Source organism: Bacteroides hominis (assembly GCF_033042785.2).
In the GTDB taxonomy this organism is placed as follows: domain Bacteria; phylum Bacteroidota; class Bacteroidia; order Bacteroidales; family Bacteroidaceae; genus Bacteroides; species Bacteroides hominis.
This window is the reverse complement of record NZ_CP178829.1, coordinates 1379538-1494880: the sequence shown is the minus strand read 5'-3', so window position 1 is coordinate 1494880 and position 115343 is coordinate 1379538. Positions and strand designations below refer to the sequence as shown.

The window sequence follows — 115343 nt, the reverse complement described above, 5'->3', positions numbered from 1 at the left end:
GTTCTACTACAAAGAATTACTATCGGAGGCGTGTAAGGCAATGGAGATTCACCTGGGAACGATTATCAAGAGTCCGATGGAAGGACTGATTAAATTTCACGAGTAACGTATACGAATTATAGAACAAAAACATGAATAGTAATATAGAAAAATCAGATAAAACATCCTTCGTCAAGATTTCCGAGCAGCCCTCGCTCTACAGTGATCTTGAGAAGAAGTCGGTCCGCGAAATACTGGAAGATATCAATACCGAAGACCAAAAGGTGGCTCTTGCCGTACAGAAAGCTATTCCTCAAATTGAAAAGTTAGTCACACAGATTGTCCCCCGCATGAAACAGGGGGGACGCATCTTCTACATGGGGGCCGGAACCAGCGGACGCCTCGGGGTTCTCGACGCTTCAGAGATCCCTCCCACTTTCGGGATGCCTCCCACATTGATCATCGGACTGATTGCAGGCGGAGATACCGCCTTGCGTAATCCGGTGGAAAATGCCGAAGACAATACCACCCGGGGGTGGGAAGAACTGACGGAACATAACATCAACAGTAAAGATACCGTCATCGGTATTGCAGCCTCAGGTACGACTCCCTATGTGATCGGAGCCATGCATGCGGCACGCGAGCACGGCATCCTCACCGGTTGCATCACCAGCAACCCGAACTCGCCGATGGCCGCAGAAGCCGATGTACCCATCGAAATGATTGTAGGCCCCGAATATGTAACAGGCAGTTCGCGCATGAAATCAGGAACAGGGCAGAAGATGATTCTGAACATGATCACAACCTCGGTTATGATTCAACTGGGACGCGTGAAAGGCAACAAGATGGTCAATATGCAGCTTAGCAACCAGAAGTTGGTGGACCGCGGCACACGCATGATTGTCGAAGAACTCGGGTTAGAATATGACAAGGCTAAAGCACTGTTGCTGATGCACGGTTCCGTGAAAAAAGCAGTAGATGCATATAAAGCCGGATAACAAAACCGAACCCTCCTAAACTTACAATACCATGAATACGAAAAACAAAGTTCACTTCTCCCCCATCTCCCTGCAGGAAAGAAAAGGGACGAAATCTCTGCTCACCGCTTTGGCGCTTCTGTTCTGCAGTCTGCAAGCTGTCGCACAATCTCTGCCACGCGTTGCCCCCGAACAAGTAGGCATGGATTCTCACCGTCTGTTGCATGCCGACGAGGCTATTCAGAAGGCGATCCTTAACAAAGAAATACCGGGAGCCGTACTCGCCGTGGTCCGTCATGGCAAAATGGCCTATCTCAAGGCTTATGGTAACCGGCGGATCTATCCCAATATAGAACCGATGGAGATAAATACCGTCTTCGATATGGCTTCTTGCAGCAAGCCGATGTCAACTGCTGTTTCTGCCATGATTCTGATTGAACGCGGACAACTGCGCCTACTCGATCGCGTCAACCTCTACCTGCCTGACTTCCGGGAATGGCAGGGAGAGAACGGAGAGAAACAGGACATCCGCATTGTAGACCTTATGACTCACACTTCGGGCCTTCCACCTTACGCACCGGTAGCCGAGTTACAGAAAGAGTACGGTTCACCCAATCCGGAAGGGCTCATGAAGTATATTTCCACTTGCAAACGCGACTTCAAGCCTCAAACGAATTTTCAGTATAGTTGCCTCAACTATATCACCTTGCAACATGTCATCGAAGTCATTACCGGACAAAACCTGCGGGACTTTGCCAAAGAGAATATCTTCAATGTCCTGGGCATGCAGCACACCGATTATCTGCCCACTGTACAGCAGAAAGACGGAAAATGGATAAATACCGTAGATTACCCCTGGATGGATTTGATTGCACCTACCGAGAAACAAAAAGACGGAAGTGTACTCTGCGGACAGGTGCACGATCCGTTGGCGCGCATCCTGAACGGAGGAATCTCCGGCAATGCAGGGGTCTTCTCGGACGCCAATGATATAGCCGTTCTCGCAGCTGCCTTGCTGAATGGGGGCGAATATAATGGTCGCCGTATTCTCAGCCCACTGGGGGTAAAAACCATGCGTACCGTTCCCCGCGAAGTAGCCGGACTGGGACGCACTCCGGGATGGGATGTCTTCTCAGCCTATGCCTCAAATCATGGCGACCTCTTCGGCCCGAACACCTTCGGGCATACAGGATATACGGGTACTTCCATCCTGATTGACCCAGATAACGACACGGCTGTCATCCTGCTCATCAACGCCGTGCATCCTGAAGACGGACACAGTGTAGTCCGCCTCCGTTCGCTGGTTGCCAATGCAGTAGCCGCTTCTATCTGCCCGCCCGCACAAGTATATACGGATCATTATTACAAACGTTTCCTGGAATTTGAAGCAGATGCTCCCATCGGGCCGAAGGATATCGTAATGGTGGGCAATAGCCTCACCGAAAACGGCAGAGACTGGAGCATACGCCTGAATAAAAAGAATATAAGAAACCGCGGAATCATTGGTGACGAAGCAATGGGAATTTACCAACGTCTTTTCCAGATATTGCCCGGCACTCCCCGGAAGATTTTCCTGATGGCAGGAATAAACGATGTGTCACACAACCTGAGTGCCGATAGTGTGGTAGAACTGATTACTCTGGTCATAGACAAAATACGAACCGGATCACCATCCACCGAACTCTATCTGCAGAGTCTTTTACCCATTAATGAATCGTTCGGACGATACAAAACAATGACCGGTAAAACCGACCTGATACCCGAAATCAACAGTAAGTTGGAAGCACTTGCCAAAGACAGGAAAATACCTTTTATCAACCTTTTCCCTCTATTTACGGAGAAAGGTAGCAATGTGATGCGGAAAGAACTGACTACGGACGGACTCCATCTGACGGAGGAAGGCTACAAGATTTGGAGCAAAGCATTGAGAAGGGTGTGTCGAAACTCACCACAGAAGGCACAGGGTAAATTTTAAGCCATTGATTATCAATATTGATAATCTGTGGTGATCTGTGGTGAAAAGACTCTTGACACAGCCCTTTCAAATATATTCTTTAAGTGCCGCCATATCTTCCAGCGTCACCACTTTCTTATTGATTGAAATCAGGCCCTCCTTCATCATCTTATTTATTTCTTTCGAAAGTGCAGGGCGGGTTACCCCCAGATATTCTGCCAACTGGACCTGATTATGCTCCAATATAGCCGTATTCGGAGAAGTCTTATGCTCCATGAAGTAATAAACCAAACGGCTGCGCAGCATCTTGTAAGAAAGAATCCTCAGACGGGTGACCGTACACTTGTTACAATTGCCTGTGACACACAGGAAACGGTGCAGTAAATCGGGTACGGAACTGATCAACTTAAAAACGGAAGTACGGGTAGCCATCAGCAAAACAGAATCTTCGCTGGCAGTAAACGTAGCAGGCAAGAGATTCTTATCGCCAAACAGATGGGGTGTGGCAAAAGCACGGGGAGCACGGATATCTTCTACCTTCACCAGATTTCCTGCCACATCAACGATATTGACCTCCAGTTCTCCCTTCAGCAATACATACAAATGATTGCAATAGGTGTCCTGCTTCAATACGACCTCTTTCCTGGCAACCTCGTACACCGAAAGTTCCAGTTCCAAAGGCAGCCGACGTTGCAAACTGACATCCATATCCTTAAATAAAGATATCTGCCACAAGATTTTTTGATATTCGTCTGTAAACTCTACTTTTACCACAATGCTTGTCTTTTTAGCAAAGATAGCATTTTCTCCCGTACCAATCCTACCACTTGGTAAATAAAATACGCGGATTGATGTTCAGTGTCAGCCATCCCCAGTCCTGCCAGCTCTTATGGCTGCCACCTTTTACAATGTCCATATATTTAGTTCCAAGCATGGTCGAATAACCGGCTGTCAGTTTTACATCTTTCATCAAAGTATAATCTACCTGCAAATCGAACTCCGATCCCAGACTACGTCCTTCTTTACCGTCTGTGGCCGTTACGTCATAAGTCGTAGAAAAATGGTGATAATTCAGTGAGAACCCTATCTTTTGGGTCGGCTTGAAGTCAACACTGAGTATTTTGTCCCACAAACCTTTGTTATAAGCCGATGCATAAAAATAATCCATTCCTCCATAGAATTTATGATGTGTCCCGTAAAGCGGATCAAAAGTAGTTACCTTCTTACTGTCGGGATCTCCACTCAGGTAGTCCGTGCCGAGGCTTACACTCCACTTTGGATCAATCTTATACCCGGCTTTCAAGCTGAACATATAAGCAGATACCTTCTTGTCGGCTTTGTTTTTACCCGACTGGTAATAGACACTACCGTTCAGCAACCATGCCCCGGGTGTATACACCAGATAAGTACCCATCGTCTGCATATTAGCAGTTTTACCCTTTTCTTCCGTCCCTGTTTCAAATCCGGTATTCATAAAAAGCAGTGAAGCAGTGAAATCTTTAGCCCACCGGCCATTATACCATACCGTTTGCATGGTTTTATAAGGCTGTCCACCGGGAGCATAATAAGTGCCACCATAGGAGCGATCTTCATTATTCTGATTAAAAGCCAGTATCAAATGCAACTTGTGCATCTTGCTTTCATACCCCAATTTCAATGCATCGTGGAAGCGTCCTGCCACATTCCAGTCCAGTCCGCCAAGCAGACGCTCATCATCATACGAGAGTGGCTGACGCCCCAACTGCGCAAACAGACCTTTTGAAAAATCAAGCCGTGCCCAAGCTTCGTGCAAAATAAACCGTCCGTTTTTATCGATCTGCGGATCCTGCCCCCACACCCCTACATGCTGTGCAGCAAGTTTCATTTGCAGGCGATCGCGCTGATAACCTAAGGATAGCCGTGCCCGCTCGTTGATAAAGAAAGTCGGACTTGCGCCTTCGGGACGGGGGTTCAACACTCCATTGCGGTATTCACCACGAGTACGTATTTGTGCATCAATTGTAAACTGATTCTCCTTTTGTTGCTGTGCAAAGGCGGACAGCGGTGCAAAAAGCATTGCTGCCCAGATTAGATTCGTGATTCTCATAACTCAATTAGTAATTAGTAGTTAGCGATTTATCAATTCAAATTATACGTATGTACGCTGGTTCCCTGTGCCGATGGCAGATAATTAATGCCATACCAACACATTTGCAGCAATACAAAACAAATGAGGAGCCCGACAAGTGCCACACGTACTTTTTGCCGCCTGTTCATCCGGTAGTGGATATAACAGAGATAGCCTATCCACGTGGCTGCCGCCCAGGTTTCCTTCGGATCCCAACTCCAGTAATGCCCCCAGGCCTCTTTAGCCCACAAAGCTCCGAACAACATTCCCAATGTCATGAAGGATAGTCCTACATTGACCAAATTATCACACAGTTCCATCTCACGTTCTTCGGTAGCTTTTTTCTTGATCCAAAGCAGGTATACCGCCATAACGGCCGCTGCGCCCAACATAGCATAAGCAAACATATATACAATGACATGCGGTGCAAACCAAGGACTTTGCAAAGCAGGCATCAAGGTTTTATTATGTATCTCGGGTTTAAACAGGTTGATACAGATGAATACAAGCGAAAGAACAAAGCTGAAACTCAGAATCCACTTATATCGCCAGCGGCTATAAGTGATGATGCCCGCCAAAGGTAAAAAGAAAGAATACCACAATCGGGTTTCACCCATTGTACGCATCGGAGGCCGTTCCAATGAAATCCACATCCCAAGGATAAAAGCAAAAAAGACGGCCAGTCCTGCCAACGTGGCTGCATAAACAACAAACTGGCGTTTCTCTTTCCATGCGGCAACGGCACCGATAGCCCAACACAGAAGAGCTGCCATGGCAAATATCACAAAATGATCCCAACTCATACGTTGTCCTCCTTTCTTTTCTGTGACAGGGCGAACAGGCAGACAGCTCCGGCTATCATCATCCAGATACCGGTATAAACCACCGGTAACCACGGATCACGAACCAGTTCAAACACGCTTATATCGCTCCAGCGACCTTTCGACTCGTCATAACTTAACTGATATATTTTCCATCCCTCCAACTCAAAAGGTTTATTTACCTCAATCGTGGCCGAATCACGGCGTCCCGACTCTGTATAAACTTTCACCTCGGATGCAAAACGGCGAGGTTCACGCTCGGGCATTACCAAACTGGTCTGATCGTCGAGACGGATAGCCTTATAAGGAAACATAAAACTGCCACAACTCACCCATCCTTCATGTTTCCGGCCTGTTTTATCATTCACTGCCGTCAGATAGACAGCATAAGCAGCTCCCATTGAAGGAAAGTCCACAAAGTTCAAAGTATCCTGAGTCGCTACACTGGCTGCCAAAGGGAGTTTCTTCTCTATGTGAATTTCCCAATCGAGCAAATGCCCGACATGAAAATCATCTTCAATCAGCAGGTTTTCCGGCTTCCCGACCGGCAGTGCTTTACCTGTTTCATTGTCAATCAACATCAATTTCGGGGGATATTCATCGATCGTAAAGTTCTGAAGCTCGATAGCCAAAGGCAGCTCCCGCATTTTCTGATTTTCATCGGAAGCCCGCCATTCGGCTTGTCCTATCTTTGTAGTCATATGCAGACGCTCCATATCGGCATTTCCCAATACAGCTCCGGTCAGTGCAAGGAAAAGTCCCAGATGGTTCAGCACAAAAGGAACGTCCCGCCAATGGAAATGATGAATCCGCCGAATGGTGGTCAACCCCAACAAAGTGACCATCCAGAGGAACAACAGCACAAACGAACAGGCGGACAACATTTGCGAAAATCCCAGCCAGTTTTCAATACCGGACAAAGGTATATCGGACTTCACCTGGCGGATCAGTCCCATCACTACAGTGAGCACGGCCACTGACACCATGGATGAAACGGCAGCCTGACAGCTCCCCATCCACCGGATAAAATAACTCTTTTGTGAAAAGGTGTAGGCCGATAACAAGATAACGACATATAACAACCCTACACACACATTCACAGGGTAAGAAAGAATGGAAAGCGTGCACTTCCCCAACGTCATTTGCAGGAAAATGCCTGTCAGAAAAAGTCCGCCACAGATGGCGAACCCTTCTTTATATCCCCAAGGTTTCTGCCACATAGTTTACAGTTTAGCCAGACGACCGTTAGCCTTCGCTTTCTCCAACCATTCGGGTACTACTGTTTTCAGGAATTTATCTTTCGCTTTACGCTCTTTCTGCATATCGAGACCGATATACTGCTGCGCTTTCTCTTTAGTCGAAATATCAGGCATCGGCACATCGGCTGTATAGCCATGCTGAGCCAACACTTTTGAGATGGCAAGACGGGCCTGCAAAGCTTTATCAAGTCCGTGTCCCAGAATGCGCTGTATCTCTTGCGGAGCATGGAACGCACCACCGTGTGAAGCCACACCGAAATCCCATCTCCACTGGGCCTGGCGAATCAACTTCAACGCCTCTGCCATCTGAGTATCCGTCGCACCTTTATCCCAGGCGAATTTAGCTTCAATATGCGCTTTAGCCAACTCCTGTTCCAGACGGCCACGAATTTCATTCGCTTTACGCTGACGGTCATATACATTATTCCGCAATGTCTCTTCGCTCTCACGATGACAAACCTGACAAGTCCGGTCGATCATAGCTAACGGACTCTGAATGTGGTGATCGCTGAATTTCATGCCTCCCTCGCTTTTGTAGGGCATATGACAATCGGCGCACGACACTCCGCGTTGGGCATGAATTCCCATCTGAGAGATCTCGTAGTCCGGATGTTGTGCTTTCAGTATACGGGCTTTGCTCAGTGCATGTGTATAATCGGCAAAGTCGGCCTCGTCATAGTAGGCTTCCATATCTTCTACCGAAAATCCTTTATCCCAAGGGAAAGTCAGGTATTTGCCATCTCCCTTGAAATAATATTCCACGTGGCATTGTGCGCATACCAACGAACGCATTTCCTGCGGAGTCGCTTTATCGATATCTTTCCCCTGACGGGCAAATGCCTCGCGCAAAGCCGGACGGCTAATATGAAGTTTCATATTCGTCGGTTCATGACAATCGGCGCAACCTATCGGATTGACGATCTCACTACCGAAAGCTCCCCACTTATTATTATAGAACGAATCCACTCCAATAGCTTCCATCATGCGAGGAACGTCCGGACTCTTACAAGTCCAGCAGGTAGAAGGTTGCGGCCCGCTTTTATCATCCATCGGCGCACCGGTACGGAGTGAATGTGTAATGTCCTCAATAGCATGCATATGTCCCCTCGGAGTCGAATAATCTTTTGAGAATGCATAGCCGGCCCAAAGCACCACCATCTCGGGACGTTGTGCAAGTACATCTACCGCTTCGTTACCGTTAAATTCACTCTTGAAATCGGTCTTAGCCGTTTCTTTCCATGTTTCATACTCACGTGGGTAGTTATCCCCAAACACTTCGTTTCGTGGTTCTATTCCGGTAATTTCCACCCGTTTGTTATTGAAAACGCTTACCGTCTCTGCCCGGCGTTCCATCAGCGCCGAGACAACAAGCCCAAGCACAAAAACGACTACCATCGCTCCGCAGAACAACAACCATCCTTGCCATGATTTCAGTTTCTTTTCCATAATTCTGTTATCTTGATTTTCTATATTATTCGATCATTTTTTTCAACCATTCCGGTGTAGGAGAATCCGGATAAGGGACTAACGCATTAGGAGTGGATGCGACACTGTTACTTCCTCCATGCGGTACGTCCCGATGACAGTCCCAACAAGCTTTCCCTTCACCTACCTGAGACATCATATAATCTATCCGTCCTGTACTTACAAATTCAGTGTTCAGTTGTGTATGACAACGAATACAATTATTCATAATCACCTCCGAGCTTTCACCATTGGCACGAACCACATCTTTTTCTCCATGGGTGAGGAATACGGCAACATGACGCATACCGTCCATTCCCTTGAATACCCATTTCTTCACTGCATTTTCGTGTGGTACATGACAGTCATTGCATGTAGCATTCCTGCTATGCGAACTATGAAACCACGTCGCATAATACGGTCCCATGATATGGCAATTAACACAAGCAGCCGGATCATCGGTCAGATAGGTATGTGCCCGAAGCATATAAAGGGTCAGAGCCCCTCCACCTACAATCACACCTGTTATAATGATCGCAAGTACTCTCCACTTACGCGAAGGGAGTAACCATTGGATATATTCTTTTACCTTCATAGTATGTATGCTATGTATTTATGCAAAGAAAGGGATTTCCATTTAAAAAGAATGTAATCCAGATTACATTTGCGAAAGAAAAATAACCCATGCTAAAAAAACAAAAGATAAACAAGGGAGAGATAAGGCAGGGGCTTCTTAATAATCTGGACAGGGCTGATTCATTTTCTTACACTTACCGGATATTGTTTTAATAACAAGTTTCAAGACGTGGGTACGGTGAAAAGACTTTTCCATATACTTCAACCCCACCTTTTTATCTTCCGGAGAATATTTATCAAGCAGAAGTTCCAATGCCTTTCGCTTCTCAGTTTCTTCTAACTGACAAATCATAGTCCCATTAATCACGATACTTTCATACTCGGTACTAAATTGATTGGAAACAACGCGCGTGCGTCCTACCACGCAAAACGATGCCTGATTACAGTCTTGAAGTATACAAAGCTTACGCCCTTCGGGAGCACAATGAAAATAGATAGACTGTTGTTTATCCCATACATAATTAATGGGAATGCCATAAACACCTTCTTCAGGTGAAGAAATAGATAACACTCCATATTCTCCATTTTCAAGTAAACTCATTGCTTCATCTTCCGATAAAAGACGGTCCTTCCGTCGGATTAAATCGTTGATATATTCCATTCTATCAAAATTTAAAAAGTAATATCAATTATTATTTTTACAAAATTTGTTACCTTTACCTTCCGAATAAGCAAAAATATAAAGATGAGACAATATTTACTAAATATAATACTGTTATTTTTAGAATTCACTATCATTTATTCTTGTTCACAGCATCAACAAATAAACAGAACCATCTTTCTGGCAGATTCCATTATGGAATATCAACCCGATAGTGCGTTTAAATTATTAAAAACAATAAATCAAACAGATTTATCTGTTTCAGAAAACGCAAAATACGCATTATTATTAGCACAAGCACAGGATAAAACCGACCATCAATTAATCAACGATTCATTAATTTTGATTGCTATAAACCATTATGATCACTTATCAAAAGATAACAATAAAGCAAAAGCATACTTTTATTTAGGACGATTTTATCAAAACAATAATGATTATGCAAAAGCCATTAACTCATATCTCATTGCAGAAAAAGCAACATCAGACCATGACACATTATTAACTTTGATATACGATAATTTGGGTACATGCTATAAAAACCAAGATTTTTATGACAAAGCTTTAGAAGTATATAAAGACGCATACTACATTTATAAACAATACAATAGCAAGAATATCCTATATCCACTTCGAGGAATGGCAAGCATATATGCTATTCAAGAACAGTTTGAGAAAGCTCTTAAATATTACCAAACAGCTCTCACCATTGCATCAAGTACCAATGACTCTACATGGCAGTCTATCTTATTTTGTGATATTTCCCGGATTTATGACAATGAAAACCTCTATGAAGCGGCATATAGTTATATAGTACGCTCTATTCAATATGCTCCACGCAGTAGCGATCTATCTGCCATGTATTTTTGGAAAGGAGAAATATTACACAATCTGAATCAATTGGATTCTGCTTTTTACTATATCAATTTAGCTAAAAAAAGTTCAGACTTAAATACACAGGCATCGGCATACCAAGCTCTATATGAAATAAAAAAAGAACAAGGAGAATTAAATGATGCAATTCTATACAATGACACGTCTCTCATTCTATATGATTCTATACAAGATTTAAACCATAGTGCAGAAATAAGTCACATACTAAAGCAACATGCGACAGAGACATTACAACAGGCCGAAGTTATAAAACGGCAAAAGCATGCAGCTTTTCTTATTGTAACTACATTATTACTCATTGCGTGTATCACATTTATCTTTCTTTATAAAGATAATAAAAGAAAAAAAGTATACATTAAAATACAATGTGAATTAAGAAATAACCAAATAGAGAAAGATGAATTAAAAGAGAAAATCAAAACGCTGATTGATAGTAATACATATATTGCGGAAAGGAATAAAGAATTAAAAAAAGAAGAACTAAAGCAGCAACAAGTTGAATTATGGAAAAGAACACTTCAAATATGTACACGACTGTTTCATACTTCCACATCATATAAAAAATTACATGCAATAGAAACAGCCAAATTTAAAAAAGAAAAAGAAGAAAAACAGAAAGAAATTAATTCCATACAGAAAGAGATAAACGAAGTTTTCATCGAAGCAATTCAGGATTTACGAGAACAATATCCAAAACTAACACAAGAAGACCTCTTCTATTGCATTCTACAATATTTGCGTCTATCTACCTCTACAATCAAATTTTGTATGAGAGTTGAAAGTAACCAGGCACTCACCCAAAGAAAGTATCGCATAAAAAAACAAATCAGTCCCCAGACTTTTTCTATAATTTTTAATGAGAACTCTCCTTCAGAAGGAATTTTATGACCTTTTATCATACGGTTCCTCCTCCTTGTTATATCAAAATTCGTAAACAGCTGATTATCAGTGATCATAAATCCTTCAATTGTTATCTCACATCAGTATCATCACTTGGGCATTGGACTATCTTTGCAGAAACATAAATTCATTTATCATGAAAAAGTTAACCTGTCTAATTACCCTATTCTTATTCATTAGTGTTGGCTATATAAATGCAGAAACAATGGCCTCAAGAAAGAAAATTAAAATGAAAGTAGAAACTCAGCACCATCAACGTTCTCTGCCCCCACCTTGTCCCGCAGAAGCTTTTATCTGTGGAAATACGGTTGATCTTATTTTCAGAGAAATAAATAAAACTGCAGTTGTCACAATTATGAATTTAGATACGGGAGAAGCCATTCATTACAATGTTTCAACAAACGATTGTAGTATCTCTATAGATTTAGGCAACAATCAAAGTGAATCAAACTATAATATTGAATTAATACTGGATAACAGAGCATATACCGGAGAATTTACAACAAATGAAATCTGAGATTTTATTTTTAAATAATAACAAGCTCTTTCTCTCAAAGAGCATAAATCTTTATTATATATGAAAACCATATCTAAATTATTTTTGCTATTTTCAATTATTCTACTTTCATCATGTGATGAAACAGAATTGGATCAAACGGTGACTAATCAAGTAAATCCGCAAAAAGAAGAAGATTCCAGAATTGTATTCAATAGTGCAAAAGAGTTTTATAACACCCTTGACACACTATCTTACATGACTTATGAAGAACAAACAGAATGGGTTCGTGCCTCGGGTATTAAATATCCGCTATATACAGACCTTGAATTTTGCGAAGATGAAATCATGGCAGAAATGCCGAGAGCATTTCAAGCACTATTCAACCATAAAATGGAAATGCAAATAAATGATACCATAATTGCATTTGAAAAAGGAAATATGTACGTGAAATCAATTAAAGGAAAGACATTGACTGTCCCACTTTTATATGGGCAAGTAGGAGTTAACCAAGAAGAATCAGAAATAACAACAAGAGCGATATACAAAACACAATATGGAAAGATTGGGACATCATATCAACATGAATTTAAAATACCAGGATCCAAATTCAGATACAAATATGTCCATGAACTTAAATCGGTCATTATTCGCGAAAACCTCCCACCCCATACCACATGGAGTAATCTTTTCTTGGTTTTAAAGTTAGAATGGAAAGGTAAGAAGAAATGGAAAGTTGCAGAAAAAGAAGAAAGGAACATCTCCATAAACTTCAATGTGTGTAAACGTAACTTAGGAAAAGTAAAACTCAATCAAGAGATCCGCATAGACGTTCAAAACACAACCTCCCAATCGCACTCCATAAATATAGAAGGTTATATTATTCATGAAGTAGTCGGAATACCAAGCACTAAAATGTATAATGGATGGAGTTACCCATTAGTAGAATGGCAACCTCAATAAAAAGTCTGCCACACAGTAAGAATATCATAAAACAAACCCTAAAATAACCTCTCCTGATTATTGCATTAATAATCAGGAGAGATTAATCATATCCTATTCATTTACAATTTTTTGTAATTGTATATCGAAAATCAAAGTCGAATATCCTGGAATATCTCTATCCCCTTTTTCACCATACCCCATTTCATAAGGCAAATATATAGTCCAGTGTTGTCCTACACGCATCCGTTGTAGAGTCTCTCCCCAACCACTAATGACAGATATATACTTTGAAGTTTGTGTAGTACTCTTAAATGGATCTACATAACACTTCAAAGGTACATCAAAGTCAAGATTCGGCTGACTACCAGTAAAATTACCATCAAAAGATTCCCCAAAAATATAATAACCACGATAGAATACTTCGACAGAATCCGTATAAAGAGGTTTATCGCCCAATTGTCTATCAGCAGGTGTTTTATCTTTATAGTAAATTCGCAACTTAGGATTTATTTCCGGTGCAAAAGCTTTCAGCTCGGGATCCTTCTTGTCATCAAATACCGCCTTCAAAGAATCAATATATCCTTCATTACGTGCCCTCCAATTATCAAACTTTGTAGCTTCTTTCGTCTCTTCACAAGAAACAAAGATAAGGGCCAGTAACAGCAACGGTAATAAATAGATTTTTTTGTTCATTCGCTAAAGAGTTATTGGATTGTTTTCAACAACGAGGTAATACTTACCCGGTCGGCAATGATATTATTCAATTCAGAGATTGCCACACGTTCCTGCTCCATAGTGTCGCGGTTACGCAGTGTCACACAATTGTCTTCCAATGTCTGATGGTCAACAGTCACACAGTACGGGGTACCGATGGCATCCTGACGACGGTAGCGTTTACCGATACTGTCTTTTTCATCATACTGACAATGGAAGTGGAACTTAAGATTGTCAATGATCTCACGAGCCTTTTCAGGCAGTCCGTCTTTCTTTACCAACGGCATTACAGCCAACTTCACAGGTGCCAATGCAGCAGGCAATTTCAATACGATACGACTTTCACCGTTCTCCAGCTGTTCTTCACAATAAGCGGCAGACATAATGCTGAGGAACATACGATCGACACCGATCGAAGTTTCGATTACGTACGGAGTGTACGATTCATTCAACTCGGGATCGAAATATTTAATGCTCTTTCCAGAGAACTTCTCGTGCTGGGAAAGATCGAAATTAGTACGAGAGTGAATACCTTCTACTTCTTTGAAACCGAATGGCATCAAGAACTCAATATCGGTGGCGGCATTCGCGTAGTGAGCCAATTTATCGTGATCGTGGAAACGATAATGATCGTCACCAAAGCCCAGTGCCTTGTGCCACTTCAAACGAATTTCTTTCCATTTCTTGAAATATTCCAATTCGCTGCCCGGACGAACGAAGAACTGCATCTCCATCTGTTCGAACTCACGCATGCGGAAGATAAACTGACGGGCTACAATTTCGTTACGGAAAGCTTTACCGATCTGAGCGATACCAAAAGGAACTTTCATACGACCGGTCTTCTGTACATTCAGGTAGTTTACGAAAATACCTTGCGCAGTTTCCGGACGAAGATAAATTTTCATGGCTCCATCGGCAGTAGACCCCATATCGGTAGAAAACATCAGATTAAACTGGCGGACTTCCGTCCAGTTCTTGGTCCCGGAAATAGGACATGCTATTTCTTCGTCGATAATGATCTGGCGAAGTTCTTCCAGATTGTTATCATTCAGTGCTTTTGCAAAACGTTCGTGCAATGCATCACGCTTTGCCTGATGTTCAAGAACACGGCCATTCGTGCTGCGGAATTGGGCTTCATCGAAAGCTTCGCCAAATCTCTTGGCAGCCTTGGCTACTTCCTTATTAATTTTATCGTCGTACTTAGCCAGTTGATCCTCGATCAGTACATCGGCACGATAGCGTTTTTTAGAGTCTTTGTTGTCAATCAACGGATCATTGAATGCATCCACATGTCCGGAAGCCTTCCAGATGGTAGGGTGCATAAAAATTGCAGAGTCAATGCCGACAATGTTTTCGTGCAGCAGCACCATGCTGTCCCACCAGTATTTTTTAATATTGTTTTTCAGTTCAACACCCATCTGTCCGTAGTCATACACTGCGCCCAATCCGTCGTAGATATCGCTTGAGGGGAACACAAAACCGTATTCTTTGCAATGTGATACTAACTTCTTAAAAACATCTTCTTGTGCCATCGTCTTATTTTCAATTTAGTCATTTACAATTTACATTTCATACATCTGCCTGTAAGCCAGACTCAGAAATAATCTGCAAAGTAAATGATTTTTTTCAATTAAATTCGTATTTTTGCCTGCACATCACCCAATAATGATGTAAAAAAGATAATTTGTTGTTAAAACCAGAGGGAAATTTGATTTTATGAGCGAAGAGAACAACGAGATTACGGAAGGACATTCTGACTATAAGCCGGCGGACTCACATAACGAAAGCATTAAACATCAACTTACAGGAATGTACCAGAACTGGTTTCTGGACTATGCTTCATACGTTATCCTCGAGCGAGCCGTGCCCCATATCAATGACGGACTGAAACCGGTGCAACGCCGCATCCTGCACTCCATGAAACGCATGGATGATGGACGGTATAACAAGGTGGCTAACATTGTAGGACATACGATGCAGTTTCACCCCCATGGCGATGCATCTATTGGTGACGCATTGGTACAGTTGGGACAGAAAGACTTATTGGTCGACTGCCAGGGTAACTGGGGTAATATCCTCACCGGTGACGGTGCGGCCGCTCCCCGTTATATCGAAGCACGCCTGTCAAAGTTTGCACTCGATGTAGTGTTCAACCCTAAAACAACCGAATGGAAACTGTCGTATGACGGACGAAACAAAGAACCTATCACCTTGCCGGTGAAGTTCCCACTTTTGCTGGCACAAGGAGTGGAAGGTATCGCCGTAGGACTTTCATCCAAGATCTTACCACATAACTTCAACGAACTTTGCGACGCTTCCATCAGTTACCTGCGAAACGAAGAGTTCAAACTATATCCCGACTTCCAGACCGGAGGTTCTATTGACGTGTCGAAATACAACGACGGTGAACGCGGTGGAGCAGTAAAGATACGGTCTAAAATCAATAAAGTAGACAATAAAACACTCGCCATTACCGAAATTCCTTATGGCAGGACTACGACTTCGGTCATCGACTCCATCCTGAAAGCCGTCGACAAAGGAAAAATAAAGATACGCAAGGTAGACGACAACACAGCAGCCAACGTAGAGATCCTTGTCCATCTGGCTCCGGGCACTTCATCGGACAAAACAATCGATGCCCTCTATGCTTTTACAGATTGCGAAGTAAGCATCTCGCCCAACTGTTGTGTGATTGATGATCAGAAGCCTCACTTCCTCACCATCAGCCACGTCCTGAGAAAATCTGCCGACAATACATTGTCCCTGCTTCGCCAGGAACTGGAAATCAAGAAAGACGAACTACAGGAAAGCCTGCATTTCGCTTCTCTTGAAAAGATATTCATTGAAGAGCGCATTTATAAAGATAAAGAGTTCGAACAGTCTAAAGATATGGATGCCGCCTGCGCACACATCGACGAACGGTTGACTCCTTTCTATTCGCAATTCATACGTGAAGTAACGAAAGAAGACATCCTCCGCCTGATGGAAATCAAGATGGGACGTATCCTGAAGTTCAATTCCGACAAGGCGGAAGAGGCTATTGCCCGCATGAACGAAGACATTGCCGAGATCAACAATCATCTGGCCAACATCGTGGAGTACACCATCCAATGGTACCGGATGCTTAAAGATAAATATGGGAAAAACTTCCCCCGACGTACTGAGTTGCGCAACTTCGACACCATTGAAGCCGCCAAAGTGGTGGAAGCCAACGAAAAGCTCTATATCAACCGTGAAGAAGGCTTCATCGGAACGTCATTAAAGAAAGACGAATTCGTGGCATGCTGTTCGGACATCGATGATGTGATCATCTTCTACCGGGACGGGCGTTACATGGTCACTCCCGTAGCCGACAAAAAGTTTGTGGGCAAAAACGTAATCTACGTCAATGTATTTAAGAAGAATGACAAACGCACCATCTACAACGTAGCCTACCGCGACGGTGCAGAAGGAACACACTATATCAAACGGTTTGCAGTCACTTCCATTGTACGCGACCGTGAATACGACGTGACACAAGGTAAACCCGATTCACGCATTTCTTATTTCAGTGCCAACCCCAATGGTGAAGCTGAAATCATCAAGGTCACCTTGAAACCTAATCCTCGTGTACGCCGCATCATCTTCGAGCGTGATTTCAGTGAAGTGACCATTCGCAGCCGACAAAGTCAAGGCGTCATTCTGACACGTCTGCCGGTACACAAAATTGTATTGAAACAACGGGGAGGCTCTACACTGGGCGGACGTAAAGTATGGTTCGACCGCGATGTGCTCCGCCTCAATTACGACGGCCGGGGTGAATATTTGGGTGAGTTCCAGAGCGACGACAGCATCCTTGTTGTGCTGAACACCGGAGAGTTCTATACCTCAAACTTCGATCTCAGCAATCACTACGAAGATAATGTGAGTATCGTCGAGAAGTTCGATGCCAACAAGATATGGACGGCTGCGCTTTATGATGCCGACCAACAGAACTATCCGTACCTGAAACGTTTCTGCTTCGAAGCCACTGCCCGCAAGCAGAACTATCTGGGTGAGAACAAACATAACCGCCTGATTTTACTGACGGATGAGTATTACCCAAGATTGGAAATCATCTTCGGAGGTCACGACAGTTTCCGCGAACCTGTTGTCATTGATGCCGAAGAGTTCATTGCCGTCAAAGGTTTTAAGGCCAAAGGGAAACGTCTCACTACTTATACAGTAGAGACCATCAACGAACTGGAACCAACCCGTTTCCCGGATCCGCCACAAACCACGGATGATGAAAACACGGATGAAGAACCGGAAAATCTGGACCCGGACAATGGTAAAACAGAAAACGACATACTCGATGAAATGACCGGACAGATGAAGCTGTTTTAGCACAAGTCCAAGATAAAACTGCGTATGAAAGTAAATACAAGTATATTGCTATTATTAATGATAGCAATCGCTCTCCCTTCTTTTGGAGGGAACGGAAATGGTAACGGCACAGACTCACTTCAAGCTACCCGCTATGTGACACGTGCCACCATGTACGGTGTGGGATACACCAATGTATTCGACACCTATCTTTCTCCGCAGGAATATAAAGGTATCGAATTTCGTATCTCACGCGAAACAATGCGTATGACCGCCTGGGGCGATGGCAATGTCTCGGTACAGAACTTTTTCCAGGCAAACCTGGCATATACTCACAACCGGGTAGATAACAACAATACATTTGCCGGATTAGTGAATTGGAACTATGGACTGCACTATCAGTTCCGCATAACAGACAACTTTAAGCTGCTTGCCGGAGGAATGGGAGATTTCAACGGCGGCTTTGTCTACAATCTGCGCAATACCAACAATCCGGCCTCAGCCCGTGCTTACATCAACCTGGACGCTTCGGGAATGGCCATCTGGCATACAAAAATAAAAAATTATCCGTTGGCATTACGTTACCAGGTTAATCTTCCGGTAATAGGGCTCATGTTCTCTCCCCATTACGGGCAATCTTACTACGAAATATTCACACTCGGACACGCCAGTGGCGTAGTCCGTTTTACTTCTCTGCATAATCAGCCGGCGTTACGACAGATGATATCAGTCGACTTTCCAATCAGATATACCAAAATGCGCCTTAGCTATTTGTGTGATCTCCAACAATCCAAACTGAACGGAATCAAGACACATACTTATTCACAAGTTTTCATGGTGGGATTTGTACACGATCTGTTTCGTATCCGAAATAAGAACGGAACTCCCCTGCCACCTGCCGTCAGAGCCTATTAAAACAGAAGTGAATCATGAAGAATCCTCCTATCCATAGTATCCTGCAACAAAGCTTCTGCCTGATTTTCTTTCTGGCTCTCCTCTCTTCCTGTATCCGGGAAGAAGAGTATGCCAACGATCCACAAGGAAACTTTGAGCAGTTATGGAAAATCATCGACCGGCAATATTGCTTTCTCGATTACAAACAAATCGACTGGGATGATATCTATACCCAATATCAAAAACGTATTACCCCGAATATGAGCAACGAAGGGCTGTTCGAAGTTCTGAGTGAAATGCTTTATGAATTGCAGGACGGGCATGTCAATCTGGCTTCGGCTCACAACGTGTCTTATTACGACGCCTGGTATCAAGATTATCCCCGTAACTTCCGTGCAGACCTGGTTGAAGATTCCTATCTGGGCCGTGCCAGTACGGACTATCGTACGGCAGCAGGCCTCAAATATAAGATACTGAAAGACAACATCGGCTATATACGGTATGAAAGCTTTGCCGACCCGATTGGCAACGGCAACTTGGACGAAGTGCTCTCCTACCTGGCCATATGCAATGGACTAATCATCGATGTGCGCGATAATGGTGGTGGAAACGCGACAAATTCCGCCCGCATCGCTTCCCGATTCACTAACGAAAAGGTTCTGACAGGATACATCTGCCATAAAACAGGAACCGGACACAACGACTTCTCTAAACCCTATGCCATCTATCTGGAACCGGCCAATGGGGTACGCTGGCAAAAGAAAGCAGTCGTGTTGACCAATCGCCGTTCTTTCAGCGCAACCAACGATTTTGTCAACCACATGCGTTGCCTGCCCAATGTCACCATCATCGGAGATAAAACCGGAGGAGGATCGGGTATGCCCTTTACCTCCGAATTACCCAACGGGTGGAGCGTACGTTTCTCCGCCAGCCCGCACTTCGATGCGGAGATGAAGCACATCGAGTTCGGCATTGAACCGGACATTCAGGTAGATATGCTGCAAGAAGACGAAATGAGAGGAAAAGATACACTGATAGAGATCGCCCGCAGATTCCTCAGTAAATAACCTTCTGGTGTCTCACAACATGCCGGTTCGAGCCCTGTCATCCGAAAAGCCGGTATATCTCACCTCCCAGAAAGCATTAACGCGGATTCTGCACCATATTCGGGTTAGCATCTATCTCCGCCTGCGGAATAGGTAATGCTACCCGCGGATCAGACGGAGCAATAACCGCAGCAGCCGCTACAGAAGGCAAATGCCAACCACCGGTACGATTTACAGACAAACCATTTCGCATGGCATCAAAGAAAGCATGTCCCTCTCCTACCAATTCCTTACGGCGTTCTTTCAAGATACGCTCCAGGCTCAACTCCGACTCTTTTACAGACTTCGCCGGATTAGCACGGCTCACGATGGCATTAAGGCAATCCAAAGAAAACTTTAGGTTTTCTGCTCCCCCTAACTTAAAGGCAGCTTCGGCAGCATTCAGGTAAACTTCGGAGAGACGGATAATACAGATGTCATTATCCTGCGGATTATCCCCCGTCTTGCCCGGATACTTATTCAGATATTTAGGATGCCCCTTGGAACCTTCGGGCAATAGGTCCTCTTCCGGTTTCTCCGGCAAACGATTCAATGAATGACGCACATCATCCGGATCTTCTCCCAACAGATCGAGGAATGCTTTGGTCAGTACAAGGTTGTTCCAATCCTTCACATTATCGGCATAAACCATCGGAGCACCTTCACCTCCCGTTCCGCCATCAGGCTCGGAAAGAGTGTAGTAAAACTCAAACAGTGACTCAGAATTGAAGTCTTTTCCCCATACAGTAGGATATTCATCGTGTGTGAACAACTGATACAATCCACCGTTATTCATCACTTCCTTGGCCAAGGCGAGAGCCTTTTCATTATCATTCATATAAAGATATACCCGTGAAAGTAATGCTTTGACACTCCACACATTAAGATAACCGTTTTTCTTATCAGCGGAAAGTGCCGAGAGTTTCAGTGCACCTGTCATATCGTCTATCACCTGCTGATAGCATTCGGCCACCGTATTGCGGGCAGGCTGGTGAGTAGGCAAAGTTGTTTTAATCTCAATAGGTACTCCCAAAGAAGTACCATTGTTCAAGGTATAGGGCATAGCAAACAGACGGGTGAGATCGAACAAAGCCAGTCCGCGCAAAGCAAGCGCTTCAGCTTTGATACAGTTGAGAGCCACAACATCATCGGTAACCACCGCACCGGATTCTATTCTTTCCAGCAGACTATTTGCCTGATGAATGACACTATAAGGCTGATTCCATACACGGGTAATATTCAAGGCATCATCGGCCGTGACATTGAACTCATAATAAGGTGATACACGTTTTCCGGCTCCCTTGCTGACACGTGCTTGAACATCTTCACCACGGCAATCGGCATAATAGAGATAATTATCACCATAATAACTATGTGAAGCGGCAATGCGATAAATGCCGTTCAAAGCTATTTGTGCTTCCTCAAGTGTACGGATGGCTTGCGGAGTAGTCACAGAGGTAGATGGATTTAAATTCAGCCAGTCGCCGGAACAAGAAGAACCCACAAGCGACATAGCGGCAAACATGTATATAAGTGTACGTTTCATATATCTGAATATTAATAATGATGAATGATTTAGAAAGTTATCTCAACCCCAAAATTGAAGGTACGCATGGGAGGAGCCTCACAGAACACCTCACCATTAACCGGTACTTCAGGATCATACTGTTTCCATTTGGCCCATGTCAGCAGATTACTTCCTGAGAAGTAGACACGTGCATTCTCTATCAGTGCCTTTTGTACCCATCTGCTGGGAAGTGTGAAACCGAGTGTCAGATTCTTGAGGCGGATGTGATCGGTACTGTGAATATAGCGGGATGAATTTTGTGGACCGGCTCCCTGTTCCAATACAAAACGAGGCACATCAGTTCTATCTCCCGGCTTCTGCCAACGGTCCAAAGCATATACAGGCAGGTTGTATGACTTTTCTTTGCTGCCGTCGGTTTCTATCAGAGTACCTGTCTTGTCAAAAGAATATCCTCCCAACGAATAGGTAAAGGTAAGTCCCAGATCAAACCACTTATAAGAAATGATATTAGTGAACCCTCCCGATATCTTAGGATCAGCAGATTTATACGGAATAGCTTGCGCTTTAGAAGCATCGTCAGTCATCTCTCTATTATAATTCCCCTGTTCATCTTGTGTATTGAGATAATAAAGAGCTTTCCCGGTCGACGGGTCTACTCCGGCAAACTCTTTCACGTAGAAACTATTGTAAGGAAGACCTATTTTATGAATAAACCAGGAGCCCTCGACAGATTGCTTTATATCTCCGTCCAGTGCCACGATTTTATTACGGTTATGTGTTAAATTCAGCACCGATGTCCAGTTGAAGTCAGGACCGGCAAAGTTAATCGTGCGCAGTTCGAACTCCACCCCTTTGTTGTTAAGCTGACCGATGTTTGCAAGATAATTCAGAAAACCGGTAGTGGCACTGATAGGGCGATTATAAAGCAAGTCCTTTGTATCGCGGTTGTAGTATTCGAGATTCACAAAGATACGGTCAATAAAAGTCAGGCTAAGCCCAATATTCAGGTTATAGTTCTTTTCCCATTTCAGTTTGGGATTGGCTTGGGCAGACTCATATGAACCTGCTGCCCCCATGTAGTTCTGCCCGTAGCTGTATAGCCCCATATATCCGTAAAAAGCTCCCGGCTGATTCCCATTGACACCATAAGAAGCACGGATTTTCACATCGTTCAATACCGGCTTCACAGCCTCCATAAAAGGTTCACTGCCCAGATGCCACATACCGGAAACAGACCAGAAGTCTCCCCACCGACTTTCCGGAGCAAGACGGGAACTGCCATCGCGGCGATAACTGCCTGCAATGTAATAACGATTATCGTAATCATAGTTCAAACGGGACAGGTAAGAAATCATTCTGTATGCCTGTGTAGAAGAAACAAAGCTCTTCAGCACAGCGGCATTATCCGGCTCAAGCAACACATCCGAGGGGAGTTTAGCCTTCTCTCCCATAGCTTTATCACTCTGATAGCTTTCCAATTCATAGGCAGCCAAAATGTCAAGGTGATGTTTAGCGGCAAATGTGTGGGTATAGTTGAGTGAAGTAGACGACAATAGCTTACCATATTCGGTAAATCCCTTTGAGGTCTGAGCATCACTTCCGCTCTTGGGACCTGCCCCGCTAAGCGGATTCAAATAGCGGGAATCTTTCTGTACAGTATAGTCATAACTCAGGGTCTCTTTCAGTTTCAATCCTTTGATGATATCTACCGAAGCATAACCGGTGGAGAACATACGTGTCATACGACTGCGGTTATAGTCGGTACGGATGTCACGAAGCGGATTCACATTGGTTCCTATATAAGACCCCACATAGTTGCCCGAAGCGTCACGCACAGGCATGGAAGGTGTGGCAGACACAGCAACACAAAGGAAGGGATTGATATTGGAACCGCGCTCCTCGTTCATCTCCTGACTTATTTGGGTGAACATCATGTTACCTCCTACCTCGACACGGCTACCCATTTTATGTGTCATGTTCAGGCGGGCAGAGTAACGGTCCAGATTAGAATTCTCGACCAAACCTTCCTGACGGTTAAAGCCGAGAGAAGCATAAAAAGTAGTGCGCTCGTTACCTCCGGAAGCACTCACCTCGTAGTTTTGATTATGAGCGGTTCGGATCAGTTCTTTCCTCCAGTCCGTATATCCCAGTTCCGGTATCCCTGCATATGTATCAATATTGGCGTTTGCATATGCTTCGGGAGATTGGAGTCCCTTGTCTACTGCAGAGTTGTAAAGACCTTCATAAATCATTTCACGGCGTTGTTCACCGTTCAATGTGGGACGGAAGTTGACAGCTGCATTAGAAAAGCCTCCGCTGGCGCTCAAAGTAACTTTAGTCCGCCCTACGGCTCCTTTTTTGGTAGTGATCAGAATCACTCCATTCGCAGCACGCGAACCGTAAAGAGAAGCGGCGGCGGCATCCTTTATCACTGTAATATTCTCGATATCGGCAGGATTAAGAGTACTCATCACATTTGTTTTGGCATTATTCATATAGGCGGCATCAGCCCCCGTACCGGCTCCCATACTGCCGGAAGTGACCGGTATACCGTCAATCACAAAAAGAGGTTCATTGGATGCATTGAATGAGCCCATACCACGGATACGAATACTCTGGTTAGCTCCTGGCTGGCCGGAACCGGAAGTAATATTTACCCCCGTGGTCATACCTTGCAACTTCTGTTCTACAGAAAGTACCGGTACGTTTTTCAGCATGTCGGCCCGTAAGGTGTTAGCTGATCCGGTAAAGGATGACTTTGAAAAATTTCCGTATCCGGTCACCACAACTTCATCCAGATTAAGTGATTCGGGCTGCAACACCACATTCAAGACTCCATTCTTCGGCACTTTGACCTCAGACGATTTCATTCCTATATAGGATATGACAAGGATTTTATCTGATGGTTCTATTTTCAGAGTGTAACGGCCGTCCATATCCGTTACCACTCCCCTTCCCGGTACCCCTTTTACGGCAACCGTAGCTCCGATAAGCGGCTGTTTATCCTCCGATGACGTCACTAAACCTTTTATTTCCAACTGTTGTGCTTGCACATGTATACCACACATACACAACAAGATAATCAACACTGTTTTCAAACTTCTCATTGGCTAATCATTTTAAATCTACAAATACCTATTTGCACTTGTACTCCAATAATTGTACCTCAAAAGTATTGATGAAATCAATAAAGTCTAAACATCAGTAAATAAGAGTATTAAATATTCAAGAAAAGCTAAAAATGAAAAGAAGGGTTGTAGAACTGCTCCACAAAGATGTGGAACTATTCTACAACCCTCTTGACAAGAGCCCCTGAGAGGAAAAGCTACATTGATAGAGATCGCCCGCAGATTCCCCGGTAAATAACTTTATTGCTTATAAATTTGTAAAATCGGAAAAAGTATCTATCTTTGCAGCGCAAAACTCCAAACGAGTGAGCATTTAGTGAGCGGATGTGGCGTAATTGGTAGCCGCGCCAGACTTAGGATCTGGTGTTTCGCGACGTGTAGGTTCGAGTCCTATCATCCGCACAAACTTTCAATGTTGTATAAAAAGCCTGCTAAAACAATTGTTTTAGCGGGCTTTTTCTTTAAACCCGCAACATACTACCCAAATGAATAAAAGGAAAAAGAGACGCACCAGCGAAAAGATGCGGAGATATAATATCAGCTTAAAACGTCCCCAAGAAGAATTTTTGGAGATGGTCAAAGAATGGAAAAAATGCAGCCCGGAAAGAGAAAAGCAACGCAGAAAGGAGGCCAAACGAGAAAAATGGAAAAAATGGCTGACATTGAAAGTATTCAGAGAGTATGACATAGTAATGCTCTGTATTGCCGGTCTGATATTGTCCCTGACTTTTTTTATTTATGGAATGTTCCTATGTATTATAGGACTATTTACGATCTCCCACACAGCAAGAGCCATTCAACCACTCCTCAATGGCATTTTTATGACGATAACAAGTGGCATAATTCTTACCTGCCTCTGCCCCATTTTGAAAGATATCATTGTAGCTATCTACAAAGATAAAAAAGAAAAAAGAGAAAGAAATGAGCAAAAGAAAAACACCGGGAAATAAATCAATGTAAGGCCTTCTCATACGAAAAATGCATTTCGATCTTCCATCTTCCACCTTTTAGAGTTTATTACCCTAATAATCAAAGAAATGACCGGGTGGAAGATCGCGTTTTTCAGCCCTTTATCTTCCACCTGTATCTTCCATCTTCCACCTACTGTTTTAAGGCGAAAACGCTGCACAGACCATTGATTATCAATCACAAACCATCTATTTCCTAAGCAAACACACCTCTTAAAGCATTTTGTTTTCCCTTCGTGTTCAACCGGAAATGGTGCAATCTACATCTGGTCCCAGGCAGGTGTGCCCATGGGCCCGTGTACCCGGGACCATAAGCCTGTATACCTGGGCTTATGAGCCCGGGTGCCCGGGCCCGGATAAAGATACCGACACGAATGATTAACCACTTATAATTAAACAATTAAATATGCGATAAAATAAAGAAACAATTCGTTTTGATTGGTTAGATTACAGTTCCTGCCAGCTTTGAGTATGCTTCTCATCTCCTTGTACATAATAGTATGCAGGAGTTCTTCCTTCCGGGAAAGTAGGTTCAAACGGTTCGGGGCAATTTTCCACCGGCGTATTCAATGGAAGTATATCCACTTTCCCTGTTTTTGTTATGCCATAGATTTCTTCTATCCTAAATAAGATTGAATCACCGTTCATAATAGGATACTTCCCGACACATACACATCCGGCATAGTAGTCATCTTTTAATTTACAATGAACACTATAAGTAGTCCCCTCGTTTATTCGAATTACTCCGGTCAATGTGTATTGCCCTTCGGATTTATTCTGTGTAGAAATGATTAGCCAATTGGGATATTCATATTTATTTGCAGATATATAATCACATAAAACCACAGGGTTTTCTTCCGACAATATAGTTCCATCATTATCTGCAAATACACTATCCTGTATTCCGAACAACTTTCCTAACCCTTTTGAAGTGATGATGTACTCCTCCCTGTCAGGTTCGGTAAAGTCATTCCATTCTTTTTTAGTCCTATATTTCATTCCTAAAGCAACCGTAGAAAAGTCTTTAACTGTATTTTCATTAAGAACATCTTTAATCGTGTCACTGGATGCAATGTTCTGAGTCAAAGATTCCGTAGTCTTTAACTGCCTGTTATCCACAGGATCGCTACAGCTAAGCACGACTATTAAGAGAATCAGACAAGCACTAATTTTATTCATTTTTCCACAAGTTTTTTCTTCAAATACAGCCATGAATCAGCACATATCTGTAGCGAACAAATATACATCAAAAATTAAAAAGGGTAATGTGTCTGATAAATTATTCGTGCTCTTGTATACTAAAGAAAAAGAACCGCTGTCCTCCGGGGGGATAGAGTGACAGCGGTTCGGCGAGCTAACTGGTTAGGTGAGCAGAATTTAGATTCAAGGCCAATTATAAAAGAGAATTTATTATGAAAAATCAAAGTACTATAGCCCGTCTATAATGACAGATGTTCTGTGGTAACGGCTCTTTTTGCACATTTGGTTGATTCGGGGTTTATATTTAGAAGTAGCATAGGCATAACTTGGGTTGACTTTCAAGCGAGAATATTTCACTTTGTGGATTTCCAAAAGAAGTTCGGCCACATAGACAATCACTTCTGAACGTTCGGCAATGCAGGGGGAACAGAAACTTTCTAAATATTCATAATCCCGGGTAGAGAGTGTATAATGCAGAATCTTTTTACCTCGCTGAAAAATATATTCCAACTTATACCAACCGCTTGCGTTGGTTTTGCGTCGATGGAAATACAGAATTTTGATAGTAGATTGTTCGCCCATAATTCAAACGTAAATCGGGCAGGGAAAAATGAACGGCCCTGCTGACCCGCTTGCGTTATGTAATTTCGATGCAGAGCAAGGAAAAGCATATGCTAACCCATTACGGTATTAGTCCCGGGGGCAGAGCCGTTTTTATCCAGAAACTGTAGGCATATAAAATTATACACCTACAGTTAGTGTAAAACAAAGAAATGCAGTCCCTTTATTCTACATCAAAAAAATCACATAACGCATTACAAAGATGGTGATTATTTCTGAAATACCATAGCAAACGGACGAAAAAAGTATAATGAAACACTTTTATTGATAGGATTGTTTACTGAGCGCCATTAGTATAGGGTGATTTAACGAAAATAGAACGGCTCTGCTGACCCGTTGCACTATAAGACATCCGATGCAGAAACAAAGAAAGAAAAATATACCGACCTATTACAGTATCAGACACGGGAACAGAACCGTTTATCTAAAGTTTTAAATAGCTGTCTCTCAGCAGCCGCCAAGTAAGCGGCAAGACCGACGCCACTGGAAACACACAAAGGTGCACATAATTTCCGGTATCACCAGCGCAGCCCCTACACATTTTTTTCCTTTTTTCTTAAACATCCATCAGGACACGGACGGGCAGCCGGCAATGAATTTCGGCAGAAAATACCGGACGACGCAGGAGCGCAGGATATTTTGTGCTGAAATAGCGTAGCGGTCATTGATGAATGAACGGCTGCGACCTATCTTTGTGCATGAAAAGAGGAAAAATACCCCTCTATCGGTTTCCGTCATTTTCCGGGTTAAAGATGTAGTTGTATTCGCTGATCGTCATACAGTCAAACGGCGGTTCGGGTTTGAGTAGTGTCCGCATGGGTGTAATCAGAGCTTGCGTGCTGCGTATGGAATCGTCTACTATACTTTGATATTCCCGGATAATTTCTTGTTACCCTATAATGGCATATATACTGATGATCCATGTACTAATCACCAAGCAGTAAGCGGCTTTGTGTGGTAGGCCGAAAAAGTTTTGTTTGCCGTAATTTTCCATATAAACAGATTTAAAGAGGACGTGCCCGAATTAGTTAATATAACGGCAAAGAGGTAAGCGGCATCAAACCAAGCAGAGCATTATAAAAACTAAACGGACACGCTTATTGAGTTGTATGGATACAACACAACCAGTCCGTTTAGTCTATGCTCTGCTATTGAAAAAATTGCCGCTTTTTCTTTGCGCTTCGACTAAACGTGATAAAAACAAAGTGCCCTCTCGGTAGAGAGCACGGAACAAAGATACATAAAAATTTGTAATTACTGAACTTTCTGCTTGCTTATGTGTCATTTATACATTACCTTTACGTAATGAAAAAAGTAAGGAAGGTTACTACGTATAAAGGATACTTTGAGGATTTTTTCGGGAAACAGTCACGAAAAGTCCAAGAAAAGATAGCCAAAATTTTAAGTTTAATAGAATCCGTAGAACGTATTCCGACAACGTATCTTAAATATATGGAAGGCACTGACGGATTGTTTGAGATACGTGTTTCCCTGGGTAGTGATATATTCCGGGTATTTTGTTTTTTTGATGATGGGAAGTTAGTTGTGTTACTTTCGGGCTTTCAAAAAAAGACACAAGGAACCCCTAAAAGAGAGATTGACAGAGCTGTCCGATTGATGGCTGAGTATTATGCAGAAAAAAAAGAGGAGGGAAAGAGATGGAACTCAAATCATTAGACCAAATTAAAGACGAGTATTTCGGTGTAAAAGGTACACCAGATCGTGATCGTTTTGAACGTGAGTTGGAAGCTTTGTGTATTGGCGTTCAAATCCGCAATGCCCGTCAGAAGAAAGAAATGACGCAGGCACAACTGGCCGAGCGCATTGATAAAAAGCGTACGTTTATCTCTAAAGTAGAGAATGACGGAGGCAACTTGACACTAAAAACCCTGATAGATATAGTTGAACGGGGGCTTGGCGGTAAACTGAATATCGAAGTAAAAATTTAAACGGTTTCGCCCGGATGATGGAAACATCACCCGGGCGAATTGTTTATGCCCGGTCCATTCAAAGATATATATAAAACATACAACTTCTATCAAAAATCTATTAAAGTATTGACATCTTTATAGATAGCTGCCACAAGCTTCCGCTTTATTGCTGGTAGCGTGTGGATTCGGTCACATCTTTCACACACCGCAAAAGCCCCTGCCCCTTTTTCCGTGGAAATCCGGCAGTCCGCGGACCACTTCCCGTATAGGAATCCCCCGAATAAAAATCAAGCATCATAGCGAAAGCATTTGCTGGAGTCGTATTAGGAGAAGTATTCGACGACCAGTATAATTTATTTAAGTTATAAGGTGTTGAAGCCGTTCCCCCAGGCCACACATAGTTTATATTCGCAATATTATTGGTCAGAGTGCTAACATCTCCCCACAATGGGAGCACTCCGGGATATTGTTCACTCATACGGGGATATCTCGGTGTTGAGATCGTTACATTCGATCCGCTTCCACTTACTGCATATGTATAATTCGGATTTACAGGAGTAGTACCGCCAACTCCTGCACCCATAACCCAAAGTTGTGTCAATTCGAGTGAAGTCGGAACGCGCCAGGTACCCAAGTCCTTTTTATCGCTCCGCTCCGAATAGGCATTACAACCGGTACGAGTCGTATTTACTGTTGGAGTAGCAGGGTCAGTTCCTGAAGGAGTTACATACCCCAAAGCTTCATACCAGTTCATCGTGTAGCGTGTAACTGCATTGTTTATTACCGGATTTCCATTTTTATCACAATCGTTTTTCGCTACTCTGATAAGGGTATAAGGTTTGCGCACCGTGTGATAGTTGCTTGTGAGGGCCGTATAAGGTTCTCCCGTACGAAGTGATATGGATACTACACCACGTGGCTGAAATCCTATTACTCCTCCATAATTCCACATTTCCTGATTTACAATAACGGGGAATGCCCCAGTCTGAAAATAAGGATAAGTCTTTATATTAGGAGCTATCTGCAACGGATAATAAACAGGACTTGTCGGGGTAGACAAACTGGCTACCGGGAACGGGTAAGTACGATCCGGCTCCATCAGACAACGTGAATATCCTTGTGTGCTGATGCTGGTATACGTCTGAGCTTCACCATAGTTGGCGTATGATATAGCACGAGCATACTGGTTTGAGTTGCTTGTTCCGCCAATCAACTGTGTCGAACTCCAGAATAGTCCGGTCGGATAAGTACGGGCATTGAAATAAATACTTATCATCTGGAGCTGGTTCTGAGAAGGTAAATAGTAGATGGTTTTCGTTACAGCATCAAGTGTTATACCATTTTCGCCATTCAACCTCCAACACTGGCGGATGGCAGTCTGATTCTGTGAGGTACCATTAAGATAAGTCACTCCGCGACCTTCTGAATACTCACTATCGGGATGGAGATTAGCATTACTGGAAGCAAATGTCACCAAGGTATTTTGATAAGGACTTTCGATACTCCAAAAACGAGAGTCCGAAGGATCAATAGTATACGCGAATCCTCCTTTACCCCATGGGTAGTTTTCGCCATTGTGAGTAATAAGATCAGTCACTATGCGCCAAGACACCTCGTCAGCTCCTCCTCGCCCGGTCAGTGTAAGAGTAGCCTGATACCAGACATTACGCTTCACATCAAAATTATTCCAATGGTTCCCGTTAATATTAATTCCCAGATAAACACGATAGGTTACCAGTCCGTCGCGTTCTCCCACAGGCAAAGTAGTGCGATATTCACAGACGACTTCTATGTAAGAGCATTGTGCAGGCTGGAGTGGAATCTGTGTTTTTGACGAAGTGCATTCTTCACCCGGCACGTTGGTTGGCAACGTCCTTGTTCCCTGCATGTTTTCTACCATATATAGCGGAGTGGCATAATTGTGAGGAAGATTGTTTCCAGTAGGATCCACAGGCTCCAGATTACCGTCGTTCACCGTGATATTATCACCGTTCACAAAAGTGGTAGTCGAAGCAGTAGGTGCATTCGCAGCAATATAACTATACACCATCGGTACATTCTTCAACTGGATAGAACGTACTGTGACAAGCGTACTTGACTCAAGCCCGCTTTTATCAATTACGACAGTCACCTTAGCGGTCAGCCGCTCAAGACTGATAACACCGAGAGCATACGTTCCATTAGTGGTTCCCGGAGTAATATTGATTACTTTCGTATCTGTAAGGGCAGACATTACGACACGTCCTCCAGATAGGAAATCCGTTCCGGATGACATCGTTTTTTTCAGATTATTTAAATCGGTCAGATTAGTCACCGTACTACCGATCGACACCCCTGCATTCGCAATAAAAGCAAAGATACGACTCCCCGAAGAGCCACTTATCAACATGGGTATTGAAAGGTTTGACATCGCTGAAGGGGGAAAGTATTTGAATGATATGGCCTTTCCATTTGAAGCATCAAAAATAAATGCATTCAGATCATATAAACTGTTCTCGTCCGTAGCAGCAGCCAATGAACGTGTTGATACCGAACGCCCGTCAACAGCCAAATTGAAGGTATAATCAACATCGACTGATTTATACGGGATATCTTCCCCATATTCCGCCGTACAAGATGTGGTGACTATGATAGTGAATAATATACTTAATATCTGTTTCATAAATATGAATATTTTTAGTCATCTACAGGAACAACAGTATTTACTTCCCAGCCATTTATTGATACGGATATTACTAAATCATTATCTTCCCTATTAAAATTCACTTCGAATACAAAACTGTCTTCTCTATCAATATCTTCCTGAGAAGCATATTTGGGGTTCGATAAGATGAGTTCCGTTATATCCCGATTAAAAAGATATCCGGAAGTTACAGGATGTTTAATAACCAGCATTGGCTTATAGCCAGCCATGAGGCGCATGGTTTTTAACTCGCTATTGATCGTATCGTTCGTTACAGACGTGCTATGGGGTATATATTTCAATGCCTGATGTAAAGTATCTATACTATTATCACTTTTATACCTGCCGTTTTTGGCAGTAACATATACTTCAGGAATAATTGTCGAACGTGTCAGAGAATTCAGACCTGATATCTTTATTTTTATATTCTTTGTATCTTTCATTAAATTGACATTGGTAATGTCCGATACATTATAAGTGGAAAGAGCATTGGTTATATATCCGGCATAAAGATCACCAGGGACCGACTCAGGTACAAGGTATCCGTCTGTCCCTTCTTTATTTTTTAGCATGACACGGAAATCGGCAACAGTGGTTATTTCCGGCTGAAGCTCACCATAAAACAAATTTGTCTCCCTATCCACCCAGCCTGCGGAAAAGGTGTTAAGATTATCACAAAAGACGATAGCCTGGTAACTTCCTTCAGGCAGAGGGATAGTCATGATATACTTACTTATCAGCTTATCACCGGTTTCCAAATAACTCCCTATATACTTGCCTTCAGCATCAAAAATATAAGCTGCCACCTGATGTACTTCAGATCCGAACAAATCAGAATTCTGATTATTTAATGTATATCGGAAACTGAGCCGCAACGCACTAGTAATACAATCAGAAGTATCCTCCCTTATACACGATTGCATAAAAAAGAGAACGGTGAGAATGACAATTTTCACAGATATACATCTCATAAGTCGTCCGCATTTAATCTCCTCCGTATGTTTTATACGGAGAAGATGTTTGAAATAAAAATATTACCACACCGGATTAATGGTGTTTATCACCCAAGGTTTCACAGTGACACTGCATGTTACTGAAATATTGCTATCGTAAGGCTTACCAGTCGCTTGCGTCTGATTGAAAACAAGATTATTAATACGATACACATTACCACGTTTAAACTCCAGAATATTATCATTAGTCGTACTATCTTTATATTTGGAGACTACAACATAAAGAGTAGTTGCCCCTAACGGGTTATTGACATACTGAACCTCTGTTAATTTGAGAATGATATGCGGAATATCACCAACCGGCGTAGTTTGTCCTGATGCCGGAACCGTACTCGGACATACCTGATAAGCCCATGCCGGTTTAGGAGTAGTAACCGGAGGAACAATTGTTGCTCCATTGGTTACATCCGGATAGAAACTCAATCCGGAAGTAAGAGGCGTACAATAATCCACGAAAGCATTGGCAGTCCAGTCACTGGGTGCTGTAGGAGAGCCACCGGAAAAATGAGGAAAGTTCACATTACCAGTAAAGTAAGTGGCATAGTCGGTCGCCCACCCTGCTTGGTTAACAATATTTACAGGAGCATTTAGATAAGGAGTACCATTCAACAAAACATACTGATTGACATTGTTAATAAACACACCTGACAATTTATAACTGATAATATCCGTACTGATTGGAGAACCTACGGTAACATCCTGACAAGTCACTTGTCCCAACTCTATACGGGCTACAATAGGACTTATTTCTACTGAAGTCGTGTAATTATTTCCACTACTTTGCGTAAAGGCCGAACTCAATCCGGACATAGGCACGTTCTGAGCATTTCCTTGTAAACGATCCAGGCGTAGTCTGGCATCAGCACTTGTCGTTCCCTCGACAGCGGGAAATACCTGACCGACATCTGTTTTAATATTAGCCATAAAATAGAGATATTGTGCGGAACTGGGCACACCGCTGATAGTAACCCCTTTTCCACTTGTCGCAGTAGAAGAAGTGTTGGCCAATGTAGTCACCTCAGCTGGTGTCAACTGGCGTTGGAAAATACTGGTATAAGTATTATCGAGGAAATAGAGCTTTCCAGAACCCAAAACAGCGTATTCGCTTGCTCCTTTTTGCCCATTAACACCTCTGGAGAAAGCACTTTGCCCTACATTCAGAGTCACATTATTAATACCTGCTAAAGGTATGTCTTCTGTTGTTTCCTTATCATCACAAGCAAACAGCGCACTGACTAACATTGCCAGTAAAATCGTTTTTTTAATCATAACTATTTTTTTATGAGTTTATAATAGAGATTTCGCCATTTGAACACCATCTATCATGAAAAAGTTTTCTAATATCATTGCTTATTTTATCCAGCCTAAACAATTAACAATTAGATAATAGACGCAACTCGAAAAGCTATTCAATTAAAGCACATAATTCCATACAATTATATAAAATCCAATAGCCATCATAAGGTAAATATATCATAATAGAAACTTCTTCTACATTAGTCGGATTCCAAGTCCGATATATGTTAAAAGTGCAGGGAGTTTGAATCCGTTCACATCTTTTTCGACATTTATTTGTTTCATTGGGTACTTTTGCCGTCGATATAACTATCGAGTATCTGAAAGAGAGCTGGCAGAAGGTGTGTTAAATCAAAATAGTTATACAATGGTAAAATTTAATGCAATGAAGACTAAACCTTTACGACCTCTTCGGCAGAAGAGAGCCTTATGGCTAAAAAGTGTATTTGTCCTGACGTGCCTACTGCTGAGCGCATCGGTAGCCATGGCGCAAACCAAAACAGTAACGGGTACTGTTACAGATTCAACCCATGAGCCCCTGATCGGCGCATCTATTCTGGTAAAAGGGACTTCTACCGGAGCCATCACCGATATGGATGGCAAATACTCCATCTCGGTAACGCCCAACGATGTACTCGTATTCTCGTATGTAGGATATGAAAAGCAGGAAATCAAAGTGGGGCAGCAGACTGTGATTAATGTCACGCTTAAAGACGACTCCCAAATGCTTGCCGAAACAGTAATTATCGGTTATGGTAGTGCCAAGAAACGTGACCTGACCGGTTCTATCACCAACATCAAGGGTTCGGAAATAGCCAACAAACCGGCCACTAACCCACTATCATCCCTACAAGGAAAGATTGCCGGTGTGCAGATTGTCAATTCCGGACAGGCAGGTGCCGATCCCGAAATCCGTATCCGCGGCACAAACTCCATCAATGGTTACAAGCCGCTGTATATTGTAGACGGACTCTTCAATGACAATATCAACTTCCTGAACCCGGAAGACATCGAATCGATGGAAGTATTGAAAGACCCCTCTTCATTGGCTATCTTCGGTGTACGTGGTGCCAACGGCGTGATCATCGTAACTACCAAACGCGCCAAAGAGGGACAGACGCTGGTCAATATCAACACCTCTTTCGGATGGAAAACCGTAGTAGACAAAATCAAAATGGTGAATGCGCCACAGTTCAAGGAACTCTATAACGAGCAGATGGCGAATCAGGGAAACACCCCATTCGACTTCAGCAACTGGAACGCAAATACGGACTGGCAAGACGAAATATTCCAGACCGGATTCATCACGAACAATAATATCAGTATCACAGGTGCTTCGGAAAAACATAGTTTCTATCTCGGTGTGGGCTACTCGCACGAACAGGGAAACATTAAGCATGAGAAGTATAGCAAAGTGACGATCAATGCAAGTAATGATTATAAGATCACCAAAGATATCAAAGTGGGATTTCAGTTCAACGGAGCACGAATGCTCCCGGCCGACAGCAAAACGGTTCTGAACGCAATTCGCACTACTCCTGTAGCTCCGGTTTACAACGAAGAATACGGTCTGTATACTTCATTGCCGGAATTCCAGAAAGCACAGATGACCAATCCGTTGGTTGACGTAGATCTGCGTGCCAACACCACCCGCACCATCAATTACCGTGCATCGGGCAGCATTTACGGTGAAGTGGATTTCCTGAAGCATTTCACATTCAAAGCAATGTTCTCCATGGATTATGCCACCAATGACAGCCGGACTTACAAACCGATCATTAAAGTATATGACGCAACCGTAGCCGGCAATGTGGCTACACTTGGAACGGGAAAGACGGAAGTGAGCCAGAACAAACAAAACGAAACCAAAGTGCAGAGTGACTATCTGCTGACATACCAAAACAGTTTTGCCGATGGTACACACAACCTGACCGCTACTGCCGGTTTCACAACCTACTACAATTCACTCAGCGGACTGGATGCTTCGCGCGGACAGGGTATCGGGCTGGTGATTCCGAATAATCCCGATAAATGGTTCGTCAGCATTGGCGATCTGGCTACCGCTACCAACGGAAGTACACAGTGGGAACGCACCACCGTGTCCATGCTGGCCCGTGTGATCTATAATTATAAAGGAAAATACCTGTTCAACGGCTCATTCCGTCGTGACGGCTCATCGGCCTTCGCATACACGGGCAACCAATGGCAGAACTTCTACTCTGTAGGTGCCGGATGGCTGATGACTGAAGAGGAGTTCATGAAAGACATCACATGGCTGGACATGTTGAAACTGAAAGGTTCGTGGGGCACATTAGGTAACCAGAATATGGATAGGGCTTATCCGGCAGAACCGTTGTTGGAGAATGCTTTCGCTGCCGTATTCGGCAAACCGGCTATCATCTATCCCGGATACCAACTGGCTTACCTGCCCAACCCGCGCCTCCGCTGGGAAAAAGTAGAAGCATGGGAAACCGGATTCGAGACCAATATGTTCCGCAACCGCTTCCATCTGGAAGGAGTATATTACAAGAAGAATACCAAAGACCTACTGGCTACCGTACCGGGATTGTCGGGAACCGTACCGGGTATCGGAAATCTTGGAGAAATAGAGAACAAAGGTATCGAATTGATGGCCTCCTGGAGAGATCAGATCGGCGACTGGGGATATTCTGTCAGCGCGAACCTGACCACTATCAGTAACAAAGTGAAGAGTCTGGTACAGGAAGGATACTCCATCATCGCAGGCGACAAAAGCCAGAGCTACACAATGGCAGGCTATCCGATCGGTTATTTCTACGGCTACAAAGTAGCGGGCGTTTACCAAAACCAAGCCGAGATCGACGCTTCACCGGCGAATACACTGGCAACCGTCACACCCGGCGACCTTAAGTTTGCCGACGTAAACGGAGATGGAAAAATCACACCGGACGACCGCACGATGATCGGTGATCCGACACCGGACGTAACATACGGCATCAGCCTCGGCCTTTCATATAAGAACTGGGAAGTCAGCATGGAAATGATGGGACAAGGCGGCAATCAGATTTACCGTACCTGGGACAATTATAACTGGGCACAGTTCAATTATATGGAGCAACGTCTCGACCGCTGGCACGGAGAAGGCACATCGAACACGCAACCCCTGCTGAATACAAAACATGCCATCAACAGCGAGAACTCCGAGTACTTCATCGAAGACGGCAGCTTCTTCCGTATCCGTAACCTCCAACTGGCTTATAACTTCGACAAAACCTTGCTGGCGAAAATACGCATGCAGGCTCTGAAGGTTTATGTCAACATACAAAACCTGAAGACGTGGAAGCATAACACGGGCTATACACCGGAAATCGGCGGATCGGCCATTGCCTTCGGAGTGGATAACGGAACATATCCGGTACCGGCAGTCTATACATTTGGTATTAACTTAACATTTTAACGAAGCAGAGTATGAAACTAAATAAATACATCCTACCCATTGCATTAGCCGTATCGGCTCTGAGCTTCAGCAGTTGCAACGATTTTCTGGACCGTCACCCTCAAGGGCAGTTCACCGAAGATGATAATCCCGGAGCACTTGCCGAAGGAAAAGTCTTCAATATCTACACCATGATGCGTAACTATAACATTACCGCAGGTATCCCGGCCTTTGCCATCGAATATTTCCGCTCGGAAGATTCGGAAAAAGGAAGTACGGCGAGCGACGGTGCCGATCAGGCTGCCATGTACGATGATTTCCAGTACAATACCAATAACGGACTGATCAAAGCCTACTGGAGCCAGAATTACGCTATCATCTATCAATGCAACGACGTGATAGAAACCATCGAGAAAGGTAACCTGACAGAAGAAAATGATCTCCGGAATAAGGGAGAAGCTCTTTTCTTCCGTGCTTACTGTTACTTCAACCTGGTCCGTGCATTCGGCGAAGTGCCGTTGGTCACTTTCAAAGTGAACGACGCCTCGGAAGCCAATGTACCGAAGACCACCGCCGAAGAGATCTATAAACAGATCGACTCAGACCTGACACAGGCTGAAGGGCTTTTACCCCGTCAATGGCAGTCTGCCTACCTGGGACGTCTAACCTGGGGAAGTGCCCGTGCACTGCATGCCCGCACGTATATGATGCGTAACGACTGGCAGAACATGTATACTGCCTCAACCGATGTCATGAATTCCGGACAATATAATCTGGACACCCCTTATGACGTTATCTTTACCGATGATGGCGAAAACAGCAGTGAGTCGGTATTTGAGCTGCAATGTGCATCGACTGCCGCCCTGCCTGCAAGTGATAAAATAGGCAGTCAGTTCTGCGAGGTACAAGGTGTACGCGGCTCCGGCCAATGGGACCTTGGCTGGGGATGGCATATGGGAACCGAACTGATGGGTGAAGCATTCGAACCGGGTGACCCGCGCAAAGACGCTACCCTGCTCTACTTCCGCCGTTCGGATGACGACCCGATCACTCCTGAAAACACCAACAAGCCTTATGGAGAGTCTCCGGTATCACAGGCCGACGGGGCTTACTTTAACAAGAAAGCTTATACCAACCCGGCACTTCGTGAGGAGTTTACCCGTCATGGTTTCTGGGTGAACATCCGTATCATCCGCTATGGCGACGTAGTGCTAATGGCTGCAGAATCGGCTAATGAGTTAGGTAAAACAGGCGAAGCATCGGGTTATCTGGAAATGGTACGTGCCCGCGCCCGTGGCAACAATCCGGACATTCTGCCCAAAGTGACTTCATTGGATCAGACCGTGTTGCGTGATGCCATCCGGCATGAACGACGGGTAGAACTCGGATTGGAATCGGGACGTTTCTACGACCTGGTACGCTGGGGTATCGCTTCGCAAGTGCTACATGCTGCTGGCAAAACGGGTTATCAACCCAAGAATGCCTTGCTACCACTTCCACAGGACGAGATAGACAAATCGAAAGGCGTATTGGTACAGAACCCGGATTATTAATCTCAGAGTTTCACCACAGATTACACAGATTATCATAGATATATTAAGTGCAGATTATCAACCCAATGGATCTCTTCTCTGTGATAATCCGTGTAATCTGTGGTGAACTCTTAACCATATACAGTTATGAACAAGAAATATTCTTTACTCATTCTGCTTGCACTTTTACTCCCGTTGGGGCTGCAAGCGCAAAAAGCTCCTCAGGACATGGACCGTTTCCTCGACAATCTGCTGAAACGGATGACCCTGGAAGAAAAAATAGGGCAGCTTAACCTGCCGGTAACAGGTGAAATCACCACCGGACAAGCTAAAAGCAGCGACATCGCCGCCAAGATAAAGCGAGGTGAAGTAGGTGGACTCTTCAACCTGAAAGGGGTGGATAAAATTCGTGACGTACAGCGTCTGGCTGTAGAAAATTCCCGTCTGGGTATCCCTCTGCTCTTCGGTATGGACGTGATTCACGGCTACGAAACCATCTTTCCTATCCCATTGGGGCTTTCGTGTACCTGGGATATTCCGGCCATCGAAGAATCGGCACGTATCGCAGCCATCGAAGCAAGCGCTGACGGCATCTCGTGGACTTTCAGTCCGATGGTAGATATCAGTCGCGATCCACGCTGGGGACGGGTATCCGAAGGTTCGGGCGAAGATCCTTTCCTCGGAGCTCAGATTGCCCAAGCCATGGTACGCGGATATCAGGGAAAGGATATGCGCCGTAACGATGAGATCATGGCTTGTATCAAGCATTTTGCCTTGTATGGGGCAGCCGAAGCCGGACGGGACTACAATACCGTAGACATGAGCCGCCAACGGATGTTTAACGATTACATGCTCCCCTATCAGGCTGGTGTTGAAGCTGGAGCAGGCAGTGTAATGGCTTCATTCAACGAAGTGGAGGGTGTGCCGGCAACTGCCAACCGATGGCTGATGACCGATGTGCTGCGTGGAGCATGGGGATTTAACGGATTCGTAGTGACAGACTTCACCGGAATCTCTGAAATGATAGAACACGGGATTGGCGACCTGCAAACCGTATCGGCACGTGCCATCAATGCGGGAGTAGATATGGACATGGTCAGTGAAGGCTTCGCCGGCACATTGAAAAAATCGATCGAAGAAGGCAAAGTATCGGTAGAAACCGTTAATACCGCTTGCCGCCGCATTCTGGAAGCCAAATATAAACTGGGATTATTTGACAATCCTTATAAATATTGTGACCTGAAACGTCCGGCACGTGACATCTTTACCAAAGAGCATCGTGCCGTAGCCCGGAGAATTGCCGGAGAAAGTTTCGTACTACTGAAAAACGGACAGCTCTCTCCCGGTTCCTCTCCCCTTCTCCCTCTCTCACCCACCGGTACCATCGCAGTGATAGGTCCCTTGGCCAATACCCGCTCGAATATGCCGGGTACGTGGAGTGTGGCGGCAGTTCTGGACAAGAGCCCATCTTTGGTAGAGGGATTGACCGAGTGGGTAGGCAATCAGGCAAAGATTCTTTATGCCAAAGGCAGTAACCTGATAAGCGATGCTGCCTATGAGGAAAGAGCCACCCTGTTTGGCCGTTCGCTGAACCGCGACAACCGTACTGACAAGCAACTGCTGGACGAAGCGTTGAAAATAGCTTCACAGTCGGACGTAATCATTGCCGCGCTGGGCGAATCATCGGAAATGAGCGGCGAAAGCAGCAGTCGTACCAACCTCGACCTGCCGGACGTACAACACACACTCCTGGAAGCCTTACTGAAAACAGGCAAGCCGGTAGTTCTCGTACTCTTCACTGGCCGTCCGTTGGTGCTGAACTGGGAGCAGGAGAATGTACCCGCCATCTTAAACGTATGGTTTGGAGGTTCGGAGGCAGGCTTGGCTATCGGCGATGTACTGTTCGGAGCAGTGAACCCAAGCGGCAAACTCACCATGACTTTCCCGAAGAATGTAGGCCAGATTCCGCTTTACTATGCACACAAAAATACAGGTCGCCCGCTCAAAGAAGGCAAATGGTTTGAGAAATTCCGCAGCAACTATCTGGACGTAGACAATGATGCACTTTATCCGTTCGGATATGGATTGTCGTATACCACATTCCGCTTCAGTGATGTCACTTTAAGTCAACCCTCCATCGGGATGGACAATCAGTTGGTAGCCTCCGTCACCGTAACGAATACCGGAGACCGTGCCGGCAGTGAAGTAGTGCAGCTCTACATCCGTGATCTCGTAGGCAGTGTCACCCGCCCGGTAAAAGAGCTTAAGGGATTTGAAAAGATCTACCTGCAGCCCAATGAGTCGCGTACTGTCCGTTTTACGATTGCTCCGGAAATGTTGAAGTTTTACAATGCCGACCTGCAATTCGTAGCCGAACCGGGCGATTTCGATGTGATGATAGGACCTGACAGCCAGAACGTGAAAACGGCACGGTTCACGTTGCGTTGAATCGGATACACAAGGGAATAGAAATGAATTAATCTCACCACAGATTACACAGATTAACACAGAATTTTAATCTTAAATATCAACGGGATAAATGATTAATCTGTGAAAATCCGTGTAATCTGTGGTGAAACCAAAACCATTACAAACAAGAAATCATTATGAATACCCAACTTGTCACTCACAACAGCAAGCTCCTCTTCTTCCTCTTCGCTCTTTTTCTTCTTGTAGCTTGCAAGCCAAAGGATAAACCTTCTTCTGCCGCTACCCTGACAGACGATGCCCTGATGGATACCGTCCAGCGACGAACCTTCAATTATTTCTGGGAAGCAGCCGAACCCAATAGCGGACTGGCACGCGAACGCTATCATATGGATGGCGAATATCCGGCCGGAGGTCCGGAGATTGTTACTTCAGGAGGAAGCGGCTTCGGCATCATGGCCATACTGGCGGGTATCGATCGTGGATACGTCAGCCGGGAAGAAGGGCTGCGCCGCATGGAGAAAATAGTCCGTTTCCTGGAAAAGGCGGACCGCTTTAAAGGCGCTTACCCACACTGGTGGAACGGTGAAACGGGACGTGTGCAACCTTTCGGACAAAAAGACAATGGAGGCGATCTGGTAGAAACAGCTTTCCTGATGCAAGGTTTGCTGGCCGTACATCAATACTATGCAGGAGGTTCAACCGAAGAGAAAGCTCTTGCGGCACGTATCGATAAACTATGGCGGGAGGTAGACTGGAACTGGTATCGCCGTGACGGGCAAAATGTGCTTTACTGGCACTGGAGTCCGGAATATGGTTGGGAAATGAACTTTCCGGTACACGGCTACAATGAATGCCTGATTATGTATATCCTTGCCGCTGCTTCTCCTACTCATGGAGTGCCGGCTGCGGTATATCATGAAGGATGGGCACAGAATGGCGCGATTGTTTCTCCACACCGGGTAGAGGGTATCGAACTGCATCTCCGCTATCAGGGTGGAGAAGTCGGTCCGTTGTTCTGGGCGCAGTATTCCTTCCTCGGACTCGATCCGGTGGGTTTGAAAGATGAATATTGCCCGAGCTACTTCAACGAGATGCGAAATCTTACACTGGTAAACCGTGAATATTGCATCCGCAACCCCAAACATTATAAAGGTTACGGGGCTGACTGCTGGGGGCTGACCGCCAGTTATTCCGTGGATGGATATGCTGCCCACGGCCCGTTGGAACGTGATGACCGGGGAGTGATCTCTCCCACCGCCGCCCTCTCTTCCATCGTCTATACACCGGACCAGTCACTGCAAGTGATGCGTCATCTGTATCAGATGGGAGATAAGGTATTCGGTCCTTACGGATTCTATGATGCCTTCAGCGAAACCGCGGACTGGTATCCGAAGCGATATCTGGCCATCGACCAAGGGCCGATAGCCGTAATGATAGAAAACTACCGGACCGGACTTCTATGGAAACTTTTCATGAGTCATCCCGACGTGCAGAACGGATTGAAGAAACTTGGATTTAACGTAAAGAAATAAATGATAAAATCAATATTTATCACCTTTTGTACTGTCCTCCTCTGCTGCAAGAGTGTTGCAGCAGAGGTACAAACGCCACAGGATTCTGTACGCTTCAGCGAATATCTTCCTGTCCGCCACACGGATCCGGTTACATGGGTAACCCGATACCAAGGAGAAATAGACCGGTACCAAACAGAAAACCGGACATTGAAAGATACTTCTTGCGACGTTCTCTTTTTAGGCAGTTCTTCCATCAACTTGTGGGATAACATTTACCGGGACATGGCCCCACTGAAGATTCTCCGCCGTTCATACGGTGGTGCCGCCTTACGAGACATGCTTTATAATTACGACGTGATTGCCCGGGGATATCACCCGCGCAGTATCGTGGTTTATGTAGAAAATGATCTTGCAGGTACCCCCGAGGATCTGACTGTCGGAGAAACATTCGACTTTTTTCGTTTACTGACCAATCGGCTGCAACGGGACTATCCGGATATTCCGATATTCATTCTCTCCTATAAGCCTTCGCTCGCACGCAAGGAGATGATTCCGAAGCATGAAATCATTAATACTTTGCTTAAAGAGTATGCTTCGAAGACGGACGGACTCACTTATGTCGACGTAGCCTCTTGCTTGTACGGTGCAAACGGAGAACTGCGAAAAGATATCTTTAAACCGGACGGCCTGCACATGAATCAGAATGGCTACGATCTCTGGACCGCTATCCTGAAACCGAAAATACAGGAAAGCATCCGATAAACCTACGATTTCCCCCACAAGCCTCCCTATCTGTTGAATGGTAGGGAGGTTTATTTCTGTTTATATACTTTTTTCATAGAGTTGGTATACTAAATCTATCTGTTATTTATATATTTGCGTTTATAAATACGGAATAACTATGAATAAACACAAATTAGCCTTTTCTTTTATCGGCATTTTCATCGTTCAATTATCATACGCCGGATATTTTAAACACATAGGTAGAGAAGAAGGTCTTTCGCAATCGTCTGTTATGGCTATCTATCAAGATAAACTGGGTAGAATGTGGTTTGGTACACGTGAAGGGGTCAACATCTACAATAGTGATAGGATGACGGTTTATAAAGCATGGATCCAGAACGGGAATCAACCGGATCAGAGAGTTCTGATAGGGAATGAGGTGAGCGCCATTACTGGAAGTCAAAACGGAGATGTGTTTTTAATTGTTGATCGTGCTTTATTGAAATACGATATTCGTAAAGAGACTTTCGAACGTCTGCGTCAAGGCTCTGTCTATGCTCTAACATCTCATGCCGGTGAGATATGGTGTGCCGGGCACGACTCTATTTTCCGATACAATCCCCAAAACAATCAATTAGATTTTCAGCAAAAAACAGGTATACCATCCATCAACTATCTGATGACAGATGGCAACAGATTTTATATCGGTGCCAAAGAAGGCCTATATACGACAGAAAATAAAGGAGCGGTTCAATGCCTGATCCCCAAAGTAGATGTTTACCGTATTTTCCAAAGTTCCAGTCAGGAACTTTGGGTAGGTTGCCGTACACAAGGGCTATACCATATCAACCGAAACGGACAAATTAGCCGCATTCCTTATGACCCCTCATCCCCCAAAGGCATTTCCAGTGAACAAATACGTGAATTTGTTGAAGATCAGCAAGGGAATATCTGGTTCGGAACCTTCGACGGTTTACAAAAATATGATCCACACACCCAAACCTACAGCCTCATCAAGCAAGAACAACGCCCGGGAGGACTCAGCCATTCTTCTATATTTTCGCTCTATCAAGATGTACAAGGCACTATCTGGATAGGTAGTTATTATGGAGGAGTCAACTACTTCAACCCGGATAACAACACATTCAATTACTACACTTATAATCCCGATCGCAGTGACTGTCTCAACTACCCGTTCGCCGGGGCCATGACCGAGGACAAAGATCATCACCTATGGATATGCACCGATGGTGGCGGATTGGCATGTTTAGACCGCCAAGCGGGGCATTTCAGGACTTACACTGCCGGAGGACCCAACTCTCTGCCCCACAACAATCTGAAGAGTATTTGTTACGACCCTAAAAGAGACTGCTTATATATAGGTACGCATATGGGAGGTCTTTCCCGGCTCGACCGCAAAACAGGACGTTTTTACAACTACCTCAATTACTCCACGAAAGGCAAAAAAGAGCCCAATGATGTTATTTTCCAAGTATCTTTCTATAACGACCAGCTAATCGTTTCCGCACGCAACGGAGTTTTCTCCATGAATCCCGATACGAATGAATTCCGCTTGCTTTATGACGGATATTACTATCAAACTTTCACCATTGACCCCAAAGGCTTTCTCTGGTTGTCGGCAGGTACTAACTTATATAGTATAAACCTGAAACACCCCGAAGAAGTTAAATCATTCAGCCTGCCTGCATCCATTGGACAGTTCGGCATCAGCAAGATTTTGAAAGGTAACAATCAATATCTTTATATCGCCACTTTAGGTTCAGGACTTTTTTGCTATAACGAACAAACTCAGACCTGCATCAACTATACTCCCGAACAGAACCAACTACTTAGCAATTATTGCTATAATCTTCTACAGACTTCGACAGATAACATACTTATCACAAGTGATCGGGGTATCACACTATTTAATCCAACCACCGAATCATTCCGTTCCATTGAACTGGATAACGGACTGTCCCTCTCATCCATCATTAATGGTTGTGGTGTATGGATGTGTAGTGATCATACAATATTTATCGGGGGTACAGGAGGGCTTAGTTCTTTTCTGGAGAAAGACCTGAACAAAGAATATCCCAAACCTAAACTCTATTTTTCAAGTTTATCCGTCAACAACGCACGGATAAGTCCGGATGACAAAAGTCGTATACTGACAGAAGGGCTCCCTTTTGTCCGGGAAGTAAATCTAAATGCCGCTCAAAATAACCTGACTATTGAGTTTGCTTCTTCCAACTATGTGGATATACTGAATAATACTTGGTATGAGTATCAGTTAGAAGGTTTTGACAAGCAATGGTCACTCACCTCACAAACAAGCCTGAAATACACTAATCTGGATCCTGGAGACTACGTGCTACACGTACGCCAAAAAGGCAACTCGCTGAAAATGAGCAAAGCACAAGAAATCTTATTACAGATACATATCAGCACTCCCTGGTATCTTACTTGGTGGGCATGGCTCAGTTACATCACCATCAGCATTTCAGTGACCTACTTTATATGGCGCGAAAAAAGTTCCAGAAGAACTTTGGCGATATTACGGCAAAATCCCTCTTCTCTCACCTATCATCAGATTCTTTTTAATCCGGCTATTTAAATAGACCATGAGTCCATATTGATTAAATAGTTTCTTTACGAGCATAAATTTACTTTCAGATGTTATTAACTTAGGTCATTTAAGATTTTCCTGTTTAGCTCCTTTGCGATATTCCATCGGAGTAACGTTATATTGGTTTTTAAAACAACGACTGAAATAGCGCGGAGAACCGAAACCTAACCTATCGGATATTTCTGCTACCTGCAAATAAGGTTCGTTCTTCAACATCAGTGATGCTTTTTTCAATCGGTGATTTAGAATAAATTCATTGGGTGTCATTCCTGTCAATGCTTTGAATTTTGTGTGCAACAACGTCCGTCCCATTCCAAGTTCCTGACATAATATACCAATATCAAAATCCTCATTATCAACATACTTATCTACCACTTTGATTACTCTATCCAAGAAACTTTTATCTATCGGATTAGCAGCCAACAGGTTGACTTCCGAAATCTGATCTTTAGCAAAACGGCTTTGCATCAACAAGCGGTTACGGATCAAATTATTGCAACGGGTTATTAAGATTTTTGCATTGAATGGCTTGGTGATATAGTCGTCTGCCCCACGACGTAGTCCTTCAATATTTTGATCTACAGTGTCAAGTGCAGTCAACAATACAATCGGAATGTGACACAGGTTTATGTTATTCTTTATTTTCAGGCACATCTCCGTTCCTGTCATTACCGGCATCATAACATCACTCACTATCAAATCGGGAACTTCTGCAAAAGCCTGTTTTAATCCCTCCTCGCCATTAGCTGCCGTCACCACCTGATAAAGTGATGAAAATATTTCTTTGAGTACATGCAGAAGTTCCACATTATCTTCTACCAACAGAACTTTCCGTTTCCCTTCCCGCCCATCTATCAAGGGAGTTTCGAACATAGAATCATCCTTTTCCATAAAGTTCTCATCCGGTATGGTACTCTCTTGTATCATAGGCTCTTTTTCTGGAGATTCCAGAAAAACGACTTCAGTATCCTTTTCAAAACAAGCACGAGTTTTAGGTAACTTCACAATAAAACAGCTTCCTTCATTTAACTCACTTTCTACCTCAATTGTACCATGATGTAGCTGAATAATACTTTTCGTTAATGCGAGTCCGATACCAGTGCCAACATGAATCGCTTTATTCCGATTGTCCGCCTGATAAAAACGGTCGAATATCCGCTCCTGTTCTTCTTTACTAATGCCATTTCCGGAATCTTTAACCGCAATAATTACCTGATCCGGCGTAGTAGAGGTCAATATATTTATTTCTCCTTTATCCGGAACATGTTTAAAAGCATTCGAAAGCAGATTAAACAGAACCTTTCTCATTTGCCAGTCATCTATCCAAATAAATACATCCTGTTCCAGTAGCTTCAGATGATAAGAAATAGACTTTTGAGAGGCATAAGCTGAGAAAGACAGATAGACCTCCTCCAAAAATGTATTCAGACTTTGTTCCGATAGTTTTAATTGGATATAGTTTTGATCGAATTTCCGGAAGTCAAGTAATTCTGAGATTAGGAGTTTCATTTGTTGGGCATGCTTCCTTATCCTGAAAATACTGTTGTGCAAAGATGGAGGTATTGTATTCTTCTGTAACATAAGTTCTACCTGACTTATAATGAGAGTTAAAGGAGTACGGAACTCATGGCTCACGTTGGTAAAGAATCGTAATTTAGCTTGATTCATTTCTTCAATATGTTCCTTTTCAATACGTTCTTTCTCCAACGACATCGCCAAAGTTCTTCTGGAACTTCTACTGAGTTAAGAACAATTAGTGCCTATACTGCGAACAAAAATAGCATAGAGAGGTCTGCTTCACGACATAGTCCGATTCTTTCATTTGTTTTTTGTAAAGTTTAATAGTATACGGATCATGAAAAAGAACAAATTATGCCCAAGATTCCTATTCAATTTAGCATCTTATCACAAAATTTTGTACATAAAACCATATGGAAAACACGGATTAGGACAGCTTCCCAATAGGCTCTGAATAATTAGTGCCCCTATTGAGAATAAAAGTATCACATCGGATCAGATCAGTTACCGTAGTTTTGCGATGTATTTAACACTTTTATTAACTCAATCTAAAGTATTATGAGAAAAAGCAAATTACATTTGCTACCCTTATCTTCTAAAAGGGTACTTGTAAGTACATCGTTAATAATGCTTTTAAGCGGTAGTGCCTGGGCTGTTTCTTCACAAGAGACAGTTGAAAACGGAGATGCGATCACAGCAGTCCCCCAACAGCACAGAACGATTAAAGGTATTGTAAAAGATGCAAATGGAGAACCGATTATCGGAGCTAACGTCATTGTAAAAGGTAATAAAACTATTGGCGTCATCACAAACCTGAACGGAGAGTTTAGTCTCGAAGTACCGTCCAACGCAACACTGCAAATCTCTTACATCGGCTATCTCAATAAAGAAGTCAAAGTAAGTGGCAACCAGGTGTCTTTCAACATCCAACTGGAAGAAGACAGCAAAACACTCGACGAGGTAGTAGTGGTAGGGTATGGCACACAGAAGAAAGCAAATTTAACAGGTGCCGTATCTTCCGTTGATTTTGAAGAACAAACTAAATCACGCCCCATTACGACAGTATCTTCGGCATTAGCCGGTCTAAGTCCAGGACTTCAAGCCAGTTCAGGCTCGGCAATGCCGGGAGAAGATAACACAACCCTACGGGTACGCGGTAACGGTACAATGAATAATGCCTCACCTTTGATTATCATCGATGGCATGGAAGGTTCATTGAATGCCATTAACCCTCAGGACATAGAAAATATCTCTATTCTAAAAGATGCAGCTTCTTGTGCTATTTATGGTGCCCGTGCTGCCAACGGAGTCATCTTAGTCACAACAAAAAGCGGCGATCGCGACAAGATACAGGTAAACTATAGTGGACGCGTCTCTTTCAACAGCCCGACACGCATGATAGAAACTATGAGCAACTATGCGGATTATATGGAATTAATGAACGAATCTTGCGAAAATGTTGGCTCCGGAACTCTTTTTGACCAAAAGTATATCGATTTGTGGAGAGAGAAATCAAAAGATCCCAATGGAGTAAACGAAAACGGTGTTCCTAATTACATCGCATACCCAAATACCAACTGGCTGAAAGAGCTATACTCAGGAGGTATGATACACGAACATAATCTTTCGGTTTCAGGAGGATCCAACAAAATTCGTTTCTTATTGTCAGCCCGTTATCAGGATAATGAAGGTATTGTAGACAATACAGCCAACAAAACCTACTCTGTACGTGCCAATATTGAAGCCAACCCAACTCAATGGTTGACTTTAGGTACGCGCACTTATGCCTCACAAATGGACCGTGAAGTGGGTGACTTTAGCAATGCCAATACTTTCCTCCGACAATCTACAGCCGGTACTTATCCTGAATGGAACGGAAGTTTCGGCTACCCGGAATGTCCGGACGAACGTGCAACAGCCAATAACCCACTATATAAACTGGCACGGAATGATGGCTTCAAACGCTACAACCGTTTCAACACGACCCTGTTTAGTAAGGTCAAGTTCTTTAAAGATCTAAGTTGGGATTTCAACTTCAATTACAACCGTTACATCTACGAAACCCGCCAATGGGGAGTACCCGCTTATCAGACACGTTTCAGTGACGGGGTAATTGTCGATGGTATCACTCCTCCTTCTCAATTAAGCACAAGTTTCGGTTATGAATCCAATTATTCTTATACATTGGAAAACCTGTTAAACTACCATCACACATTTGCTCAGAAACACGACGTATCCGCATTGTTAGGTTATCAGGAATTCTACAAGAATTACTATACTGTAGATGCCGCAAAGAAAGGCTTGATCGACGAATCACTGAACCAGTTTGATGAAGCAACCGAAATGACAAGTACCAAAGGTGCAACCCAGGATTATGCCACACGTTCTGTATTCGGACGCGTGAACTATGCATATGATTCCCGGTATTTATTTGAGGCGAATTTCCGTTATGACGGATCCTCACGCTTCCATAAAGATCATCGTTGGGGATTCTTCCCTTCCTTATCAGGTGCATGGCGCATCTCAGAAGAAAGCTTCATGGAAAATACCCGTGCCTGGCTGGATAACCTGAAAATCCGTGCATCTTGGGGTAAATTAGGTAACTCTGAAATTGGTAACTACGAATACATGTCGGTATACAGTACCACCAACGCAGTATTTGGAAATGCCTTAAATTCTGCACTGTATATGGGTGCCATCGCCAATAGCTTACTGCAATGGGAATCTACCACCTCTGTCAACTTTGGTGTTGATGTTAATTTATTAAAGGACCGTCTGAGCATAAGTGCCGACCTGTATCAGAAGAAAACCGACGGTATCTTATACCGCCCAACTATTCCTTATGTATTCGGAACAATGACTGCCCCCCGTCAGAACCTCGCCAAAGTGAGCAATAAGGGAGTTGAGTTATCACTGGGATGGCGTGATAACATAGGAGGGGTAAGCTACTCCATTAACGGCAACTTCTCATACAACAAAAGCAATATAGATGCCTATAACGGCTCTTATGAAAGAACATGGGTAGAAGATCCGAGTAACAAACTGACCGGAGGTAAATGGGAAGATAATATCGGTAAAGTGTCCAGTGGTGGCACAACCCCCATTGTTGAAGGCCGCATGATGAATGAATACTATTTACGGAACGTTTATCATGGCAATGGCTCTTACTACAATGCGGATGGCAGCGTAAATCCTCAAGGAGGACCTAAGACCGGTATGATCCGTACAGAAAAAGATATGACATGGGTAAAAGACATGATCGCAGCCGGATATGAATTTCAACCGGGCAAGACGGTTGCCAAAAACAAGATCTGGTATGGTGATTACATCTATGCCGACTCCAATAATAATGGAGTATATGGTGACGATAACGACTATACTTTCCAAAAAACATCCAATAAGCCCAAATACAATTTCGGTTTTCAGGCCTCTGCCGCATGGAAAGGATTCGACCTCTCTATGGTATGGGCGGGAGCTGCCGGATTCAGCATATACTGGGGAGCAACCACTGGCTATAATGCCGCATCTACAGAATGGGGTAGCACCATCGCACAACGGATTGCCGAAAACCATTATTTCTACAATCCCGAAAATCCGGATGATCCACGTACCAACATCAATGCGAAATATCCGCGTATGGCTTATATAGACGGCTATGTACAAAATCGTCATGGAAATACAACTTTATGGCTATACAAAGGTGATTATATCAAATTGAAGAACCTGTCTTTAGGTTATACTCTACCGAAAAACTGGGTTTCAAAAATCGCTATGCAGAATGCACGTGTTTACGTTTCAGCTGAAAATCTGCTGACAATTACCGGATTTGAAGGCCAAGACCCGGAATCTGCTACCGGTATGGGCTATTCTCCGTTTAGAACAATTGCAATAGGTGCCAATATAACATTCTAAATAAATCTTGAAATCTTATGAAACTATTAAATAAATTATTCATATTAACAGCCACAGCAATTGCTATAAGCAGTTGCCAGGGAGATTTACTGGATACAAAGCCATATGATAAAGCATCATCGGGCAGTATGTGGAGTAATGAAAACTTTTGTACTATGGGAGTAGCCTCTATCTACGCCACCCTGCGCGAAGGGTATGTGGCAAAAGAGGCTTATCTAATGGAGGCATTCAGCGTGGGTGCAACCTGTCGCGACAACGATTATCCACTGCTGGCCGGTACAGCTTCTATCGGTTCCGGAATATTCTCAGACTATTGGAAACAACATTATGCAGGTATCTATCGTGCCAATGATGCCATTGTACATCTACCCGACGCACCGATAAGTGAAAGCGTAAAAGGTAAATTATTATCCGAAGCAAAAGTATTGCGTGCGTTTTATTATTACAAGCTGAATGCAGTCTTCAGGGGTGTTCCTTATTATGATACGCCTATGGAACTTGATCAAGCAGACAAACCACGTGAAAGCGAAGAGAATATATGGAATTTCTGCATACAAGATTTAACCGACGCAATAAATGATCCGAATTTCCCCGACCGTATCGCTGCCGGTAAAGCAGAATGGGGTCATGTCACCAAATCAGTGGCTTATGCACTGCGTGGCAAAATCTATCTGTGGGCCAAAGAATGGAGTAAGGCGGAAGCAGATTTCCGTAAAGTAGGTGAATTGGGACATTCATTATTTCAGGATGGTTACAAGCAACTCTTCAAGGAAGCTAATGAACAGAGTGATGAAGCTATCTTCTCTTTGCAGTGTATCGATAACAATGGCAGCACTTACGGAAATTCCATGAGCTTCCGTTATGGCGGCCGTACTACATTTGGTTCTTGCTGGAACACCATGTTGGCCAGTGTGGATTTTGTAGAAACCTACGAAAATATAGACGGCAGTAAATTTAACTGGGATGAATACATTCCGGGGTTCTCAAGCTTAGATATTAAAGACCGTGAAGTATTCTTCTTGCGTAATACTGATCCGGCAACAGTAAAAGCACAGTATCGCGAAATCGGCTTTGACGGTACGGAAGAGGCATTGGACGATATGGTAAAAAAAATAAAAGCAAAAGTAGACGGACGTCTGGAAAAGCTGAGTGACAAGGCAAAAGCATTCTATCTGCCGGCAGGAAACGAGGCCCGTATTAAAGCTGCTTATGACAGCCGAGATCCTCGTTTAGCCCAGACTGTCATCACTCCATATGCTACATATGATGGTTCCGGAAACAGCGTAGACCACACCTTCACTTCACGCTGGCCTTATTATGGTGCCGACACCGATTATCCTTATGACTTACGCACTGACACCCAGAGCCATTTATACTATTTGTTCCGCAAATTTGTTGCCGAAGGTTCAAGTGAAATGACCAATCGCGAACAATCTCCGATTGACCTGCCAATTATCCGCTACGCAACTGTCGTCATAGGATTGGCTGAAGCATTGAATGAGCAGGGTAAAACCGACGAGGCCATCGAATGGTTGAATAAAGTACGCCAACGTGCCGGTGTTGCACTGTTGAACAGCAATACTGCCACTATGGTCCAGGGACAGGAAGATATGCGCATTCGCATCCAGAATGAATTCCGCTGGGAAACAGCGGGTGAAGGGGTTGACTTTTACGAAGAACTCCGTTGGAAAACATGGAAAGAAAGTAAGTTTAATAATGCTGATGGTACAGCCGGGATGAAAGATGTATGGGGTACTGTCACCTATCCTTATACATGGGGAGGAGACCAATATTATGTATGGCCAATCCCAAAACATGAAACTGATATGAATAAATCACTGACTCAGAACTCGGGCTGGAATTAAACAAATACGTTTAAGCTACTGATTCTTATAAACCAAAGGGGTGTGTCAAAACTCTTTTCGCCACAGATTACACGGATTATCACAGATTATCAACATAGATAATCAATGACTTAAAATTCACTCTGTGTTACTCAGTGTCTTCTGTGATGAGTTTCGACACACGCCCTCTATTCCATCTGAAAAGAAAGTTCTAAATAAACTCTCTTATCGACTTTTCCTCTTTTGAGGATTGACTCCCTCAAATATCCAACTAAAATAGAAAATTTATATAGCATTAAGAACCATTTAGTAAGATGAAATAGCAATAAATTTTGTTACTTTGCCTACGTTAAAATCTTAATTTTATTACGATGAAGAAATTATTAATATTCACTCTCTTGCTATGCTGTACTGTAAGAGCCCTCAGCTATACAGAACGGAACTATCTTCAAAAACAAGCCAGCGTAAGCAGTTTGCAGGAAGTGCTTATATTAAATCAACAATGGGTCACTTATCCTGCCTATACCGACCGAACCGGATGGGACACTTTTTTAGGCTCTTTCAAGAATGAATGTATCCTTCGCGGAGAGAAGCAGCTGAATTATCAATGGCAGGTTGTGAAAGCTACTGATTATATGGAATTTGAACGCAGCGGCAACCGTAGCGTTATGGAAACTCCCTTCGCCAACAATAACAATGCCATAGCCGACCTGCTACTCGCTGAACTCGCAGAAGGGAAAGGACGATTTATCGATCAGCTGATCAACGGTGTATATCATTCCTGCGAGATGACTTCCTGGGCATTAGCCGCCCATTTGAATGCACAACAGTCTCACCGCTCACTACCCGATTTTAAAGAAAACATCATAGACCTGACAGCAGGTGACCTGGGCTCTTTACTCGCATGGACCTATTATTACATGCATCAAGAATTTGACAAACTCAATCCTGCCATATCCGAACGTTTACGGCATACGCTCCAACAGCGTATACTGGATCCTTACATGAATAACGATCACTTCTGGTGGATGGCAGTGGACTATAAACCGGGAATGATGGTCAACAACTGGAATCCTTGGTGTAACAGCAACGCCTTAATGTGTTTTATGCTGCTTGAAAATGATAAAGAAATGTTAGCGAAGGCAGTATACCGCAGTATGGTTTCGGTAGATAAATTCATCAACTATACCCATACCGACGGTGCATGTGAGGAAGGTCCCTCCTACTGGGGACATGCCGCAGGAAAAATGTTTGATTATCTGGAATTACTGTCAGCCGTTACCGGAGGAACTGTCTCCATCTTCGATAATCCCATGATAAAGAATATGGGCGAATATATATCACGTTCATACGTGGGCAAAGGATGGGTGGTTAATTTCGCTGATGCCTCGGCGAAAAGCAGTGGAGACGCTCCCTTGATATTCCGGTATGGCAAGGCTGTAAACAGTAACGAAATGAAAGGATTCGCTGCTATGATTAACACCAATAAGCTTCCTTCCGGACGCGATATATACCGTACGCTTGCTGCTATAAAAATTGCGAACGAACTAAAAGAAACTCAAGCGGCACATCTGACTCCCCCATTCTCCTGGTATCCGGAAACCGAATTCTGCTATATAACTGACAATAAAGGAAACTTCCTGGCCGCTAAAGGAGGATATAACGACGAAAGCCATAATCATAATGACGCAGGTACCTTCTCATTCTGGATAGACCAAACTCCTTTTCTTATTGATGCCGGAGTAGGGACTTATACACGCCAGACATTCAGCAAGGATCGCTACACCATTTGGACCATGCAGAGCAATTATCACAATCTCCCCCTGATTAATGGCGTCCCCCAGAAATACGGAGCAACATATAAAGCAACACAAGTACAAGCTGACAAAAGGAAAAACACATTCACAGCCAATATAGCGACAGCCTATCCGGCCGAAGCAGAAGTGGAATCATGGATACGTTCCTATTCACTTCAGAAAGGACAATTACGGATTTCAGATTCTTTCCGTCTGAAGACAGCCAAACAGCCCAATCAAATCAATTTCATGACATGGGGGCAGGTGTGTACGGAAATACCGGGAAAAATTCAATTGGAAGTAAAAGGAAAGAAAGCCGTCATAGAATATGATAAACAACTGTTCGATGTGAAAACAGAAATAATCCCATTAACAGATCCCCGGCTATCCAATGTATGGGGTAAATCGATTTGTCGCATTACACTCACAGCAACAAACATTTATAAAACAGGAAATTATTCTTTTACCATAAAAAAACAATAAAACATGAACTTAAAACCCTTATTGGGAGCAGCCTGCGCAATGATATGTGTGGCTTGCTCAAGCCACAAACCCACAGTACCGTCTTTTATAACAGAAAATGTAGAATTTGCCAAAGCACAACTCGGTTTGGCCATCGACACCATCGAGGCCAGCGGAAAATGTCTCAATCCTGTAACTCTCAATAGAGATGGATCTGTATATTACTGCGGATATGCCGATTGGCGCAGTGGATTTTTTCCCGGTAGCATCTGGTATCTGTACGAACTGACAGGTGACACCAGCTACCTCCCACTGGCCAGAAAATATACTGAAGCCATCCGCCCGGCCGAGCACCTGACTTGGCATCACGATATAGGATTCATCATTAATTGCAGTTTTGGTAACGGCCTGAGGCTCGCTCCCGATACAGCTGCATATAAAGACGTAATGGTACAGGCAGCCAAATCACTTTGTACGCGTTTCCGCCCCAATGCCGGAGTCATTCAAAGCTGGGATGTAAAGGGTAATAGCTGGCAAAGTGAAAGAGGCTGGGAATGTCCGGTTATCATTGACAACATGATGAACCTGGAACTTCTGTTCGAAGCAACCAAACTATCCGGTGATTCCACTTTCCATAAAGTAGCCGTAGCACATGCCGACCGTACTCTTTCCGAGCATTTCCGTCCTGATGGAAGTTGCTATCACGTAGTGGACTATAATATTTCGGACGGCTCCGTACGCCATAAACAAACAGCACAAGGATATGCTGATGAATCGGTTTGGTCACGCGGACAGGCATGGGCCATCTACGGCTTCACTATTTGCTATCGTGAAACGAAAGACCGCAAATATCTGGATCAGGCACTGAAAACATTCAATAGGATGAAAAATGATCCGCACATGCCCGAAGACCTAATACCTTATTGGGACATGGACGCACCCAATATACCCGATGAACCCCGGGACGTCTCTTCCGCATCCTGCATCGCTTCTGCCCTGTACGAGATCAGCACATATGACGTCCCCGATGCCGCTTCCTACAGGGAATATGCAGACCGCATCATGCATAGTCTCGCCTCACCTGACTATCGGGCCACATTGGGCACTAACGGCAATTTTATCCTGATGCATAGCGTAGGCAGTATTCCGCATAATAGTGAAATCGACGTACCTCTGAACTATGCAGACTACTACTTTCTGGAAGCCCTGAAGCGTAGAAAAGATTTAGATAAATAATTTTATTATAAAAAAGTATCATGAAAACACAAGTGTTTAAATTAGCCTGTTTAATTATCTGTTTATTAACGATAGTTCCCAATTGCCATGCCGGCAGCAAGTGGAAAGCCAAACATGTAGTCTTGATTGGGTTGGACGGCTGGGGTTCCTACAGTGTAGAGAAAGCGAATATTCCCCATATCAAACAATTAATGAATGATGGTTCTTACACACTGACCAAACGCTCTGTACTCCCTTCGTCCAGTGCAGTGAACTGGGCATCTATGTTCATGGGAGCAGGCCCGGAGCTACACGGATACACGACTTGGAATTCAAGCACTCCGGATCTTCCTTCGAAAGAATTAAGTAAAGATGGCATTTTTCCAACTGTATTCCAATTGCTCCGCGAAGCTGACCCGAAAGCTGAAATTGGCACTCTCTACGAATGGATCGGCATCAAATACCTGGTAGATACGCTGGCAGTAAACAAATACAACCAAGGGATTAACTACGAAAAACATCCTACGGAACTATGCGAAACAGCCGTGAAGTATATTAAAGAGAGAAAGCCGGCTTTGACACTTATCGCTTGGGATAATCCGGATCATGTAGGACATAAGGAAGGACATGACACACCGGCTTATTACCAGAAGCTTGAAGAAATAGACGGATACATCGGCAAAGTGATTGACGCGGTGAAAGAAGCCGGAATGCTGGATGAAACGATTTTTATAGTAACATCCGACCATGGCGGAATCAATAAAGGGCACGGAGGAAAGACAATGCTGGAGATGGAGACTCCGTTCATCATCTCGGGGAAAAATATCAGGAAAGGGCATGAGATTCAGGCCAGCATGATGCAGTTTGACGTAGCCGCTACCGTGGCTGCCATTTTCAAACTGAAACAGCCACAAGTATGGATCGGAAGGCCTATAATGGAAGTATTTAAGTAAAAAGGAATGCTAACAAGTTAAAGACATAGGATGAAACGAACCAACAGACCATTATTCATTCATAATACAGCAAGAGGGAGAATAAAGTTTCTTCTTCTTGCTCTATTTGCTTTTCAAGGCTTACAAGCACAAAAGCTATTCCCCGCTCCTTCTGCGATAGAGACACATAAGGGTACATTCTCTTATGACGAAGTTTCGGCTGAGTGTGTACGAACTACTATCTCTAAGTCTCTGCCTGCCATCGGTACAGCATATTCGGATGAAGCATATCAACTGGAAATTACGCCGGATTCTATCTTCATTGATGCCACTTCTGAGAAAGGCGCATTTTATGCCGGCCAGGCCATCAGACAACTGGCACAGCACGGACGGGGCAAAATCCGCTGTTGCCGGATTTACAGTTCGCCACGCTACGCATGGCGCGGATTTATGCTCGATGAAAGCCGCCACTTCTTCGGCAAAGAGAAAGTAAAACAATACCTCGACTTGATGGCGAGGCTCCATCTCAATGTATTCCACTGGCATCTGACAGACGAACCGGGATGGCGCATTGAAATCAAAAAATATCCTAAGCTGACGGAGATAGGAGCCGTCGGTAATTGGCATGATGCCAAAGCAGCTCCGCAGTTCTATACACAGGACGACATCCGGGAGATCGTGGCCTATGCAGCCGAACGCCAGATTATGGTGATTCCGGAGTTCGATATGCCGGGACATGCCACGGCAGTCTGCCGTGCCTATCCGGAGGTATCGGGGGGAGGTGAAGGACGCTGGAAGCATTTCACATTCCATCCTTGCAAAGAAGAAACTTATCGTTTTATCAGCGATGTGCTCGATGAAATAACCGCTCTCTTTCCGGCTCCCTATATCCATATCGGAGGTGACGAAGTGCACTATGGTAACCAGAACTGGTTCACAGATCCGGATATCCAGAACTTCATAAAGGAAAAAGGGCTGGTCAATGAAACCGGACTGGAGCATTACTTCATCCGCCGTGCCGCCGATCTGGTAGCAGCCAAAGGCAAGAAGATGATCGGTTGGGACGAAATAGTGGATGCCGGTATCTCCCCCTCGAAAGCACTGGTAATGTGGTGGCGTCACGACCGCAAGTACCAGTTGCTGAAAGCACTTGAACAGGGCTATCAGGTAGTGCTGACTCCGCGCCGTCCGCTGTATGGCGATTTCGTACAGGATGCCTCACATAAAGTGGGACGCTATTGGGATGGATTCAATCCGCTGCAAGATGTCTACGCTTTTCCCGAACCGGTCAGTCATCTCTTTAAAGGATACGAAGATCAGATACTGGGTATGCAATTCACACTCTGGACCGAACGGATCGCGGATGCCAAACGACTGGATTTCATGACCTTCCCGCGTTTGATAGCCTTGGCAGAATCGGCATGGACTTCACCCGGCGCAAAAGACTGGAGCCGTTTCTGCATGCGGTTGCCGTCCTTCCTGGACTATCTGAAGGAACAAGGCATCTATTATTTCGATGTGATTCACCCACAAGAAACTCCCGAACCGGGCGGACCGGAGAAAGCGGACGTATTACAAAACGGATAGGGAAATACAGATGATCTCAATAATAACATCATTAATCAATACATAATCAAGAACATATGAAACAGCAGAAATGTAACTATTTTCCCTCCTTATGGCGGAGGGGCCGAGGAAAAGATTTAATCCCCTTTCTTCTCCTACTTCTCTTCTCTCTCTCCCTTCACGCCCAGCGTCAGGATATTCTACTCAACAATAACTGGAATTTCCGTTTCTCGCATCAGGTACAGGGAGACACCCGCAGGGTAGACCTGCCGCACACCTGGAATGCACAAGATGCGCTTGCCGGCAAAACAGACTACAAACGGGGTATCGGGAACTATGAAAAAGCTCTATATGTTCGTCCCGAATGGAAAGGCAAGCGCCTGTTTCTTCGCTTTGAAGGTGTGAACAGTGTAGCCAACGTGTTCATCAACCGCAAACACATTGGCGAACACCGGGGCGGATACGGAGCCTTTATATTCGAAATCACAGACTTAGTGAAATACGGAGAAAAGAACTCCATTCTGGTACGTGCCAATAACGGTGAGCAACTGGACATAATGCCACTCGTAGGCGACTTCAATTTTTACGGGGGAATCTACAGGGATGTACATCTGCTGATTACGGACGAGACTTGCATCTCGCCTCTGGATTATGCTTCACCGGGAGTTTATCTGGTGCAGGAAGCCGTCAGCGCCCAAGAAGCAAAAGTATGTGCCAAAGTGAACCTGTCCAACCGAGCAACCGATGGAGCGGCCGAACTTCGGATCCAAGTGACGGACGGCTCTAAAGTGATTTGCAAAGAAAACCGGAGCATATCGCTGAAACAGGGGACCGATATTCAGGAACAGCTTCCTTTACTGATTCAAAAACCACGTCTTTGGAATGGTTGTGAAGACCCGTTTATGTATCAGGTCACTGTCAGCCTCCACAAGAACGGTAAACAGATCGACAGTGTAACACAGCCATTAGGTCTACGCTATTATCATACCGATCCGGCTCAAGGATTCTTCCTGAATGGCAAGCATCTGCCACTTCATGGGGTATGCCGCCATCAGGATCGTGCCGAAGTGGGTAACGCACTCCGTCCCCAGCATCATGAAGAAGATGTGGCACTGATGCGCGAGATGGGAGTCAACGCCATCCGCCTGGCACACTATCCGCAGGCAACTTATATGTACGATTTGATGGACCGGCACGGTATCGTCACTTGGGCTGAGATTCCGTTTGTCGGTCCCGGAGGATATGCGGATAAAGGTTTTGTCAACCAGCTTTCCTTCCGTGAGAATGGCAAACAGCAACTCATCGAACTGATTCGCCAGCACTACAATCATCCCTCTATCTGCTTCTGGGGCCTGTTCAATGAACTGAAGGAAGTCGGGGACAATCCTGTAGAGTATATCAAAGAACTGAATGTACTGGCGAAACAGGAAGACCCTACCCGTCCGACAACTTCCGCCAGCAACCAGAACGGTGATTTGAACTTCATTACCGATAACATTGCCTGGAACCGTTACGATGGTTGGTATGGAAGTACTCCGAAAACATTGGCAACCTTTCTGGACCGTACACACGAGAAATATCCCGAAATACGTATCGGCATCAGTGAATACGGGGCAGGAGCCAGTGTCTACCACCAGCAGGACTCGCTCAGGCAACCGTCCGCTTCGGGATGGTGGCACCCTGAAAACTGGCAGACCTACTATCATATGGAGAATTGGAAAATCATAGCCGAACGTCCGTTCGTATGGGGTACATTCGTTTGGAACATGTTCGACTTCGGCGCTGCCCATCGTACGGAAGGTGACCGCCCGGGTATTAATGACAAAGGTCTCGTCACCTTCGACCGAAAGGTGAAGAAAGACTCCTACTACTTCTATAAAGCAAACTGGAACAAACAGGAGCCGATGATTTACTTGGCAGAGAAGCGATGCAGGCTTCGCTATCAACCGGAGCAGACTTTCATGGCATTCACCACTGCCCCGGAAGCCGAACTGTTTGTAAACGGTGTCAGTTGTGGCAAACAAAAAGCAGACACTTACTCAACAGTTGTATGGAAAGGTGTCAAACTGAAGGCAGGAGAAAATACCATCCGTGTAACTACTCCGGGGAAAAAACCACTTACGGACGTAGTGGTAGTGGAATATAAAGAAGACGGATCGCTTCAATGAAACGGATCATCTTAATTATTGTATGGGGATTGCTGGCCGGAGGATGGCCGGCAGTCCCCTGTCTTTGGGCACAGTGCCGGCCAGGAACTGCCGACCGGGATGTCTGGGTAAAGACACTTGTCCGCCTGGCCAATCCGGTACTCAGTAATCTGGCTAACGAAACACTGAAGAAAAGAATGCCATACCAATCGCTTGCCCCCGACCGGCAACGTTTCTCTTATCTGGAAGCAGTAGGACGTACAGTTTGCGGCATGGCTCCATGGCTGGAATTGGGAGCGGACGATACGCCGGAAGGACAGTTACGCAAGAAATACATCGAGCTGACTGTAAAAGGAATCAGCAATGCCGTTAACCCCTCCTCACCCGATTACCTGATTTTCGGAGAACCTTCGCAGCCCTTGGTAGATGCCGCATTCCTGGCAGAAGGATTGCTGCGCGCCCCCAAACAGTTATGGGGTAATCTCTCTGCACCTGCCCGCAAGCGGGTAGTGACGGAGTTGAAGCGAAGCCGTGCCATTAAACCCAACGAAAGCAACTGGTTGCTGTTTGCCTCTATCATAGAGGCTGCATTGCAAGAATTCACCGGTGAGTGCGATACGGTACGCCTTAACTACGGAGTACGCAAGTTCAGGGATCTTTGGTATAAGGGAGATGCCCAATACGGTGACGGGGCTGACTTCCATCTCGATTATTACAACAGCTTTGTGATTCACCCCATGCTAACTGACATATTAATCGTCATGCAAAAGCACCGGATGCCGGGAGCTGAATTTCTGAAAGTACAGCAGAAACGCTTGGAACGCTATGCCGAACAGCTGGAACGGTTTATTTCACCGGAAGGAACTTATCCGGTAATCGGACGGTCTATCGTGTATCGTACCGGAGTATTTCATGCGTTAGGACAAGCTGCCCTACTACATCTGCTTCCCGAACATATTGCTCCCGCCCAAGTACGTTGTGCAATGACCAAGGTCATTGAAAATCAGTTTCGGTCAGCCGACAATTTTGACGCAAACGGTTGGTTAAGGATAGGTTTCTCCGGTAATCAGATAAGAATGTCGGAAAGCTACATCAATACGGGAAGTACTTATCTGTGTCTGACCGGGTTCTTACCACTGGGATTACCTGCTGACGATGCCTTTTGGTCAGCTCCTCCCGCCGAATGGACCAACTTGAAAGCCTGGTCGGGGAAAGAGGTGCCGGCAGATCATTCATTATAAACCGGCAACCGGACGAAATGGGGTGTGCCGGAACTCGTATTCACCACAGATTACACTGATTTACACAGATAAATATTCAGTAGTTATCAATAGATCAAGTTCGCTCTATGGGACTCTGTATTACTCTGTGGTGAATAATGACACATCCCCATTCAAAAACAGAAAGGTGTAGCTACCACTGCGGATAGCTACACCTTTCTGTTTTTATCTTTACCAGAAGTCCTGACTCTTAGTTAGCACCGCCTTGACCACCCTGGCCACCGCCACCTTTCACATCATCATTATTGATACTGCGGGCAGCTTTCTTCACGCTGGCTTTCAACTCACCGATACGATAACTGAGGCTGACACCAAAGCTACGGCTCGGATAGCGGCTGCTATTCTTAGACAAGAAGTTTTCACCGATAGTAGTGTTGTTGAACGAACGATATTTCTCGAAGATATTGCTAACATAAGCACTTACCGTAAAACGATCTTTGATGAATGAACGGTTCACACTCAGGCTATAGTAATAGTAACCCGATCCCTTACCCTGCAAGCTAATGTAAGGAGTACTTCCTCCGGCATTCAGACTGGCGCGTATTTTCAATGGGAAAGTATGCTGAATGCCGCCATACATAGAAGCGCTCCATCCATAATTATGTAATCCTTGGGCCGGACTCTTAATATCAGCGTAGCTACCATCACCATTCAGATAGATACGAGTATTGGGAGAAGCATTCCAGTTAGCATAAAGGCTCAGACCTGTATTACGGTTCTTACCGATATTTTCGTACGTGCTGTACAATGCACCTTCGGGAGCATGATGTCCTCCGGGGAAGTCCTCACCGCCTTTACCGATCAGACGGCTCACCCGCTCAATACCATTGTTTCCAAATGAGTGACGCAAAGAAACATTCACATTGAACTTCATACTGAACATACTATAGCTCAGATTGAACGAGTGGCTCTTTTCACTTTCCAGATTCGAATTACCCTGGCTGATAAACATCGGGTTACGGTCGTCAAAATAAGGATTCAAGTTCCAGATACCCGGACGCCAGATACGCATGTTGTAACCACCACGCAAGTTCTGTGTCTTACCAATCTTAATACCCATCGTAACAGATGGAACAAAATCATTATAGTTGGTGCTGAAATCCGCTTCCGGACCGATAGCTCCAGCCAAATATTTTACATCCTGAGCGGTATATTCATAACGTACTCCCGGTTTAAAAGAGAAGCCCTTATAACGAAGAGTGTATCCTAAATAAGCAGCAAGAATGTCGTTCATATGCTTGTACTTACTGCTACGGTCGTTGTTGTATTCATAATCGTCGGTTGCCCCTTTAGCTTCGAACAACTTATTATCACTTAAATTATTACGGATAATATATTTGCCACCTACTTCTATCGTATGTAACTTTCCGATAGGGGTGGTGTAGTCCACCTGGAAGGTATGTTCAGTAGTATTCGTTTTTCCATCCGAGTGAGAGTTGTTTAATAGGAACTTCTCAATGATTTCCAATTCAAAAGGATCCTTTATATCTCTATACTTAGTGTAGTAATCCGAATTCTGGGGTTGAGTACTGATCTTGTAGGAAAGAGTAATCATACGGTCCTTATTCTTTTTAGACGTACGCTGGTAGTCGACATTACCCCGCATCGAATACCACGAACCGCTTCCATCACTCAGAGAGCCATATTGATAAGCCAACACATCTCTGTTTGCATTCCACATCGTAGTCAGTCCGTCACTGTTATTATCATTACTACCTCCATACATACCGAAAGAAGCAGTCAGCAGGCGTAATGTATCAATTTCGTAACTGGCTTCCAGATTACCGTACTGGAAACTACCGTCATAATCGGAAGTACTGTTTGATTCCAGATATTTCTGATCTTCCGAGTCAAAGTTTTCACGGAAACTATTTGAGTAGCTCTTCGGAGTTGTATTATAATTGTAGTTATAGTTACCGGTCAGAGTCAGTTTACCCGACTTAATAGTGGCATATCCGCCCGCACCGGCACCACGGTTACTGCCACTGGCACGGAAAGTAGCGGTATACCCTTCAAAGCCACCGCCTACAGTAACGATATTCAGGATACCGCCTACACCTTCTGCATCATATTTAGCTCCCGGAGAAGTGATTACCTCGATATGCTTAATTGTATTAGCAGGCATACTTTTGAGCACATCTTTCGGATTATTGCTCATCATGTTATTCGGCTTACCGTTTACATGGATTTTAAAACTGCTGCTGCCATTCACCTTAATGTTGTCTTCACCGTCCACTGTAACCAACGGGACTTTACGAAGCATTTCCATCACTGTGTTGGTCTTTGAGTCCGGGTCGTCCTCAATGTTATATTCAATCTTGTCCACATCCACCTTTACCAATGGTTTCTGGGCAACGATCTCTATGCCCTTCAGTTCGTTAGTAGCCTCGGCCATATTCAATTGTCCGAGGTCAATTACTTTATCTCCTGCCTTTACGGTGAAGTCTTTCACCAATGTCACTTTACCTACAGATGAAAAAGTAGCGACATAGTTTCCGGGAGCGACAGTCAATTTTTCCTGGAATTTACCATTCAAGTCAGTTACGGCCATTTTCAAAGCTTTTTGGGGAGCACTCTTTTTCACAATTTTGATCGTAGCATAAGGTTCTCCCTCTTGCGTCAGCGAGTCAAGAAGCACGCCTTTCAATGTATAAGATGGAGCTGCTGTACGTTGCTGGGTTTGCTGAGGTTTCTGCTGTTGAGCATACATCATGCCGGATGTTATAAACATCAACAGCAATAATAGTAGTAGTTTGTTTCTCATGTGAAGTTATGTTTTAGTTTATAGTCTATCAGACGCAAAATCATAGTATTTGTTACAGATTGGCAACGAAAATATCGACTTTATATTCGTTTACGAAACCCTCGGAGTTAAGAAAGGTGAAATAGGGCAATTTTTATTCTTTTTTATCAGAAGTTGTTCGATAACGCACATTAAATCAGATAAAAGAAAAAAAGTACGACAACATTTGCCGCAATCACACAGCCGAAACCGCCTAATATCCATGAGCGCAACTTACTCTGTTTACCCGAAAAGAAAAGTGCATAACACATATTCACCACAATATTGCTGATAATGGCCTGCATGGTACAAGCCATCACAACAGTGGCCGCCACACTCCCGGTTCCCTGCAATAAGTTCAGGATGAAAGGAGTGATATCACTGAATCCGGACACAAACGATAATAAGTTCAATCCTCCGGTACCGGCATAAATCAATGTGTAATGTGTCAACACAGTAAAGATAACGAATAGTCCGGCAAAAATCAGTGCTACTTTGAACTCCAAAGGGTTACTGCTGTCATCCTCTTCTTCCACAAGATCAGCACCAGGCGTCCGTTTCCGCCGGCAGTGGATAAACCAGGCAACGCCGGCTGCAACAGCAGCCATAATCAAAAGATAAGGATAGATAGAGGCAAAGATGGTGGAACTGAAAATAAGAATTAAAATCATAAAACGCAGAAACATCATACTCACAGCCAACAGCATGGCAGCAACGTATTCGGGTGCTTCCTGCGAGTGGATATTCCTGCTTTTACGCGCCAATACTGAAATAGTGGCCGTACTGCTATACAATCCACCGATGATACCGGAAACCAATACTCCCGATTCACGAAAGACATATCGCTTCAACAAATAAGAAAGGTAAGAAATGCCCGAGACAACTACTGTAGCCAGCCAAATGGTATAGGGGGTCAGATTGATATCCGGAATGATATTCTCATTGGGCAGCATGGGGAGAATAATTCCACTGATAGCCAAAAATTTGGCAAGTGTGATCATTTCATCGTTTTTCATTCGCTGTGCAATCTCCGTAAAGGTATGCTTCAATTCAGTGAACAATAAAACGGTTACAATCACCATGACATAAAACCAGGAGGGCTGTGTAGAAACAATAGGAGCAATGCAATAAGTGATCAGCGCAATGATGATGGTCGTCACCCCGAATACGTGAAACTGGGCTTGTTTTACGTAATAGTTCAATCCCAGAAGCATACCGAGTATCAACCCGCCTCCCATAAAGAGCCGCATCTCTTCCGGATCGAGGATATACAAAAGGTACCCTAACATTCCAATAAACGTAAAGGTGCGGTCCGTACCGAAAAGAGTGGTTTCTCCTTCACGCTTCAGACTGATCTTGCGTTGCGAGAGTCCTATTAAAAGTGAAAACAAGGTGACCAGAATAAAGGTCACCAGCTTTTCCGGCAAGTAGTTGTACAGTTGTTCCATATATCTTTATTCTTGAGCCCGTAACTAAAGAAACAAATATACGGATTATTTGTTAGCTACGGCCAGGTAGTATACGGTTTTTTCATTAACTGGGAATTATAGTAGCGAACATCCCCAGTTACCTCTTCCCCGATAAAGTCAGGTTTTACAAACATTTCATCCTCTGCCCCCAATTCAACCTCAGCTACTACAAGTCCTTCATTCTCACCGTAGAATTCATCTATTTCGAATACGTGTTTCCCGCAACGAACCAGGTATCGGGTTTTATCGATCACTCCCGGTTCACAAAGTTTCATCAGTTCCTCTGCCTCAATAAGCGGCAGTTCTTTCTCCCACTCATAGCGGCTCAACCCCGAAGCATCGGAGGCTCCTTTAATAGTCAGGTAACCTTTTCCATCGCGGATACGTACCCGGACCGTTCTTCCACGGGCACTGCTGATATAGCCCTGAACAATGCGACTCTGCGCAAAAGCCTGTGATTTATAGTCTCCTTTAACGAGAAACTTACGTTCTATCTCTTGTGGCATATTTAAAAATTCAATTGTATACGGAGTCCCAGAATGCCATATGCATTCCCCCCCTTCCCCAACGATTCGTCTACTTCCTCGGGTTTGTAAGCAATCTCTCCATTCGATTTATACCCCACCGCTGCCTGTCCGAAGGCATTGGCATATTTATCATTATCTACATACGAATAGTTAATCTGGAATTTAAGATTCCGGGTAGCATAATAATTCACCCCAAACGTCCATCCGTTGGCCGATCCGCCCATCACCTCTGTTCCGTTCAGGTCGATACGGTCAAAACGGGCTGCCAGTTCTATGTCGCCCCAACTACGCCCAAACGACGGCTGCGAAAAAGCGCCACGTGATTTACTATACCGCTGCTGTCCGCCAAACAGCAGATAAGCAGCCTGTACATAGAAACCATTGAACTTCTCCGTCGCTAATCCTTCCATACGCACTGTGTTGTTCATAATGTATTCTCCCTGAAAACGAAACCCTCTGTAGAATCCGGCCAACTCGGCACCCGCCAGCCAGTCGTGACTGACCGAGGCAATAGGCGACGTATCCAGAAACTTGATTTTATTGATATAAGACAGCGACCTTGTACTGTATCTCACCGTATTTGGCATCAGTGAACCAACCGTAGTCTTCGGAGTGCGATAAGATGCAGCAATTCCCAGATGAAAGCCTTTCACTTTATCTGCCGAAACAGGTTGCCAAACCGCACGGGCAGTCACCGATATTCCTTCATCTTCTCCGGCTTTGTTGTTACTTTCAGAATAATCTTTTTCTTTATTACCTTCAATTCGCTTGAAATGTACACCTGCTACCCCCAGGAACTGGTCATGTTCCCAAGTTCCCTGTACGCCAATATGATATTCAGGAGCAAATGCCGATACCACATTCGCTTTCTCCATAAACCATAAATCGCCCGAAGAAGTCATTGCAGCCATCCCAAAACTCTCTTTAAAATTACCTGCCCTAAAGTAGAGCCCGTTGGGAAAAGCATATTTAATGAAACAGTCTTTTAACGAAAATCCGCCATCGGTCAGATCCATCTCTATTTTACCGGATAATCTTTTACCAAATGCAGCAGTGGCACCTAAACGTACACGCCTAAATCCGGCACCATTGCCTATGGGCTGGTAATCCTCTCCAAAAAACACCGCTCCATCTGCCTGGATACGGCCATTGAAAGTCAGTTTAAACTTATTGTCCTCCGAACTGAAGGTTAATGATTCTTTCTTCACCTCAGGAAGAAAAGATTTAGACTCCTGGGCAGAAACCATCCCCAGACAAGTAATTGAGAAGATAGAAAAAATAGTAATCAGTTGCTTGTTCATCCGTCTTTTTAGTGATTTGCGATTAATTGGCAGTGATTAGCAGCTAATAACCGGTGATTAGTACAATTCATCTATACGGTACTAATCACTAATTGTCAGTCACTAATCACTCACTCTTAGCCCAAAAGAGAAAAACCGATAATCATAGCCAATGCCAGAATGACCAGCGAGACAAAAACTACCTTAACAACCTTTTTGGCTTGTTCTTCTTCTTTCTTGCTGTGTGTTACTTTTTTCTTATTCTTACTCATAATCGTTAGCTTTAAAGTTCAACGCTAACAAAGTAAGAACAAATCTTTTAACCAGCCAAAAATATGGAGAATAAAATGATGAGCAAAGAAAGGAAATAAAAAAAACATCCTCCGGGGCAGAAAATCCCGGAGGATGTTACAATTCTGTTATGTTTAAGCCTCTTCGGACGAAAATTCCATCAGATAAGCCTTGATAAAGCCTTCTATTTTACCATCCATCACTCCGTTTACATCAGAGGTCTGGAAGTTGGTACGATGGTCTTTTACACGACGGTCATCAAATACATAGCTTCGTATCTGCGACCCCCATTCGATTTTTTTCTTACCGGCTTCCACTTTGGCCTGTTCGGCCATGCGGTGCTGCAATTCTTTATCGTAAAGAATAGAGCGCAACTGACGCATCGCATTCTCCCGGTTCTTAGGCTGGTCACGGGTTTCGGTATTCTCAATCAGGATTTCCTCTTCCTCTCCGGTATAAGGATCCTTGTACTGATAACGCAAACGAACGCCGGATTCCACTTTATTTACGTTCTGTCCACCGGCACCTCCCGAACGGAAAGTATCCCAAGAGATACAGGCCGGCAAAATATTCACTTCAATGCTATCGTCCACCAACGGAGTGACAAACACGGAAGCAAAAGAAGTCATGCGCTTACCCTGCGCATTGTAAGGGGAAACACGAACCAAACGGTGTACACCGTTTTCACCTTTCAGATATCCATAAGCATAGTCGCCTTCGATCTGGATGGTACAGGTTTTAATACCCGCTTCATCACCTTCCTGCAAGTTGGCCATGGTTGCTTTATAACCATTGGTCTCGGCATAACGAAGATACATACGCATCAGCATCGATGCCCAGTCCTGACTCTCCGTGCCACCGGCACCGGAGTTAATCTTCAGCACGCAACTCATCTGGTCGGCTTCATCACGAAGCATATTCTGCAACTCCAGGTTTTCCACATGTTCCAGAGCCTTTGCATACGCCTCGTCCACCTCCTGCTCGGTGACCAGTTCGTCTTTATAAAAATCGAAAGCCAGTTCCAGTTCGTCTGCCAGTGTTTTGACTTCGTTGTAACCGTCAATCCACTTCTGTAATCCTTTCACCAGTTTCATTTGTGCTTCGGCCTTCTTCTGGTCATCCCAGAATCCCGGAGCCTGTGTTCTCAATTGTTCTTCTTCGACCTGAATTTTCTTCCCGTCGATGTCAAAGATACCTCCTCAGCGCATCAGTGCGCTCTTTCACGTCTTTAAGTTGTTCAATAGTAATCATACTTCTTATTTATGGTTTTCGTTAATAATGGGGAGCAAAGATATACAAAATTTCGTGTTCTTACTCCTCATACATTTTATCAATTACCTCTTTATAATTGCGTGCCACTACCGGACGTTTCAGTTTCAGAGTGTTAGTCAGTTCTCCCTTTTCCATACTGAACGGTTCAGGAAGCAATGTGAAACGTTTAATCTGTTCGTAGTGGGCAAATTGTTGCTGCAACGTGTCAATACGTGCACGGAACAAAGCAATAATCTTAGGATGCTCCAACAGTTCGGTCATGTCCTTGTATTCGATACCTTTCTCTTTGGCATACTGTTTCACAAAGCCGTATACGGGTACAATCAGCGCAGATACAAATTTACGCTGGTCGGCAATAATAGCTATCTGGTCGATATAACGGTCAATAACCAATTTGGTTTCCAATGCCTGGGGAGCAATGTATTTTCCATTCGATGTTTTGAACAGATCTTTGATGCGTTCCGTCAGATACAACTGACCATTTTTGAAATAGCCGGCATCTCCGGTATGGAACCATCCCTCTTCATCAATAGCAGCTGCCGTAGCTTCCGCTTTCTTATAATATCCCTTCGTGATCGTTTTTCCCCGAAGCAGAATTTCGTTGTCTTCCCCGATCTTTACCTCTACCTCCGGCATCACTTGTCCTACCGAACCGATGTCATAACCGGTCTTCGAAGTACACGAAACAGTCGCAGTAGATTCCGTCAAACCATATCCCACCAACATATCGATACCTACGGAATGCACAAATTCACAGATTTCATCAGGAACAGCGGCACCGGCCGTCGGGAAGAAGTTACCATTCTCTATACCGATAGTCTTTTTCAATAAGGCATAAATAGTCTTTTCGTAGAATTTATATTTCAGCTGAATCATTTTGGGAGGCGTCTTACCTACCCGCAGATACTCAAGATTGTGGATACGCCCTACCTTGATGGCATCCAGCATCAACATTTTCTTGATACCGGTAGTCTCGGCAATTTTCTCCTGGACACCTGCATATACTTTTTCCCAAAAACGGGGTACACTGCACATCAACGTCGGACGAATTTCTTTAATCGTCGTCTGGATGTCGGCCGGACGGAGATTGATACATACCTGTACTCCTTTATGCACACAGAGATAAGTCCACGCCTTCTCAAACACATGGGTCAGAGGCAGGAAGTTCATCGAAACGTCCTTGTCGGTCATATCCACCAAACGAATATCGTGAATGCGGAATGCTTCCAGATAGCAAGAATGATGTAACATCACTCCTTTGGGCTCACCGGTAGTACCGGACGTATACAATATATTTGCCAAATCATCGGCACCGGCACGTGCCGTACGTTCTTCCACCACTTCGTTGTGCGGCAAATCTTTTCCTTTGGCCAGAAACTCGTCAAAGTAGATGGAACTCATATCACGCGGATCTCTTACTACTGCCGGATCGAAAATAATTAACTGGGTAAGTGAAGGGCAAAAGCCAAATACGCTGAAAGCAGCATCGTATTGGAACTGCTCTCCTACAAATAAGAAACGTATCTGTGCATCATTGATAATGTATTGTGCCTGTGCCGGAGAGCTGGTTGCATAGAGTGGAATCGTCACCGCACGATTAGCAAAAGCGGCAAAATCCGTAAACAGACATTCCGGCTTATTTTGAGAGAAAATACCGATGTTTTCTTCTTCCTGTACCCCCAGTTCCACCATGGCATTGGCGGCCTGCCTTACAGTTTGCGAGAATTCATTCCAAGAGATAGGGATCCACTGTGCCTTCTCATAGTCACGGTATTTCAGAGCTGTCTTGTCGCCATACTTTTCAGCCTGACGATGAACCAAGACAGATAAATGATGATAAGTCATATCCTTTGTTGTTAGTTATTCGTCTGCAAAGGTATCGTTTAATTTGGAATTATCAGGTGTGAACACTGAATTATTTTGCTTAACAGAGTCAGGCACTTAGCCATATAGTACCTGATAAATAGTTGTCTGACAAACTGAAAGATTCAAGTATTATTTGTACATTTGCATCCGTTCAAAGCAAAAAAAGAAATGATAGACGAATCCATTACATCCGAAGCTGTCGGCTTGCTGAAATCTCTGATCAGCATCCCTTCGCTCAGCCGCGAAGAAGAAAAAGCAGCCGATTACCTGCAAAACTATATCGAGGCCGAAGGTATGACCACAGGCCGTAAAGGAAACAACATCTGGTGTCTGAGTCCCATGTTCGACCTGAAGAAACCGACAATCCTGCTCAATTCCCATATCGATACCGTAAAACCGGTCAACGGTTGGCGAAAAGATCCGTTCACTCCTCGCGAAGAGAATGGGAAACTTTACGGATTGGGCAGCAACGATGCCGGTGCAAGCGTAGTGACACTCTTACAGGTGTTTCTGCAACTATGCCGCAGGCAACAAAGTTATAACCTCATTTATCTGGCATCCTGCGAAGAAGAAGTATCGGGAAAAGGGGGTATCGAAAGTGTATTGCCCGGACTTCCTCCTATCAGTTTTGCCGTAGTGGGAGAACCTACCGAAATGCAACCTGCCATTGCCGAAAAAGGGTTAATGGTACTTGATGTCACTGCCATCGGAAAAGCAGGACACGCAGCCCGTAATGAAGGTGATAATGCTATATATAAGGTATTGGACGACATTGCCTGGTTCCGCGATTACCGTTTTGCCAAAGAATCGTCTCTGCTGGGCCCTGTCAAAATGAGTGTCACGGTGATCAATGCCGGTACACAGCACAATGTCATCCCCGACCGTTGCAATTTCGTAGTGGACGTACGAAGCAACGAACTTTACTCCAATGAAGAACTGTTTGCCGAAATACAAAAACATATTTCCTGCAAAGCCGAAGCCCGCTCATTCCGCCTTAACTCTTCACGTATCGAAGAGAGTCATCCGTTTGTACAAAAAGCAAAAAAACTGGGACGTATACCTTTCGGTTCCCCTACCCTTTCTGATCAGGCGTTAATGTCTTTCCCTTCGGTAAAAATGGGTCCGGGCCGTTCTTCGCGTTCACATACAGCCGATGAATATATCATGATTAAAGAAATCGAAGAAGCATTGGAGTTATACCTGAAGATACTGGACGGCTTGGAAATCTGACCCTTCCGTCTGTAGTGCTGTCGGCCGGTGGAACAAATTCGTGCAATGTATCAGCTATTTCCAGACCATAAAAGGTTCTATAACTTCTCATCAATTATATTCTACTTGTCATTCTGACAAGTAGATCACTCGAAGCCATGCAGGCAGAGGCTTTAGGAAACAAAGGTCCTTTGATTAGGTTCCGGCTGATAAATAGAAGGTTATAAGTGTTTATATCACATTGAAGGAACACTTGTTTTAACGGTCTGTTAAAACAAGTGTTTTGATTGTAAACAACAAATCTTTTACATGCAAAAGACTTGTTGTTTACAATCTGTCAGCAAAACTTTCCGAAGTGGCATTAACAATGTTAATTCCCATAACGATAACTTACTTCCCAAGCACGACAATCGTATACGAGTAAGCAGGAAACGAATAAGTAAAATCAGATCCGGCAGCCTGCATCCAGATAGCTTTCGGAAGAATCCGGGTCGGCGTATCGGGAAGATTTTCGTCATTCAGTTCTCCACTCAAAGTATATATTTCCATATTTCCCTCCGGAATGAAACCGGACAAGTTTATCTGGCTCCGCCGTACCTCAGGTGAAGTGTTCACAACATGCAGAATCACTTCATCACGTGCTTCATTCGTTGTGGCTGTCACATCCAGTTCTCCTTTCACTTCACTCCACAAACGTAACGGATGGTGATGGGCAGCAGACATCTGCTGTGCATAGAAAGTCGGCATTCCCCAAACCTGTCCCGGTGTGAAAAATACCTGCCCCTGATCCCAACCATTGTCATTTTGCAGATAGGGTTGAAGGGCATTGGCCGCACAGGTAGTCAGGATGAAGTCACCATGGCGACGAACTACATTCTGAACGGTAGCATGTACAATGGCACGCTGAATGTTATGCAGGTTTCCATTTTCTTCAAAAATGGCACAACGCATCATTGTATTCGGATTCCATTTCAAGAACTTGGCCTTCATATCCGTCAACTCTCTGTCTATATTCTCACGGCTACCGAGATCATCCGTCCAAGGGTGATAATCCCAATAAGCAGCTTTTCCGTCAAGGGCTTTAAATACTTTTTCCATGTTAGGCGATTCGGGACGCCACCAGGCAGAATGAATAAATTGCACCTCCGGATCTTTGGCATGAACCGCTTCATAGATATCATTAAAACGATCAATGTAATGCTGATACTCTGCCTCGATATCCCCCCAGATGACCTCTTCGTTTCCAATCTCCAGATACTTCAATCCGTAAGGTTCGGGATGCCCGTTCGCGGCACGCTTCTTCCCCCATTCCGTATCTACCGGCCCGTTCAAGTATTCAATCATGTCCGCCATATCCTGCGCCGGCTCTTCTACATTCACTGCATAAGCAGGCACAAACCCTGCCTTCTCGCAGAACCGGAGGAAATCCTCGATACCGAAACCGTTAGTCGAATAAGTATACCAGTGGCCTTTATAAGGCGGACGCAATGCACGATCACCAATCATATTCTTAAAACGGTATTCGGGAGCATTAACCATCGTACCTCCATAGCGCAGGAAACGCAACCCCTGATCCACCATTGCCTGCCCGATATCATTACGCAACGGCAACCCACGAAACTGCCGGTCGGCACCGTTCATCAAAGTGACCATATCTACCAGAAAACGCCCTTTCCCCTTCAAATAAATGGCAAAGCGTGCGTTTTCATCGGTCTTGTCCGGAATCAACTCAAATGTATACTTTTTCCAGTCGCCGGACTCGGTACGGATACACTGTACAGCATATTCTTTTTCACCATCCACGCTTTGAAGGGCTACCCATACTTCCGCCTTCCCTTTCAAATAAAGGCTACCGGTTTTCTTCTCACCCTGACGTACGGAGATCCCCCAGCGATTCAAACTCCGGTTGGCAATGCCCACTTTACCGATACCTGCCAGACACTCTACTTGCTGAGCATAGTGTCCATGAAAAGGTTTGTCCGCAACCTGTTTATATGAAGCGGCCGCATTCAGATCTGCAAAAGCATCCCACATGCCACTGACCTGTGGTGCCGATCGGGTTAACAGCTTGACAGGAGTACCATCTCCGATGGTCAGGTTACGGAAAGATGCACCGGCACCCCAATTGCGGAAAGCGACCTTTCCATTACGTAAAGTGGTAAGATGATCTTCGAAACGCAATACTTCACGACTGTTCAGCAGAATCACCAGTTCATCACCCTCCATCTTCACTTCCATACGATTCCATTGCGACGGATCTACATCTACCGGAACTGTTTTCAGTTCCTGCCAGTTGTGCAGATGCTTACCTAACAGCACGCGTTTGCCATCGGCAAACAGGCTGACTTCGTATCCATCAAAATTATCCGCTCCACCTCCGTATTCACCGACGCGCAACAAAAGTCCCGCATTATTGGCAGACGAAATGTCATCGGTAAATTTTATATCGACTCCGACCCTACCGTCAGAGAACTCCGCATCATCATAAACCAATTTCGCCCCCGGATGCGACGATACGGAAAGTTGATCATCTTGCATCTTCCATACCCCTTCGCACCGGGTAAACCCGATAAAGTTATCCATGGAGGCAGGTTCCTCAAAGCTCTCGCCAAAAATCTGCTGATCATAAATTCCCCCATAAATCTCATGATTTACATCTTCCATGCAAGCTCCATATAAATAAGGAGTTATTTTATTTTCGACCTTACCCGCATCCACTCGGATCACAGCGTCCTGTGCCGCTACTACCGAAGCAGACAATATCAGAGCTAACAAACAGTTTACCCTCATCTTACAATTGTGTTTATGTTCGTTCGCATTATTTACTTGCCGGAATCCAAACCGCATAACCCTTATCCTGGCGATTGCCCAAAGCATAATAAGGAATAGCCATAACCGGTACTTTCTTTCCTGTCTTATCCAGTGCCTGACCTTTAATTACATTGATTCCATTCAATAATCCCTTTTCAAAAGTGATCGACAGGGGAGAACGCATATCAACCTTCAAATCAGCCAAACCTTCATTATCACATCCTTCCAGACAATATACAAAGGGACCGGCGGCAATGGCTACTTTGTCCTGTAAATCCGCCACTGCTTCATTGGCTGTCACCAAACGCGGCTGAACGGGTAGTATCAGCTCAACTTGATCCCCCTTTTTCCATTTCCGTTGAATTTCGGCATATCCTTTGAATATTTTTAGTGGAACCGACTTACCGTTTACCTTCAGGCTTACGGCAGACCGTACCTCCGAACGATACAGGCCATAAGGATTCTCCACACCTTGCGCCCATCCCGGGATACGCACTTTCAATATAAAAGTCTTCTCTTTTTCGGGTTCAACGGTCATGGTGACAACACCCTCCCACGGATAACCGGTCTTTTGCGTCAAACGTACCCGGTTCCGATCCGCCAGAGTCATTTCCGTTTCGCTACCAACAAAAAGGTTCACATAAACGTCACTTCCCTTCTGCGAGTAGATAAATCCGGGCATTGCAGACATCATCTTAAGGAACATTGGCGGACAACAAGGACAATCGTGCCAGCTCCAACGGGCATGCTTAGCAGAGTTCAGCGGATTCTGGTAAGTGTATTGTGTGCCGGAAAGAGAAATACCTGTCAGGACGTTATTATATAAGGTGCGTTCCAATTCGTCCATATACTTGGCATCACCTGTCAGCTCGTTCATTCTTTGACTGAAGAAACCGGCACCGACAGCAGCACAAGTTTCCAGATAAGCATCTGTAGGCAGAAAGTAATCGGGTCCGAACTTCTCGTCAAAGTGAACAGCACCTACTCCGCCAGTGATGAACATACGCTTTCCAATCATATTATCCCATAAACGACTAACGGCAGCGATATATTCCGGTGAATGATTCTCAAGTGCGGCAGCCGTTGCTCCGGTAGCAAACAAAGTAGCACGAACGGCATGTCCTTCAATAGTCTTCTGTTCGAAAAGCGGAATGGAATCTTGTGCATAGTCCCCCCATGACGGACGGGTATGATTCCCGAATTCGGGAGCTTCATATTTCCGGTCACGTATCCATTGTTCGGCAGACGGATTACCCCATGTACCCCACAAAGGGAATCCACAGTGATGTCCTCTGCCTTCGATCCAGAATTCGGCCAATTTGAGATAGTCCTGCTCAGCAACCGGGACATTGATTTGCTTTTTCAGTTCCGGATTGTTTTTATAAATGATATAAAGTTTCACCAAAGCCTCTTCCGGACCGGAATGGGCCGGAACCACATTCTTTTTAGGGAAAGCCCCCATGTATCCAGCCATCAGATTGGCACAGCGGGTTGCCACTTCCAGCAACTTCGTTTTTCCTGTTGCATTATAATAATGTATCCCTGCTTCCACCAGCATACCGGCATTGTACACATCGTGTTGCCAACGAAGCATTCCTCCCCGTTCTCCCCACTGATGGTCAGCTTCCATCAGTTGAGTATAAGTATCGATATAACCATTGGGCTCCGATGCCTGTGCCTTAGCTATTCGGTCGATATATCCGTCGACACGTTTCTCCAAAGCAACATCCGACTGTCTTGCCATCAAGTCTGCCACCCCACGGATTGTTTCGTAAACAAGTCCGTCAAACCAGGGAGCACCTGCATGCTGACCGATATTTCGCTCACCCTTTGCCACACGGTCAAAGTTCTCAAACGTATTACAGAATTTTCCCGGATGCTCCAGATGCTTCCCTTCAAACTTGTCAAAGACATCATTCACCGTCACCTTCTGCCAAAGATCCAATTTGGGTTTCCAAAATGCATCTTCTATTTTCACCTGACTTACTTCCGGAAACTGAATGCCGAAACCTCCTTTATCAGACGACTTTGCCGTCAAACTTCCGGTCGCAGTCATTGCAAGCAACACCGGAAACATAAATCTGTACGTTCTCATTGTTTTATTTATAGTTTGTTGTTTTCCCGTCTTTCTTTCTTGCTTATGAATCTTATGATCCAAGCAACAGTGCAAAGATAATGAAAGCCATCAAAACTGATACGAACTGGTCTGTATTTTTATTATGTTACAAAACATATACTATATCCGGAGAATATCCATAGCCTTTTACGTTTTTTATCCTATCTTTGCAGCACCAAAAACAAGAATATGAAAAGGAATGAATCAAAATACAAACAAGTAGTAAATCACGTTATAGACGGCATCAACAATGGTAGTTATAAAAAAGGAGACTGGATTCTCTCTATCAATGAATTCAGAAAGAACTATAATCTATCCAGAGATACGGTATTCGCAGGTTTGAGCGAGCTTAAATCAAAAGGAATTATCGATTCCACCCCGGGTGTAGGTTATTACATAGCAACAACCCGAATTGCGCAAAAGCTAAATGTATTCCTCCTTTTCAACGAATTCAACGAGTTCAAGGAAGATCTTTACAATTCATTCATGTCTTCCATCAAAAAGACCGCAAACGTAGATCTCTATTTTCACAACTATAATCGCAAAGTCTTCGAGACGCTCATCAATGAAGCCAACTATAAGTACACCACATATATCCTGATGCCGGGCAAGTTCACCAACATAGCCCCACTATTGGAGAGCCTATCCGGACGGGTCTTCCTACTCGACCACTTTCACCCGGAACTGGCAGGCAAATACTCCTCCGTTGCACAGAATTTCGAGAAAGACACTTACGAAGCTTTGGTACACGGACTCCCGCACCTGAAAAAGTACGACCACATCATCATGGTCCAGAAGGAAGAGAAAGAGCCTATCGAACGATACAACGGTCTCTGTACTTTCTGTGAGGAACATCAGTTTACACACGAATATACCGACTCCGTAAGGGACCGGATGATCAAGAAAGGGGAAATATTTATGACTGTCAACGACCGGGATTTGGTAGATCTGCTTAAACAGGCGCAACTACAGCAGTTTGTTCCCGGTAAAGACTTCGGTATCATCTCTTACAACGATACTCCGCTGAAAGAGATACTGGCCGGAGGTATCACTACTTTATCCACCGACTTCAAGCAAATGGGGCAAACCATGGCTTCACTTCTTACGCAGAAAGAGATAAAAACCATAGAGAACCCCTGGGAACTGAATATCCGGCACTCACTTTAATGAGATGATCTCCACAAAATTACCGTTCCGGTCGAATCTGACTTGCGAACCGTCACTCAGTTTGTATACCCAACCCTCTATGCTGTAAGAGCCGAGATACATATCCAGGTCATTGGGATAATGATAACGCATATACCTGTACACCTTCTCTGAGGCGCTCAACTCTATCTTTTCTTTCCCAAGAAAATCTCCCTGTGAGTCGAACATCAATCCGTCTCCGTTGGTTAGTTCCACCAAATAGGAAGCTGCCACCGAACGGTCTACCCGTGTGATTTCAGAGTTCGAATATCCCGAAACATAATCGGTAATCTTTTCCGGCAACGATGCCACGAGCTTCTCCGGAAACGCAAATCCGTTTCCGTCTATATTAATCCATTCACTGGCATCTTCGTTAACAAGCATATTAAAGCCGTTCGGCAGGCGGACGGTAAAGTTGAGCACATCCGAATGCAGCGGATGACTGATAGAGATGGAACTCTGCTTACCGAAATACTCTTCTGCAAGTGCCTGTGCCGACATCAGAGGTACCTCTATCGGTTTATTCTCGGGATCGATAGTCACATACACAGTCTTGCTGACCTGAATTGTATAACGGGTACCCTCCAGACGAATGAAGGTGACTTGTGCATTCGGATAGTTCCGGTGCAAATCTTCCGTCACTTTCGCAGGTAATGTTTCCAGAATCGAAGTCGGCAACAGTTCGGTTCCTCCATTCACTTCCGTCCACTCTCCCCTATCATCAAGCACGCATTTAAATCCGTTCTCCAACCAGAAAGTATAACCGGCAGGAAACTCCCCGTCAGGTATATGTTCAATCACAGCCTCAAAGGTTCCATCCGGAAAGTATTTTTCAGTAAACTCCCGCACCGGTTGCGGCAATGAAGATTCACCTTTTATATCCATTTCATATCCGACACAGGTTTGGTCGTAGTAGAATGCTACTTTCTTGCCACTGTTCAATAACACACATTCTCCGTAACAGGTGTTCTTCACACCGACAAACGGATCATTAGAGAAGTGTTGTTTTACATATGCGATGACTTCTCCAAAAAGGGATTGAAGTGATTCGGGCAAGTTTTGATTTGGAACCATCAGACTCTTCCATCCTCCATTTTCATTAAATTCCACTTTCACCTCATCGGGAAAAGCAACCCGGTAGAGCAACTGATCATTCTCCTGCCCGGTCATCGTTCTTTCTATCTTCTCCGGAGATTGTCCCGGAAAATAATTAGATAAAAAGAACTGCGCAGTACCTGGCAGCTGGTTTATTTCAATCTCCCCGGATGGTTCATTATCTTCCGAACATCCCACCACGGAAAAAGGCAGGCAGAGCAAGAAGCATAAATAAAAGACGGAATAAAAAGTCTTCATAGTCATGTGGTTTTATGTTTCAGGCAAAGTTAAAGGATAGTGCTGAATATAAGCACCTAACAGAGTTAAACTTCATTAAGAGGAAGGTCAAACTTCAACACATCACTCCCTCCCTCTTCCGTTATATTCAGTCCCAATACATATCTGCCGGATGGATCAACAGCAATTCTCTCCAATTTTACATCTGTGTGATAAATGGCAACCGGAACACCTTGCCAGGTAAAGACCATAATCTTTGATTTACCCGAAGTACCCGGGAAACCGTTATAAAGGGCATAAAGATAATTGGGGGTGCCACAAAGAGAAATGAAATATTTAGGTGCATTCGGAAAATCAAGAAACTCAGGATCATAGTCCGGGTATTTCAGCTCTTTCCCTATTACTATTTCTTTCATCAGATTTCCTTTTAAATCATAAAAACAGAGAGAGTTCAGGTTCAGCAATCCCGTACAAACTGCCTTTGCATCTTGATTTACCATTAAACAGCTCTCGTATAGATAAGATAAATGTCCTTCCGGATATCCGGACTTAATATCACGATGATAATCCACTGTCTTAACCCGGGCAGTATGCTTATCATAAATGAAAAACAAACCATGCTGCATATCTACATCAATGCCATATACACAAGAGTCTGTTTCATTATAATCCCTGACTACAGGCATCTCCGGCAATTGTTGTGCCTCAACAACAGAAACAGCGACAGGACCGGGAGATGCTGCCGAATGAATCGCAACAGTCTTTTTATTCCAACTATTCAATTCAATGAACGATAGTTTTCCCTTGCCTCCCCTGCCTATCGACTTCTCAAAAAAAGGAAAAAGAAAATCATCCGGCCCCTCTCCTTTCATCCCCAATCCGACAAAAGCAGGAGGAACTGTAACTGTGAAAATCTTTAATAATGTATCATTACGTGCGTCCAAAAAAGCACAAAAAGAATCAGTTACACACAAATCATAGAAAATATTCAGTCCTTCTTCTTCCGACAAGAAGATTTCGTGTTGAAGAGTATCCGTACACGTATCGGAAATATACACAGTTAATTTTTCCTGCTCCGATCCGCAAGAGATCATCACTATCGCTGCCAGACATATCAATAAGAGTTTAACCATAATCGCGTCTAAAATGAAGAATGTGTATTTTCTTAATACTGCCCTTTAAAGTTATCGCAACAAAGATAACAACCTCAAATCAGAATTACGAAAGAAACAAATGAAATCTGCTCCTTTATAAATTAGTTCGGCATCAAAAGAAACATGCCATATAGCTTTTTGACAGTTTGCTAAACAGCCCTTCTCAGGTTCGATTATTTCAGTACATTAGCCAGGTTCGTACTAAAAATCGTCTCCATTTCATTTTTCTGTTTATCATATTGCAGGAATCCGGACGTTTTCACAACACAATGAATGCCCAAAGGGGGAACCAAGAGCACTCATGTTTGTTTTTCGTAAAAAGAAAGTGCTTTTAGAAAGTCAGAGAGGGATCTCCTGTACTTGTCAACCAGAAAAGAAAGGAGGAAAATAATCTCTCTATTCCGGAACAATATATGTAATCGGGCAAAACATTAGGAGATTTTCAAAAAAGAAGTAAGCATTTTCGGAAATTGCTTACTTCTTTCAGAGTAAATACTTACTTCTTTTGTGCCGGATGCTTACTTCTTTTCCGGGAAATGCCGGCTTCAGTGTCCCAAAAGTCCGGCTTTTCATTGCATTTACCCCGGTTATCGCCCTCCTATCCTTCCGGTTGAACAGAAAGAAAGGAAGAGGCAGTTATCAGAAAAAGCATTTCAGTTACTTTTTGAAAGCTGATACAGGAAAACAGGATCATATTATCAAATCACTCTCTCTGCTTTACTTTACCAGCTCTGCAGTAATATAATCTTTGCTAATGCGCATACGGTCCACACCATTCACCTTTTGAAAGCTGACAGAACCAATATACATTCCACGCGGATGAATATGCTCTTTATCCTTATGTGCATGATAAACGATACGAAGTTTACCCTCTTTATCTTTGAACATAGCGCTATGCCCTACACCCTGCAAAGTACCGGGGTTCTGCAAAATAGGGTTTTCATCATATTTGGTCCATTCGCCCATTATATCGGTTGCCGTAGCACAGCCTACCCCATAGAACGGACTTTCAAAGCTATTACCGGAATAGGTCATATAATACAGCCCCTTGTGTTTAAGCACATAAGAACCCTCGTTGACCCGGGGCCAGACTTCTTCCCATGCTTGGGACACATGAATGCAAGGACGCATGGTTTCTGCTTTGATCGTCATATAATCATTTTCCAGTTCGGCTACCCACACGTTGTTGCCTTCGTTGAACCGGACAAAGAAAAGATACGGCTTCCCGTCATCATCAATAAACAACGAACTGTCGATCATTTTCTCGTCAGCTATCATTGGTTTCTTTTCCTTCTGCCTGAACGGTCCTACGGGTGAATCGGAAATCGCTACGCAGATGTGTTCGTCCGCCGTATAATACATATAAAACTTACCATGGATCTCATAAATCTCAGGTGCCCAGAAGCGGCTATCCGCCCACACATCTTCTTTATTCAGTGCCAGCCCATACAGTTTCCACCGCTTCAAGTCCTTTGAAGTATAGACTTCAATGCCATCTGCCGCATGCGTTCCATAGGCATAATAAACGCCGTCGTGCAACAGAATGAATGGATCACCCAATGGAACCGACTCTCCCATAGCTTTCACTCCGGGGATGTCCGGCTTTTCAGTAACTCCTGTATACGAACAAAACGTAATCAGTAATCCCAGCAACATTGTCTCGCCAATAATCATTTTCTTTTTCATAACTGTAAGGGTTTTGAGTTTAATTCACCACGGAGGACACAGAGAACACAGAGTTTTAATCTCTTGTTTATTAAGATGTCTAAGAGAAAGATATTCTCTGTGTCCTCTGTGTCCTCTGTGGTGAATCGTATTCGTTTCTGATCAGTATTAAGCCAACCGACTATTTTCTTCGGCGCTTATTAAACTGAAACCAGTCTAACTTCAACAGGTTATCGGTATCAATCTTACCTTTAGTTTGTGTATGTGTTGTGGTATGAACATAAGGAATTAAAAAAAGGCATAAGGATATAGAATCAGACCTGTCGGATCCTATGTTCCTTATGCCAATACAACTAAAAACGCTTGTGATTATTTGCCGTTGTCAACCGAGAACTTGAATATACAATGACTGTTATATTTCTCACCCGGGCGCAACACAGCCGAAGGCCATTCGGGCTTGTTCGGTGTATCGGGATATTTCTGAGTCTCCAGACAGACAGAAGCACGTTGATTGTAAGTAATGCCTTTCTTTCCGGTCAGCGAACCATCGAGGAAGTTGCCGGCATACACCTGAATACCCGGTTCGTTGGTATATACATCGAGTACGATACCTGTCTTGGGCGATTCGAGAGTAGCAGCTTTCCGGGTAATATCTCCCTTGGCATTCAGCACCCAGTTATGATCGTAGCCATTGCCATTCTTCAACTGAACAAAATCAAAATCGTTGATACGTGCACCAACCGGAGTCGGTGTGCGGAAGTCCATCGGAGTACCTTCCACTGTCACAATCTCACCTGTAGTCATAAAGGTGCTGTCCACCGGAGTATAAGAATCGGCGTCGATAGTCAGCAGATGATCTGCGTTGCTGCCGGCATCACCATCCAGATTGAAATAAGAGTGGTTGGTCATGTTGACGATAGTCGGTTTGTCAGTTTCGGCTTCATACTGAATATCGATCGCATTATCGTCTGTCAGTTTCATGATTACTTTGCAAGTAATGTTACCGGGGAAACCTTCCTCACCGTCTTTTGAGCGATAGGTCAGTTCAAGTTCCTGAGGACCGGTCTGAAGAGCATCATATACCTGATACTGGTATCCCTTCGGACCACCATGCAGGCAATGTCCGTAGTTATTGCGCGGCAACTGGTATTCAACACCATCCAGCGTAAACTTTCCCTGATTGATGCGATTGGCATAACGGCCTATGCTCGCACCAAAATCCGAAGGTTTGCTGATATAATCCTGAATGGAATCGAAGCCAAGTACCACATCACGCATCACCCCGTCTTTACCGGGAACCATCACCGAAACGATGCGTCCGCCAAAGTTAGTGACGCAAACCTCCATGTTGTTCTGATTCCGGAGTACGTATAAATCGGTTTTCTTTCCGTTCACTTCAGTCCGGAAGTTACTCTTCACCAAACCGGAATCCGTAGTAGTCTGTTCTGTCTTTGCACAACCGGCTACAAAGAGGGCACCAAGTGCCCATACAGCTAATTTCTTCATGATTAAACTGTTTTGAGTTCACCATAGATTACACAGATTTCCACAGATTAATAAATTGTCCTATTGAAACTTTATATCAAAAATTCTGTGGTAATCCGCGTAATCTGTGGTGAATCGTATTCTTTTCTGTTTCGTTATATTCTTATTGTATACTATTCAGCATATCCACTTTACCTTCGTTCACCAGTTTCAGGATCAATTCGCCGAACAAAGTGTTCTGCCACGCAAACCAGGCACGGGTAAATTTCTCCGGATTGTCTTTGTGGAACGATTCGTGCATAAAGCCTGTACCCGCATCCGTATTCATCAGCATTTTAATGCACGACTTGATTTCTGCATCGTCTTTGCTGGTGAAAGCCTTCATCATGATACTCATAGGCCATACCATATCGTAACCGATATGCGGTCCGCCAATGCCTTCGCCTGCCTTACCTTTAAAGAAGTAAGGATTGTCGAGGCTCCACACAAAGCGACGGGTATTCTGATAAATCGGATCGTCCACTGAAACATCGCCCAGATAAGGCATAGCCAGCAAACTCGGAACGTTTGCATCGTCCATCAGCATATGGTTGCCAAAACCGTCTACCTCGAAAGCATAGATCTTTCCGTATTTGGGATGATTGTAAACAGCATATTTTTTCAAGGCTGTCTCCACTTCATCTGCCAAAGCCTTACATTCGTTGGCCAAAGCGGTCCTTTTATTTACCGTTGTCAGAATCTCGGCTGCCTTACGAAGCGAAGACACGGCAAAGAAATTCGAAGGAACCAGATATTGCAGTGTGGTAGCATCATCCGAAGGACGGAAAGTAGAAACAATCAGTCCGACAGGTTTCACCGGGTTACCCAGTCCGTCGTTAGTCACCGTGTCGAGTGCACGCTCTGTCTTACGCTGGAACTTATACGGGCCTACACCGTCTTTACGCTGTTGTTCTTTAAAAGTACGCAATACATTGGTAATCGCCTGTATCCATTCTTCATCGAAGATACTGGCATCACCTGTTGTCTTCCAGTACTGATAAGCCAGACGCAAGGGATAGCAGAGTGAGTCGATTTCCCATTTACGTTCATGCAGTTCAGGCTTCATGTCCGTCAGGTCACTCATCCATTCGCCGCCTTTAGGACCGTCATTGAACGCATTGGCATACGGATCGATATTGATACACTTGAATTGGCGGTTGATCACTCCGGCAAGCATTTTTTTCAACTCCGGATCGGAGTTGGCGAGCTGTACATAAGGCCATACCTGGGCGCCCGAGTCGCGAAGCCACATGGCATGAATATCTCCGGTATAAACAAAAGTATCGGGTTTGCCGTCCTTGCCCATACGAAAGTGTACGGTGGTATCCAGCGTATTCGGAAAACAGTTGGTAAACATCCAGGCCAACTTCGAATTACGCAACAGTTTCTGTACGCGGATAATTTCATTTTCTACTGCCTGTGAACGGAACAGACGTTTAGCCGGTTCCGGACGGTTGTCTTTCTGAATAGCATCTGCCACACAAGTATAATGTGACAACATACCTTCTGCCTTCAGAACCGAAGGTACACAGAGCAATGCCGCAGTTACGACACATGCCCCGATCATTTTCTTTGAGTTTTTTTCTGGCATAATCTTGATTGGTTTATATAAGTTATCTTTTTTGCAGCCTCAACGAACTTCTTTAGAAAACGAATATGGAAAATCCGATTCACGCACTCCGCGCTGTTTGTTGGGAGTAGACGACATTTTCATCGTGATCTTCGCACCGTTCATCAGTTCTTTATGTGTCAGGTAATTGCGGGTTAACGACTTACCATTTACAGTCATCGACGCGATGTAACGGTTTTCATCACTATTACCCGGTGCACTGATTACCACCGTCTTGCCATTTTCGAGATGCAGTTTCATCTGCTTGAAGTACGGTGTACCCATCACGTACTGATCCGTTCCCGGACATACGGGATAGAATCCCATTGCAGAGAACACATACCAGGCCGATGTCTGCCCGTTGTCTTCGTCGCCGCAATAACCGTCAGGATTGGGTGTATAGAGTTTATCCATCACCTCACGAATCCAATGCTGCGCTTTCCACGGTTGTCCCGAGTAATTGTACAGATAAAGCATATGCTGGATAGGCTGGTTACCGTGGGCATACTGTCCCATATTCATGATCTGCATTTCACGGATCTCATGAATCACACCACCGTAATAGCTGTCATCAAATACAGGAGGCAGGATAAACACCGAGTCCATCATTTGGTTGAATCCTTGCTGTCCGCCCATCAGATCGATCAGTCCCTGAGGATCATGGAATACGGACCAGGTATAATGCCAGCTGTTTCCTTCGGTGAAAGCGTCACCCCACTTCAGCGGATTGAATGGTGACTGGAATTGTCCGTCCTTATTCTTGCCACGCATCAGCTTATGTTCTTTATCGTACAGGTTCTTATAGTTCATGGCACGCTGTGCATAGACAGCTATCTCTTCTTCGGGCTTATTCAGCGCCCGGCCCAGTTGATAGATACACCAGTCATCATAAGCATATTCCAGCGTACGGGCGGCATTCTCGTTAATACCTACATTGTAGGGTACGTAGCCCAGTTTATTGTAATACTCGTAACCGAGACGTCCGGTAGAGGAAACCTGCGGATGAACTGCATTCGCACCATGCTTCACTGCCTCCCAGAGGGTTTCTATCTCGTATCCTTTCAGACCTTTCAGATAGGCATCGGCCACTACCGAAGCGGAATTGTTTCCTACCATACAGCCTCTGTGACCCGGGCTTGCCCATTCGGGAAGAAATCCACTCTCTTTATAAGTATTCACCAATCCTTCTTGCATCTTTTCGTTCATCGAAGGATACATCAGGTTGAGGAACGGGAACAGGCAACGGAAAGTATCCCAGAAACCGGTATCGGTAAACATATAACCCGGCAAGACTTTCCCATTGTAGGGGCTGTAATGTACCGGGCTTCCTTTGGCATCCAGTTCATAAAAACTTCTCGGGAAGAGTACCGAACGATACAGACAAGAATAGAACGTGCGGAGATGATCCATATTATCGTCTTCCACCTCAATGCGTCCCAGCACCTTGTTCCACTCCTGGCGTCCTTTGGCAGCAACAGCTTCCAGATTGTCTTTGCCCAGTTCTTTCAGGTTCTGTTCAGCCTGTTCGGGACTGATGAAGGAGGAAGCGACACGCACGTTTACCGTTTCTCCACGACGGGTGGAGAAACCGATAATACCACCGGCATGTTTATCTTTCGATTCCAATTCACCCGGACAGATATTACCGTTGGTTACTGCCGCAGTGAAAGTGAACGGTTTATCGAAAACCAGTACAAAGTAATTTTTAAAGTTCTCGGGTACACCTCCACTGTTCTTGGTCGTGTATCCGATGATTTTATTCTCTTCCGGAATCACCTTCACATACGAACCGTTGTCGAAAGCATCTACCACCACATAAGAGTCATTGCTTTCAGGAAAAGTGAAACGGAACATAGCCGCACGGCTGGTCGGAGCAATCTCGGTAGTTACATCATGATCGGCCAGATATACTTTATAATAATACGGTTTGGCAACCTCAGCTTTATGTGAGAACCAGCTTGCGCGCTGATCCTGATCGAATACCACCTTTCCCGTAACAGGCATAATGGCAAACTGCCCGTAGTCATTAATCCACGGGCTGGGCTGGTGAGTCTGTTTAAACCCTCTGATTTTATCAGCATCATACGTATAAGCCCATCCGTCACCCATTTTTCCGGTTTGTGCCACCCAGAAGTTCATCCCCCAAGGCATGGCAATAGCCGGATATGTATTTCCGGTAGACAAAGCATGTTTTGACTGGGTACCAACCAACGGACTCACATAGTCCACCGGCTCTGTTGTATTCTTTGCAAAAGTACAAAGAGCAGTACCCAGTACGCCAACAAGTAATAGCGCTAATTTCTTCATGATAATAATGGTTTTAAATTCACCACAGATTACGCGGATTAACACAGATTCTTTAATCTTCAATATCAATGGGAAAAATGATTAACCTGTGAAAATCCGTGTCACCTGTGACAGAATCTTATTTTTTCAACTTCTTCTCGAGCATCTTGATATAGTATCCGCCTACTACCGAACGAGCCTGGAAACCTCTCTGGTTGGGACGATCGGTAAATACCCAGTCAGACATCGGTACACGGTCGGTAGTCTCGTTCATGAACAGGTAAACCGGGTCGATAAACTTCTCGAATGTGGCTTTATCCGGTGCCAGTGTAGCAGTCCACATAATCCAGTCGGTCTTGGTATAAGTTTCACGGTTATCCAGCGGCAATCCATATCTGTTCTGCTTGCCAAGATAGTAAGCTATCTCTTTCTGTGCAACTGTTTCAGGGAATATCTGCAGATTCATCAGTTTATCCCATACCAGATTGTACTTCTGGCTCCAAGTTCCGGGCTTGTCAAAGGTCAGGCGGTAGTGATCACCGTCATCTGCCATCTTCACCCATTCGGCAGCCATTTCTTTGGCTTTCTGTGTATATTTCTCAGCCACTTCTTTCTTGCCTAACTTATCAGCCAGGTAGCCATAAGACGCTACACCCAGAATGGCTTTGATAGACAGGTTGGCGTTGTGTGCAAAGTGTCCGGCAAAGTCGTCTGTACACAACTGGGTATCCGGATCCAGACCGTATTCTGCCAGATAATCCGTCCAGGTGGTCAGTACATCCCAATGTTTCTGAGCATAGTCGGCATTCCCCTCAACAGCAGCGACAGCAGCAGTCAGTACCAATATATTTCCCGATTCTTCTACCGGCATATCGCCGCCGTATGTCTGACCGTTAGCCAACGGATAAGTACCTACATCATGTGCTGCAAACGGCTTGTTCCATTTTCCACTTTCGCTATAATAAAAGATGTGGTTCATCAAACCTTTTGCCAATTCCGGATTGTACATAAGGAACAAAGGAGAAGAAGGATAAGTGATGTCTACCGTACCGATTGAACCATTGCTGAAGTTTTCTTTTGAAAGGAACAACAGGTCCTTGTTCGGAGCTTCCACCAACTTATGGGCAGCGATAGCCTGGCGATAAGCCAGCGCACAGAGCTCGGCATATTTACGCCCACCGGCCTCGGTGGCTTCTTTCATCAGATTGGCATCGAATGCGGCACATTTATCCATCAATGCATCGTACTCTTTATCGGCTTTTGCAAACTGTGACAGAATGGTTTCGGTTCCGGTACGATTCCAGTACGGACGGAGGTTCTCACCAAAATACTGAACAGAATATAAATCATCGTATCCCAGGAGCAGATGTCCTTCTGCTTTCTTCGTTTCACCCAGTGAGCGAACCAATGCCAACTTATCACTTCCATCGGTTTTCGATGAAGTCAGTTGTCCGTCGATGAAGCTCTTTCTCAGTGTTTTTCCATCTCCGGTTGCACAAGTGCTGTTTTCCTTGTCAGCAGCCAGATAGAAATATCCCCAGTCAATGCGGACATCATCGCCTTTTTTACCCAATATTTCCTGATTGCGGCTTCCTGTCTTGAGGTATACCAAATCACCTTCGGTAAAGCTTTCGGCTACGGCTTCTTGATGAGGTTGGTCGAGTGCCCACTGCGGACCGGCTTCAAAATAAAGTTCTACGTTATGTGTTTTTCCATCATTCGAAGCTACTTCATATGTAAGGTAGTTCACCGGACGAGCCATCAAATCGAGATTGTCCATAAAGAGAGGTGAAGTGAAGATAAGTTTCAGATCCACCGGTCCACAAGTAAATTCGTAATTGGTCTGCATTGCCTGCACATCTGCTGATTTCTGCACGGCTGTCTGAGTAAAGTTCTGTGTATTGTCCTTCTCTACCAACAGACCGCAATCGATCAGACCGTTGGCAACACGGTTGTTACAGTAAATTGCAATCAGGTTCTCTCCCTGTTTCAGTGCGGCCACAGCCTCTTCCGGCAATTTGGCAAGCATGTGTTTTTTAGCCGAGTTACCGGTATCCACCACCTTCACGCCATTCACATAGATGATGGCGTCATCGTCGTGAGAATATTCCAGATATACATTTTTACCTTGCAGGTTGTCTTTAATATCCGCTTTACGGCGTATCCAGATATACTCTTCTCCCCATTGGGTTTTGGCTGTACTTTCATTTTCCATAGTACCGAAAGCACCCTCGCCTTCTTTCCATGCAGCATCATTAAAATCGGCATTTTGCCAGCCGTCAGCCGGTTTCGTTGTTGTATACTTAGCTGTCCACTTGCCCTGTTCCGAGGTCTTTACCAGCGGAAGCAGCTCCAGTTCTTCCGTTCCCATGAAACGGTAAATCTGTCCGTCTACCTTGGCAACACCCAGGAACGGGAAATCCTTACCCGTCCAGTGTTTCACCGGTCCGTCATACAGATTATCCGTAAACGACCAGGCACTGGTATAAGGGTCAATTGTCACCAACGGATAAGCCGGCGCACGCAACTCATTTTTGTCACTCTTGATGTCCTGCGGTGCACCACAACTGCTCAGCATGGCGGCTGCACCTAAGAACAGAGTCGATAGTTTAAGTTTCATAACTTCAGATTCTTTTTTTATAGTTTTTACCATTCAATATCTACTTGCACGCCGGCGGGATCATTCTCAAACCTCAACAGCAAGGTACCCGAACGCTCTTCCCACAATTTTCCCGGTTCAAGTTCTTCTTTCCCGTTCACACAAACCCGTCGCGGTTGTTTCGGAAGAAGCACTCTCGAAACATTGGTTGTATGCAACGGGCTTTTCGCAACAAATGAATAACTGCGTTTTCCTATCTTTTCATCATATATCCGGGAAGCACCGCAAAGGACTTTTGCCTTTGTCCCGCCCGGAACCCGATTGACATTATATAAATAACCCTGTTCACCGGGACGAATTGCTTTACGAGTCAGCACCGGAAGATCTTTATCAAACAGATCGATATATAATCCCGAAAGTTCCATCGGAGCATCAGAGACGCTTTCGTTCAATACGGCAGCAATGGTATAGGGTCCCCGTTCAAGCAGGAAACTATTTTTCAGTTCTATTTCTTTCTTGGCAGTCTTTCTGTAAGCAGCCGAAACCGTGTCAAAATATCGTTGGTCATTCCCACTTTTCAGCACAAAATGTTTCGGATCCTCACGCAGGACGGTCACTGTTCCTTTCCCACAAGAATAAGTCCCGTTGACAGGCGACTTATCCAGTCCCAGCTTTTCGAACAAATGTTCCGAAGGGACTTTATACCGGTTACCATTGGAGTTCCACCATTCCAGTACTGACTGATAGGGGTCAATATCTTCACCACAATAAATCAAGGCTCCCCCTTTTTTCACCCAGGTTGCCAGGAAATCATGGTAACGGGGTTCCATCGGCTTCATATTCGAATAAGACATGACCAACACTTTCAACCCTTCAAACGTCTCCTCAAACGGAGTATTCTCCATATGTACCAATTCTACCGGTATTCCCCTTTTAAGTAATGGCAAGGTCTGCCCATAAAAACTGCTGAATTGCGGATCGTCATAGCCATCGTGGTCGGGAAAGCGCTGGAACATCAGTGAATTTGCCATCAGCACTCCGATGCCGTGCGTACCGCTTACCCGGGTTTCCGAAGTCCGTATATCGTTCAGCGTATTTACCATAATCTGCATTTGTGTAGAGTAGTCACGCGGAATACGTTCTTTCCGGTCTGTCCCCGCCACACGATACAATCCCTGATAAATACGATCCGGCCAAGGCATCACCTCGTACGTGTCTACTGTCGGATACATCAGTTGGGCAGCAAAAGTAGCCTGATAGTTTATCTTATAGTCAAGCCAGTCCTTCGCCCGATCTTCAATAGGGTCCGTCAGAAAATACATCTTACGGTTCAACGGAGCCGTCATCGATTTCATACATCCATATTCGAGAAAAGCATTCTCAAATACCCGCTCCTTCTTCACTCCGTTATAATAGTTCGGTTCGCGGGCAGTTCCTGTCCAGACTTGTGCTATATATCCATCTACACAATCCAGCGAAGCCAGACTCGCTTCGGGGCTTACAATCTGCCACGACGTATAATTGACCAGTGAATGTGTAGGCACAAAGCACTTCACATCCAGCCCCTTCGATTTTCCATATGCTTTGGCATACGTAAATATCTCGTTAAGAGCGTTATAATAAAGATAATATTTCAGTTTATTCGATAAGTACGTATTCTCAGGAGATTCCTGTTGATCTCTCCAGGGAAATCCGTAAAATTTCTGCCATTCGGATTTGAAAGCTTCACTATATCCGCCCCGCATCCAAAATTCCGGTTCTTCCAGATAAATAGAAGTAATGCCCGCATCGATCACCCGTTTGATCTGCTTTTCCTGCATGTAACGGATAAAGCTCTCGGTAGGTACGATATAAGGAATCAGGTGCCCGTGTGCAATTTCCCGTCCTTCGCGGTCACGCTGCCCCTCTTTGAGGTGATCTTTCACCCCATCCCATTTTCCAAGAAAATAATCCTGATAATCTCCCCAGGCCACCCCTGTCATAAACTCGGCCCGGTATCCTTTGTCTCTCCACGATTGTACGCGTTGCTCAAAAGTAACGCCTTTCTTATCCAGCGTTCCGTATACCATCACGGCATCGGCACACACATCTGTTTCCGGTTTCCACGGCTCTGCTGTCTGGAAATTCGTTTTTGTGCCTGTGGCGGTTTGAGAATAGACGCCGCCACAGGCCAAAAACAAACCAATCAAAACTAATACCCTCTTACTCATGTGTTTGTGTTGTCACGTGTTTGTGTTGTTATTTGAATGGAGAAATCACTTGCATCAAAGCGGGACATCCGCTGGCATCATAGCTTTCCATCACACCTGTCGGACAGGGTTTGGCTGCATCTTTGAATGTCACGTTGCGTTTCACATCCCGGTTGTTCCACGCCACGTCTATGTTGTGGCGTAACCAATCCATATACTGAGGCTGATTGCCATCTTCTATCAGGCGAATGATATACTGTGCAAAGATGGCGGCATAAATGCCTTGTTCCACTCCGTTCTTGAACGGCAGCAGTCCGTCAGAATCACACATCTCGTTGCGAACATAGTCCGCAGCCAGAATGGCATCGTCCAAGTAAGACTTTTCGCCGGTTGCTTTGTAAAGCATCACTGCCGATCCGATGAATGTAGCCTGATTATAAAGTTGGGTTGTCCAGTCAATATCCATACCATTCTGTCTCTGGAAATGATAGTGCATATTGTCTGCTATACGACCTTTCTCTTTATCGAAGAAAACATCCCTCGACCATGCATATACGTTTTTAGCCTTTCCCAGATAGTCGGGATCTTTGGTTACATTATAAAGAGTCATGGCACCTACTGTAGTCGGATAGTTGATGCAAGCCATCTTGCCATCGTGCTTGAAATTCCACCACAAGCCACCCCGCTCTTTATCGTACGACTCTTTCCAGACATGGTAGAATCCCGAAGAGGCATGTGCCAGATATTTCGGATCATCGGTGATTTCGTAAGCACGCGCCAACGAAATAATCCACCACATCATATCGTCATAAATAAACCATTCTATTTTATTGTCCCAATTGTATTTATCGTATTGTTCGTATCCGCCTTGATACACCTCTTCTATCAACTGGCGATATTCAGGAGCCTTCGTACGTTTATACGCATTCATAATCATATCCCAATAGATAGCCTGTACCCAGATGGCAGCTCTTCCTTTCATATCCGAAGAAATGGCATACAGTTTCATCTCCGGATTATAAAAAGTAGAATGAAAAGCATCGATTGCCGTCGTTGCGTCTTTCTTCGTAAAGTGCTTCAGTTTTCCATCCCCGGGCTGAGCAGCCCATGCGAGTGTACAGGGAAGAATTAATAAAATAGTTACCAGGGTCAGTACTTTGTTTTTCATGTCTTTGCCTCAGATTTTAAATTTTGATGTTACAAAGATTGGGGAAATATTGGAGAAAGGAGGATAATTATTATTCAATAAATAGCAAAAACTGACCAAAAACAAGGGATAGAACACTTAATATCAATATTGGAACATTTGTAGCAGGCTTTTGACCTGAATTTATTCATTCCATATTCTGCGTGACCAAGAAACACATTCAGCAATATGAAAAGAATTCATTTGTAGTTCTCGCTATGCCGTCTCTCATACAAAAAATGCATTCCAATCTTCCATCTTCCACCTTTCAACGATTATCATTCTAATAATCAGCAGGATGACTTGGTGGAAGATCGCGTTTTCAGCCCGTTTATCTTCCACCTGTATCTTCCATCTTCCACCCACTGTTTTAGGAGAATAATTCAGAATAAAGAACTGATTCACAAAGAATAAAGTCGAGTTTTCTAAGCAAATATGCCGTATAAAGCATTTTGTTTTTCCCTATTACTTAGCTGAAAATGGTGCGATGTTTACCCCGTCCCGTATACCCGGGCCCATGAGCCCGCGTGCCTGTGCCCATGAGCCCGCATACCCGGGCCCGTCAGCCCGGGTATGCGGGACGAGATAGAGATAACGGAATAAGACGTAGCATATCGGTATACAGACCATTAGAAGTATAGCGGAATACTGATGTTTACCCCCTTATTTGTGCCGGATAACAGGGGCTTTTGCTTGCAACGACGGTGTATCCCCCTCTACAACAGGCCACCCTTTTTTCCAGTTTACACGGTCGAGCATCAACACTCTTCCTTCAGGATTGGCTACACTGACAGCGTGATAAAACATCCAATCCGCTCCTTTATCATCTGTTACGATTTCAGAGTTATGCCCGGGGCCCACGAATGCTGCATTTTTATCAATCAGCACTTCGTGATGATTCTCCAGCATCGATACCCCTTTTTTATCTACGTAAGGGCCGAATAAGTGTTTCGACCGCCCCACCACTGTGGTATAGGTGCTCTTTAACCCTTCACAACAGCGACCAATGGAAGCAAACAAATAGTAGTAACCTCCCCGCTTGTGAATATAAGTTCCTTCATAGGCTGTGCCTGCCACCTGCTGTGGTTTCATTCCTCCTTTCAGTGAAAGTCCGTCATCACTCAACTCGGCTCCATAAATGCCATGAAAACTCCCCCAAAAAAGATATTTCTTGCCGCCATCTTCTATATAGAAAGGATCGATACAGTTCTGAATTTCGATTTCGTTACTGCGGAACAGTTTCCCATGATCGGTAAAAGGTCCCTCAGGTTTATCTGCCGTAGCCACACCAATCCCACAGGTCCACTCTCCACCCCAAACAGACATGGAGTAATACATCACATACCGATCACCGATTTTATTTATATCCGGCGCCCAAAGATTTCCTTTCGGCTCGAATGTAGGGCGGGTTTCATTGGTAAAAGCCGTACCCACAAAGCTCCAGTTTACCATATCTTTCGATCGGTGAATAGGGAGATTCCGGATATTTTCCGTTGCATACAGGTAATAATAACCATCATCTGCCTTGATAACCGTAGGGTCGGGAAGGCTGTAATTAATAACGGGGTTGGAATACTGCTGTGCAATGGAAGGAACACAGAAAGAAAAAACAGTAAAAAGGGAAAATAAAAGTTTCTTCATGCTGAATATATAAATTAAGAAAAGTCCCCTTATTCAGTTTATCAGAAATAAACCCAAACATAGGAGACTTTAATTTTAACCAGTTATCAAATTATCTTTCTCTGATATAATAATACCGAGTTTCATATTTAATAGTAGAGCTACTACTACTCTCATTGTAACTGGTACTTATGGTAAAAGCTTCAGTATTGATCTCATCAGTTATAATTTCTCCTGTCCAACTATCGGCTGTATAAAATAAACGATCATCTGGTACAATACCATGCCCATGACAGTTGATCTCAACATGCCCTCCTCTTTTAGTCATAATCTTTAGTTTTCTTTGAGAGGAATCTAAAAGTTCAATAGAATAAAAAAGACCAGATCCACTCTGTCCCGCAGCTTCTAAATAATACTCAGTAGCTGTCACTTTATTCGTGCTACTTACTTCTGCTACTTCATCCTTCGATGTATTAGCCATTACATTTGTCATACCAAAGAATGCAAATGCCAACATTGCGATAAAGAATTTCTTGTTCATAATACAATTAATTTAAGAGTTAATAAAAGGTTTATTGAAAAAGAAAAAGGTATCAGGAAAGCCCGATACCCTTTTCCCTATTAAACATTGATATGAATTATTTCAGTCGGATTACTTCAGAGTAAATTCCTTGATCAGAACCTTTTGGCCATATACAAATACGGCCGAAAAGAGTACCTCTTTTCAAAGCTGTTTGAAACATTTTATTGTCTGTATAGTCCTTAGGAGTAAACTCATAGCGTGCACCTGTTACATTTATTTCAGCCATTTTGGCACCATCTGCATCATCAAAACGATCAACATTATGTTCACCATCATTTATGTATTGAGTTGTTCCTAACATAAAGAAGACACGGTCTATTTCTTTCCCCGCAATCTTTTCTACATTGAAGGAAGCTGTCACTACATTACCATTCAGTTTCATCTCAGCATTTCTGACCATGTAATAAGGAACGACCTCTACATTTTGTACAGTATTACCAGAGACAATAACATTAATAGTATCGCGGCCTTCTTCTGACCAAGGGCCATTACCACTTTTGGTGATCAATTGATACTCACCATCAAATAAGCATGCGGAATAAGCTCCGTCTTGATTTACAAAAACTTCAATCGGATCATGCTTTTCATAACCACGCTGATAAAGGAACAATCGGACCGCCTCATTTCCACGTAGTTGCAAAGCCTCTCCTTCATAAACGACCTTTCCAGTCAGCATTGATTCCGGAGCATCATAATTATCCTTTGTACAACTGGTAATAACTATCATTACCAATAGTAGTGCTGAAAAAATTTTGGATATTGCTTTCATTATTTCTTTCTAATTTAAGATTATTGATACGGGTTCTTCACCAGTTTCGGATTGTTATTCAGCCAACCATTATCTAACTCAGCATAATAATGTTTAGGTAGACATTTCAACGGATTTCTATAATAACGATTCATGTTTTCTTCAAAGAACACCCATTTTCCATTCTTATCATCGTCAGAGACAACTAAGAAAGGCCACAAGCCACGGCGTGTAGCCGTGATATCCATTTCTGAGCCTGTCCAGATCTTATCAGCTTGACGCCAACGTTTCAAATCCCACCAGCGATGGCCTTCAAAGGCAAACTCTACTTGATTCTCATGCATAATCTGTTGATGGTTAACAGAAATCAATTCTTTAACACCTGCTCTGGAACGTACTGCATTTATATATTTCAAAGCAGTAGCATCACTTCCACCATTAAGTTCATAAGCAGCTTCTGCAGCTATCAAATAAGCCTCAGAGAGACGGAAATAAACATTCCACATTTCAGATCCACGGTCGGTTCCCGCAGAAGTCGTTTTATCAAGATATTTACGGATATAGAAACCTGTACGATTACATTCACGTTGGTCATTACGAACCATCGGACCATTCAAGGCTGTAACATATCTTCCTTGATCATCTTTTTCTCCAAGGCTCTGACCCAATTTCTGTTCCCACTGTCCATCAGCGTTTTTAATCCATTGCCCTGTTTGCAAAACGACAGTTTTATCTCTAAAAGAAGAACCAGGATAAAGAATCGTTCCGGCTAAACGAGGATCGCGACCTTCAAATAAATCTTCGGGATTAGTATAAAATTTAGGATCATCCTTTGTACCAACATCAAACTTAGCCCCTTCTCCCGGAGTATCTGTAGCTATAGGTTCAAAAGCTTCTACCAGATTTAGTAATGCAGATAAACGGCTATTTCCTCCATCTTCGGCACCATCATGGGGCTGTACTGACTTGGTATAACCATGAGTTTGTCCCGGATAAATATAATCACGTGACCAAATGACTTCTGTATTGCCATTTTTTTCACATACAGCCTTAAAGAAGTTGTCTGCTTTCTCTTGCGGAGTAGCATCATCAGCAACTCTCATCAAAGAATATTTTCCACTATTGATAACCTCTTCTGCAGCAGCTAACGCTTTCTTATAATAATCAGTTGCTTTCTCTGAAGAGATACCTACTACTCCTGTTTCCGGATTCAACAATGGATAATCGGCAACTGTATTGTATCGGGCAATAGAACCTGCATAAACAGCTGCTCTTGCTTCAAGCATTTTTGCGGCCCATTTAGTTGCACGAGCTCCATTCTTTGAAGGTTCGGTCGGCAACATTTCCGCAATGGCCTTACACTCTTCTATAATATAATCATACATTTCAGACTCTGTTGCACGAGGAACCTGAAGAGTAGTAATATCCATACCAGAAGTATAATCGTACACTTCATCGCCTACAATCGGCATTCCTCCCAAAGTACGACAAGTACAGAAATAAACCCATGCACGTATAAAACGAGCCTCTCCTTCCATAGGAGTTTTATCAACTTCAGACAATGCGGTCGATTCTCTCAATCCTTTTAAGAATTGGTTGATATTACGGATCAATGTATAATCATATGTACGCCACCAGTTACGATCAACTTCCTGATCATCTTTAGTATCATAAGTAATGGCCTCATCCAACAGAGCGAACCCATCCGTATCTCCTACATGTTGGCCTAATGATATACGTTCATAGAAATTAGCCAATACAGATTTTGTCAGATTGACATCTCCATAAACTTGATCTTCCGTCATAATGCGATCTGGCTTTTGGTCCAGAAATCCACTACAACTACTTAATGCCAGTGCACAAGCAGCAACAGCTATAAAATTTCTCTTTTTCATTGTTTGCTAAAATTTGAGGTTAATACCAAGATTTATAATACGTGGCGTTGGGTAAATCAAGCCATTATCTTTAGAACCTTCCGGATCAATAATAGGTACATTAGTCAATGTCAACAGGTTGGTTCCAGACAAATATACACGCAAATTACTAATACCCGATTTTGCTAACAAAATTTTCGGTAAAGTATATCCGAACTCCAAATTACGCAATTTGATATAACGTACATTATGCAGCCAGAATGTACTCTTTTCATAAGCAGATACTTCAGCATTATTCATACGTATCAAAGGATATTTACCAGGAATCAACTCACTATCAGCATCCCAAACATCTGCTAAATGCCAAGCATCCTTCAATACTTCATCGGGACTATTTCCATCATTCTGGAATGGACGTGCTGTTTCCCATTTTTGCATCCATGAAGTCATTCCGGAACCTGTCCAGTCCATCGAGAGATCAAAGCCCTTCCAACTAGCAGATAAATTGATACCAAAGTTCAGGTTAGGAGTTCCATCCTGTCTGTAACCAATAGGACGTTCATCCATAAAATTAATAACACCATCGCCATTTACGTCCTTGTAGATGATATCACCCGGCACAACTGTACGATTACCTTTACGGTCAATATCTACCGGATAAGTCGCTATCTGCTCCCAATTTTCAAAGCGTCCGACAGCCTCATATCCCCAGTTTATATAACCTACACGATGCCAAATACTATTGCGATATCTATCCCAAGAGTTACTGCGACGATCATCATATTGTTCCCAATCATAGAAACGAGAATAAGTCACATTAGCGCCAGCGCTATAATTGAAATCATTGATATTATCTGTCCAACGCACCATTGCATCATAACCAATATGGAGATCTGATCTCAGATTCTCTTTCGGCAATCCAAAACCAACCTCAGAAGGTAACAATACATCATAACGTGATTCCGGGATACCTGTACGTAATCGGCGGAAGAAGTCAAACTGAGCGGTCAACCGATTATTGAAGAAGCCCATATCCACACCAATATCCAATATTTTGGCTTTTATCCATGATAATGTCTGATTGGGCAATCCACGAGGAGCAGATCCTACAACATACTGTCCGTCGATAACCGAACCTCCTTTATTGTAGTCATAACCGGCCAAATAATCAAATGCAGAATAATCACTTACATTATCATCTCCTACTACACCATAAGAACCACGAATCTTAAAGTCAGAGAAAATATTTGCCAATTTACTCTCTTGCCAGAATTTTTCCTGAGAAATTCTCCATCCTAAAGATGCTGAAGGGAAGAATCCCCAACGATTTCCCGGACGGAACTTCCAAGAACCATCCCAACGACCAATAAATTCAATTAAATATTTATCAGCATAACTATAATTGATGCGTCCTAAATATCCCATTCGAGCTTGGGTATCATTTCCGTTATCATTAAACGTTTTAATTTCTTTAAATTGAATCAAGTTCAAATTATTAGCTACCGGACTTGAGATTATATTGAAATTCGGACTCTTGCGCTGAGAAGCTTCAAAACCGGCAATAGCATTAATATAATGATCCCCAAACTTACGATCAAAATTCAATTGGAAATTAGAGAATAAATCTTCATTTCTATGACGAATACGTTCACGATAAGGAGTATTCATTGATTCAGCTACTTCATAAGTATCATTAGCCTGATTATATCGATACAATTTAAAAGGATATTCATGATTTTCCATTTCTCTATAAGCGAAATAGTATCCCACCATTCCCTTGGCCTTCAATCCTTTCAGTAGTTCGTATTCTGCTGTAGCCTGCATTTGAAGCACACGCCAATCATCCGTCATCTTACCAGAGTTCTCATAGTTCAAAAGGGCAAAATTGGTATTAATATCTGTTGAGACCTTTTGCGGATAAAGAGGATTATCATTCGCGTACGGCCCCATTGTCGGCCAGTTCTTCAAGTTAGAATACAAAGGAAGATCATAATCATCACCTCCCGGAACTCCAGGATTCTTACGTGATTCGATACGACCATTCATACTTGCTCCAATCTTAAAACGATCATTGACTTTCATATCAATATTCATCTGAACATTGGTACGTTTGAATCCACCATAATTACGAACTGTGGCATCTTGATTGATATGTGACACAGATACATAATAGTTGGCTTTATCCGAACCTCCGGAAAAGTTAGTATTTACATAATATTGTGGAGATGTCTTCCAAATATAATCTCCCCAGTCAAATCCTGTATAACCTTTCTCCGTACCAGCCATCCACTTATCATAATCCTCTCTTGAGAATTTACGTTCTCCATCAGTTCGGCCGGCCCAAGTCTCAGCAGCTGTATATGCATTTACATACGTTTTAGCATCAGCGGGTTGAATCCATCTTGAGTTTTTCTGCCAGCCATAATAAGCATTGACAGAAACTGTATTTTTACTCTTCTGTTGTCCTTTCTTAGTAGTTACCACTACTACACCATTAGCAGCACGAATACCATAAATAGCAGCAGAAGCATCTTTCAATATTGAAATGTTTTCAATATCATTAAAGTCCATATTATTAAATTGCCCCTCATCCGACTGCACACCATCAATCACAAACAGCGGGGTACCCATATTACGAATCTGCAATGCAGTAGAAGCACCAGGACGACCATCTTGCATACGAGTATTCAGACCTGCGATCTTACCAACCAATGCTCCTGAAGCAGTAGATGCAGCTGAACGCTCGATATCCGTTGATTTAATCGCAGAAACGGCACCTGTCAAAGTAGCTTTTTTCTGTGACATACCGAAACCGGTAATAACGACTTCATCGAGTACTTTTGTGTCTTCCTGTAGAATTACTTTAACTGTGTTTGATGCGCCTACGTTTACTTTTTGTGTTGTGTAACCAATAAATGAGATTTCAAGTGTAGTTTTAGGGCCGACACTCAGCGAGAATTCACCGTTCATATCGGTGATGGTACCAGTCGTGCTTCCCGGCTCTTTTACATTAGCACCAATTACCGCTTCGCCATTGGCGTCGATAACTATACCCTTTACGGTCCGTTGTTGTTGAACGGAGTTCACAGCCCATACAGTTTCTGCTGCCGGGTTTTCGGCGCTGGCGAAACTGTAGGCACTTGGCAAAAGCGAAAAGGCAGCCATACAAAGTGGTATGCGCCACATTCTGCTACGACTTGCGAGCCAAAACATTTGTTCTTTTTTACGCATAGTACATAAATTTAAAAAACAGGTTCTATAAATCTTTAATGTATAAAAGCATCGTTATGGAAATAATCCCCGGGATATAAGACGGGATGTATTTCATAGTATAGCTCTTACGGTTTCGAAACATTGCAAAGGAAAGTTATATTTAGCTAATAAGACGATAATTTTCGTTCAATAAACAACAAAATCTGTTCTTTTTCAATATTTCAACCCTATTCACAGAGCCTCAAAACGACATCTGAACAGATTCTGCTATTTATTGAACAGTATTTTTCATCTCCTTTCTACGAATTTGGTCACCTTTGTATAATTCCTCATTTATTAATTAAATAATGTATTAAGCAAACATGAAATTACACATTGCTATGCTGGCAGCTACCCTGCTGTTATCCGGAGGAGCCTCGTACGCCCAAGGGAATAAACAGGAAAAAAAGGCGAAAGCCTACATGGTGGCAGATGCCCATCTGGACACTCAGTGGAACTGGGATGTACAGACTACCATTAAAGAGTATGTTTGGAATACGATCAGCCAGAACCTGTTTCTGCTGAAAAAGTATCCGAACTATGTGTTCAACTTTGAAGGCGGAGTGAAATATGCCTGGATGAAGGAGTACTATCCTGCACAATACGAAGAAATGAAGAAGTACATCGGGGAAGGCCGCTGGCACATTTCCGGAAGTAGCTGGGACGCAACGGACGCTCTGGTACCTTCGACTGAATCGTTCATCCGCAATATTATGCTGGGACAACAGTATTACAGACAAGAATTCGGAGTAGAAAGCACGGACATCTTCCTGCCCGACTGTTTCGGATTTGGCTGGACACTGCCTACCATCGCTTCACATTGTGGACTGATTGGTTTCTCTTCACAAAAGCTGGACTGGCGTGTGCATCCATTCTATGGTAAGAGCAAGCATCCGTTTACAATCGGCTTGTGGAAAGGAATAGACGGATCGTCTATCATGCTGGCACATGGATATGATTATGGCAGAAGATGGAATGACGAAGACCTTTCAGAAAACAAACAACTGAAAGAGCTGGCAGGCCGTACACCTCTTAATACAGTATACAGATATTACGGTACAGGCGATATCGGCGGATCACCGACACTGGGGTCCGTCCGATCTGTGGAGAAAGGGCTTCAAGGGAACGGTCCGGTAGAAATTATCAGTGCGACCAGCGACCAGCTTTATAAAGACTACCTTCCTTATAAGAATCATCCCGAACTACCGGTATACGACGGTGAACTGCTGATGGACGTTCATGGTACAGGATGCTACACCTCTCAGGCTGCCATGAAATTGTACAACCGCCAGAACGAATTGCTGGGAGATGCTGCCGAAAGAGCTGCCGTAACTGCCGAATGGCTGAATCAGGCCAAATACCCGGGAAGCACCATCAATGAAGCATGGAAACGCTTCATTTATCATCAGTTCCACGATGACCTGACAGGAACCAGCATACCGCGTGCCTACGAATTCTCATGGAACGATGAACTGATCTCACTGAAACAGTTCTCCAATGTACTGACTTCCTCCATCCATGGCATCGGCAAAGAATTGGATACACGGGTTAGCGGTATTCCGGTAATCCTTTATAATGCACTGGGATTTGTGGTTACAGATATTGCGGAAATAGAACTTGACCTTCCGAAAGCTCCCAAAGGGATAACGGTGTACGATGAAAAGGGCAAAAAAGTATCGGCTCAACTCATTTCTTATACCGACGGAAAGGCACGCATCCTGGTAGAAGCAACAGTTCCGGCTACAGGATATGTGGTATATGACGTACGCACATCGGGAACCGCCACAGGTGATGTTGCCCCCAACGTCAATACTTTGGAAAACTCCCTGTATAAGATTACATTGGATAAAAACGGAGATATCGTCTCTCTGACTGACAAAAAGAACGGCAAAGAGCTGGTGAAAGCCGGGAAAGCAATCCGCCTGGCACTCTTCACTCAAAATAAGTCGTACAACTGGCCGGCATGGGAAGTGCTGAAAGAGACAACTGACCGAACTCCGGTTTCGATTACGGATGATGTAAAAATGACTTTAGTAGAGAACGGAATCTTACGTAAATCGCTTTGTATAGAGAAACGTCATGGAGAATCGGTATTCCGCCAATATATACGGCTATATGAAGGCAGCCGTGCAGAACGCATCGACTTCTATAATGAAGTAGACTGGCAATCGACTAACGCACTGCTGAAAGCCGAATTTCCTCTCAACATTGAGAACGAGAAAGCTACATACGACTTAGGTATCGGAAGCATCGAACGTGGAAATAATATCGAAACCGCTTATGAAGTATATGCACAATATTGGGCCGACCTGACCGATCGTGACGGAAGTTATGGTGTATCGGTGATGAACGACAGCAAATATGGATGGGACAAGCCGGATAACCATACGATCCGCCTCACACTGCTTCACACACCGGAAACACGCAACGGTTATGCATATCAGGATCACCAGGATTTCGGACATCATGTGTTCACTTATAGCCTCGTACCACATCAGGGAAAGCTGGACAAGCCCGGTACTGTGGAGAAAGCTGAGATACTGAATCAACAGTTGAAAGCCTTCCGTACTGAAAAGCACAAAGGAAATGCCGGAAAATCGTTCTCGTTTGCTTCTTCGGACAACCGCAACGTACTGATCAAAGCACTGAAAAAAGCGGAAGAAACCGATGAGTATGTAGTGCGCGTATACGAAACCGAGGGTCGGAAAGCACAGAGTGCCACACTGACTTTTGCCGGTGAGATCATCAGTGCCAGCGAAGCCAACGGTACGGAAAAGGCAATCGGCGATGCAACTTTCGAAGGAAACAAATTGCAGGTAAACATTACTCCTTATTCTGTAAGAACTTACAAGGTTCGCCTCAAACCATCGGGACGTGAGGCATCTCCGATCGAATATGCCGCTTTACCGCTTGACTACGACCGCAAATGTGCTTCTTATAATGAATTCCGCGGAGAAGGCGACTTCGAATCGGGTTATTCTTTTGCTGCCGAGCTCCTGCCGGATTCACTGATAGCCGGTCAGATCACTTTCCGCTTGGGAGAAAAAGAGATTGCGAACGGAATGACTTGTGAGGGTGACACCTTGCAACTGCCTGCGGGAAACAAATACAACCGTCTCTATATCCTCGCCGCCTCTACCGAAGGAGACAATCAGGCCGACTTCCGCATTGGCAAGCAGACCGCTTCATTCGTTGTGCCTTCTTATACCGGCTTCATCGGCCAATGGGGACATAAAGGACACACCGAAGGATATCTCAAAGACGCCGAGATTGCCTATGTCGGTACACACCGCCATGCATCCAACGGTGATCAGCCTTATGAATTCACTTATATGTTCAAGTTTGGTATGGATATTCCGAAAGGAGCTACCAGTGTAATCTTGCCCCGAAATGAGAAAGTGGTTTTGTTTGCTGCTACCCTGGTTACCGAAAATGAACCGGCTACAACCGTTGCCGGCACTCTTTTCCGCACCAATAACGTAGGCAATGCAGCCACTGCCGGAGAAGGTAAGGAAGTAGTACGCGAAAATATCCTGAAAGGAGCTAAAATCATTGCTTGTTCAGGATACACCAACGACGAAGAAAAACCGGACTTCCTGCTGGATGGTAAAACGGATACAAAATGGTGTGACGTTTCACAAACGCCGAACTATGTAGACTTCGATCTGGGTAAAGCACAAAACATCAGCGGTTGGAAGATGGTGAACGCCGGACAGGAAAGTCACTCATACATCACCAATGGTTGCTTCCTGCAAGGGAAAATGAATCAGAGTGACGAATGGACTACTCTGGATGCTATCGACGGTAACCATGCAAATGTCATTTCACGTCCGCTGAACTATGACGGAAAAGTACGTTACATCCGTCTGCTTGTGACCCGTCCTACACAGAGCACCGGAGGCAGAGATACACGTATCTACGAACTGGAAGTTTATAAATAATGCAAATCAGTAGTGGAAGATTTGAAATTCAACTACTAACTTGCATAAACAAAGAAATAAGAAGAGTGGCTAATGGTTATGTACTGTCAGCCACTCTTTTTTCACATAACTCCCCTCAGAGTTTGATTTGCCTTGACATATCCCTGAATTTCAGTGCATCCTTCCTATCCAAGTTGGCCAACCTTGGTGAGTTAAGCAGACTGGGCCTACGGCCAGCATTGATTCACACCCAAACATCCTTATTAGTTAATTAGTTAGGAGCTCCAATGGAGTATCTTCTATAGGGAAATTAAGAAAGGGTTGTGTCCAAGCCGAACAAGCTTTGGATACAACCCTTAACAGTAAACTCTATTATATACCGGTTCTTATTATTTCTGCATTTTATCCATCAATACCTTCATCCAATAGCCACCGATTACAGAGCGTGCCTTGAAACCGACAAATTTACCACTATCGGTATAATGCCAGTCGCTCAGTGGAACGCGTGATACGGTTTCGTTGGCATACTTATATATGGGAGAAATGAATTTCTCAAAAGTCGCTTTGTCCGAAGACATGGCAGCACTCCACATAATCCAGTCGGACTTAGTATATTCTTTGCGGGAATCCAACGGGAGACCATAAAGATTTTGTTTGGTCAGATAGTAAGCGACTTCTTTCTCCATCACATTGTTGGGGAAGAGGTGCAGATTCCACATTTTGTCCCAAATCATATTGTATTTCTGACTCCAGGTATTCTCACGGTCGAAAGCCAGACGGTAATGATCGCCTTCGCGTGCCATTTGTTCCCATTTGGTGGCCATGACTTTGGCTTTAGCGGCATACCGGTCGGCTACATCATTCATACCGAGCATACGGGCCATTTCGCTATAACCGGCTACTCCCATGATGGCTTTTACCGAAAGATTGGCATTGTGTGCCCAGTGCCCGGCAAAGTCATCGGTACAAAGTTGATTTTCGGGATCTTGTCCGTATTCTACCAAATAATCCGTCCAGATAGTCAGTAAATCCCAATACTTCTTGGCGTAATCGGCATTTCCTTCTACTTTGGCAATAGCAGCAGTCAGGACCACCATATTTCCACCCTCTTCAATCGGCATATCTCCTCCGTAAACCTGTCCGTTCGCAATAGGATATGTACCTATGTCATGAGCCGGGAAAGGTTTGTTCCAACGTCCGCTGGCACTGTATTCAAAAATACTGGTCATCATACCTTTCTGCAATTCGGGGTTATAAGCCAGGAAGAGAGGGGCAGACGGATAGGTAAGGTCGACGGTATTGATACAACCGTTACTATTGTTCTCTTTAGAGAAGAAGAGCAAGTTACCATCCGCATCCTTGAACAGCTTATGGGCGGCAATCACTTGGCGGTAAGCGAGCGCACACAGTTCAGAGTATTCTTTGCCACCTGCTTTTTCTGCATCGTTCAGAATCATTTGGTCGTAAGCGCGACAGCGTTCCATAACAGATGCATAATTGGCCTTGGCACGTTCGAAGGCATCAAAGATAGTCACTTTACCGTCATGTTTCCAGTAAGCCATACGAGGCTGGTAGAAGTATTCAATAGCTGAGATATCATCATATCCCAACATCAGGAAGCCGGATTTGCCATCGGCACCTACTTTGCCCAGGTTATCGGTATAGGCCATAGCCGGCATCTGGTCGGCACGACGGGTCACGCATTCGGCTTGCGTGGGCAATAAAGTACCCTTAGTCGCAAATTCGTTCTTCATGCCATAATAGTTACCCAGGCTTACAGCCGTATTGGCACCTATATTTCCGGCCAGATAAGCATATCCCCAGTCAATGCAGATTCCATCTCCTTTTCGTCCGAGGATAGGCTGATCGATGGTTCCCGCCTGCACATAATTGATACCGTTACGACGGATCACTTTCGAACGGGTAGGTTGCGTCAGTTCATTGATGGCAAGCTGTGGAGTGGTCTCTACATACATCTGCACATCGTGCTGTTTTTTATCCAGCGAACGAACGCGGTAAGAAATATAATTAACGGGAGTAGACAACAAATCGAGGTCGTCCATCATCAAAGGTGCGGTAAACACCAGGTCCAGTTCCACCGGACCGCAAGTAAACGTGTAGTAAGTTTGTGTGGGGAGTACGCTTACCGATTTCTGGACGGCTGCCGTCTCAAAGCCCGTCGTCTGTTTGTTCAGGCGATAAAGGCCGAAATCTACATAAGCACCTCCTGTTGTGTTGTGACAGTGTGCGGCAAGTACGTTTTTTCCTTTTTGCAGCTTCTTCTTGGCTGCGTCCGATAGTTCGAGTAATACGTCGTTGTTCCATGAATAGTCCGTAGCAACCAGCTTTTCACCATTCAGGTAGAGTTCGAATACATCGTCGTGCGAATATTTCAGATAGATGGTTTCTCCGTTCAGGTCGTCATTGATCTGAAATTCACGACGAACCCAGATATCCGGAGTAGTCCAGCGAGTCTGGACACGAGGCATATCGGGAGTACCGAAAGCACCTTGTCCCTCTTTCCATCCGGCAGCATTGAACGAAAGGGTATTCCATCCCGCAGCCGGCTGGTCAAAAGTATAACTTCCCTGCCAGGTATCGGTATCCGTCATCGGAACAAGAGTCTCAAGGTTCAACTTATCTTTGCCCATAAAACGATAGGTTTTCCCATCCACACGTATGGCACCCAACAAAGGATGTTCCGTTCCGGTCCAATGCATCGTGCTGCTTTCATTCAGTGCATCTGTGGGCGACCAGATGGACAGATAAGGGTCGGAAGTGATGAGAGGCACTGCCGGAGCACGCAAAGCTACATTTTTACTCGCTTTATACAAATCGGCTGCCTGTGCATTACATAGCATACCGACTGCTAAAGCCATTGCAAATAGTTTTTTCATTATTTTATTTATTTGTATGTTTCACTCAAAATCGTATCCTTCAACAATCTATACCTTAATCAAAAACTTGTGTACCTATCGACACCCTACTCTAATCACTTATTTAAAGAATTGCATATCTTGGTATTGATAGCCTTCACCTGGGCTTCATTCACCTTAATCACCTTACGGTCATATGTCATCAGTCCGTTCACTTCCATTTCCACATCAGTGGTCTGTGTGTAGACAGCAGCCGAGAAACCTCGCTGAATCAACCGGTACAATTCATTGCCGTACTCAACATATTGTTTCGTTACTTCCTCCGGAGAATTGAACTTTACGTATCCCCAGTTGTGATTCGGTTCCCAAAGGTGTTCGTTTAATGCCAGTCCGATACCACCATATTCACCCAATACAGTAACACGTCCGGCATCATAGAAGTCGAGGGACGGATTGGGATAATGATGCAAATCGAGAATGTCACCACAAGGGAAGTGATTACCGCCACTTGCCGGGTTCACCAAGCGTGAAGGATCATACTTCTTTGTCCATGCCGCAATATCTTCGGTCTTGAACTGTCCCCAACGCTCATTGAACGGAACCCATACACCGATGCAAGGATAGTTGTACAAATAGTCCATGATCTCTTTCCACTCTTTACGATAAATCTGTTCCGACTCTTCACTACGATTCAGCTCGTTACCCGTGAAGTAATTATACATCTGCCATTCCGGCTCACGGTCACCGTTCGGCATATCCTGCCATACAATGATACCCAGTTTATCGCAGTGTGTATACCAACGTGCCGGTTCCACCTTCACATGCTTACGGATCATATTGAATCCGAAGTCTTTGGTTTTCTGGATGTCATACACCAACGCCTCGTCTGTCGGAGCTGTATACAACCCGTCGGGCCACCAACCCTGATCGAGCGGACCAAACTGGAACATATCTTCATTATTCAGTTGCAGACGTACAATTCCGTTCTTGTCACGACGGGTAGAATATTTACGCATAGCTGTATAACTGTCTACTTTATCAGTCACTTTACCATTATTCAACAGAGCTATCTGCATGGAATAGAGAGCCGGAGAGGCAGGACTCCACAATTTTGCATCGGCAGGCATCTGAATGTCGATGGTCTGGCCATTCAGTCCTTTTCCGGTAGCAACCAATTGTTTGCCATCGAACACTTTCACTTCAATAACTTCGGAAGGACAACCGGTACTGGTAGCAACATCTACGGTCAGTTTCTTTCGGTCGATATCCGAAGAAGTACGAACATTCGTTATATGACGTTCGGCCACAGGTTCCATCCAAACAGTCTGCCAGATACCTGTCACGGCCGTATACCAGATACCTTCGGGACGGTTCACCTGTTTGCCGCGAGGCTGAGGTCCGCGGTCTGTCGGATCCCATACTTTCACTACGAGCTTATTGTCTCCCTTAGCAGCCAAAGCAGCTGTAATGTCAAGCGAGAAAGGAGTAAATCCGCCGGTATGCTGCCCTACTTTAATATCATTCACCCAAATATCGGCTTTCCAGTCTACAGCACCGAAATTCAGCATCACCTTTTTACCTTTCCAAGTGGCAGGTACAGTGAAGTTACGCTGATACCAGAGTTCCTCATCGGGACTTACTTTCTTACCAACACCTGAAAGGCTGGACTCTACGGCAAAAGGAACCAGGATCTGTCCTTCATAAGCCGAAGGAACGGCTCCCTTTTCTGTGATGGCATAATTCCACAAACCATTGAGGTTTTTCCACTCTCCCCGTTCCATTACCGGACGCGGATACTCGGGCAGTACATTCTCAGGATTTACCTGTTCAGCCCACTTTGTCTTGATTTTGTCTCCTGCCGGTTTCCATTGTGCAAAAGCGGAAGTAGCCATCGACGCTGTCAGAACTGCAATTAAAATGCTCTTTTTCATTGTCTTAAAATTATGTTTAACCTATTGATTACGCAATACGTTCCCCGGGGCAGGTAGTCGGCTACCTGTCAAACTAAGGAAAAACGTTCTAAATAACTATTTTATTTCAAGGGAATACCCGAAGGCTTCGGCAAGGCGACTCCTGCACGAACCGGAATCCCTAAATCGGGCATTCCGTTAGCATCCCATCCTATTTTCTGTATCCGCGGATTGCGGGTCTCAGGACTACCGGTATCTCCGTTGGTTACCTGACGGGCATGGTAAATCATATACCACTCCGTGCCATCGGGCGAAGGAACAAACGAGAGACCACCCGGACCGTATACTTCGTTTTCCAACGATTGCTGGAATACCGGAACCGGACTTTTTGTCCAAGAGGCCGGATCGAGCAGATCACTTTCGGCATCGGCAGTCAGCATTCCGATGCAATAATAAGGTGACCATGAACCACTGGCGGCATAATAGAGAATCAATGTCTTATTATCCTTCGAATGGAAGAACTGAGGTCCTTCATTCACATAAATAGGATAAGCCGTACGGCTACCATCCGGATTTACCCACTGGCGTTCCCACTCATATTCGGGTCTGGATATCAAGACACGAGGAGAGTCAAGTGTCCACGGGTCTTTCATCCGGGCAATATAGATACATTGAGTTTCAGCATTGGTTCTTCTCTTGGGCCAACCGGACCAGGCTAAATAACGAACTCCCTTATGTTCGAAAGTAGTGGCTTGTATACCCCAATTCCATTCGGGATTGGTCATAATGCTCCCCTTCATTTCAAATTTACCCTGCATGGGATCGGGAGAAGAGTTTTCAAGTACGTACAACTGATGGTTGTCCGTATTGCCATCATCGGCAGCATAATAAATATACCATTTATCATTTATATAATGAATCTCCGGTGCCCAGAGGTGACAACAATTGGACGGATCTTCCGGACGCCACACCATTTTACAAACAGAGTGAGCCATATCGGTAATGTCAGACGTTTCCCAAAGCAGGATTTTATCTTCTGTCCCATGTGTATAATAATACTTGCCATTATGGAACAGAGCACTCGGATCGGCTCCTTCCGGAAACAAAGGATTTACATATGTATCCTTTGCTGCACTTACCGACCTCTGTTTCTGCCCGCCGTTCTTGTTTCCACAACCGGCGCAGAAGAATAAGGTAGTAATAAATAGCAGGTAGATCTTTGTTTTCATAGCTTTTCGTTATTAAGATGCTACAAAGAAAAAACATTTTCGTTGAATAAAGGGATAAATACTGCTCAATAAACAAAAGAAACTGTTCTTTTTATGCTCCTATTGTTCACTGAACCTGTATTTCACATCTTATTGGTCAGTAATTGCTATTTATTGAATAGTTTGTTTCACACATTTCATGCAGAATTCACAAACTTTGTAGCATGATATCAGACGAAGCTACTGATTTGTATCGAAATAACCCCTAAATAATAACCATAAGTAAAAACACCCAAACATGAAAAAGATGAAAAATCTGAAAGGAGGCCTGGCAGGAATCCTGATTACCGCCGGATTACTGGCAGCATCGTGCACTTCCGATCAATCATCGTCGGCAGTAGCTATAGTGAATCGGCCCGACTGTGCACAAACCAACGTAAATTATGTAGGAAACCGCCTGCCACTGAAACCGATGAACTTCATTAAACTACCTGTAGGAAGTATCCAACCCGAAGGATGGTTAAAGAAATATCTGGAACTACAGAAAGATGGACTGACGGGGCATCTGAATGAAATCAGCGCATGGCTGGGTAAGGAGAACAATGCCTGGCTGACCCAAGGAGGAGACCATGGATGGGAAGAGGTTCCCTACTGGCTGAAAGGATATGGAAACCTGGCCTATATATTAAAGGATCAGAAAATGATCGACGAGGCCAAGATATGGCTTGAAGGTGCATTTGCCAGCCAACAGCCTGACGGATATTTCGGTCCTATCAACGAACGAAACGGAAAAAGAGAGTTGTGGGCACAGATGATCATGCTCTGGTGTCTTCAATCCTATTACGAATATTCAAATGATCAACGGGTTATTGACCTGATGACCAATTACTTCAAATGGCAACTGAGTGTACCGGATGAACAGTTTCTGGAAGATTATTGGGAGAACAGCCGTGGCGGGGACAACCTGTTAAGCGTATATTGGCTCTATAACCGTACAGGAGATCAGTTCTTACTGGAACTGGCTGAGAAAATACACCGTAACACAGCAGACTGGACCCGTCCGTCGGCATTGCCAAACTGGCACAACGTGAACATCGCGCAGTGTTTCCGCGAACCGGCTACCTATTATATGATGACGGGAGACTCGACCCTGCTGAAAGCATCTTATAATGTGCACAACCTGATCCGCCGTACTTTCGGACAAGTGCCGGGCGGTATGTTCGGTGCCGATGAAAATGCACGTATGGGATCAATTGACCCGCGCCAGGGAGTAGAAACCTGCGGATTGGTGGAACAGATGGCCTCGGACGAGTTGATGCTGTGTATGACCGGCGATCCTTTTTGGGCAGAACACTGCGAAGAGGTGGCATTCAACAGTTATCCGGCTGCCGTAATGCCGGACTTCAAAGGTTTGCGTTATATCACTTGTCCCAATCAAACTGTCAGTGACTCAAAGAACCATCATCCGGGCATCGACAACCGGGGACCTTTCCTGGCAATGAATCCCTTCAGTAGCCGTTGCTGCCAGCACAATCATGCACAGGGATGGCCTTACTATGCCGAACATCTGATTCTGGCCAGCCCGGATAACGGTATAGCAGCCGCTATGTATGCTGCCTGCAAAGCAACAGTGAAAGTGGGTGACGG

73 protein-coding genes and 1 tRNA gene (2 of these 74 cut by a window edge) are annotated in these 115343 nt (G+C 44.2%); 31 read left to right on the top strand and 43 right to left on the bottom strand.

The genetic code is table 11. The features are described 5' to 3' along the window. The 3 genes in view from R3O62_RS06360 to R3O62_RS06350 are tightly spaced (at most 31 nt apart) and all read left to right on the top strand, a layout consistent with a single transcriptional unit that may run on beyond the window. Positions 1-106: the final stretch of a BadF/BadG/BcrA/BcrD ATPase family protein gene (locus R3O62_RS06360; protein WP_005779081.1), read on the top strand. It extends 731 nt beyond the left edge of the window; only the last 106 of its 837 coding nucleotides appear in the window; its start codon lies beyond the left edge, outside the window; its stop codon occupies positions 104-106. A 25-nt stretch (positions 107-131) separates the two neighbouring features. Beyond that, positions 132-977, top strand: coding sequence for an N-acetylmuramic acid 6-phosphate etherase (gene murQ / locus R3O62_RS06355; RefSeq protein WP_005811927.1), 846 nt, complete (start codon positions 132-134; stop codon positions 975-977). A gap of 31 nt (positions 978-1008) precedes the next feature. Then, positions 1009-2931, top strand: coding sequence for a serine hydrolase (locus tag R3O62_RS06350; RefSeq protein ID WP_317472425.1), 1923 nt, complete (start codon positions 1009-1011; stop codon positions 2929-2931). A 66-nt stretch (positions 2932-2997) separates the two neighbouring features. On the opposite strand, the gene R3O62_RS06345 is transcribed toward R3O62_RS06350, so the two are convergent. The 7 genes from R3O62_RS06345 to R3O62_RS06315 form a co-directional block, all read right to left on the bottom strand. Next, complete coding sequence (locus tag R3O62_RS06345) at positions 2998-3684, bottom strand: Crp/Fnr family transcriptional regulator (protein WP_005822874.1); 687 nt, start codon at positions 3682-3684, stop codon at positions 2998-3000. Between the two features lie 46 nt (positions 3685-3730). Then, positions 3731-4996: an alginate export family protein gene (locus R3O62_RS06340; protein WP_005811934.1), complete on the bottom strand. Its 1266-nt coding sequence runs from the start codon at positions 4994-4996 to the stop codon at positions 3731-3733. Positions 4997-5028: 32 nt separating this feature from the next. Continuing rightward, positions 5029-5820 (bottom strand): cytochrome c biogenesis protein CcsA, encoded by a 792-nt coding sequence (ccsA, locus tag R3O62_RS06335; protein ID WP_005779093.1) that lies wholly within the window; start codon positions 5818-5820, stop codon positions 5029-5031. Next, positions 5817-7058 carry a cytochrome c biogenesis protein ResB gene (locus R3O62_RS06330; protein WP_195317466.1) on the bottom strand — a complete coding sequence of 414 codons (1242 nt, stop codon included), beginning with the start codon at positions 7056-7058 and terminating at the stop codon, positions 5817-5819. The genes ccsA and R3O62_RS06330 overlap by 4 nt, the downstream gene beginning before the upstream one ends. Before the next feature lie 3 nt (positions 7059-7061). Continuing rightward, positions 7062-8543 (bottom strand): ammonia-forming cytochrome c nitrite reductase, encoded by a 1482-nt coding sequence (gene nrfA / locus R3O62_RS06325; RefSeq protein ID WP_234164677.1) that lies wholly within the window; start codon positions 8541-8543, stop codon positions 7062-7064. Between the two features lie 25 nt (positions 8544-8568). Next, complete coding sequence (gene nrfH, locus R3O62_RS06320) at positions 8569-9156, bottom strand: cytochrome c nitrite reductase small subunit (protein WP_005779097.1); 588 nt, start codon at positions 9154-9156, stop codon at positions 8569-8571. Between the two features lie 138 nt (positions 9157-9294). Beyond that, positions 9295-9798: a pyridoxamine 5'-phosphate oxidase family protein gene (locus R3O62_RS06315; RefSeq protein WP_005811941.1), complete on the bottom strand. Its 504-nt coding sequence runs from the start codon at positions 9796-9798 to the stop codon at positions 9295-9297. A gap of 84 nt (positions 9799-9882) precedes the next feature. On the opposite strand from R3O62_RS06315, the gene R3O62_RS06310 reads away from it, so the two are divergent. The 3 genes from R3O62_RS06310 to R3O62_RS06300 all read left to right on the top strand — a co-directional run bounded on the left by R3O62_RS06310 (position 9883) and on the right by R3O62_RS06300 (position 13051). After that, complete coding sequence (locus R3O62_RS06310; protein WP_317472426.1) at positions 9883-11580, top strand: tetratricopeptide repeat protein; 1698 nt, start codon at positions 9883-9885, stop codon at positions 11578-11580. Between the two features lie 148 nt (positions 11581-11728). Continuing rightward, positions 11729-12109, top strand: a complete 381-nt coding sequence (locus tag R3O62_RS06305) for a DUF3244 domain-containing protein (protein ID WP_005811944.1) — start codon at positions 11729-11731, stop codon at positions 12107-12109. Between the two features lie 60 nt (positions 12110-12169). Further along, positions 12170-13051 carry a hypothetical protein gene (locus tag R3O62_RS06300; RefSeq protein WP_005811945.1) on the top strand — a complete coding sequence of 294 codons (882 nt, stop codon included), beginning with the start codon at positions 12170-12172 and terminating at the stop codon, positions 13049-13051. 93 nt (positions 13052-13144) lie between these two features. Here R3O62_RS06300 and R3O62_RS06295 read toward each other — a convergent pair whose 3' ends face one another. Both R3O62_RS06295 and R3O62_RS06290 read right to left on the bottom strand, forming a co-directional pair. Then, a complete protein-coding gene (locus tag R3O62_RS06295) occupies positions 13145-13726 on the bottom strand; it encodes an FKBP-type peptidyl-prolyl cis-trans isomerase (RefSeq protein WP_165014846.1) in 582 nt (193 codons plus the stop codon). Positions 13727-13737: 11 nt separating this feature from the next. Further along, entirely contained in the window at positions 13738-15279 is a 1542-nt protein-coding gene (locus tag R3O62_RS06290) for a glycine--tRNA ligase (RefSeq protein ID WP_005779103.1), read from the bottom strand. Positions 15280-15463: 184 nt separating this feature from the next. Here R3O62_RS06290 and R3O62_RS06285 point away from each other — a divergent pair, with 184 nt between their 5' ends. Genes R3O62_RS06285 through R3O62_RS06275 form a run of 3 tightly spaced genes read left to right on the top strand, consistent with a single transcriptional unit; the run spans position 15464 to position 20052 of the window. Next, a complete protein-coding gene (locus tag R3O62_RS06285; protein WP_005779105.1) occupies positions 15464-18112 on the top strand; it encodes a DNA gyrase/topoisomerase IV subunit A in 2649 nt (882 codons plus the stop codon). Between the two features lie 57 nt (positions 18113-18169). Then, on the top strand, positions 18170-19006 hold the full coding sequence (locus R3O62_RS06280) for a DUF3316 domain-containing protein (protein ID WP_229066957.1): 837 nt from the start codon (positions 18170-18172) through the stop codon (positions 19004-19006). A gap of 14 nt (positions 19007-19020) precedes the next feature. Further along, positions 19021-20052 carry a S41 family peptidase gene (locus R3O62_RS06275; protein ID WP_165014849.1) on the top strand — a complete coding sequence of 344 codons (1032 nt, stop codon included), beginning with the start codon at positions 19021-19023 and terminating at the stop codon, positions 20050-20052. Positions 20053-20128: 76 nt separating this feature from the next. Here the strand turns inward: R3O62_RS06275 and R3O62_RS06270 are convergent, their stop codons facing one another. Together R3O62_RS06270 and R3O62_RS06265 are read right to left on the bottom strand one after the other, a co-directional pair. After that, on the bottom strand, positions 20129-21616 hold the full coding sequence (locus R3O62_RS06270) for a RagB/SusD family nutrient uptake outer membrane protein (protein ID WP_317472428.1): 1488 nt from the start codon (positions 21614-21616) through the stop codon (positions 20129-20131). 29 nt (positions 21617-21645) lie between these two features. Continuing rightward, complete coding sequence (locus R3O62_RS06265; RefSeq protein ID WP_317472429.1) at positions 21646-24705, bottom strand: TonB-dependent receptor; 3060 nt, start codon at positions 24703-24705, stop codon at positions 21646-21648. A 341-nt stretch (positions 24706-25046) separates the two neighbouring features. Between R3O62_RS06265 and R3O62_RS06260 the strand changes: the two genes are divergently transcribed. Further along, positions 25047-25128, top strand: a tRNA-Leu gene (locus tag R3O62_RS06260). Positions 25129-25211: 83 nt separating this feature from the next. After that, entirely contained in the window at positions 25212-25676 is a 465-nt protein-coding gene (locus tag R3O62_RS06255; RefSeq protein ID WP_050418560.1) for a hypothetical protein, read from the top strand. 465 nt (positions 25677-26141) lie between these two features. Here R3O62_RS06255 and R3O62_RS06250 read toward each other — a convergent pair whose 3' ends face one another. Further along, entirely contained in the window at positions 26142-26906 is a 765-nt protein-coding gene (locus R3O62_RS06250; RefSeq protein WP_413958304.1) for a hypothetical protein, read from the bottom strand. Positions 26907-27122: 216 nt separating this feature from the next. Further along, a complete protein-coding gene (locus R3O62_RS06245; RefSeq protein ID WP_005779117.1) occupies positions 27123-27476 on the bottom strand; it encodes a hypothetical protein in 354 nt (117 codons plus the stop codon). A gap of 1344 nt (positions 27477-28820) precedes the next feature. Here R3O62_RS06245 and R3O62_RS06240 point away from each other — a divergent pair. Continuing rightward, the gene (locus R3O62_RS06240; protein WP_032531088.1) at positions 28821-29192 is read left to right on the top strand and encodes a type II toxin-antitoxin system RelE/ParE family toxin; all 372 of its coding nucleotides are present in this window, start codon (positions 28821-28823) and stop codon (positions 29190-29192) included. Further along, positions 29174-29464 (top strand): helix-turn-helix domain-containing protein, encoded by a 291-nt coding sequence (locus R3O62_RS06235; RefSeq protein WP_032531087.1) that lies wholly within the window; start codon positions 29174-29176, stop codon positions 29462-29464. Before R3O62_RS06240 ends, R3O62_RS06235 begins: the two co-directional genes overlap by 19 nt. A 145-nt stretch (positions 29465-29609) precedes the next feature. Here R3O62_RS06235 and R3O62_RS06230 read toward each other — a convergent pair whose 3' ends face one another. The 3 genes from R3O62_RS06230 to R3O62_RS06220 all read right to left on the bottom strand — a co-directional run bounded on the left by R3O62_RS06230 (position 29610) and on the right by R3O62_RS06220 (position 34411). Continuing rightward, a complete protein-coding gene (locus R3O62_RS06230; protein ID WP_165014858.1) occupies positions 29610-32108 on the bottom strand; it encodes a DUF4906 domain-containing protein in 2499 nt (832 codons plus the stop codon). Between the two features lie 14 nt (positions 32109-32122). Next, positions 32123-33052, bottom strand: a complete 930-nt coding sequence (locus R3O62_RS06225; protein WP_241158967.1) for a FimB/Mfa2 family fimbrial subunit — start codon at positions 33050-33052, stop codon at positions 32123-32125. 111 nt (positions 33053-33163) lie between these two features. Beyond that, positions 33164-34411 (bottom strand): hypothetical protein, encoded by a 1248-nt coding sequence (locus R3O62_RS06220; protein WP_233481233.1) that lies wholly within the window; start codon positions 34409-34411, stop codon positions 33164-33166. A 394-nt stretch (positions 34412-34805) separates the two neighbouring features. Between R3O62_RS06220 and R3O62_RS06215 the strand changes: the two genes are divergently transcribed. From R3O62_RS06215 to R3O62_RS06190, 6 genes are all read left to right on the top strand, one after another. Next, entirely contained in the window at positions 34806-37874 is a 3069-nt protein-coding gene (locus tag R3O62_RS06215) for a SusC/RagA family TonB-linked outer membrane protein (RefSeq protein ID WP_269110167.1), read from the top strand. An 11-nt stretch (positions 37875-37885) separates the two neighbouring features. Further along, positions 37886-39406, top strand: a complete 1521-nt coding sequence (locus R3O62_RS06210; protein WP_005779130.1) for a RagB/SusD family nutrient uptake outer membrane protein — start codon at positions 37886-37888, stop codon at positions 39404-39406. Positions 39407-39532: 126 nt separating this feature from the next. Next, positions 39533-41833, top strand: a complete 2301-nt coding sequence (gene bglX, locus R3O62_RS06205) for a beta-glucosidase BglX (protein ID WP_005811975.1) — start codon at positions 39533-39535, stop codon at positions 41831-41833. A 158-nt stretch (positions 41834-41991) separates the two neighbouring features. Next, positions 41992-43347: a glucoamylase family protein gene (locus tag R3O62_RS06200; protein ID WP_032531082.1), complete on the top strand. Its 1356-nt coding sequence runs from the start codon at positions 41992-41994 to the stop codon at positions 43345-43347. Next, entirely contained in the window at positions 43348-44091 is a 744-nt protein-coding gene (locus R3O62_RS06195; RefSeq protein ID WP_032540359.1) for an SGNH/GDSL hydrolase family protein, read from the top strand. Positions 44092-44230: 139 nt separating this feature from the next. Further along, positions 44231-46669 (top strand): two-component regulator propeller domain-containing protein, encoded by a 2439-nt coding sequence (locus tag R3O62_RS06190; protein WP_317472432.1) that lies wholly within the window; start codon positions 44231-44233, stop codon positions 46667-46669. A 75-nt stretch (positions 46670-46744) separates the two neighbouring features. Here the strand turns inward: R3O62_RS06190 and R3O62_RS06185 are convergent, their stop codons facing one another. Continuing rightward, entirely contained in the window at positions 46745-48394 is a 1650-nt protein-coding gene (locus R3O62_RS06185; protein ID WP_296184517.1) for an ATP-binding protein, read from the bottom strand. A 363-nt stretch (positions 48395-48757) separates the two neighbouring features. Between R3O62_RS06185 and R3O62_RS06180 the strand changes: the two genes are divergently transcribed. The 8 genes from R3O62_RS06180 to R3O62_RS06145 all read left to right on the top strand — a co-directional run bounded on the left by R3O62_RS06180 (position 48758) and on the right by R3O62_RS06145 (position 63314). Continuing rightward, complete coding sequence (locus R3O62_RS06180) at positions 48758-52111, top strand: SusC/RagA family TonB-linked outer membrane protein (protein WP_005779139.1); 3354 nt, start codon at positions 48758-48760, stop codon at positions 52109-52111. Between the two features lie 17 nt (positions 52112-52128). Further along, a complete protein-coding gene (locus R3O62_RS06175; RefSeq protein ID WP_032531078.1) occupies positions 52129-53976 on the top strand; it encodes a RagB/SusD family nutrient uptake outer membrane protein in 1848 nt (615 codons plus the stop codon). Positions 53977-54326: 350 nt separating this feature from the next. Next, the gene (locus R3O62_RS06170) at positions 54327-56234 is read left to right on the top strand and encodes a heparinase II/III family protein (RefSeq protein WP_005779142.1); all 1908 of its coding nucleotides are present in this window, start codon (positions 54327-54329) and stop codon (positions 56232-56234) included. 3 nt (positions 56235-56237) lie between these two features. Next, entirely contained in the window at positions 56238-57449 is a 1212-nt protein-coding gene (locus R3O62_RS06165) for a glycoside hydrolase family 88 protein (RefSeq protein WP_005779145.1), read from the top strand. A gap of 20 nt (positions 57450-57469) precedes the next feature. Next, positions 57470-58381: an alkaline phosphatase gene (locus R3O62_RS06160; protein ID WP_032531075.1), complete on the top strand. Its 912-nt coding sequence runs from the start codon at positions 57470-57472 to the stop codon at positions 58379-58381. Positions 58382-58411: 30 nt separating this feature from the next. Then, positions 58412-59947, top strand: coding sequence for a beta-N-acetylhexosaminidase (locus R3O62_RS06155; protein ID WP_032531074.1), 1536 nt, complete (start codon positions 58412-58414; stop codon positions 59945-59947). A 56-nt stretch (positions 59948-60003) separates the two neighbouring features. Further along, positions 60004-62094, top strand: a complete 2091-nt coding sequence (locus R3O62_RS06150; RefSeq protein WP_005779150.1) for a glycoside hydrolase family 2 protein — start codon at positions 60004-60006, stop codon at positions 62092-62094. Continuing rightward, positions 62091-63314 carry a DUF2264 domain-containing protein gene (locus R3O62_RS06145; RefSeq protein WP_005779152.1) on the top strand — a complete coding sequence of 408 codons (1224 nt, stop codon included), beginning with the start codon at positions 62091-62093 and terminating at the stop codon, positions 63312-63314. Before R3O62_RS06150 ends, R3O62_RS06145 begins: the two co-directional genes overlap by 4 nt. Before the next feature lie 229 nt (positions 63315-63543). Here the strand turns inward: R3O62_RS06145 and R3O62_RS06140 are convergent, their stop codons facing one another. The 7 genes from R3O62_RS06140 to R3O62_RS06110 form a co-directional block, all read right to left on the bottom strand. Beyond that, the gene (locus tag R3O62_RS06140; RefSeq protein ID WP_032531070.1) at positions 63544-66117 is read right to left on the bottom strand and encodes an outer membrane beta-barrel family protein; all 2574 of its coding nucleotides are present in this window, start codon (positions 66115-66117) and stop codon (positions 63544-63546) included. A gap of 170 nt (positions 66118-66287) precedes the next feature. Beyond that, positions 66288-67583, bottom strand: a complete 1296-nt coding sequence (locus R3O62_RS06135; RefSeq protein ID WP_005779155.1) for an MgtC/SapB family protein — start codon at positions 67581-67583, stop codon at positions 66288-66290. 56 nt (positions 67584-67639) lie between these two features. Continuing rightward, the gene (locus R3O62_RS06130) at positions 67640-68110 is read right to left on the bottom strand and encodes a CYTH domain-containing protein (protein ID WP_195316981.1); all 471 of its coding nucleotides are present in this window, start codon (positions 68108-68110) and stop codon (positions 67640-67642) included. 2 nt (positions 68111-68112) lie between these two features. Continuing rightward, positions 68113-69432: an OprO/OprP family phosphate-selective porin gene (locus tag R3O62_RS06125; protein WP_317472433.1), complete on the bottom strand. Its 1320-nt coding sequence runs from the start codon at positions 69430-69432 to the stop codon at positions 68113-68115. A 116-nt stretch (positions 69433-69548) separates the two neighbouring features. Next, positions 69549-69683 (bottom strand): hypothetical protein, encoded by a 135-nt coding sequence (locus R3O62_RS06120; RefSeq protein WP_005812004.1) that lies wholly within the window; start codon positions 69681-69683, stop codon positions 69549-69551. Between the two features lie 153 nt (positions 69684-69836). Then, a protein-coding gene (gene prfB / locus R3O62_RS06115) for a peptide chain release factor 2 (RefSeq protein WP_122142574.1) occupies positions 69837-70953 on the bottom strand; the annotation gives its coding sequence in 2 pieces (ribosomal slippage) (positions 69837-70889 and positions 70891-70953; 1116 coding nt in all). Positions 70954-71013: 60 nt separating this feature from the next. Next, positions 71014-72819 carry an AMP-dependent synthetase/ligase gene (locus R3O62_RS06110; RefSeq protein WP_005779168.1) on the bottom strand — a complete coding sequence of 602 codons (1806 nt, stop codon included), beginning with the start codon at positions 72817-72819 and terminating at the stop codon, positions 71014-71016. Between the two features lie 189 nt (positions 72820-73008). Here R3O62_RS06110 and R3O62_RS06105 point away from each other — a divergent pair, with 189 nt between their 5' ends. After that, positions 73009-74070: a M20 family metallo-hydrolase gene (locus R3O62_RS06105; protein ID WP_032531066.1), complete on the top strand. Its 1062-nt coding sequence runs from the start codon at positions 73009-73011 to the stop codon at positions 74068-74070. Positions 74071-74439: 369 nt separating this feature from the next. Here the strand turns inward: R3O62_RS06105 and R3O62_RS06100 are convergent, their stop codons facing one another. Both R3O62_RS06100 and R3O62_RS06095 read right to left on the bottom strand, forming a co-directional pair. After that, complete coding sequence (locus tag R3O62_RS06100; protein ID WP_317472434.1) at positions 74440-76839, bottom strand: family 16 glycoside hydrolase; 2400 nt, start codon at positions 76837-76839, stop codon at positions 74440-74442. 28 nt (positions 76840-76867) lie between these two features. Continuing rightward, a complete protein-coding gene (locus tag R3O62_RS06095; RefSeq protein WP_317472435.1) occupies positions 76868-78955 on the bottom strand; it encodes a glycoside hydrolase family 127 protein in 2088 nt (695 codons plus the stop codon). A gap of 210 nt (positions 78956-79165) precedes the next feature. Here R3O62_RS06095 and R3O62_RS06090 point away from each other — a divergent pair, with 210 nt between their 5' ends. Further along, positions 79166-80143: a substrate-binding domain-containing protein gene (locus R3O62_RS06090; protein WP_044299818.1), complete on the top strand. Its 978-nt coding sequence runs from the start codon at positions 79166-79168 to the stop codon at positions 80141-80143. On the opposite strand, the gene R3O62_RS06085 is transcribed toward R3O62_RS06090, so the two are convergent. From R3O62_RS06085 to R3O62_RS06020, 14 genes are all read right to left on the bottom strand, one after another. After that, positions 80135-81514 (bottom strand): PepSY-like domain-containing protein, encoded by a 1380-nt coding sequence (locus R3O62_RS06085; RefSeq protein WP_317472436.1) that lies wholly within the window; start codon positions 81512-81514, stop codon positions 80135-80137. The genes R3O62_RS06090 and R3O62_RS06085 overlap by 9 nt on opposite strands. A 65-nt stretch (positions 81515-81579) precedes the next feature. Continuing rightward, a complete protein-coding gene (locus R3O62_RS06080) occupies positions 81580-82626 on the bottom strand; it encodes a hypothetical protein (RefSeq protein ID WP_269110243.1) in 1047 nt (348 codons plus the stop codon). Between the two features lie 738 nt (positions 82627-83364). Beyond that, positions 83365-84333: a glycoside hydrolase family 43 protein gene (locus R3O62_RS06075; RefSeq protein ID WP_317472437.1), complete on the bottom strand. Its 969-nt coding sequence runs from the start codon at positions 84331-84333 to the stop codon at positions 83365-83367. Between the two features lie 348 nt (positions 84334-84681). Continuing rightward, a complete protein-coding gene (locus R3O62_RS06070) occupies positions 84682-85818 on the bottom strand; it encodes an aldose epimerase family protein (RefSeq protein WP_005779199.1) in 1137 nt (378 codons plus the stop codon). A gap of 142 nt (positions 85819-85960) precedes the next feature. Then, positions 85961-87427: a glycoside hydrolase family 125 protein gene (locus tag R3O62_RS06065; RefSeq protein ID WP_317472438.1), complete on the bottom strand. Its 1467-nt coding sequence runs from the start codon at positions 87425-87427 to the stop codon at positions 85961-85963. Between the two features lie 39 nt (positions 87428-87466). Next, on the bottom strand, positions 87467-89752 hold the full coding sequence (locus tag R3O62_RS06060) for a GH92 family glycosyl hydrolase (protein ID WP_005812075.1): 2286 nt from the start codon (positions 89750-89752) through the stop codon (positions 87467-87469). A gap of 118 nt (positions 89753-89870) precedes the next feature. Further along, positions 89871-92351 (bottom strand): glutaminase domain-containing protein, encoded by a 2481-nt coding sequence (locus R3O62_RS06055; RefSeq protein WP_005822815.1) that lies wholly within the window; start codon positions 92349-92351, stop codon positions 89871-89873. Between the two features lie 26 nt (positions 92352-92377). Next, the gene (locus tag R3O62_RS06050) at positions 92378-94540 is read right to left on the bottom strand and encodes a hypothetical protein (RefSeq protein ID WP_317472439.1); all 2163 of its coding nucleotides are present in this window, start codon (positions 94538-94540) and stop codon (positions 92378-92380) included. A gap of 28 nt (positions 94541-94568) precedes the next feature. Then, complete coding sequence (locus R3O62_RS06045; protein ID WP_317472440.1) at positions 94569-95687, bottom strand: glycoside hydrolase family 76 protein; 1119 nt, start codon at positions 95685-95687, stop codon at positions 94569-94571. A 681-nt stretch (positions 95688-96368) separates the two neighbouring features. Further along, entirely contained in the window at positions 96369-97346 is a 978-nt protein-coding gene (locus R3O62_RS06040; RefSeq protein ID WP_188520621.1) for a family 43 glycosylhydrolase, read from the bottom strand. A gap of 91 nt (positions 97347-97437) precedes the next feature. After that, positions 97438-97866, bottom strand: a complete 429-nt coding sequence (locus R3O62_RS06035) for a hypothetical protein (RefSeq protein ID WP_022012522.1) — start codon at positions 97864-97866, stop codon at positions 97438-97440. Between the two features lie 97 nt (positions 97867-97963). Beyond that, complete coding sequence (locus R3O62_RS06030; protein ID WP_022012521.1) at positions 97964-98677, bottom strand: DUF3823 domain-containing protein; 714 nt, start codon at positions 98675-98677, stop codon at positions 97964-97966. A gap of 20 nt (positions 98678-98697) precedes the next feature. Further along, a complete protein-coding gene (locus R3O62_RS06025; RefSeq protein WP_032540380.1) occupies positions 98698-100551 on the bottom strand; it encodes a RagB/SusD family nutrient uptake outer membrane protein in 1854 nt (617 codons plus the stop codon). 6 nt (positions 100552-100557) lie between these two features. Continuing rightward, the gene (locus tag R3O62_RS06020; RefSeq protein ID WP_317472441.1) at positions 100558-103761 is read right to left on the bottom strand and encodes a TonB-dependent receptor; all 3204 of its coding nucleotides are present in this window, start codon (positions 103759-103761) and stop codon (positions 100558-100560) included. A 344-nt stretch (positions 103762-104105) separates the two neighbouring features. Here R3O62_RS06020 and R3O62_RS06015 point away from each other — a divergent pair, with 344 nt between their 5' ends. Beyond that, complete coding sequence (locus R3O62_RS06015; RefSeq protein WP_317472442.1) at positions 104106-107723, top strand: glycoside hydrolase family 38 C-terminal domain-containing protein; 3618 nt, start codon at positions 104106-104108, stop codon at positions 107721-107723. Positions 107724-108091: 368 nt separating this feature from the next. Here R3O62_RS06015 and R3O62_RS06010 read toward each other — a convergent pair whose 3' ends face one another. The 3 genes from R3O62_RS06010 to R3O62_RS06000 form a co-directional block, all read right to left on the bottom strand. Further along, positions 108092-110599, bottom strand: a complete 2508-nt coding sequence (locus R3O62_RS06010; RefSeq protein WP_317472443.1) for a glutaminase domain-containing protein — start codon at positions 110597-110599, stop codon at positions 108092-108094. 95 nt (positions 110600-110694) lie between these two features. Then, positions 110695-112509 (bottom strand): glycoside hydrolase family 2 protein, encoded by a 1815-nt coding sequence (locus tag R3O62_RS06005; RefSeq protein WP_317472444.1) that lies wholly within the window; start codon positions 112507-112509, stop codon positions 110695-110697. A gap of 101 nt (positions 112510-112610) precedes the next feature. Next, positions 112611-113717: a family 43 glycosylhydrolase gene (locus tag R3O62_RS06000; RefSeq protein WP_005822801.1), complete on the bottom strand. Its 1107-nt coding sequence runs from the start codon at positions 113715-113717 to the stop codon at positions 112611-112613. 277 nt (positions 113718-113994) lie between these two features. Between R3O62_RS06000 and R3O62_RS05995 the strand changes: the two genes are divergently transcribed. Next, positions 113995-115343 carry the 5' portion of a beta-L-arabinofuranosidase domain-containing protein gene (locus R3O62_RS05995; RefSeq protein ID WP_317472445.1) on the top strand. The gene runs 715 nt beyond the window's last position, so 1349 of the gene's 2064 nt are visible here — the first part of the coding sequence; it begins with the start codon at positions 113995-113997; its stop codon lies off the right edge, out of view.

Excerpts from the sequence above, each read along its gene's own strand:
- murQ (WP_005811927.1), top strand. The coding sequence starts at position 132 with ATGAATAGTAATATAGAAAAATCAGATAAAACATCCTTCGTCAAGATT.
- R3O62_RS06350 (WP_317472425.1), top strand. The coding sequence starts at position 1,009 with ATGAATACGAAAAACAAAGTTCACTTCTCCCCCATCTCCCTGCAGGAA.
- R3O62_RS06340 (WP_005811934.1), bottom strand. The coding sequence starts at position 4,996 with ATGAGAATCACGAATCTAATCTGGGCAGCAATGCTTTTTGCACCGCTG.
- ccsA (WP_005779093.1), bottom strand. The coding sequence starts at position 5,820 with ATGAGTTGGGATCATTTTGTGATATTTGCCATGGCAGCTCTTCTGTGT.
- R3O62_RS06330 (WP_195317466.1), bottom strand. The coding sequence starts at position 7,058 with ATGTGGCAGAAACCTTGGGGATATAAAGAAGGGTTCGCCATCTGTGGC.
- nrfA (WP_234164677.1), bottom strand. The coding sequence starts at position 8,543 with ATGGAAAAGAAACTGAAATCATGGCAAGGATGGTTGTTGTTCTGCGGA.
- nrfH (WP_005779097.1), bottom strand. The coding sequence starts at position 9,156 with ATGAAGGTAAAAGAATATATCCAATGGTTACTCCCTTCGCGTAAGTGG.
- R3O62_RS06315 (WP_005811941.1), bottom strand. The coding sequence starts at position 9,798 with ATGGAATATATCAACGATTTAATCCGACGGAAGGACCGTCTTTTATCG.
- R3O62_RS06310 (WP_317472426.1), top strand. The coding sequence starts at position 9,883 with ATGAGACAATATTTACTAAATATAATACTGTTATTTTTAGAATTCACT.
- R3O62_RS06305 (WP_005811944.1), top strand. The coding sequence starts at position 11,729 with ATGAAAAAGTTAACCTGTCTAATTACCCTATTCTTATTCATTAGTGTT.
- R3O62_RS06300 (WP_005811945.1), top strand. The coding sequence starts at position 12,170 with ATGAAAACCATATCTAAATTATTTTTGCTATTTTCAATTATTCTACTT.
- R3O62_RS06295 (WP_165014846.1), bottom strand. The coding sequence starts at position 13,726 with ATGAACAAAAAAATCTATTTATTACCGTTGCTGTTACTGGCCCTTATC.
- R3O62_RS06290 (WP_005779103.1), bottom strand. The coding sequence starts at position 15,279 with ATGGCACAAGAAGATGTTTTTAAGAAGTTAGTATCACATTGCAAAGAA.
- R3O62_RS06285 (WP_005779105.1), top strand. The coding sequence starts at position 15,464 with ATGAGCGAAGAGAACAACGAGATTACGGAAGGACATTCTGACTATAAG.
- R3O62_RS06280 (WP_229066957.1), top strand. The coding sequence starts at position 18,170 with ATGATAGCAATCGCTCTCCCTTCTTTTGGAGGGAACGGAAATGGTAAC.
- R3O62_RS06275 (WP_165014849.1), top strand. The coding sequence starts at position 19,021 with ATGAAGAATCCTCCTATCCATAGTATCCTGCAACAAAGCTTCTGCCTG.
- R3O62_RS06270 (WP_317472428.1), bottom strand. The coding sequence starts at position 21,616 with ATGAAACGTACACTTATATACATGTTTGCCGCTATGTCGCTTGTGGGT.
- R3O62_RS06265 (WP_317472429.1), bottom strand. The coding sequence starts at position 24,705 with ATGAGAAGTTTGAAAACAGTGTTGATTATCTTGTTGTGTATGTGTGGT.
- R3O62_RS06255 (WP_050418560.1), top strand. The coding sequence starts at position 25,212 with ATGAATAAAAGGAAAAAGAGACGCACCAGCGAAAAGATGCGGAGATAT.
- R3O62_RS06250 (WP_413958304.1), bottom strand. The coding sequence starts at position 26,906 with ATGGCTGTATTTGAAGAAAAAACTTGTGGAAAAATGAATAAAATTAGT.
- R3O62_RS06245 (WP_005779117.1), bottom strand. The coding sequence starts at position 27,476 with ATGGGCGAACAATCTACTATCAAAATTCTGTATTTCCATCGACGCAAA.
- R3O62_RS06240 (WP_032531088.1), top strand. The coding sequence starts at position 28,821 with ATGAAAAAAGTAAGGAAGGTTACTACGTATAAAGGATACTTTGAGGAT.
- R3O62_RS06235 (WP_032531087.1), top strand. The coding sequence starts at position 29,174 with ATGGAACTCAAATCATTAGACCAAATTAAAGACGAGTATTTCGGTGTA.
- R3O62_RS06230 (WP_165014858.1), bottom strand. The coding sequence starts at position 32,108 with ATGAAACAGATATTAAGTATATTATTCACTATCATAGTCACCACATCT.
- R3O62_RS06225 (WP_241158967.1), bottom strand. The coding sequence starts at position 33,052 with ATGCAATCGTGTATAAGGGAGGATACTTCTGATTGTATTACTAGTGCG.
- R3O62_RS06220 (WP_233481233.1), bottom strand. The coding sequence starts at position 34,411 with ATGATTAAAAAAACGATTTTACTGGCAATGTTAGTCAGTGCGCTGTTT.
- R3O62_RS06215 (WP_269110167.1), top strand. The coding sequence starts at position 34,806 with ATGGTAAAATTTAATGCAATGAAGACTAAACCTTTACGACCTCTTCGG.
- R3O62_RS06210 (WP_005779130.1), top strand. The coding sequence starts at position 37,886 with ATGAAACTAAATAAATACATCCTACCCATTGCATTAGCCGTATCGGCT.
- bglX (WP_005811975.1), top strand. The coding sequence starts at position 39,533 with ATGAACAAGAAATATTCTTTACTCATTCTGCTTGCACTTTTACTCCCG.
- R3O62_RS06200 (WP_032531082.1), top strand. The coding sequence starts at position 41,992 with ATGAATACCCAACTTGTCACTCACAACAGCAAGCTCCTCTTCTTCCTC.
- R3O62_RS06195 (WP_032540359.1), top strand. The coding sequence starts at position 43,348 with ATGATAAAATCAATATTTATCACCTTTTGTACTGTCCTCCTCTGCTGC.
- R3O62_RS06190 (WP_317472432.1), top strand. The coding sequence starts at position 44,231 with ATGAATAAACACAAATTAGCCTTTTCTTTTATCGGCATTTTCATCGTT.
- R3O62_RS06185 (WP_296184517.1), bottom strand. The coding sequence starts at position 48,394 with ATGTCGTTGGAGAAAGAACGTATTGAAAAGGAACATATTGAAGAAATG.
- R3O62_RS06180 (WP_005779139.1), top strand. The coding sequence starts at position 48,758 with ATGAGAAAAAGCAAATTACATTTGCTACCCTTATCTTCTAAAAGGGTA.
- R3O62_RS06175 (WP_032531078.1), top strand. The coding sequence starts at position 52,129 with ATGAAACTATTAAATAAATTATTCATATTAACAGCCACAGCAATTGCT.
- R3O62_RS06170 (WP_005779142.1), top strand. The coding sequence starts at position 54,327 with ATGAAGAAATTATTAATATTCACTCTCTTGCTATGCTGTACTGTAAGA.
- R3O62_RS06165 (WP_005779145.1), top strand. The coding sequence starts at position 56,238 with ATGAACTTAAAACCCTTATTGGGAGCAGCCTGCGCAATGATATGTGTG.
- R3O62_RS06160 (WP_032531075.1), top strand. The coding sequence starts at position 57,470 with ATGAAAACACAAGTGTTTAAATTAGCCTGTTTAATTATCTGTTTATTA.
- R3O62_RS06155 (WP_032531074.1), top strand. The coding sequence starts at position 58,412 with ATGAAACGAACCAACAGACCATTATTCATTCATAATACAGCAAGAGGG.
- R3O62_RS06150 (WP_005779150.1), top strand. The coding sequence starts at position 60,004 with ATGAAACAGCAGAAATGTAACTATTTTCCCTCCTTATGGCGGAGGGGC.
- R3O62_RS06145 (WP_005779152.1), top strand. The coding sequence starts at position 62,091 with ATGAAACGGATCATCTTAATTATTGTATGGGGATTGCTGGCCGGAGGA.
- R3O62_RS06140 (WP_032531070.1), bottom strand. The coding sequence starts at position 66,117 with ATGAGAAACAAACTACTACTATTATTGCTGTTGATGTTTATAACATCC.
- R3O62_RS06135 (WP_005779155.1), bottom strand. The coding sequence starts at position 67,583 with ATGGAACAACTGTACAACTACTTGCCGGAAAAGCTGGTGACCTTTATT.
- R3O62_RS06130 (WP_195316981.1), bottom strand. The coding sequence starts at position 68,110 with ATGCCACAAGAGATAGAACGTAAGTTTCTCGTTAAAGGAGACTATAAA.
- R3O62_RS06125 (WP_317472433.1), bottom strand. The coding sequence starts at position 69,432 with ATGAACAAGCAACTGATTACTATTTTTTCTATCTTCTCAATTACTTGT.
- R3O62_RS06120 (WP_005812004.1), bottom strand. The coding sequence starts at position 69,683 with ATGAGTAAGAATAAGAAAAAAGTAACACACAGCAAGAAAGAAGAAGAA.
- R3O62_RS06110 (WP_005779168.1), bottom strand. The coding sequence starts at position 72,819 with ATGACTTATCATCATTTATCTGTCTTGGTTCATCGTCAGGCTGAAAAG.
- R3O62_RS06105 (WP_032531066.1), top strand. The coding sequence starts at position 73,009 with ATGATAGACGAATCCATTACATCCGAAGCTGTCGGCTTGCTGAAATCT.
- R3O62_RS06100 (WP_317472434.1), bottom strand. The coding sequence starts at position 76,839 with ATGAGGGTAAACTGTTTGTTAGCTCTGATATTGTCTGCTTCGGTAGTA.
- R3O62_RS06095 (WP_317472435.1), bottom strand. The coding sequence starts at position 78,955 with ATGAGAACGTACAGATTTATGTTTCCGGTGTTGCTTGCAATGACTGCG.
- R3O62_RS06090 (WP_044299818.1), top strand. The coding sequence starts at position 79,166 with ATGAAAAGGAATGAATCAAAATACAAACAAGTAGTAAATCACGTTATA.
- R3O62_RS06085 (WP_317472436.1), bottom strand. The coding sequence starts at position 81,514 with ATGAAGACTTTTTATTCCGTCTTTTATTTATGCTTCTTGCTCTGCCTG.
- R3O62_RS06080 (WP_269110243.1), bottom strand. The coding sequence starts at position 82,626 with ATGGTTAAACTCTTATTGATATGTCTGGCAGCGATAGTGATGATCTCT.
- R3O62_RS06075 (WP_317472437.1), bottom strand. The coding sequence starts at position 84,333 with ATGAAAAAGAAAATGATTATTGGCGAGACAATGTTGCTGGGATTACTG.
- R3O62_RS06070 (WP_005779199.1), bottom strand. The coding sequence starts at position 85,818 with ATGAAGAAATTAGCTGTATGGGCACTTGGTGCCCTCTTTGTAGCCGGT.
- R3O62_RS06065 (WP_317472438.1), bottom strand. The coding sequence starts at position 87,427 with ATGCCAGAAAAAAACTCAAAGAAAATGATCGGGGCATGTGTCGTAACT.
- R3O62_RS06060 (WP_005812075.1), bottom strand. The coding sequence starts at position 89,752 with ATGAAGAAATTAGCGCTATTACTTGTTGGCGTACTGGGTACTGCTCTT.
- R3O62_RS06055 (WP_005822815.1), bottom strand. The coding sequence starts at position 92,351 with ATGAAACTTAAACTATCGACTCTGTTCTTAGGTGCAGCCGCCATGCTG.
- R3O62_RS06050 (WP_317472439.1), bottom strand. The coding sequence starts at position 94,540 with ATGAGTAAGAGGGTATTAGTTTTGATTGGTTTGTTTTTGGCCTGTGGC.
- R3O62_RS06045 (WP_317472440.1), bottom strand. The coding sequence starts at position 95,687 with ATGAAAAACAAAGTACTGACCCTGGTAACTATTTTATTAATTCTTCCC.
- R3O62_RS06040 (WP_188520621.1), bottom strand. The coding sequence starts at position 97,346 with ATGAAGAAACTTTTATTTTCCCTTTTTACTGTTTTTTCTTTCTGTGTT.
- R3O62_RS06035 (WP_022012522.1), bottom strand. The coding sequence starts at position 97,866 with ATGAACAAGAAATTCTTTATCGCAATGTTGGCATTTGCATTCTTTGGT.
- R3O62_RS06030 (WP_022012521.1), bottom strand. The coding sequence starts at position 98,677 with ATGAAAGCAATATCCAAAATTTTTTCAGCACTACTATTGGTAATGATA.
- R3O62_RS06025 (WP_032540380.1), bottom strand. The coding sequence starts at position 100,551 with ATGAAAAAGAGAAATTTTATAGCTGTTGCTGCTTGTGCACTGGCATTA.
- R3O62_RS06020 (WP_317472441.1), bottom strand. The coding sequence starts at position 103,761 with ATGCGTAAAAAAGAACAAATGTTTTGGCTCGCAAGTCGTAGCAGAATG.
- R3O62_RS06015 (WP_317472442.1), top strand. The coding sequence starts at position 104,106 with ATGAAATTACACATTGCTATGCTGGCAGCTACCCTGCTGTTATCCGGA.
- R3O62_RS06010 (WP_317472443.1), bottom strand. The coding sequence starts at position 110,599 with ATGAAAAAACTATTTGCAATGGCTTTAGCAGTCGGTATGCTATGTAAT.
- R3O62_RS06005 (WP_317472444.1), bottom strand. The coding sequence starts at position 112,509 with ATGAAAAAGAGCATTTTAATTGCAGTTCTGACAGCGTCGATGGCTACT.
- R3O62_RS06000 (WP_005822801.1), bottom strand. The coding sequence starts at position 113,717 with ATGAAAACAAAGATCTACCTGCTATTTATTACTACCTTATTCTTCTGC.